At 72.5% G+C, this 99,431-nt stretch carries 89 protein-coding genes, 1 rRNA gene and 1 pseudogene (1 of these 91 cut by a window edge); 34 read left to right on the forward strand and 57 right to left on the reverse strand.

Going from position 1 to position 99,431, the window contains the following annotated elements; all coding sequences use genetic code 11:
- Positions 1–957, forward strand: partial view of an alpha/beta hydrolase gene (locus tag ACIRSU_RS15865; protein WP_403792369.1) — the 3' portion only. It extends 627 nt beyond the left edge of the window; 957 of the gene's 1,584 nt are visible here — the last part of the coding sequence; its start codon lies off the left edge, out of view; its stop codon occupies positions 955–957.
- A gap of 100 nt (positions 958–1,057) precedes the next feature.
- Here the strand turns inward: ACIRSU_RS15865 and moeZ are convergent, their stop codons facing one another.
- From moeZ to ACIRSU_RS15925, 12 genes are all read right to left on the reverse strand, one after another.
- A complete protein-coding gene (gene moeZ, locus ACIRSU_RS15870; protein ID WP_403792371.1) occupies positions 1,058–2,236 on the reverse strand; it encodes an adenylyltransferase/sulfurtransferase MoeZ in 1,179 nt (392 codons plus the stop codon).
- Between the two features lie 75 nt (positions 2,237–2,311).
- Entirely contained in the window at positions 2,312–3,085 is a 774-nt protein-coding gene (locus tag ACIRSU_RS15875) for a spherulation-specific family 4 protein (protein ID WP_403792373.1), read from the reverse strand.
- Entirely contained in the window at positions 3,073–4,035 is a 963-nt protein-coding gene (locus tag ACIRSU_RS15880) for an NAD-dependent epimerase/dehydratase family protein (protein WP_403792375.1), read from the reverse strand. The genes ACIRSU_RS15875 and ACIRSU_RS15880 overlap by 13 nt, the downstream gene beginning before the upstream one ends.
- 184 nt (positions 4,036–4,219) lie before the next feature.
- Positions 4,220–5,545 (reverse strand): hypothetical protein, encoded by a 1,326-nt coding sequence (locus ACIRSU_RS15885; RefSeq protein ID WP_403792376.1) that lies wholly within the window; start codon positions 5,543–5,545, stop codon positions 4,220–4,222.
- Positions 5,546–5,558: 13 nt separating this feature from the next.
- A complete protein-coding gene (locus ACIRSU_RS15890) occupies positions 5,559–7,268 on the reverse strand; it encodes a DUF3492 domain-containing protein (protein ID WP_403792378.1) in 1,710 nt (569 codons plus the stop codon).
- Between the two features lie 196 nt (positions 7,269–7,464).
- The gene (locus ACIRSU_RS15895; RefSeq protein ID WP_403792380.1) at positions 7,465–9,105 is read right to left on the reverse strand and encodes a dipeptide ABC transporter ATP-binding protein; all 1,641 of its coding nucleotides are present in this window, start codon (positions 9,103–9,105) and stop codon (positions 7,465–7,467) included.
- Positions 9,102–10,091, reverse strand: a complete 990-nt coding sequence (locus ACIRSU_RS15900; protein WP_403792382.1) for an ABC transporter permease — start codon at positions 10,089–10,091, stop codon at positions 9,102–9,104. The genes ACIRSU_RS15895 and ACIRSU_RS15900 overlap by 4 nt, the downstream gene beginning before the upstream one ends.
- Positions 10,088–11,077 (reverse strand): ABC transporter permease, encoded by a 990-nt coding sequence (locus tag ACIRSU_RS15905; protein WP_403792384.1) that lies wholly within the window; start codon positions 11,075–11,077, stop codon positions 10,088–10,090. The genes ACIRSU_RS15900 and ACIRSU_RS15905 overlap by 4 nt, the downstream gene beginning before the upstream one ends.
- Positions 11,074–12,822 (reverse strand): ABC transporter substrate-binding protein, encoded by a 1,749-nt coding sequence (locus ACIRSU_RS15910; protein ID WP_403792386.1) that lies wholly within the window; start codon positions 12,820–12,822, stop codon positions 11,074–11,076. The genes ACIRSU_RS15905 and ACIRSU_RS15910 overlap by 4 nt, the downstream gene beginning before the upstream one ends.
- A 159-nt stretch (positions 12,823–12,981) precedes the next feature.
- Positions 12,982–13,077, reverse strand: a complete 96-nt coding sequence (locus ACIRSU_RS15915) for an Ms4533A family Cys-rich leader peptide (protein WP_403792388.1) — start codon at positions 13,075–13,077, stop codon at positions 12,982–12,984.
- Positions 13,078–13,176: 99 nt separating this feature from the next.
- Entirely contained in the window at positions 13,177–14,529 is a 1,353-nt protein-coding gene (locus ACIRSU_RS15920) for a DUF3152 domain-containing protein (RefSeq protein WP_403792390.1), read from the reverse strand.
- Positions 14,530–14,537: 8 nt separating this feature from the next.
- The gene (locus ACIRSU_RS15925; protein WP_403792393.1) at positions 14,538–15,530 is read right to left on the reverse strand and encodes an alpha/beta fold hydrolase; all 993 of its coding nucleotides are present in this window, start codon (positions 15,528–15,530) and stop codon (positions 14,538–14,540) included.
- Between the two features lie 411 nt (positions 15,531–15,941).
- Between ACIRSU_RS15925 and ACIRSU_RS15930 the strand changes: the two genes are divergently transcribed.
- The 4 genes from ACIRSU_RS15930 (at position 15,942) to ACIRSU_RS15945 (ending at position 17,853) form a co-directional block, all read left to right on the forward strand.
- Positions 15,942–16,160, forward strand: a complete 219-nt coding sequence (locus tag ACIRSU_RS15930; protein ID WP_403792395.1) for a hypothetical protein — start codon at positions 15,942–15,944, stop codon at positions 16,158–16,160.
- 180 nt (positions 16,161–16,340) lie between these two features.
- A complete protein-coding gene (locus ACIRSU_RS15935; RefSeq protein WP_403792396.1) occupies positions 16,341–17,000 on the forward strand; it encodes a TetR/AcrR family transcriptional regulator in 660 nt (219 codons plus the stop codon).
- A 187-nt stretch (positions 17,001–17,187) separates the two neighbouring features.
- The gene (locus ACIRSU_RS15940; RefSeq protein WP_365338563.1) at positions 17,188–17,415 is read left to right on the forward strand and encodes a DUF3107 domain-containing protein; all 228 of its coding nucleotides are present in this window, start codon (positions 17,188–17,190) and stop codon (positions 17,413–17,415) included.
- 168 nt (positions 17,416–17,583) lie between these two features.
- Positions 17,584–17,853, forward strand: coding sequence for a hypothetical protein (locus ACIRSU_RS15945; RefSeq protein ID WP_403792398.1), 270 nt, complete (start codon positions 17,584–17,586; stop codon positions 17,851–17,853).
- A 50-nt stretch (positions 17,854–17,903) separates the two neighbouring features.
- On the opposite strand, the gene ACIRSU_RS15950 is transcribed toward ACIRSU_RS15945, so the two are convergent.
- A complete protein-coding gene (locus ACIRSU_RS15950) occupies positions 17,904–18,635 on the reverse strand; it encodes a ferritin-like fold-containing protein (RefSeq protein ID WP_403792400.1) in 732 nt (243 codons plus the stop codon).
- A gap of 479 nt (positions 18,636–19,114) precedes the next feature.
- Here ACIRSU_RS15950 and ACIRSU_RS15955 point away from each other — a divergent pair, with 479 nt between their 5' ends.
- From ACIRSU_RS15955 to ACIRSU_RS15965, 3 genes are all read left to right on the forward strand, one after another.
- Positions 19,115–22,159, forward strand: coding sequence for a DEAD/DEAH box helicase (locus tag ACIRSU_RS15955; protein WP_403792402.1), 3,045 nt, complete (start codon positions 19,115–19,117; stop codon positions 22,157–22,159).
- Between the two features lie 88 nt (positions 22,160–22,247).
- A complete protein-coding gene (locus ACIRSU_RS15960) occupies positions 22,248–23,171 on the forward strand; it encodes an alpha/beta fold hydrolase (protein WP_403792404.1) in 924 nt (307 codons plus the stop codon).
- 159 nt (positions 23,172–23,330) lie between these two features.
- A complete protein-coding gene (locus ACIRSU_RS15965) occupies positions 23,331–23,483 on the forward strand; it encodes a hypothetical protein (RefSeq protein WP_389208197.1) in 153 nt (50 codons plus the stop codon).
- Between the two features lie 106 nt (positions 23,484–23,589).
- Here the strand turns inward: ACIRSU_RS15965 and ACIRSU_RS15970 are convergent, their stop codons facing one another.
- The 3 genes from ACIRSU_RS15970 to ACIRSU_RS15980 form a co-directional block, all read right to left on the reverse strand.
- On the reverse strand, positions 23,590–24,195 hold the full coding sequence (locus ACIRSU_RS15970) for a MarC family protein (protein ID WP_403792405.1): 606 nt from the start codon (positions 24,193–24,195) through the stop codon (positions 23,590–23,592).
- 158 nt (positions 24,196–24,353) lie between these two features.
- Complete coding sequence (locus ACIRSU_RS15975; protein ID WP_403792407.1) at positions 24,354–25,214, reverse strand: PHP domain-containing protein; 861 nt, start codon at positions 25,212–25,214, stop codon at positions 24,354–24,356.
- A gap of 146 nt (positions 25,215–25,360) precedes the next feature.
- Positions 25,361–25,999, reverse strand: a complete 639-nt coding sequence (locus tag ACIRSU_RS15980; RefSeq protein WP_403792409.1) for a DUF6758 family protein — start codon at positions 25,997–25,999, stop codon at positions 25,361–25,363.
- Positions 26,000–26,160: 161 nt separating this feature from the next.
- Here ACIRSU_RS15980 and ACIRSU_RS15985 point away from each other — a divergent pair, with 161 nt between their 5' ends.
- Positions 26,161–27,402: an MFS transporter gene (locus ACIRSU_RS15985; RefSeq protein ID WP_403792411.1), complete on the forward strand. Its 1,242-nt coding sequence runs from the start codon at positions 26,161–26,163 to the stop codon at positions 27,400–27,402.
- Positions 27,403–27,417: 15 nt separating this feature from the next.
- On the opposite strand, the gene ACIRSU_RS15990 is transcribed toward ACIRSU_RS15985, so the two are convergent.
- Positions 27,418–28,008: a suppressor of fused domain protein gene (locus ACIRSU_RS15990; RefSeq protein ID WP_403792413.1), complete on the reverse strand. Its 591-nt coding sequence runs from the start codon at positions 28,006–28,008 to the stop codon at positions 27,418–27,420.
- Positions 28,009–28,497: 489 nt separating this feature from the next.
- Here ACIRSU_RS15990 and ACIRSU_RS15995 point away from each other — a divergent pair, with 489 nt between their 5' ends.
- Positions 28,498–29,622 (forward strand): magnesium and cobalt transport protein CorA, encoded by a 1,125-nt coding sequence (locus ACIRSU_RS15995; RefSeq protein ID WP_403792415.1) that lies wholly within the window; start codon positions 28,498–28,500, stop codon positions 29,620–29,622.
- Between the two features lie 28 nt (positions 29,623–29,650).
- Entirely contained in the window at positions 29,651–30,163 is a 513-nt protein-coding gene (locus ACIRSU_RS16000) for a hypothetical protein (protein ID WP_403792417.1), read from the forward strand.
- A 34-nt stretch (positions 30,164–30,197) separates the two neighbouring features.
- Here the strand turns inward: ACIRSU_RS16000 and ACIRSU_RS16005 are convergent, their stop codons facing one another.
- The gene (locus tag ACIRSU_RS16005) at positions 30,198–31,016 is read right to left on the reverse strand and encodes a hypothetical protein (protein ID WP_403792420.1); all 819 of its coding nucleotides are present in this window, start codon (positions 31,014–31,016) and stop codon (positions 30,198–30,200) included.
- A gap of 290 nt (positions 31,017–31,306) precedes the next feature.
- Here ACIRSU_RS16005 and ACIRSU_RS16010 point away from each other — a divergent pair, with 290 nt between their 5' ends.
- From ACIRSU_RS16010 to ACIRSU_RS16020, 3 genes are read left to right on the forward strand one after another with little or no spacing between them, the layout of a single operon-like run.
- Positions 31,307–32,587 (forward strand): magnesium transporter MgtE N-terminal domain-containing protein, encoded by a 1,281-nt coding sequence (locus tag ACIRSU_RS16010; protein WP_403792421.1) that lies wholly within the window; start codon positions 31,307–31,309, stop codon positions 32,585–32,587.
- Positions 32,580–33,140: a DUF1003 domain-containing protein gene (locus tag ACIRSU_RS16015; protein ID WP_403792423.1), complete on the forward strand. Its 561-nt coding sequence runs from the start codon at positions 32,580–32,582 to the stop codon at positions 33,138–33,140. The genes ACIRSU_RS16010 and ACIRSU_RS16015 overlap by 8 nt, the downstream gene beginning before the upstream one ends.
- Before the next feature lie 43 nt (positions 33,141–33,183).
- Positions 33,184–34,317, forward strand: a complete 1,134-nt coding sequence (locus tag ACIRSU_RS16020; RefSeq protein ID WP_403792425.1) for an Mrp/NBP35 family ATP-binding protein — start codon at positions 33,184–33,186, stop codon at positions 34,315–34,317.
- A 64-nt stretch (positions 34,318–34,381) separates the two neighbouring features.
- On the opposite strand, the gene ACIRSU_RS16025 is transcribed toward ACIRSU_RS16020, so the two are convergent.
- The 5 genes from ACIRSU_RS16025 to sigE form a co-directional block, all read right to left on the reverse strand.
- Positions 34,382–34,984, reverse strand: coding sequence for a hypothetical protein (locus ACIRSU_RS16025; protein WP_403792589.1), 603 nt, complete (start codon positions 34,982–34,984; stop codon positions 34,382–34,384).
- 73 nt (positions 34,985–35,057) lie between these two features.
- Positions 35,058–35,507: a sec-independent translocase gene (locus tag ACIRSU_RS16030; protein WP_403792427.1), complete on the reverse strand. Its 450-nt coding sequence runs from the start codon at positions 35,505–35,507 to the stop codon at positions 35,058–35,060.
- Positions 35,508–35,613: 106 nt separating this feature from the next.
- A complete protein-coding gene (locus tag ACIRSU_RS16035; protein WP_403792429.1) occupies positions 35,614–37,344 on the reverse strand; it encodes a S1C family serine protease in 1,731 nt (576 codons plus the stop codon).
- An 85-nt stretch (positions 37,345–37,429) separates the two neighbouring features.
- Positions 37,430–38,122: an anti-sigma factor family protein gene (locus ACIRSU_RS16040; RefSeq protein ID WP_403792431.1), complete on the reverse strand. Its 693-nt coding sequence runs from the start codon at positions 38,120–38,122 to the stop codon at positions 37,430–37,432.
- The gene (gene sigE, locus ACIRSU_RS16045; RefSeq protein WP_403792433.1) at positions 38,119–38,877 is read right to left on the reverse strand and encodes an RNA polymerase sigma factor SigE; all 759 of its coding nucleotides are present in this window, start codon (positions 38,875–38,877) and stop codon (positions 38,119–38,121) included. The genes ACIRSU_RS16040 and sigE overlap by 4 nt, the downstream gene beginning before the upstream one ends.
- A gap of 140 nt (positions 38,878–39,017) precedes the next feature.
- On the opposite strand from sigE, the gene ACIRSU_RS16050 reads away from it, so the two are divergent.
- Positions 39,018–39,698: an O-methyltransferase gene (locus ACIRSU_RS16050; RefSeq protein WP_403792591.1), complete on the forward strand. Its 681-nt coding sequence runs from the start codon at positions 39,018–39,020 to the stop codon at positions 39,696–39,698.
- A gap of 143 nt (positions 39,699–39,841) precedes the next feature.
- On the opposite strand, the gene ACIRSU_RS16055 is transcribed toward ACIRSU_RS16050, so the two are convergent.
- On the reverse strand, positions 39,842–40,009 hold the full coding sequence (locus ACIRSU_RS16055) for a DUF3117 domain-containing protein (RefSeq protein ID WP_205628308.1): 168 nt from the start codon (positions 40,007–40,009) through the stop codon (positions 39,842–39,844).
- A gap of 279 nt (positions 40,010–40,288) precedes the next feature.
- Here ACIRSU_RS16055 and ACIRSU_RS16060 point away from each other — a divergent pair, with 279 nt between their 5' ends.
- Positions 40,289–41,092: an enoyl-CoA hydratase/isomerase family protein gene (locus tag ACIRSU_RS16060; RefSeq protein WP_403792435.1), complete on the forward strand. Its 804-nt coding sequence runs from the start codon at positions 40,289–40,291 to the stop codon at positions 41,090–41,092.
- A 28-nt stretch (positions 41,093–41,120) separates the two neighbouring features.
- Here ACIRSU_RS16060 and ACIRSU_RS16065 read toward each other — a convergent pair whose 3' ends face one another.
- Both ACIRSU_RS16065 and ACIRSU_RS16070 read right to left on the reverse strand, forming a co-directional pair.
- The gene (locus ACIRSU_RS16065) at positions 41,121–41,702 is read right to left on the reverse strand and encodes a DNA-3-methyladenine glycosylase I (protein WP_403792592.1); all 582 of its coding nucleotides are present in this window, start codon (positions 41,700–41,702) and stop codon (positions 41,121–41,123) included.
- Between the two features lie 86 nt (positions 41,703–41,788).
- Positions 41,789–42,127, reverse strand: coding sequence for a DivIVA domain-containing protein (locus tag ACIRSU_RS16070; RefSeq protein ID WP_403792437.1), 339 nt, complete (start codon positions 42,125–42,127; stop codon positions 41,789–41,791).
- A 134-nt stretch (positions 42,128–42,261) separates the two neighbouring features.
- Here ACIRSU_RS16070 and folP point away from each other — a divergent pair, with 134 nt between their 5' ends.
- On the forward strand, positions 42,262–43,122 hold the full coding sequence (folP, locus tag ACIRSU_RS16075) for a dihydropteroate synthase (protein WP_403792439.1): 861 nt from the start codon (positions 42,262–42,264) through the stop codon (positions 43,120–43,122).
- A 149-nt stretch (positions 43,123–43,271) separates the two neighbouring features.
- Here the strand turns inward: folP and ACIRSU_RS16080 are convergent, their stop codons facing one another.
- Complete coding sequence (locus tag ACIRSU_RS16080) at positions 43,272–44,021, reverse strand: TIGR00730 family Rossman fold protein (RefSeq protein ID WP_403792441.1); 750 nt, start codon at positions 44,019–44,021, stop codon at positions 43,272–43,274.
- Positions 44,022–44,104: 83 nt separating this feature from the next.
- Positions 44,105–45,217: a succinyl-diaminopimelate desuccinylase gene (dapE, locus tag ACIRSU_RS16085; protein WP_403792443.1), complete on the reverse strand. Its 1,113-nt coding sequence runs from the start codon at positions 45,215–45,217 to the stop codon at positions 44,105–44,107.
- A 29-nt stretch (positions 45,218–45,246) separates the two neighbouring features.
- Between dapE and ACIRSU_RS16090 the strand changes: the two genes are divergently transcribed.
- Positions 45,247–46,194, forward strand: a complete 948-nt coding sequence (locus ACIRSU_RS16090; RefSeq protein WP_403792445.1) for a hypothetical protein — start codon at positions 45,247–45,249, stop codon at positions 46,192–46,194.
- Between the two features lie 366 nt (positions 46,195–46,560).
- Positions 46,561–46,929: an ATP-binding protein gene (locus ACIRSU_RS16095; RefSeq protein ID WP_403792447.1), complete on the forward strand. Its 369-nt coding sequence runs from the start codon at positions 46,561–46,563 to the stop codon at positions 46,927–46,929.
- A 75-nt stretch (positions 46,930–47,004) separates the two neighbouring features.
- Here ACIRSU_RS16095 and dapC read toward each other — a convergent pair whose 3' ends face one another.
- Complete coding sequence (gene dapC / locus ACIRSU_RS16100) at positions 47,005–48,138, reverse strand: succinyldiaminopimelate transaminase (RefSeq protein ID WP_403792449.1); 1,134 nt, start codon at positions 48,136–48,138, stop codon at positions 47,005–47,007.
- 90 nt (positions 48,139–48,228) lie between these two features.
- Positions 48,229–48,549, reverse strand: a complete 321-nt coding sequence (gene fdxA, locus ACIRSU_RS16105; RefSeq protein WP_010474859.1) for a ferredoxin — start codon at positions 48,547–48,549, stop codon at positions 48,229–48,231.
- 112 nt (positions 48,550–48,661) lie between these two features.
- Between fdxA and ACIRSU_RS16110 the strand changes: the two genes are divergently transcribed.
- Both ACIRSU_RS16110 and ACIRSU_RS16115 read left to right on the forward strand, forming a co-directional pair.
- Positions 48,662–49,678 carry a GNAT family N-acetyltransferase gene (locus tag ACIRSU_RS16110; protein ID WP_403792451.1) on the forward strand — a complete coding sequence of 339 codons (1,017 nt, stop codon included), beginning with the start codon at positions 48,662–48,664 and terminating at the stop codon, positions 49,676–49,678.
- Positions 49,675–50,577: a tetratricopeptide repeat protein gene (locus tag ACIRSU_RS16115; RefSeq protein ID WP_403792453.1), complete on the forward strand. Its 903-nt coding sequence runs from the start codon at positions 49,675–49,677 to the stop codon at positions 50,575–50,577. The genes ACIRSU_RS16110 and ACIRSU_RS16115 overlap by 4 nt, the downstream gene beginning before the upstream one ends.
- Before the next feature lie 12 nt (positions 50,578–50,589).
- Here the strand turns inward: ACIRSU_RS16115 and ACIRSU_RS16120 are convergent, their stop codons facing one another.
- Entirely contained in the window at positions 50,590–51,162 is a 573-nt protein-coding gene (locus tag ACIRSU_RS16120) for a GNAT family N-acetyltransferase (protein ID WP_403792455.1), read from the reverse strand.
- Between the two features lie 115 nt (positions 51,163–51,277).
- Between ACIRSU_RS16120 and ACIRSU_RS16125 the strand changes: the two genes are divergently transcribed.
- Both ACIRSU_RS16125 and ACIRSU_RS16130 read left to right on the forward strand, forming a co-directional pair.
- Complete coding sequence (locus ACIRSU_RS16125; RefSeq protein ID WP_403792457.1) at positions 51,278–52,489, forward strand: GNAT family N-acetyltransferase; 1,212 nt, start codon at positions 51,278–51,280, stop codon at positions 52,487–52,489.
- Positions 52,490–52,665: 176 nt separating this feature from the next.
- Entirely contained in the window at positions 52,666–52,890 is a 225-nt protein-coding gene (locus ACIRSU_RS16130) for a hypothetical protein (protein ID WP_403792459.1), read from the forward strand.
- Positions 52,891–52,965: 75 nt separating this feature from the next.
- Here ACIRSU_RS16130 and ACIRSU_RS16135 read toward each other — a convergent pair whose 3' ends face one another.
- From ACIRSU_RS16135 to ACIRSU_RS16150, 4 genes are all read right to left on the reverse strand, one after another.
- On the reverse strand, positions 52,966–54,543 hold the full coding sequence (locus ACIRSU_RS16135) for a hypothetical protein (protein ID WP_403792594.1): 1,578 nt from the start codon (positions 54,541–54,543) through the stop codon (positions 52,966–52,968).
- Positions 54,544–55,350: 807 nt separating this feature from the next.
- Complete coding sequence (locus ACIRSU_RS16140; protein WP_403792460.1) at positions 55,351–55,710, reverse strand: DUF6113 family protein; 360 nt, start codon at positions 55,708–55,710, stop codon at positions 55,351–55,353.
- A complete protein-coding gene (gene mshB, locus ACIRSU_RS16145; protein ID WP_403792462.1) occupies positions 55,707–56,630 on the reverse strand; it encodes an N-acetyl-1-D-myo-inositol-2-amino-2-deoxy-alpha-D-glucopyranoside deacetylase in 924 nt (307 codons plus the stop codon). The genes ACIRSU_RS16140 and mshB overlap by 4 nt, the downstream gene beginning before the upstream one ends.
- 41 nt (positions 56,631–56,671) lie before the next feature.
- Positions 56,672–56,866: a hypothetical protein gene (locus ACIRSU_RS16150; protein ID WP_046911704.1), complete on the reverse strand. Its 195-nt coding sequence runs from the start codon at positions 56,864–56,866 to the stop codon at positions 56,672–56,674.
- A gap of 168 nt (positions 56,867–57,034) precedes the next feature.
- Between ACIRSU_RS16150 and ACIRSU_RS16155 the strand changes: the two genes are divergently transcribed.
- Positions 57,035–59,200, forward strand: a complete 2,166-nt coding sequence (locus tag ACIRSU_RS16155; protein WP_403792464.1) for a prolyl oligopeptidase family serine peptidase — start codon at positions 57,035–57,037, stop codon at positions 59,198–59,200.
- Positions 59,201–59,204: 4 nt separating this feature from the next.
- On the opposite strand, the gene ACIRSU_RS16160 is transcribed toward ACIRSU_RS16155, so the two are convergent.
- The 13 genes from ACIRSU_RS16160 to ACIRSU_RS16220 form a co-directional block, all read right to left on the reverse strand.
- Positions 59,205–60,173 carry a hypothetical protein gene (locus tag ACIRSU_RS16160; RefSeq protein ID WP_403792466.1) on the reverse strand — a complete coding sequence of 323 codons (969 nt, stop codon included), beginning with the start codon at positions 60,171–60,173 and terminating at the stop codon, positions 59,205–59,207.
- Between the two features lie 201 nt (positions 60,174–60,374).
- Complete coding sequence (locus tag ACIRSU_RS16165; RefSeq protein WP_403792468.1) at positions 60,375–61,418, reverse strand: ABC transporter ATP-binding protein; 1,044 nt, start codon at positions 61,416–61,418, stop codon at positions 60,375–60,377.
- Positions 61,411–62,394: an ABC transporter ATP-binding protein gene (locus tag ACIRSU_RS16170; protein ID WP_403792470.1), complete on the reverse strand. Its 984-nt coding sequence runs from the start codon at positions 62,392–62,394 to the stop codon at positions 61,411–61,413. Before ACIRSU_RS16170 ends, ACIRSU_RS16165 begins: the two co-directional genes overlap by 8 nt.
- 6 nt (positions 62,395–62,400) lie before the next feature.
- A complete protein-coding gene (locus ACIRSU_RS16175; protein ID WP_403792472.1) occupies positions 62,401–63,396 on the reverse strand; it encodes an ABC transporter permease in 996 nt (331 codons plus the stop codon).
- The gene (locus tag ACIRSU_RS16180) at positions 63,389–64,312 is read right to left on the reverse strand and encodes an ABC transporter permease (RefSeq protein WP_403792474.1); all 924 of its coding nucleotides are present in this window, start codon (positions 64,310–64,312) and stop codon (positions 63,389–63,391) included. The genes ACIRSU_RS16175 and ACIRSU_RS16180 overlap by 8 nt, the downstream gene beginning before the upstream one ends.
- A 111-nt stretch (positions 64,313–64,423) precedes the next feature.
- Positions 64,424–66,055, reverse strand: coding sequence for an ABC transporter substrate-binding protein (locus ACIRSU_RS16185; protein WP_403792476.1), 1,632 nt, complete (start codon positions 66,053–66,055; stop codon positions 64,424–64,426).
- 190 nt (positions 66,056–66,245) lie between these two features.
- The gene (locus ACIRSU_RS16190) at positions 66,246–67,352 is read right to left on the reverse strand and encodes an ABC transporter ATP-binding protein (protein WP_403792478.1); all 1,107 of its coding nucleotides are present in this window, start codon (positions 67,350–67,352) and stop codon (positions 66,246–66,248) included.
- Positions 67,345–68,403 carry an ABC transporter ATP-binding protein gene (locus ACIRSU_RS16195; RefSeq protein WP_403792479.1) on the reverse strand — a complete coding sequence of 353 codons (1,059 nt, stop codon included), beginning with the start codon at positions 68,401–68,403 and terminating at the stop codon, positions 67,345–67,347. The genes ACIRSU_RS16190 and ACIRSU_RS16195 overlap by 8 nt, the downstream gene beginning before the upstream one ends.
- Positions 68,404–68,417: 14 nt before the next feature.
- Positions 68,418–69,371: an ABC transporter permease gene (locus tag ACIRSU_RS16200; RefSeq protein ID WP_403792481.1), complete on the reverse strand. Its 954-nt coding sequence runs from the start codon at positions 69,369–69,371 to the stop codon at positions 68,418–68,420.
- Complete coding sequence (locus ACIRSU_RS16205; RefSeq protein WP_403792596.1) at positions 69,364–70,296, reverse strand: ABC transporter permease; 933 nt, start codon at positions 70,294–70,296, stop codon at positions 69,364–69,366. Before ACIRSU_RS16205 ends, ACIRSU_RS16200 begins: the two co-directional genes overlap by 8 nt.
- Before the next feature lie 174 nt (positions 70,297–70,470).
- The gene (locus ACIRSU_RS16210) at positions 70,471–72,111 is read right to left on the reverse strand and encodes an ABC transporter substrate-binding protein (RefSeq protein ID WP_403792483.1); all 1,641 of its coding nucleotides are present in this window, start codon (positions 72,109–72,111) and stop codon (positions 70,471–70,473) included.
- Between the two features lie 429 nt (positions 72,112–72,540).
- The gene (gene typA, locus ACIRSU_RS16215; RefSeq protein ID WP_403792485.1) at positions 72,541–74,442 is read right to left on the reverse strand and encodes a translational GTPase TypA; all 1,902 of its coding nucleotides are present in this window, start codon (positions 74,440–74,442) and stop codon (positions 72,541–72,543) included.
- A gap of 305 nt (positions 74,443–74,747) precedes the next feature.
- Entirely contained in the window at positions 74,748–77,198 is a 2,451-nt protein-coding gene (locus ACIRSU_RS16220) for an ABC transporter family substrate-binding protein (protein WP_403792487.1), read from the reverse strand.
- Positions 77,199–77,461: 263 nt separating this feature from the next.
- On the opposite strand from ACIRSU_RS16220, the gene ACIRSU_RS16225 reads away from it, so the two are divergent.
- From ACIRSU_RS16225 to ACIRSU_RS16245, 5 genes are all read left to right on the forward strand, one after another.
- Entirely contained in the window at positions 77,462–77,689 is a 228-nt protein-coding gene (locus tag ACIRSU_RS16225) for a hypothetical protein (RefSeq protein ID WP_403792489.1), read from the forward strand.
- A 38-nt stretch (positions 77,690–77,727) separates the two neighbouring features.
- A complete protein-coding gene (locus tag ACIRSU_RS16230) occupies positions 77,728–78,555 on the forward strand; it encodes a hypothetical protein (protein ID WP_403792491.1) in 828 nt (275 codons plus the stop codon).
- A gap of 1 nt (position 78,556) precedes the next feature.
- Entirely contained in the window at positions 78,557–80,470 is a 1,914-nt protein-coding gene (locus ACIRSU_RS16235) for a fumarate reductase/succinate dehydrogenase flavoprotein subunit (protein ID WP_403792494.1), read from the forward strand.
- Positions 80,467–81,240 carry a succinate dehydrogenase/fumarate reductase iron-sulfur subunit gene (locus tag ACIRSU_RS16240; protein WP_403792497.1) on the forward strand — a complete coding sequence of 258 codons (774 nt, stop codon included), beginning with the start codon at positions 80,467–80,469 and terminating at the stop codon, positions 81,238–81,240. Before ACIRSU_RS16235 ends, ACIRSU_RS16240 begins: the two co-directional genes overlap by 4 nt.
- A gap of 63 nt (positions 81,241–81,303) precedes the next feature.
- A complete protein-coding gene (locus tag ACIRSU_RS16245; RefSeq protein ID WP_403792498.1) occupies positions 81,304–83,754 on the forward strand; it encodes a hypothetical protein in 2,451 nt (816 codons plus the stop codon).
- A 31-nt stretch (positions 83,755–83,785) separates the two neighbouring features.
- On the opposite strand, the gene ACIRSU_RS16250 is transcribed toward ACIRSU_RS16245, so the two are convergent.
- From ACIRSU_RS16250 to ACIRSU_RS16275, 6 genes and pseudogenes are all read right to left on the reverse strand, one after another.
- The gene (locus ACIRSU_RS16250; protein ID WP_403792501.1) at positions 83,786–86,542 is read right to left on the reverse strand and encodes a SpoIIE family protein phosphatase; all 2,757 of its coding nucleotides are present in this window, start codon (positions 86,540–86,542) and stop codon (positions 83,786–83,788) included.
- Positions 86,543–86,686: 144 nt separating this feature from the next.
- On the reverse strand, positions 86,687–87,109 hold the full coding sequence (locus ACIRSU_RS16255) for an ATP-binding protein (protein ID WP_403792502.1): 423 nt from the start codon (positions 87,107–87,109) through the stop codon (positions 86,687–86,689).
- Positions 87,110–87,392: 283 nt separating this feature from the next.
- A pseudogene (locus ACIRSU_RS16260) lies at positions 87,393–87,821 on the reverse strand ((deoxy)nucleoside triphosphate pyrophosphohydrolase); the annotation flags it as partial.
- Between the two features lie 40 nt (positions 87,822–87,861).
- Positions 87,862–88,041 carry an SPOR domain-containing protein gene (locus ACIRSU_RS16265; RefSeq protein ID WP_403792504.1) on the reverse strand — a complete coding sequence of 60 codons (180 nt, stop codon included), beginning with the start codon at positions 88,039–88,041 and terminating at the stop codon, positions 87,862–87,864.
- A 194-nt stretch (positions 88,042–88,235) separates the two neighbouring features.
- On the reverse strand, positions 88,236–88,988 hold the full coding sequence (locus ACIRSU_RS16270; RefSeq protein ID WP_403792505.1) for a GntR family transcriptional regulator: 753 nt from the start codon (positions 88,986–88,988) through the stop codon (positions 88,236–88,238).
- Positions 88,989–89,155: 167 nt separating this feature from the next.
- Positions 89,156–90,343 carry a DUF4190 domain-containing protein gene (locus ACIRSU_RS16275; RefSeq protein ID WP_403792507.1) on the reverse strand — a complete coding sequence of 396 codons (1,188 nt, stop codon included), beginning with the start codon at positions 90,341–90,343 and terminating at the stop codon, positions 89,156–89,158.
- A gap of 290 nt (positions 90,344–90,633) precedes the next feature.
- On the opposite strand from ACIRSU_RS16275, the gene ACIRSU_RS16280 reads away from it, so the two are divergent.
- Positions 90,634–91,833: a serpin family protein gene (locus tag ACIRSU_RS16280; protein ID WP_403792508.1), complete on the forward strand. Its 1,200-nt coding sequence runs from the start codon at positions 90,634–90,636 to the stop codon at positions 91,831–91,833.
- 53 nt (positions 91,834–91,886) lie between these two features.
- On the opposite strand, the gene ACIRSU_RS16285 is transcribed toward ACIRSU_RS16280, so the two are convergent.
- Positions 91,887–93,461, reverse strand: coding sequence for a S8 family peptidase (locus tag ACIRSU_RS16285; RefSeq protein ID WP_403792510.1), 1,575 nt, complete (start codon positions 93,459–93,461; stop codon positions 91,887–91,889).
- A gap of 238 nt (positions 93,462–93,699) precedes the next feature.
- On the opposite strand from ACIRSU_RS16285, the gene ACIRSU_RS16290 reads away from it, so the two are divergent.
- Positions 93,700–94,827 (forward strand): threonine synthase, encoded by a 1,128-nt coding sequence (locus tag ACIRSU_RS16290; protein WP_403792512.1) that lies wholly within the window; start codon positions 93,700–93,702, stop codon positions 94,825–94,827.
- 110 nt (positions 94,828–94,937) lie between these two features.
- On the opposite strand, the gene ACIRSU_RS16295 is transcribed toward ACIRSU_RS16290, so the two are convergent.
- On the reverse strand, positions 94,938–95,705 hold the full coding sequence (locus tag ACIRSU_RS16295) for a DUF4232 domain-containing protein (protein ID WP_403792514.1): 768 nt from the start codon (positions 95,703–95,705) through the stop codon (positions 94,938–94,940).
- 310 nt (positions 95,706–96,015) lie between these two features.
- On the opposite strand from ACIRSU_RS16295, the gene ACIRSU_RS16300 reads away from it, so the two are divergent.
- The 3 genes from ACIRSU_RS16300 (at position 96,016) to ACIRSU_RS16310 (ending at position 99,264) form a co-directional block, all read left to right on the forward strand.
- Entirely contained in the window at positions 96,016–96,822 is an 807-nt protein-coding gene (locus ACIRSU_RS16300) for a helix-turn-helix transcriptional regulator (RefSeq protein ID WP_403792516.1), read from the forward strand.
- A gap of 356 nt (positions 96,823–97,178) precedes the next feature.
- Entirely contained in the window at positions 97,179–98,429 is a 1,251-nt protein-coding gene (locus ACIRSU_RS16305) for an MFS transporter (protein WP_403792518.1), read from the forward strand.
- A gap of 220 nt (positions 98,430–98,649) precedes the next feature.
- Complete coding sequence (locus tag ACIRSU_RS16310; protein ID WP_403792519.1) at positions 98,650–99,264, forward strand: antibiotic biosynthesis monooxygenase; 615 nt, start codon at positions 98,650–98,652, stop codon at positions 99,262–99,264.
- 72 nt (positions 99,265–99,336) lie between these two features.
- Here ACIRSU_RS16310 and rrf read toward each other — a convergent pair.
- Positions 99,337–99,431, reverse strand: a 5S ribosomal RNA gene (rrf, locus tag ACIRSU_RS16315); the annotation flags it as partial.

Here is a 99,431-nt window from a genome sequence, read left to right on the forward strand (position 1 = left end):
CCCTACGTCGGCACCGAGAACGCGGCCCGCGACATGGACCTGATGCGCCGGGTCCTCGGCGACGACAAGCTGTACTACTTCGGCATCTCGTACGGCACGGAGCTCGGCGGCGTCTACGCCCACCTGTTCCCGAAGAACGTGGGCCGGGCCGTCTTCGACGCGGTCGTGGACCCGGCGGCGGGCGTGAAGGAGGGCGCGCTCGGGCAGGCAAGGGGCTTCCAGCTGGCGCTCGACAACTTCGCGAAGGACTGCGTGGCGCGCGCCGAGGAGTGCGTGCTGCCCGGCTCGTCGCCCGCCGAGATCGAGGGCTTCATCACGGATCTGCTGGCGTCGCTCGACAAGAAGCCGATCGCGGGCATCGGCGACCGCAGGCTGACGCAGACGCAGGCCACCAACGGCATCGCGCAGGCCCTCTACTCCAAGGAGTTCTGGCCGTATCTGGAGCAGGGTCTCGACGAGGCCGACGCCGGCAACGGCGCGCTGCTGCTCGCGCTGTCCGACTCGATGAACGGCCGTGACCAGAACGGCGTCTACAGCAACATCCAGGCCGCCAACGCCGCCATCAACTGCGTCGACTTCAAGGACCGCTTCACCCTCGACCAGGCCAGGGGGAGCCTGCCCGAGTTCCGCGCCGCCTCGCCCGTCTTCGGCGACTTCATGGGCTGGGGCCTCGCGAGCTGCAGCCAGTGGCCCGTGCCGGGCGCCTGGGACCACCCGGACGTCTCGGCCTCCGGCTCGGCCCCGATCCTGGTCATCGGCAACACCGGCGACCCGGCCACCCCGTACGCGGGCGCCCGCTCGATGGTGGAGGCGCTCGGCAAGGGCGTCGGCGTGGAGCTCACGTACAACGGCCAGGGCCACGGCGCGTACAGCAGCGGCAGCAAGTGCGTGAAGGCCGCGACCGACGCGTACCTGCTGAACGGGAAGGTGCCGGCGTCCGGCACGACCTGCGGCTAGCCACCGCGCCGGGCCCGCCATCGCCGGGCCCGCGGCCGCACGCGGCAGGGCCCGGATCCGCCGTACGGATCCGGGCCCTGCCCCACTCGTCTTCGCGCGATCAGTAGACCGGCTTCTCCGGCTCGATCTGGTGGACCCAGCCGATGACGCCGCCGCCCACGTGCACCGCGTCCGCGAAGCCCGCGGACTTCAGCACGGCGAGGACTTCCGCACTGCGGACACCCGTCTTGCAATGCAGGACGATCCGCTTGTCCTGCGGCAGGTCCTGGAGGGCGTTGCCCATCAGGAACTCGTTCTTCGGGATCAGGCGGGCGCCCGGGATGGAGACGATCTCGTACTCGTTCGGCTCGCGGACGTCGATGATGTCGATCTTCTCGTCCGCGTCGATCCACTCCTTGAGCTGCTTCGGAGTGATCGTGGAGCCGAGCGCCGCCTCCTGGGCCTCCTCGGACACGACGCCGCAGAAGGCCTCGTAGTCGATGAGCTCGGTGACGGTCGGGTTGTCGCCGCAGACCGCGCAGTTGGGGTCCTTGCGGACCTTGACCTGGCGGTACTGCATCTCCAGGGCGTCATAGATCATCAGGCGGCCGACCAGCGGGTCGCCGACGCCCGCGAGGACCTTGATGGCCTCGGTGACCTGGATGGAGCCGATGGACGCGCAGAGCACACCCAGGACGCCGCCCTCGGCGCAGGAGGGGACCATGCCCGGCGGCGGGGGCTCCGGGTAGAGGCAGCGGTAGCAGGGGCCGTACTCGGACCAGAAGACCGAGGCCTGGCCGTCGAAGCGATAGATGGAGCCCCACACGTACGGCTTGTTGAGCAGCACGCACGCGTCGTTGACCAGGTAGCGGGTCGCGAAGTTGTCCGTGCCGTCGACGATCAGGTCGTACTGGCTGAAGATGTCCATCACGTTCTCGGCCTCGAGCCGCTCTTCGTGAAGGATCACGTTCACATACGGGTTGATGCCGAGCACGCTGTCGCGCGCCGACGCGGCCTTGGAGCGGCCGATGTCGGACTGGCTGTGGATGATCTGGCGCTGCAGGTTCGACTCGTCGACCTCGTCGAACTCCACGATGCCGAGCGTGCCCACGCCGGCCGCGGCCAGGTACATCAGGGCCGGGGAGCCGAGCCCGCCGGCGCCCACACAGAGCACCTTGGCGTTCTTCAGCCGCTTCTGCCCGTCCATCCCGACATCAGGGATGATCAGGTGGCGGGAGTACCTGCGGACCTCGTCAACGGTGAGCTCGGCAGCCGGCTCGACCAGGGGTGGCAGCGACACGGAGACCTCATCAATACAGCTGGTCGGGATGTCTTTACGACGGTTGTTCTCCTCATAACACTGCCATGGCCCTCCTCATTCCGAGACACCCCGTCCGATCCGCGAGACGATTTCGTCCCAGTAACCGGGCAGAGTGTGGAATTGGTCGCTTTGTCCCTGGCGGGCCCGCCGATCGGTCATGAAGACCGTGGCGGCGCCCTGCCAGCGGGCGATCCGCAGGGCTTCGTCCAGGTGCGTCCTGGGCACTCCGTGGACGAGATGGACGAACTTCGCGGCCGGATAATCGGCCGTCCACTCGGCCACCTGCGACCAGCGGTAGTCGGCCCACGCGCCGGAGAAGGTGACGAGCTGGTCGGCGGTCTCCGCGTAGCCCGGGTACGGATGGGTGCCGTGGCCCAGGACGAGGTGGACGCCGTTCTCGCCGCCGCCCCCGTCCCCGGCCTCGCCGTCGTGCAGCGCCTCCAGGGTGCCGGCGATGCGCCGTACGCCCGGCAGGTCGGCCCGGTCGGAGGGACATCGGTCCAGGTAGTAGCCGTCGGCCCGGTACCAGTCGAGGTAGCGCTGGGCGTCCGAGACGACCTCGCCGAAGGGACGCGAACCGTGCGACAGGTCGATGTGCCCGAGCACCCGGACGCCCGCGTTCCGCAGCTTGCCGGCGGCCTCCAGGCAGTGCGGGTCGGGCCGGTCGCCCGGCCCGTCGGCCACGTTGAGGACGGCCCAGTGGACGGGGGCGCCGGGGCGGGTCAGCTCGGCCCATTCGACGGGGGCGAGCAGGGGGTGGGCGTAGCCGGGGACGCCCACCCCCATCCCGGTGACCGTCCCGGTGCCGGTGGCGGTCAGATGCGGCATGCCGCCTCCATCCAGATGTCCGCCAGCGACTCCTCCAGGTTGATCCGGGGCCGCCAGCCGAGCCGGTCGCGCGCGGTGCGCACGTCGGCCTGCTGCCAGGGGCCGCAGCCGTCCGGGTACGGGTAGGGGGCGGCGGCCAGCTGCTCGGCGATGGTGGCCTCGGTGCGCGGGGCGCCGATGACCGGGCGCGGCGGGTGCCCGTCGAGCTCGTGGAGCTGGCCGGCGTATCCGGCGACCCGGGCGAGGACGGCGGCGGCGTCGCGGAGCTTCACGGCCCGGCCGGTGCCGATGTTGACGACGCCCTGGGCGGCGGAGAGCGAGGCGGCGTGCACGGCCCGGGCCACGTCCCGGACGTCCACGAAGTCCCGCTGCACGCCGAGGCCGCTGAGCTTCAGCTCGCCGTCGCCGGCCTGCATGGCGCGCCGCATCGCCTCGGCGAGCCGGCCGAGCGGGGAACCGGCCGGGGTGCCGGGGCCGACGGGCGAGAAGACCCGCAGGACGACGGCGTCGAGGCCGGAGCCGAGGACCAGCTCGGTCGCGGCGAGCTTGGACACTCCGTACGGGCCGCCGGGCCGCGGCACCGCGTCCTCGGCGGTGGACGAGCCCGGCTGGCTGGGCCCGTACTCGGAGGCGCAGCCGACCTGGACGAGCCGGGCGCCGCAGCCGCTGCGGCGCAGCGCCTCGCAGACGGTGGCGACGGCGACGGTGTTGTGCCGGGTGAGGTCGCGGGCGCCGCCGCGGGTGGCGCCGGCGCAGTTGACGACGACCCCGGGATGGACGGCGTCGAAGAACCGGGTCAGCGCGCCGGGGCTGCCGGTGGCGAGGTCGAACCGCACGTCGGCGTCGTCGCCGCGGCCCAGCGCGGTGAGGTGGACGGCCGGGTCGGCGAGCAGGCGGTCGGCGACGAACCGGCCGATGAATCCGTTGGCTCCGAGCAGCAGCACCCTCATCGTGCGGCCCCTTCGTGCCGACCGGCCGTGGTGGGGAGGTGGCGCTTCATGTCTTTTCGTCTCCTTGCGAGTGGCGAGGGATCGGGTACGGGGAGGCACGCCCGCGGCGTCGGCTCCGCGGGGTGCGCGGGGTGCACCGGTGGGGGGGTCAGGCGGGCAGGGGTCGTGGGGCGGGGCGTACGGGTCAGGCGTGGGCCGAAGCGCGGGAGAGCGCTCCGGTGGCGTGGATCAGCAGGGCGAGGGCCGCCGTGCCGCAGAGCAGGGCGGGCAGGGCCGCCGGTCCCCAGAGGGCGACGACGGCGCGGACGGGGGCGCCGAGGAGGTCGCAGCCCGGGAGGCGGGCGGCGAGGACGCTCGCGAGGACGAGGGCCTCGGCGGAGGCGGTGGCCATGAGGACGCTGTCGGCGGCCTCGGCGAAGCCGTGCACGGCGAGCAGCCGGGCGAGCAGCAGCAGCGTGCCGAGGGCGAGGGCGCCGGGGTGGAAGCCGGTGAGGACGAGCAGTCCGGTGAGGGCGGCGAGGTGGAGGGCGACGCAGCCGAGGAGCAGCGGTCTGGTGCCGGCGGCGAAGTCGGCGAGGCCGCGGCTGGCGGCGAGTCTGCGTCGGGCGCGGGCGGCGAAGAGGTGGGCGCACCAGGCGGCGGGGGCGACGGAGAGGGCGAGGGCGAGCAGCGGTCCGGTGTCGAGGAGCCAGCTGGTGCCGGCCGGGCCGTCGAGCGGGGTGACGACGGTCGGGGCGCCGTCGGGCCCGCCCGTGAGCACCTGGTCGAGCAGGCCGTCGCCGGCGGCCGCGTACGCGAGGAGCCACAGGACCCACAGCGGGGTGCCGGGTACGAGGCGGCCGGTGGCGCGCAGCGGGCCGCGGCGGACGGCGGCGAGCACGGCGGCGGCGAGGCCGAGCGCCCCGAGCACTCCGGCCGTGGTCCGCGCCGCCCCGGTGGTGAGGGCGAGCCCGGTGACGGCGAGGGCGGCGACGGCGCCGGGCGCGCAGGTGGTGAGCGCCCACGCGGTCCACGGGGTACGGGGCGGGGCGGCGGGCTCGGTACGGGTACGGGGGGTCTCGTCGCGCGGCACGCGCGCGTACAGCTCCTCGGCGAGCGAGAAGACGTCCCGGTGCCGGAAGCGGGCGGCGGTCCGGTCGGTGACGCCGTGCGCTTCGAGTCCGGCGGCGATCTCCAGGGCGTCGACGGCCCGTTCGCACAGCTCGCGGTGGCGGTGCATCAGCGCTTTGACGGGGTCGGCGGGTCCGCGCCGGGCGGCCGTCCGCAGGGGCTGCGGCGCGAGCGGCGGCAGGGGCTCCGGGGCGGGCTCCGAAACGCACCCCGGGGCGGACTCCGGCGCGGACTCCGACACGGATGGCCGTACCGGCTGCGGCTGCGGCTCCGGCTGCTGAATCGCTTCGGCAAGCGCTTCCGCGGGTCCTGGTGCCGGGGCGAGGGCGGCGGCCTTGAGCAGGGCCTCGGAGCGGGAGTCCCAGGGGCCGGGGCTGGTGGGAGCGGCGGGGCCGCGCATGGCTGTGCCTCCTTCAGGCATCGGGATCACCCGTTCCGGCCGCGGCGGTGACCGGCTGGTCCGCCCAGCTGCCCGGCACATGGGCCTCGGCGGGGTGGGCGAAGGGCACGCCGCAGCTGGTCCGGCGGCGGACCGGCGAGTGGGAGAGGAGTTCGAGGTAGATGCCGCGGAACGCCGCGAGGTTCTGTTCGACCGTGAACAGCTCCAGGGCCCGGGCGCGGGCGGCGGCGCCGAGGCGGTACCGCCGCTCGGGGTCGCGCAGCAGCGCGAGGCAGGCGTCGGCGAGCGCCTTGGGGTTGCGGGGCGGGACGACGAGTCCGGTGCCGCCGATGACCTCGACGACCGCGCCGACGTCGGTGGAGACGGTGGCCCGCGCGCAGAACATGGCCTCGACCAGGCCGACGGGGAAGCCCTCGACGACGCTGGAGAGGACGACGACGGCGCTGGCGGCGTACGCGTCCTCCAGGGTGGGGGCCTCGGGGCCGCCCAGCTCCTCGAAGGAGACCGGGTTCTCGCCGACGGCGTGCACCCCGCTCGCCTCGTCGGGGAAGAGCTGCTCGGCGAGGCCCCGGCAGTGGGCGAGGTACGCGGCGGCGCCCGGCTCCCGTACCGGCGCGGCGATGATCCGCAGCCGGGCGTCGGGCTGCCGGCGCCGCACCTCGGCGAAGGCGTGCAGCAGGGCGACGAGGTCCTTGGCGGGTTCGACGCGGCCGATCCAAGCGAGGGTCGCGGGGTCGCCGCTCTCCTCGTCCTCGCCGACCTCGGCGAAGCGGTCGGCGTCCATGCCGGGGTGGACGGTGCGCAGCCGGGCGCGGTCGGCGCCGCACTTCTCCTGCCAGCGGCGGGCGTGCGCGTTGCCGGGGGTGAGCAGCGCGGCCTGGCGGTAGACCTCGCCGGCGAGCCGGCCGTGGAAGGCGGCGAGCAGGGCGCGGACGGAGGTGGCGAGGGGGGCGCCGGTGGCGGCGAGGTAGTGGGCGCGGAGCTGGACGCCGTACTCGGTGACGAGCAGCGGGGTGCCGAAGAAGCGTTTGGCCAGCAGGCCCGGGAGCGCGGCGGCGCCGGCGGAGGCGGCGTGGCAGAGGTCGACGAGCGCGAGGCCGCCGGCTGCCGCGCCGTCGGCGCCGTCCGTGCCGGGCTCCGTCTCGTCGTACCAGTCCAGCGAGAGCGGGCGCAGCGCGCGCTCCAGCTGTTCGGTGAAGGCGAGCTGGTCGGGCACGGTGGCGCCGGCGACGGCGCGGCGTGCGCCGGGCGCGCGGCAGGCGGCCTCCAGGATCCGGACGGCGGGCTCGGAGCGGAGCGCGGCGGGCAGTCCGCCGTGCTCGCGGGCGAGTTCGGCGAGCCCGTAGAGCCCGGCGGCGAACCGCTCGGCCCCGGCGCCCCCGGCCGCCGTCCGGCCGGCCGCGGTCTGCCCGTCCTCGGCGCAGATGCCGTGCGCGAGTTCCGCGAACGCGGTCTCGAAGCGCCGGCGCTCGCGCCGCCCGTATCCCGTACGGCGGGCGAGGGGCGCCCCCTCGCTCCCGCCGTCCCAGAGCGCGGCGGTGCGCACCGCGCGCACGTTGGGCGGCAGGTGCGCGCGGCCGGTGGCGTCCTGGCGGGCGTCGCGGCTGAGCGCGTAGACGTCGAACTCGTGCGGCGCGAGCCCGCGAACGAGCCGGTCGCACCAGAGGCCGGACTCACCCGTGGCGTACGGATAGCCACTCTCCGTGAGCAGTCCGATCCGCATGAGCAACACCCCCGTTCTCCCGTGACGTCTGCCGTGACTGGTGTCCCGCGGCGGGAAGAACGTAAGCGGATATGACGGTGGCGCGACGGACGGTTGTCCATCGCGCCACCGGAAGGGGTGAATGCTCGTAACTTTCGCACCGCGGTCGCGTTTTGTCGCGCTACGAGATCGTCACGTCACTGTCCGTGTGATCACCTCAGGCGGCCGCGGGCGTCCGTTCCAGGGCCGGGACGGCGGCCAGGAGCCGTCGCGTGTACGGGTCCTCGGGCGCTCCGTACACCTTCTCGACGGTGCCCTGCTCGACGATCCGCCCGGCCCGCATCACGGCGACCCGGTCGCTGACCTGCCGCACCACCGCCAGGTCGTGGGCGATGAAGACGAGCCCGAGGCCGAGTTCGGCCTGGAGGTCGGCGAGCAGGGCGGTGACCTGGGCCTGGGTGGTGACGTCGAGCGCGGAGACGGGCTCGTCGCAGACGATCAGGCGCGGCCGGGCGGCGAGCGCGCGGGCGATGCCGACGCGCTGGCGCTGGCCGCCGCTGAACTCGTGCGGGTAGGCGTCGTACCGGTCGGGGTCGAGCCCCACCCGGTCGAGCAGCTCCCGCACCCGGCTCCGGACGAGCCGGTCGTCGCGCTCGCCCGCCGCGCGCAGCGGGTCGGCGACGGACTCGCCGATCGAGCGGCGCGGGTTGAGGGAGGAGACGGGGTCCTGGAACACCATCTGCAGCTCGCGCCGGTGCGGGCGCAGTTCCTTCTCCGACAGCCGGCCGATCTCCGTCCCGGCGTACCGCAGCCGGCCGTCGGTCGGGTCGAGCAGGCGCACCAGCATCCGGCCGAGGGTGGTCTTGCCGCTGCCGGACTCGCCGACGACGCCGAGGGTCTCCCCGGCCCGTACGGTCAGCGAGACGCCGTCGACGGCCGTGACCTTCGCCTTCCCGCGCCCGAACTCGCGCCGCAGCCCGACTGCTTCGAGCAGCGGCTCGCCGACGGGCGGCGCCGCCGGCGCGGGGCGCAGCGGTCCGTCGAGCCGGGGCACGGCGCTGAGCAGCTCGCGGGTGTACGGCTCCGAGGGCGCGGCGAGCACCCGCGCCGCGGGCCCGCGTTCGACCGCCCGTCCGCCGCGCATGACCAGGATGTCGTCGGCGCTCTCCGCGGCGACGCCGACGTCGTGGGTGACGAGCAGCAGGGCCGTGCCGGTCTCCTGGCGCAGCTCGTGGAGCAGGTCAAGGATCTGGGCCTGGACGGTGACGTCGAGGGCGGTGGTCGGTTCGTCGGCGACGAGGAGCCGCGGCTCGCAGGCGAGCGCCATCGCGATGAGGGCGCGCTGGCGCATGCCGCCGCTGAACTCGTGCGGGCGGGAGCGGGAGCGGCGGGCGGCGTCGGGGATGCCGACGCGGTCGAGGACTTCGACGGCGCGGGCGCGGGCGGCGCCACGGGTGGTGCCGGGCCGGTGCACCCGGTACACCTCCGCGATCTGGTCGCCGATCGCGTAGTACGGGTCGAGGGCGGACAGCGGGTCCTGGAAGACCATCGCCGCCACCCCGCCCCGCAGCTCGCGCAGTTCGGCCGGGCCGGCCGACCCCACGTCGATGCCGCCCACCGTGACCCGGCCGTCGACGCGGGCGCCGGTGCCGTGGTGCAGCCCCAGGAGGGCGCCGGCCACGGTGGACTTGCCGCTGCCCGACTCACCGACGAGGGCGAGGGCGCGGCCCGCGTCCAGGGTGAAGGAGAGGTCGTCGACGGCGGTGACGGAGTCGTCGAAGGCGACGGTGAGCCCTGCCACGGTGACCACGGGAAGGACGGGGACGAGGGGGGCGACGGGGGCGACGGGGACGCTCACGTGAGGACCACCCTTCGGTCGGCGACGGCGTAGAGGAGGTCCGCGACGACGTTCGCGACGACCACGGCGGCCCCCATGAGGAGCACGACGCCCACGACGACGGGCAGGTCGATCTGCCGGACGCCGTCGATCAGGGTCTTGCCGAGTCCGGGGATGCCGAAGAGGGACTCGGTGAGCACGGCGCCGCCGAACATCGAGCCGAGGTCGAGCGCGCTGAGCGCGACGACGGGCGGCACGGCGCCGCGCAGCGCGTGCCGGGTGACGACGGCCCGCTCCCCCACCCCGTAGGCGCGGAAGGTGCGGATGTGGTCCTCGGCGAGCGTCTCCAGGGTGGAACTCCGGGTCAGCCGGGCGTACTTCGCGGACTCGAAGAAGCCGAGGGTGAGCCAGGGAAGCAGCATGTTCCAGGCCCACTGCTCGGGGTCCTCGCCGAGCGGCACGTAGGTCGGGAAGGGCAGCCAGCGCAGATAGGCGCAGACGGCCATGAGGAGGAGCAGTCCCAGGATGAAGACGGGCGTGCCGGTGCCGGCGAGGGTCAGCACGGTGAGGGCCCGCTCGGTGAGTCCGCCGCGCCGCAGCGCGGAGAGGAGTCCGGTGCCGACGCCGATGACGAGCCAGATCACCATCGCGCCGAGCGCGAGCGAGGCGGTGGCCGGGAGACGTTCCAGGATGAGGTCGGTGACCTGCTGGTCGGTCTGGTACGACAGGCCGAGGCAGGGCGCGTCGCAGTTCAGCACGCCGGTGCCGCCGGAGTAGTCCCGCCCGGCCACGACGCCCTGGGCGAAGTGCAGGTACTGCGCGAACACACTTTCGTTCAGGCCGAGTTGCTCACGCACCTGGGCGATCTGCTGCGGGTTGCAGCGCTCACCGCAGGCGAGCCGGGCGGGGTCGCCGGGGGCGACGTAGAAGAGCGCGTAGACGAGGACGGACAGCGCGAGCAGGACGAGGGCGGCGCCCGCGAGCCGCCGCAGGACGTAGCGGGTCATGGGGTCTTCTCCTTGCGGACCTTGCGCGGTGCCCGCACGCGGGCAGCCTCGCGCGGGTCCAGTGCGGCGCGCACGGCGTCGCCGAGGACGGTGCAGGCGAGCACGGTCGCGAAGAGCACTCCGGCCGGCAGCAGCACGTACGCCGGATCGGCCCGGAACCAGGTCTGCGCGGTGGACAGCATCTGCCCCCAGGACGGCGTGGGCGGGGTGACGCCCACACCGAGGAAGGACAGCGACGCCTCGGTGACGATGTTGGAGGGCACGAGGACCGCCGCGTACGTGAGCACGGGCGCGGCCAGCGACGGCAGCAGTTCGCGCCGGGCGGTGCGCCAGGGCCCCGAGCCGGCCAGCCGGGCCGCGGAGACGAAGTCGAGGCTCTTCAGGGTGAGTGTCTGGGCGCGCACGATCCGGGAGGTGCCGGCCCAGCCGATCAGTCCGATGACCAGGATCAGCAGCAGCGGGCGCGGGAAGTCGCGGGGGACGACGGCGGTGAGCGCGATGGCGAGGACGAGGAACGGCAGGGCGACGAACACGTCGGTGACCCGGCCGATGACGGCGTCCGCCCAGCGTCCGCCGAGCCCGGCGGCGAGGCCGAGTGCCACACCGATGAGCACCTGCACGGCGGTGGCGCCGAGCGCGACGAGCAGCGAGATCCGGGCGCCGTACAGGAGCCGGACGAACAGGTCGCGGCCGGTGCCGGGTTCGACGCCGAGCCAGTGCTCGGCGCTGATCCCGCCGAAGGAGCCGTACGGGACGCCGCCGCGGGCGGAGTCGACGAGGTCGTCGTGGTAGCTGTGCGGGTCCTGGCCCGCGAGGGCGGCGAGCAGCGGCGCGCCCGCGGCGAGCAGGACGAGCAGGACGAGGACGGCGCCTGCGGTGAGGGCGGCGGGGCGGGTGCGCAGCCGCTGCCACACCCGCCGGGCGGCGCCCGTGGCGGCGGGGCCGCCGCCCGCCACGGGTGCCGGGAGGTCGGTCAGCGCGGTCACTTGACGGCGACCTGCGAGACGTCGAGGACTCCGGTCCAGTCGCTGATGACGACGTTCTTGACGTCCTTGCCGACGAGCCGCTTGTAGACGGGGTGGAAGAGCGGCACGTCGAGGGCCTGCTCGCCGATCTTCTTGTCGAGGGCGCCCCAGCGGGCGGCGGCGGCCTTGAGGTCGGTGAGCTTGTTGATCTCGTCGATCTCGTGGTTGACGGCGGGGTCGTTCAGCTGGGCGTGGTTGTAGTTGGAGCCGTTGGTGACGATCTGCCGGCCGTCGAAGATCGGCGCGAGGAAGGGGCCGCCGGCCGGCCAGTCGGCGCCCCAGCGGGAGAGGAAGAAGCCGGGTGCGTCCTTGACGCTCCAGCGCTTCTCGTTGAAGGCGTTGGGCTCCTGGCCGTCGAGCTTGACGGTGATGCCGGCCTTGGCGAGCGCCTCCTGGACGGCGGTGGCGATCTCGGGGCTGGTGATGCGGTTCTGGGCGGTGGAGTGCAGCAGGGTGACGGTCAGGCCGTTCGGGTAGCCGGCCTCCTTGAGCAGCGCCTTGGCCTTGGCCGGGTCGCCGGTCCTGCCGGCCGGGAAGTGGTCGTAGGGGGTGTAGCCGAAGGACTTCTGCTCGGGCAGGAAGGTGGTGGCGGCCTCGGCGAGCGCGGAGCCGCCGGCCGCGTTGACGACGCTGGTGCGGTTGACGGCGTAGGAGATCGCCTGGCGGACCTTGGGGTTGTCGAAGGGCTTCACCTTCGGGTTGAAGGCGATGTAGTTGGTGAAGCCGAAGTGGCCGGTGCCGACGCGGGCGGCGAGTTCCTTGTCGGAGCCGATCTGGGCGAGTTCGGCGGGGCCGAGGTTGGTGTCGGTGGTGACGGCGGCGGCGTCGGCGCCGGAGGAGGTGGCGAGCCGCTGGTTGATGACGGCCTCGTCGAGCCCGGACCTGACGTCGATCCGGTCGGGGTACGCCTTGCGCTCGTCGTCGGTCTTCGGGTCCCAGTGCGGGTTGCGCTCCAGGACGAGGTGCTCACCGTCGTTGTCGTTCTTCACGACCTTGTACGGGCCGGAGGAGACCGGGTGCTCCTCGTACTTCGCGCCGGTGTCCTTGGCCTTGGGGACGGGCGCGAACTGCGTCTGGGTGGCGACGAACGGGAACTCGCCCTCGGGCTTGCGCAGCTTGAAGACGATGGTCCTGGCGTCGGGCGTGACGATCGACGCGAGGCCCTTGCCCTTCTTTCCATCGGGCGCAGTTTTGTACGGGCCCTGGTAGGTCTCGCCGCCGATCAGCCAGTCGCGCAGGTAGGGGGCGCCGCCGGAGAGTTCGGCGGCGAAGGAGCGCTCGATGCCGTACTTGATGTCGGCGCTGGTGATGGGCGTGCCGTCCTCGTACGTCAGCCCGTCCTTGAGGGTGTACGTCCACTCGGTGGCGTCCTTGTTCGGGCGGCCGGTGTCGGTGGCGAGGTCGGGGACGACCTCGGTGCCGGCGGCGCCCGCCTCGCGGTTGCGGGTGGTGAGCGTGCGGAAGACGAGGGACGGGATGTTGCCGCCGCCGGAGGTGTAGAGCCGGGCGGGGTCGAAGTCGCTCTGCGCCTCGCTGTTGAGGACGGTGAGAGTGCCGCCCTTCTTCGGGGCGCTGCCGGCGCCCTTGCCGGCGGATCCTCCGCCGGCGGCGTCCTGCGGTCCGGCGCAGGCGACGGCGCCCGAGGCCAGGACGAGACTGACGGCGGCGGCCGCCACGCGGCGCGAAATCACGGACGATGGACGCATCGGAGGAACCTCTCGGGGTGAACTGCGGGAAGGAGCAAGGGAGTTCCGCAGGCACGGGGAGACGTTCCGGAAACCGGAAGGAGAGCGCGACGCACCTGCGGAGGGAAACCCGTGCGGGTGCGGCGTGCGAAAGGAGGCCGACGTAGCGCGCGGGCTGCGTCAGCGACAGAGGATGTCGGCGACCGCGTGCCCGGTCACGCCGAAGAGCGCCAGCTCAAAGGCGGCGCGCTCGGTGGTGACGGCTCGGTTCGACATGCCGAGAAATATGGACGAACGCCTGAACGATGTCAACGCGCAAGACACGCGCCGAGACGCCCGTCTCGACATGTGGACCGCAGAGACGGTGACGGGCCGTCAACCCTCGGGGTGCACCCAGGGGTTGGGCCGACACTTGATCCCGTCGATGTCCAGCGACTTCGTCTGCTGCTGCATCACCGGCGCGAGCGCGCCCGGCGTACGGCAGCTCACATGGCTGTGCCCCAGTCGGTGCCCGACCTCGTGGTTGATGAGCATCTGGCGGTACGCGTGCATCGCGTGCGGCCCGAAGGTGACCGAGCCCTGCGCCCAGCGGAACGCGTTGATCATCACGCGCTGCGTGGAGGCCGAGTCGCAGGACACGTTGTCGACCGTCGTGTCGAGACCGGACTTGGCGCACCAGGCGCCGGTGGTGCCCGGGCTGGCCAGCGTGATCACGAAGTCCGGGTCGCCGGTGGAGATCCGCTCGAAGGTCATCTCCCCCTTCCCGGCCCAGCTGCGCCGGTCGTTGAGGGTTCTCTGCACGGCCTGCGCGAACAGCGTCCCGTCGAGGCCGAGCCCCTTCTCGACGTCGACCCGATAGCGGTACGTGCGCCCCTTGCCCGGCGCCTTGTCGAGACCGGGCACGGTCTCGAACTCCCCCGACCCCTTCAGGTGCGGGTCGATGGGGAACTGGCGGGCCATCAGCTGCTCGTACGTCGGCGGCGCGGCCGGCGGCGGCTTCGACGGCGCGGCCCGGTCGTCGGAGCGCGAGGCCGGGCTCTCCGCGCCGATCCGGTCGGCGGAGTCGTCGGCGGCGTGCGTCGTGCGCGAGCCGTCACCGTCGCTCTCGGCGACCTGACCTGCGATGACGACCGCGAGGACGGTGGTGATCGCCGCCGCGACGATCCCGGTGAGGGTACGGCCGAGGGCGGCGCCCGGCTTGGCCTGCGCCTTGGACTCGGCGGCCGGTGCGGGCTGCTCCTGCGCGGGAGGCGTCTCCCGGCGCGGTGCCGGTATGAACGGGGCCGCGGGGCGGGCGGGACCGGCGGTTGAGGGCTTCGCGTACGGGTAGCGGGCCGCCGGGGCCGCCGTCTCGGGGTGGGCCGGGTGCCCGCCACGCACGAAGGGCCGGCCGGCGGTCTCGTACGCCCCGGCGTGGCGCGGGGTGCCGTGCGCCGGCGTCTCGTACGCCGGGGTGCCGTGGGTCGGCGTGCCGTGTGCCGGGGTGCCACGGTCCGGCGTCTCGTACGGGCGGCCCTGGCCCTGCGGCGGATACGGGCGGCCCTGGCCCGGCGTGTCATACGTACTGTCGTACGGGCTGTCGTACGGGCGCGGGGGCTGCGGTGCCGCCGGGGGCTGCTGCCCACCGGTCCGCCTGCGTCGCCCCGTCCCCGGCCCCGGCCCTTCGGCCTCCCGCTGCCCGGTGTCGTTCACCGGGGCGGCGGGGCCCTTGCGACTATGTCGTCCCACGGTCCGGCTCAGCTCCCGCCCTCGGCCGCCACCGGCCGCGCGTCGGCGGCCCCGGTGATCAGCTCCCGTACCGCCGCGGCGACGGTCTCCGGATACTCCATCATCGCCACGTGCCCGGCCTCCGGGAGCGTGAGAAGCGTCGAACGGCGGAAGGCGGCGGCCGCCCTGCGCGCCATCCGGTAGCCGACGAGCCGGTCCCGCCCGCCGTACACGAGGAGCGTCGGCGCGAGCACCCGCTCCGCCTGCCGCCACAGTCCGTGCTGGCCGCCGAGCGTGTACGCGTCGACGATGCCGCGCGAGGAGCGGGCCATGGCGTCCCAGAAGTACGGCAGCTCCAGGCGCCGCTCCATCTCCTCGACGGCGTGCCGCAGGCCCTCCTCGGAGACCCGGCCGGGGTCGCCGTAACAGAGGGAGAGCACGCCCTTGACCCGCTGCTCGGCCGTCCAGTCCTTCGTCAGCCTCGCGAACAGCGACGCGATGCCGGGCGCCGCGAGCAGCACGGTCGGCCAGGCGCTGCGCTGGACGCGCAGCTCGGGCAGGGCCGGGGAGATCAGCGTCAGCGTGCGGACCAGGTCGGGGCGCACGGCGGCGACCCGGGTGGCGACCGCGCCGCCCATCGAGTTGCCGAGCAGGTGCACCGGGCCGCGGCCTGCGGCGTCGAGCAGCCGGATGACCGCGCGGGCGTGGCCGGTCACGGAGTAGTTGCCGTCGTCGGGCGGCGGCGAGTCGCCGAAGCCGGGCAGGTCGACCGCCTCGCCGTCGACGAGGTCGGAGAGCAGCGGCATCAGGTCCGACCAGTTCTGCGAGGAGCCGCCGAGCCCGTGCACGTACAGCGCGGGCGGCAGACCGGTCCGGCCGGCGGGCCGCGCGCGGACGGTCAGGGTGAGTCCGGGCAGCGCGACGGACCGCAGCTCCTCGCCGTCGGCGACCCGTACGGTGCGCGGCGGCCGGGTCGCGGGCGAGGCGGCGGTCCGGGTTTCCGGCAGCTCGGTCGAGGACATGGCAGCGATATTACGAGACGATCACGCCCGGACGCGTGTGGGTGGCGTCACAGACATGTGGGTGGCGTCACAGGACCGGTCGCGGCGCCGGGCCGAAGGGCTGCAGCGGAGGCTCGTGGGACCGGTCGCGGCACGGTGTCGAGCGACCGCAGCGGTCGCTCGCGCGATCCATCGATCGGTCGATGGACAGTCGCGGTCGCCCGGTTGATCGGTCGCGTCGCCGGATCCGCGTCGCGCGGGTGCGGCTGCTCGCACGATCGGGTGCAGGGCGCGCATACGCGTGCCGGATCGGGTGCGGTGCACGGGAGGAACTCCTACGCTCGGAGTGAGAGCCGGGCACGGCCCTCGGACAGCACCCGCGGACCCGCCCGCCGGAAGGGACGGACAGACCCGCTCGCCGGAAGGAACCGCATGACTGTCGACCCGAACGAGCCGGACACATTCGCCGAGGAAGAAGAGGACGTCGTGCTGGACGAGGAGACCCCGGAGGCCGACGCGGCCGAGCAGCACACCGAGCTGCAGCCGCACGAGGACGAGCCGCTCAACCACATCAAGCACGACGCCGCGAACGACGCGGACGCCATCGAGCAGGCGCGGGTCGTCACGCTCGACGAGGACGACTACCGCTGAGTAGCCCCGTGGTCCTTCATTGATTTGTTCGGTTTACCGTCCAACTACTTGGCCGTCGCCTCTCGCCCCAGGCGTCCGGTCCGTGAAATTCTGCGTTCGCACCGCGCACTGCCGGGTTACCCAAAAGTACGATGGCGGCGCGACGTCAGAGCGCGCATGGATCGATTTTTGGGAGGCGGCGTGAGCGCCATCGAGCAGACAGAGGCAGCACGCCCTCGGGGCACGCGCCTGCCGCGCCGTGCCCGACGGAACCAGCTCCTCGGCGCGGCCCAGGAGGTGTTCGTCGCCCAGGGGTACCACTCGGCCGCCATGGATGACATCGCCGAGCGGGCCGGCGTCAGCAAGCCGGTGCTCTACCAGCACTTCCCGGGCAAGCTGGAGCTGTATCTGGCGCTGCTCGACCAGCACTGCGAGGCCCTGCTCCTCGCGGTGCGCGCGGCCCTCGCGTCCACCACGGACAACAAGCTGCGCGTCGCGGCCACCATGGACGCCTACTTCGCGTACGTCGAGGACGAGGGCGGCGCCTTCCGTCTGGTCTTCGAGTCGGACCTCACCAACGAGCCGGCCGTGCGCGAGCGCGTCGAGCGGGTCTCGCTGCAGTGCGCCGAGGCGATCTCCGACGTGATCGCCGAGGACACCGGCCTGGCCAAGGACGAGTCGATGCTGCTCGCCGTCGCCCTCGGCGGTGTCTCGCAGGTCGTCGCCCGCTACTGGCTGTCCAGCGAGTCCGCCATCCCGCGCGACAAGGCCGTGGCGCTGCTGACCTCGCTGGCCTGGCGCGGCATCGCCGGCTTCCCGCTGCACGGCGCGGACGGGCAGCTGAGCGCCGAGGGCCACTGAGCACCACCCCGTACGACTGGTCGCCGTCCGGTGCGGACGGCGGACGGCGGTACGAGAGGCTCGGCGCTCGCGGTTGTTCGCTCTTGGCGTTCCCTGCGCGCGCCGTGTCCGTCCCCTCACCGGGCTAATGTGGGCGAGTACGGCGCGGGACCCACGCGCAAGGCTGACCGTTCGGAGGGACATAGCCGTGGAGGTCAAGATCGGCGTGCAGCACGCACCCCGGGAGATCGTGCTGGAGAGCGGACAGTCCGCCGAGGAGGTCGAGCGCGCGGTGGCCGACGCGCTGGCCGGCAAGGCGCAGCTGCTCAGCCTGACGGACGAGAAGGGCCGCAAGGTCCTGGTGCCGGCTGACAAGATCGCGTACGTCGAGCTCGGCGAGCCGGCGGTGCGTCGGGTGGGCTTCGGCGCGCTCTGAGCGACACACAGACGGGCAGGGGCCCGGCGGACTTCGGTCCGCCGGGCCCCTTCTCTTGTCCGTGTCTGCCCACGTCAGGGCGTATGGGGAGGATTGTCATCACGAGTGACCGGGTAGGACGGGTGTGACCGAACGCCCGCCCCGCACACCCCCGCGAGGTGATCCGCCGTGTTCCTGGAAGCCCTCGGTTCCGCTCTGCTCGGTTTCGCCCTGGCCTGGGCAGCCGTGCACCGGCTCTCCGACCGCCTCCCCGCACGGGGCGCCGTCCTGACCACGGGGACGCTCGGCGGCGTCTTCGGTGCCCTGGTCACCCACGGCGCCCTCGGGCCCGGCCACTTCCTGGCCACCCTGATCGGCGCCGTCGCGATCGCGGCCGTGCTGCTGTCGCTGCTGATCCGGCCCGCCTCGCGACGACTGCGCCGATCAGCGGCGGTCTGAGGCCACTTCCCCGGAGGGAGTCACGCGGCGAGGAGTCACGCGGGGAGGAGTTACGCGGCGAGGCCGAGCGCGGCCATGCGCTTGGTGTGCGCCTCGGTGATGCGGGAGAACATCCGGCCGACCTCGGCGAGGTCGAAGCCCGCGGCCATCCCGTCCACGCCACCGACGAGCATCGTCGACAGCGCGTCGCGCTCGGCGACCACGCGCTGCGCCTGCGACAGGGCCTCGCCCATCAGCCGGCGCGCCCACAGGGCGAGGCGGCCGCCGACCCGCGGGTCTGCGTCGATCGCGGCGCGGACCTTCTCGACGGCGAAGTTGCCGTGGCCGGTGTCGTCGAGCACGCCGAGCACCAGGGCGCGGGTGTCGGAGTCGAGGCGGGCCGCGACCTCCCGGTAGAAGTCGCTGGCGATCGAGTCGCCGACGTACGCCTTGACCAGGCCCTCCAGCCAGTCGGACGGGGCGGTCTGGCGGTGGAACTCGTCCAGCGCCCTGGCGAACGGCTCCATCGCCTCGGTCGGCGGGGCGTCCACGGCGGCGAGCCGGTCGCGCAGCTGCTCGAAGTGGTGGAACTCGGCGGAGGCCATCTTCGCCAGCTCGGCCTTGTCCGCGAGGGTCGGCGCCAGCTTGGCGTCCTCGGCGAGCCGCTCGAAGGCCGCGAGCTCGCCGTAGGCGAGGGCGCCGAGCAGGTCGATCACGGCGGCGCGGTACTGCGGCACGGCGGAGGCGGTGGCCCAGTCCTGGGCGGCGATACCGGTGGGTGTGGCGTTGTCGGGCGTCTCCATGAGCGCACAATAGCCCGCTCCGTCGTCCGCCAAGGGCCCTGGTCAGTGACTGTGACCGTGACCTCGGCGGGAATTCTCCCGACACACATGCGCGATTCCGGGGTACAGTGGTAAGGCGCCTGCTGAGTATGCGGACATGCTTTCGCACGTTCGGACGTACCCGGTGGGCCGACTCATGAATGAGGATGCCCGGTCGGTGGCCCGATCGGCTCCGGCCCGACAGCCCTTCCGGCGGCCTGCCGAAGGGTCCCTCAAGCGGCACGACGCTCGAGCGAAGGCAGCGGTCCCGCGCCACCCGGCGGTGATCTTCCCGATCCCGCAGGAAGTTCCCGGCACGGTGAGACCCCCCTCGTTCGCCTCGCGCCGCGTCTCACAGAAGAGGCAGCACCCTGACTACGTTCCGAGAGCTCGGAATTCTCACCGAGACCGCCGAGGCCCTGGAAGCCGTCGGCATCGTCACCCCCTTCCCCATCCAGGAGATGACCCTTCCGGTCGCCCTTTCCGGCACCGACGTCATCGGCCAGGCCAAGACCGGTACGGGCAAGACCCTCGGCTTCGGCCTCCCGATCCTGGAGCGCGTGACCGTCCCCGCCGACGTCGAGGCCGGCCGGGCCAAGCCCGAGCAGCTGACCGACGCCCCGCAGGCGCTCATCGTCGTCCCCACCCGCGAGCTGTGCCAGCAGGTCACCAACGACCTGCTCACCGCCGGCAAGGTGCGCAACGTGCGCGTCCTCGCCATCTACGGCGGCCGCGCGTACGAGCCGCAGGTCGAGGCGCTGAACAAGGGCGTCGACGTGGTCGTCGGCACCCCCGGCCGGCTGCTCGACCTGGCCGGGCAGCGCAAGCTCGACCTGTCCCACGTCAAGGTGCTCGTCCTGGACGAGGCCGACGAGATGCTCGACCTGGGCTTCCTGCCCGACGTCGAGAAGATCATGAACATGCTTCCGGCGAAGCGCCAGACCATGCTGTTCTCGGCGACCATGCCGGGCGCGGTCATCGGCCTGGCCCGCCGCTACATGTCGAAGCCCACGCACATCCGCGCCACCTCGCCGGACGACGAGGGCGCGACCCACGCGAACATCACGCAGCACGTGTTCCGCGCCCACAACATGGACAAGCCGGAGCTCGTCTCCCGCATCCTGCAGGCCCGCGGTCGCGGTCTCGCGATGATCTTCTGCCGTACGAAGCGGACCGCCGCCGACATCGCCGAGCAGCTGGAGCGGCGCGGCTTCGCCTCCGGCGCCGTCCACGGCGACCTCGGCCAGGGCGCCCGCGAGCAGGCGCTGCGCGCCTTCCGCAACGGCAAGGTCGACGTGCTCGTGGCCACCGACGTCGCCGCGCGCGGCATCGACGTCGAGGGCGTCACGCACGTCATCAACTACCAGTCCCCCGAGGACGAGAAGACCTACCTGCACCGCATCGGCCGCACCGGCCGCGCGGGCGCGAGCGGTACGGCGATCACGCTGGTCGACTGGGACGACATCCCGCGCTGGCAGCTGATCAACAAGGCGCTGGAGCTCGACTTCGGCAACCCGGTCGAGACGTACTCCAGCTCGCCGCACCTGTACGAGCTCCTCGACATCCCCGAGGGCACCAAGGGCATCCTGCCGCGCGCCGAGCGCACCCGCGCCGGCCTCGACGCGGAGGAGATCGAGGACCTCGGCGAGCCCGGCGGCCGTCGTGGCCGCGCCCCGCGCCGCGAGCAGCAGCAGGCCGAGGAGCGCCCGGCCCGTACGCCGCGCCAGCGCCGCCGTACCCGCGGTGGCGGCGAGCTCGCCGACCAGGCGAGCCCGGCGACCACCACCGAGCAGACCGCCGACACGGACGCCGCCGAGTCCGCCGGCCCGCGCCGCCCGCGCCGCCGCCGCACCCGCGGCGGAGCCGGCGCCGGCATTCCGGTCGCGGGTGCGACCCCGGTCGTGACGGAGACCGCCGAGGCCGCTCCGGCCGCCGAGGCTCCGGCCGCCGAGGGCGCTCCGGCGGCCGAGGGCGCCCGGACCCGCCGTCGGCGCGGCCGCTCGGGTGAGGCCCGTACGGTCGAGGCGACGGTCGAGACCCAGGTGACGGTGGACGCCGACACCGAGGCCGCCCAGACGGCCGAGACCGCCGTGGCCGACGCCGCCGGCGCCACCGCCGAGTCGGGCTCCCGTCGCCGTGCGCGCGGCCGCTCCGGCGAGGCCCGTACCGCCGAAGCCGCGGTCGAGACCGCCGTACCGGAGACCCCTGCGGCGAAGCCCGCCGCGGTCGAGACCCCGGTCGTCGAGGCCCCCGCGGCCGAGGCACCGGCCGCCGAGACCCGTACCCGCCGCACCCGCGGCCGGTCCGCTGAGGCTGAGGCGCCGGTCGTCGAGACCCCGGTCGTCGAGGCCCCCGCGGCCGAGGCACCGGCCGCCGAGACCCGTACCCGCCGCACCCGCGGCCGGTCCGCCGACGCCGAGACCCCGGTCGTCGAGACCCCGGTCGCCCAGGCTTCGGTCGTCGAGGCCGAGGAGGCCCCGCGCCGTCGTCGTGGTCGTGGTGCGCCGGTGGCCGCGAAGGCCGCCGCTTCCGTCGCCGTGGCCGCTCCGGCCGAGGCGTCGGCGCCGCGTCGGCGCCGGGTGCGGCCGCGTGCCGCCGAGGAGACGGTGACGTTCCAGACGGTGGAGACGGCCGCGGCCGCGCTGGCCGCCACGGTGCCGGCCCAGGCGACCGAGGAGCCGAAGCCGGTGCGTGCGGCTGCCGCCACCGTGCCCGCGCAGGCCACCGCCCCGGTCTCCGCTCCCGCCACCGCTCCTGCTGTCGCCCCGGCCGCCGCTCCGACGGCCGGCCCGCGGGTCCGCCGCCGGGCGACGCGTCCGGCGACGAACAGCGTCGCGACCGTCGTCGAGGAGCCGAAGGTCACGGTCGAGGAGCCGGTCGCCGCGCCCGTCGAGGAGCCGAAGCCGGTCCGCCGGCGGGCGACCCGCCGGGTGTCGAGCCCGGTGACGTCGACCTCCGCCGAGGCCGGTGTGGTGATCATCGCCGCCGCGCCCGTCGAGGAGCCGAAGCCGGTCGCCGAGCCGGTCGCCGAGCCCGTGGCGGAGCCGAAGAAGGCCGCCCCGCGCAGGCGCACCGCCGCGAAGAAGGCCGTGGCCGAGCCGGTCGCCGAGACCGTCGAGGCCGAGGCGCCGAAGGCTCCGCGCAAGCGGGCCGCCGCGAAGAAGGCCGTCGCCGAGCCGGTCGCCGAGACCGTCGAGGCCGAGGCCCCGAAGAAGGCGGCCCCGCGCAAGCGCACCACCAAGAAGGCCGTGGCCGCGGCCGAGCCGGTCGCCGAGACCGTCGAGGCCACCGAGGCCCCTAAGGCCGCGCCGCGCAAGCGGGCCGCTGCCAAGAAGGCCGTCGCGGCCGTGGCGCCGGACGCGTCCGAGCCGAAGACGACGACCCGTCGCCGTACGGTGAAGAAGGCGGCCGAGCCGGTCGCCGAGGCCGCCGAGGCCGAGGCCCCGAAGAAGGCGGCGCCGCGCAAGCGCGCCACCAAGAAGGCCGCCGCCGCACCGGAGGCGTAGTCACCCGCGTATCGCGGCCCGGTCCCTCCCCGAGGGGCCGGGCCGCGGTGCGTTCTGCGGTGTCACGGCCTGCGGTTACAGTCCCTGTATGAGCAAGCCCCGCTCCCTCGCGCTGCCGCCCCGCACCCGTGCCTACCGCCTCTCCACCGCACGGGGCGACTTCGCCGTGCTCGACGCCGCGCCCGCACCCGCCGCCGTTCCCCGGCACGGGACCGTGCTGCTGCTGCCCGGCTTCACCGGCAGCAAGGAGGACTTCCTGGCGCTGCTCGGCCCGCTGGGCGACGCCGGCTACCGCGCGGTCGCCGTCGACGGGCGCGGCCAGCACGAGACGCCGGGTCCGCGCGGCCGGGCGGCCTATCGCCGCAAGGCGCTCGCGCTCGACGTGGTGGCGCAGGCGGCAGCGCTCGGCGACGGGCCGGTGCATCTGCTCGGGCACTCCTTCGGCGGCCTGGTGGCGCGCGCGGCGGCGGAGCTCGCGCCGGACGCGTTCCTCTCGCTCACCCTGCTCGCCTCGGGCCCGACGAAGGTCGCGCGTTCCCAGCGGGTGCGGGTCCGCGCGCTGCGCACCGCGTTCGCGCTGCTGTCGAAGGAGCGGGTGTGGCAGGCGACCCGCTGGCTGGACAGCCGGGGCGAGGAGCCGGGCGTGACGGATCCGCCGGAGATCGTGGCCTTCCTGCGCCGCCGCTGGATGCGGACCCGGATCGCTCAGCTCGCGGGCGCGGGCCGGCTGATCCTCGGCGACCCGGACGGCACGGCGGCGCTGGGCGCGCTGCCGATGCCGCTGCACATCGCGTACGGCGACGAGGAGACGGTCTGGCCGGTGCAGGCCCTCGCGGCGGCGGCCGCCCGTACCGGCGCGCACCACACGGTGGTCGCGGGCGCGGGCCACTCCCCCAACGTCTCGCACCCGGAGGAGCTGGCGGCGCGGCTCACCGCGTTCTGGGACCTCAGCGCGCAGACGCGCGCGCCCCGCGCGGCCGCCGGTCGCAACGCGGCGGAAGCCTCGTCGTAACCGCGCTCTGCGAGGATCGTCGCAAGGCTCCACCGGCACTAGTTAGCCATCCGAAAAATTTCCTTAGCGTAGGGAATGTTTCTCGGACGGGCCTCGTTGTACCCCTACGTAACGCAGTTCTCCGCCCTGGAGGATCAACTCAGACGAAGGGAGAAGCCCATGCGCTTCGAAATCCTGCGCCTCGACGACATCGACGGCACCCCCGTCGACTCCACTGTCGTGGACGCCGCCTCCGTCAACGGGATCGTGCAGCAGGCCGCCGCGATCGGCCAGCGCATCTGGATCCGGCCGGCCGACGCCTCGGCCTCGTAACCGGCACACCTCATTCACGCACCGCGCCCCCGCACGGACTCCGCAGAACGGAATCCGTACGGGGGCGCAGTGGTGTCCGGGGCCGGTTCGCCGGCCCCGGAGCGCGTCAGGAGCCCTGGATGATCTGGGTGACGCCGTTGACGATCTGCTGCACCGCGATGGCGGACAGCATCATGCCGGCGAGCCGGGTGACCAGGACGACGCCGCCGTCCTTGATGACCCGGATGATCAGCAGCGAGTACCGCATGGTCACCCACAGCACGAGGTGCATGGCGGCGATGGCGGTCCACACCGAGATCTGCGAGGCGACGCTGTTCGCGTTCTGCACGGCGAGGATCACGGACACGATCGCACCGGGGCCGGCGAGCAGCGGCATGCCGAGGGGCACGAGGGCGACGTTGACGTCCTTGGTCTGCTTCGGCTCGTCGGTCTTGCCGGTGAGCAGGTCGAGCGCGATGAGCAGCAGGAGCAGCCCGCCCGCGATCATCAGCGCGGGGACGGAAACGTGCAGATAGGCCAGGATCTGCTGGCCGAGGATGCCGAAGACGGTGATGACGCCGAAGGCGACGGCGACGGCCTGCCAGGCCATGCGGCGCTGGACCTTGGCGGGGCGGCCGCCGGTGAGGGCGAGGAAGATCGGGGTGATCCCCGGGGGATCCATGATCACGAAGAGGGTGAGGAACAGCGAGCCGAAGACGGCGACGTCGAACACGGTGTGGCCTTGCGCGAAAGGGGTGTACAAGAGCATCCGGAACCAGAGGTTCCGAGAGAAGGGCAGGCGGAAGCCATGCCTGAGGAGGAAGTCATGCGACGCACCTCGCTCCGCCCGGTCACCGGTGGGCGACGGGCGGAGCCTGTGTGCTGCGTGGATCAGGCGCGTCCGCCGGCGCCCGGCACCGGGAAGGCGCCGGTCGCGCGGCGCGTGATCTCGCCGTAGATCTCGGGGTCGGTCATGAAGTCGCCGAGGCCGACGGTCTTGCGGCTGCCGTGGTAATCGCTGGAGCCGGTGGTCAGCAGACCGAGCTCCTTCGCGAGGCCGCGCAGCCGCGCCCGCGTCGGCTCGTCGTGGTCCATGTGGTCGACCTCGATGCCGTCGAGGCCGGCCTCGGCGAGCCGGGCGATGGCCGACTCGGGCACGCACTCGCCGCGCTTGAGGGCCAGCGGGTGGGCGAAGACGGTGACGCCGCCGGCGGCCTTGACCAGGCGGATGGCGTCGACGGGGTCCAGCTCGTGCTTCTCGACGTACGCGCGGCCGCCGTCGGCGAGCCACTCGGGCGTGAAGGCGCCGGAGACGTCGGGCACGACGCCCAGCTCGACGAGCGCCTCGGCGACGTGCGGGCGGCCGACGGAGCCGTCGCCGGCGATGCGGGCGACCTGGTCCCAGGTGACGGGGACGCCGAGCTCCTGGAGCTTGCCGACCATGGCGCGGGCGCGCGGCACGCGGTCGTCGCGGACCAGCTCGCGCTCGGCGAGCAGGGCGGGCTCTTCGGGGTCGAAGAGGTAGGCCAGCATGTGCAGGCTCACGCCGTCGTAGCGGCAGGAGAGTTCGGCGCCGGTGACGAGGGTCAGCCCCTCGGGCAGGGCGGCGACGGCCTCCGCGTACCCGCGGCTGGTGTCGTGGTCGGTCAGCGCGACCACGTCGAGCCCGGCGGCGGCCGCGTTGCGCACCAGCTCGGCCGGGGTGTCCGTACCGTCCGAGGCCGTGGAGTGGGTGTGCAGATCGATGCGCACGACGCAGGACTCCAAAGGGCTCGGGGCGGACGACAGGGACGATCCAGCATAACGGGCGAATCGAACACCCGTGTACGGAACCGCGAAACCGGTCCGCCCCTTACCTCGCCCCCTGCTACGTCAGCCCCATCCCCCGCCTTGCCCCGCTACGTCAGCAGCCTCGGTGTCAGCGCCCCGCACGGCAGCAGCTCGACCTCCGCGCCCGCGTCCCGCAGATCGGTGAGGACCAGCTCGTCGTACATCAGCAGGCCGGACTGCTCGGGCCAGACGACCGCCCACAGCCACAGACCGCGCGCCTCGCCCGCGAAGACCGCGCGGTCCTGCGGGGCGCCGGTGACATGCCAGAGCGGCGTCGGCCGGCCGGCGGCGAGCACCTTGACCTGCGGCGGCTTGTCGATGGCCATGCCGGATCCGGGATCGGGGCCGTCGATGCCGGCGTACCGGGCGCCGAGGCCGACGCCCAGCTCCTCGGCGACGAGCAGCAGCTCCCCGATGCCGCCGAGCGGACCGGGTCCGGAGCAGGCGACGACGGTCGCGCGTCCACCGTTGCGGTCGTCACCGGCGTACGCCACCCCGGTGAAAAGCCATCCGACGGGCAGGGGCCACGGCATCCACACCGGCACGTGGGACCGGTGCACGACGGCACCGAGGGCCTCGACGCTGGGCGGGATCACGGGCTGAAGCGGGTGCACCGAGCCATGCACATCGCACTGCCAGGAGTCGGCGAAGAGACCGGGCGCCCTGACCCGGCCACCGCACTTCGGGCAACTGGGTTCGCCCCTCATAGGGCTCAACGGTCCTACCCCGGGAGCGCCCCGTCAAGGACGATCACCGACGATCACCCGTCCGGACGGAGAGCATCACCCGCCCAAATACATGTAGCTTGCACTCATTAGCTCGCCTAACTTATTCTGTGTATATCGCAACCATCTGCGGAGGGTGAGGAATGAAGAGAGCGGAAGACACCTTCGACGAAGGGGCGGCCGGCGGCGGCATCCTGCGCCAGCCGCCCGCCGTCTGGGCCACGGCCGGCGCGTCCGTCGTCGCCTTCATGGGCATCGGCCTGGTCGACCCGATCCTGCCCTCGATCGCACAGGGCCTGCGCGCCACCCCCAGTCAGGTGTCGCTGCTGTTCACCTCGTACTTCCTCATCACCGCCGTCGCGATGCTGATCACCGGCTTCGTCTCCAGCCGCATCGGCGGCCGCCGGACGCTGCTCGCCGGACTCGCGCTGGTCGTCGTCTTCGCCGCACTCGCCGGCACCTCCGACTCGGTCGGCGAGCTGGTCGGCTTCCGGGCCGGCTGGGGCCTCGGCAACGCGCTCTTCGTCTCGACCTCGCTCGCCGTGATCGTCGGCGCGGCGGCCGGCGGCAGCGCGGCGGCGATCCTGCTCTACGAGTCGGCGCTCGGCCTCGGCATGGCGTGCGGCCCGCTGCTCGGCGCCGTCCTCGGCGACGCGAGCTGGCGCTACCCGTTCTTCGGCACCGCCGCCCTGATGGCGATCGGCTTCCTGTGCATCACGGTCTTCCTGAAGGAGCAGCCGAAGCCTGCCCGGAAGACCTCGCTGCTCGACCCCCTCCGGGCACTCGGCCACGGCGGGCTCGCCTCGGCGGCGGCATCCGCGTTCTTCTACAACTACTGCTTCTTCACGGTGCTGGCCTTCACGCCGTTCGTGCTGAACATGACGCCGTACAAGTCGGGCGCCGTCTTCTTCGCCTGGGGCGTGCTGCTCGCCGTCTTCTCGGTGCTCGTGGCACCCCGGCTGCAGCGGCGGTTCGGCTCGCTGAAGGTGCTCGGCGGCTCGCTGGTCCTGCTCGCGCTCGACGTCGCGGTGCTCGGCTACGGGAACCACACGACGGCCGTCGTCTGCACGGTCCTGTCGGGCGCGTTCATCGGCGTCAACAACACCGTCTTCACCGAGCTGGCGCTCGGCGTCTCGGACGCCCCGCGCCCGGTGGCGAGCGCGGGCTACAACTTCGTCCGCTGGTTCGCGGCGGCGGCCGCCCCGTACCTCGCGCCGAAGATCGAGGAGTGGAGCGACATCCACATGCCGTTCGTGATCGCGGCCGTCGCCGCCGTGATCGGCGCGGGCATCGTGTGGGTGAGGCGCGCCGCCCTCACGCACGACGCGGCGGAACTGGCCCCGCGGCACGCGACGGAGGACGGCGTCACGGTCTTCGCCGACTGACCCGGAAGCGCGGGCTCAGTCCAGCGGCACGGACCTGCGCAGCGGATCGCGCAGGTCCGTGCCGTTCGCCAGCCAGCGCTCCTCCAGGGCCTGCGCCCCGTGCACCCGCTTCCACGCGGCCTCGTTCTGCGTCATCGGCAGCAGCGGCAGGAAGCGGACCGGGTCCATGGGGTCGTCGAGGTCCAGGTCCTCCACCAGGCCGCCCGGCTCGGCGACGAGGACCGAGCTGAAGGGCGCGCCCGGCCACAGCGGCTCGCCCACGTCGAGCGAGGCGCCCGGGGCCACGACCACGCCCTCGACCTGCGGGGTGGCGGCGAACACCGCGAGCGCGCGGAGCACCTTGTCGGTGTCGGCGAGGCCGGCGCGTACGGAGAGGACCAGTTCGGCGCGGGGGCCCTTGACCGGGTCGGCGAGCACGGCCGTCGGGTCGGCCATCGGCTGGGCGGACATCCCGAGGGTCGCGTAACGCACCAGGCCGGCGTCCGCGTCGACGAAGCGGAGCACCTCGATGCGGTCGGTGCCGAGGAAGGTGATCGCGGCGCGGGCGTCCGGCTCGCCGAGGGCCGTGCGGAGCCGGGCCTCGACGAGAGCGAGAATTTCTGCCATGCGGCGAGCATAAAGCGCGTATGGAACGGGCAAAGTAAGGGATTGACCCTCAGTCGGCTGATAGTCTTGGCCACTGGTCGGGATGGATTACCCGACTGCTCGTCACACGTCATCCCTCACGAGGGACCGGCCGGAGGAGGTGGGACTGCGATGGATCGAAGTCGATCGGGCAGTACCAGCCGCTCTTCCGCCGAGCCGCACCGGCAGTAATCCGAGCAACACCAGCACCAGCCGGGCGCGTTTCTCCCTCCGGTGACTCCAGGGCCGTCTCGAAGGTCCCTCCTCTCCGGCATCTCGCACGACGGAAGAGCTCCCTCTGTTGCCTGAGAGCAGCGCTCTTGCCCGAGAGCGGCGCTCTCTGCCCCGTCAGTAGCGAACGCCGTCACCGCGATCCCCCGGTGCCGCCCGCTTTGTGGACGACGTACCTCCACGTCCCCATTCCGGGCTGTGCCACGGTCGCCGACGGCCGATCCGTGAAGGAGCACGCCCATGTCGATGATCCGTGACCTGCGCGCCGCCGTCCGTCCGTCCCTGCGGCACTCCCTCCGCAAGCCCGTCGTCGCGCCACCGTACGACCCCACCCGCGACCCCGCCGCCCCCACCGCCGTCGTCGACTGCGCCGTCTACCGCGACGGCCGCCGGGTCGACGACCGCACCTGCCTGACGCCGCGCGGCGCGATGCGCCAGGTGCGGGAGCGCGGCGGCTTCGCGTGGATCGGGCTGCACGAGCCGACCGAGGCCGAATTCGCCGGTATCGCCGCCGAGTTCGGGCTGCACCCGCTCGCCGTCGAGGACGCCGTCCACGCCCACCAGCGGCCCAAGCTGGAGCGGTACGACGACACCCTCTTCACCGTCTTCAAGACGATCCACTACGTCGAGCACGCCGAACTCACCGCCACCAGCGAGGTCGTGGAGACCGGCGAGGTGATGGTGTTCACCGGCCCCGACTTCGTCATCACCGTCCGGCACGGCGGCCAGGGCTCGCTGCGCAACCTGCGCCACCGCCTCCAGGGCGAGCCCGAGCTGCTCGCCAAGGGCCCCTCGGCGGTGCTGCACGCCATCGCCGACCATGTCGTCGACGGCTACATCGCGGTCGCGGACGCCGTCGAGCTCGACATCGACCAGATCGAGATCGACGTCTTCTCGCCGCCGGCCAAGGGCTCCACGCGCGGCGCCGACACCGGCCGGATCTACCAGCTCAAGCGCGAGGTGCTCGAGTTCAAGCGGGCCGTCACGCCGCTGATGCGCCCGATGCAGCTGCTCAGCGAGCGCCCGATGCGGCTCGTCGACCCGGACATCCAGAAGTACTTCCGGGACGTCGCCGACCACCTCGCCCGCGTCCAGGAGCAGGTCGTCGGCTTCGACGAGCTGCTCAACTCGATCCTCCAGGCCAACCTGGCGCAGGCGCAGGTCGCCCAGAACGAGGACATGCGCAAGATCACCTCGTGGGCGGCGATCGTCGCCGTCCCGACGGCGGTCTGCGGCGTGTACGGCATGAACTTCGACCACATGCCGGAGCTGCACTGGAAGTACGGCTACCCGATGGTCCTCGCGGGCATCGCGTTCGCCTGCCTGGCCATCCACCGCACGCTCAAGCGGAACGGCTGGCTGTAGCACCGACGGCGCTCGGTAGGCTGCGGGCATGACAGACGCGCTGCTCGGGCCCGCCCTCGTCGAGGAGGCCACCAAGAAGTCCGGCCTCATCTGGGTGCGGGGCGAGGCCCCGGCCGCCCGCGCGCTCTGGCACGTGTGGCACGACGGCGCCGCCCTGGTCGTCGGCGACGGCCCCGGCGAGCAGCCGCTGCCGGGCCTGGTCGACGGCGGCACCGCCGAGGTCACCGTCCGCAGCAAGGACAAGGGCGGCCGGATCGTCGCCTGGACCGCCGCCGTGCGCGAGATCGCGTCCGGTACGGAGGAGTGGGACGCCGCCGTCGCCGAGCTCAAGGGCAAGCGGCTGAACGCGCCCGACGGCGAGGCCATGCCGGAGCGCTGGGCGCGCGAGTGCCGGGTGGTGCGGCTGGAACCGCGCACCTCGACGACCGACCTGCCGGACGGCTCGCTCGCCGCCGTACCGCTGCCGTCGGACGCGACGACCCGGCGCGCGGTGCCGCCGGCGCTGCCGAAGCTCCTCTTCCGCCGGAAGAAGCGCCGCTGAGCGTGGACGGTGCGAGGGGCGGCGCCGGGAGCGGTTACGTACGGGGCAGCCGGTTGCCGTAGTCGACGGTCTGGCCCTTGGCGGGCGCGGCCAGCGGGAAGTCCTTGTCCCACTCGGACAGCATCACGACGCCCGCGCCGCCACCGCGCGCGAAGCGCACCGGGTACGGGGTGCCGTCCAGGGAGACGTCGAGGGAGCCGCCGTCGCCGCTCTCGCCGCCCTTGATGGTGATCGTGCGGGTGCCGCCGATCTTGCCGTGGTCGCCCTTGACCAGCTCGCCGTGGAGCCCGATCAGGCCGTCGAGCAGCACGCCCATGTCGGTGAAGCCGCGCAGCTGCTTGTACGAGGGGTCGTTCTGCGGCACCTTCACGTACATGTCGTCGAGCTTGTCGGCCGCTTCGGATCCCGTGTCCGAAGCAGAACCGGAACCGGAACCGGAGTCCGAACCGGAGCCGGATCCCGAACCGGAGTCCGAGGGCGACTGCGTCGACGACTCCTCGTGCGACCAGAAGCCCGCGTCCGCCTTCAGATAGAGCGCGTCCCCGACCCGCAGCAGCTCGAAGGTGCTGTTCTTCGTCGTCACCGAGCCCGAGGCGCCGTCCTGCTTCAGCCGCATGTTCAGCTTGAACGTGCCGCCCTTGCTGACCAGCGTGCCCGAGAGCCGCACCGCCTTCGCCGCGTCCGCCGCCGACTGGGCCTGCTGCTCGATGGCCGGCGCGGTCAGCTTGCCCACGCCGTTGGTGCCCTCGTCCGGATCGCCGGCGCAGGCGGTGAGCGCCGCCGCGAGACCGGTGCAGAGGGCCAGCGGCAGAGCGGCCCGGCGGATGCGCGGGGACGGGCGGAGAGCGGTCACCTGGGCGCCTCTCTGGTCGGTGGGGGGGACGGGCCGGCGGGGGAACCGGAGGCCGGTGGGGACGGCAGACCGCAGCGTACCCGGGCCGGATGACGCGCCTGCGGGCAGCCGCCCGCGGGCCAGCCGTACGGGCGGCCCTGACGGAGCGGCTCCGGGCGGCACCGGCTAGCCTGAAGCCGGTGAATCCGGCAAGTTCGGAGAATCCCCGACAATCGGCAAGGACAGACGGCGACTGACGGCGACCGACGGCAGAACCAATCGGATCGCGCGGCACGGAGGAGGCGCGTGGCATGGCGGCAGGCGCCCCCCGCATCTTCGTCTCCCATCTCGCCGGGGTCCCGGTCTTCGACCCCGTCGGCGACCAGGTCGGCCGGGTCAGCGACCTGGTGGCCATGCTGCGCGTGGGCCGGCGCCCGCCGCGGCTGCTCGGCATGGTCGTCGAGGTGCTGTCCCGGCGCCGCGTCTTCGTGCCCATGACCCGGATCACCGGCCTGGCGTCCGGGCAGGTCATCACCACCGGCGTGGTCAACATGCGGCGCTTCGAGCAGCGCCCCACCGAACGGCTCGTGCTGGGCGAGCTGCTCGACCGGCGGGTGCGGCTCGTGGAACCCGACGGCTCGGAGGGCGAGGAGGTCACCGTCCTCGACGTCGCCATTCAGCAGCTGCCGGCCCGCCGCGACTGGGAGATCGACAAGGTCTTCGTGCGGCGCGGCAAGGGCGGGGCGCTGCGCCGCAAGGGAGAGACGCTGACCGTCGACTGGTCGGGCGTCACCGGCTTCTCCCTGGAGGAGCACGGGCAGGGCGCCGAGAACCTGGTCGCCACCTTCGAGAAGCTGCGCCCCGCCGACCTGGCCAACGTGCTGCACCACCTCTCCCCCAAGCGCCGCGCCGAGGTCGCCGCCGCACTCGACGACGACCGGCTCGCGGACGTACTGGAGGAGCTGCCCGAGGACGACCAGATCGAGATCCTCGGCAAGCTGAAGGAGGAGCGGGCCGCCGACGTCCTGGAGGCGATGGACCCGGACGACGCGGCCGACCTGCTCTCCGAGCTGCCGGAGGAGGACAAGGAGCGGCTGCTCACGCTGATGCAGCCGGACGACGCGGCGGACGTGCGGCGGCTCCTGGCGTACGAGGAGCGGACCGCGGGCGGTCTGATGACGACGGAGCCGATCGTGCTGCGCCCGGACGCCACGGTCGCCGACGCGCTCGCCCGGGTGCGGCTGCAGGACCTGTCGCCGGCGCTCGCGGCGCAGGTGTACGTGTGCCGGCCGCCGGACGAGACGCCGACGGGCAAGTACCTGGGCACGGTGCACTTCCAGCGGCTGCTGCGGGACCCGCCGTTCACATTGGTCGGCGGGATGGTCGACAGCGATCTGCCGCCGCTCGGCCCGGACACCCCGCTGCCGGCCGTGACCAGCTATTTCGCCGCGTACAACCTGGTCGCGGCGCCGGTGGTGGACGAGAGCGGTTCGCTGCTCGGGGTGGTGACGGTGGACGACGTCCTCGACCACCTGCTGCCGGACGACTGGCGGGAGACGGAGTTCCACGAGGAGGGGGTGCACCGTGGCTGAGCGCGCACAGGAGCGCGAGCGGGAGCGGGAGCGGCAGCTGCCCCGGATCCGTCTCGACCAGCCGCGCGTACGGCGGCCCCGGTTCCTGCCCGAGTACGACCCGGAGGCCTTCGGGCGGCTGTCGGAGCGCATCGCCCGCTTCCTGGGGACGGGGCGGTTCATCGTCTGGATGACGGTGATCATCATCGCGTGGGTGGTGTGGAACATCTCCGCCCCGGACGCGCTGCGCTTCGACAACTACCCGTTCATCTTCCTGACCCTGATGCTGTCGCTGCAGGCCTCGTACGCGGCCCCGCTGATCCTGCTCGCGCAGAACCGGCAGGACGACCGGGACCGGGTCAACCTCGAACAGGACCGCAAACAGAACGAGCGCTCGATCGCGGACACCGAGTACCTGACGCGGGAGATCGCGGCGCTGCGGATGGGCCTGGGCGAGGTCGCGACCCGGGACTGGATGCGCTCGGAGCTCCAGGACCTGCTCAAGGAGCTGGAGGAGCGGCGGGATCTATTCCCGGACGGCGGTCCGCACGGGAGTGACGTACCCGACCGTTGACAGGGCTTTCATCAGCCGGTGGTCGTCGCCGTACCATCTCTCTATGGCTACGGAAGACGCGGTGCGCGAAGCACTGGCGACGGTGAACGACCCCGAGATCAACAAACCGATCACCGAGCTCGGCATGGTGAAGTCGGTGGAGATCGGTGACGACGGCAAGGTCGCCGTGACGGTCTACCTCACCGTCTCCGGCTGCCCGATGCGCGAGACCATCACCCAGCGCGTGACGGACGCCGTCGCCCGGGTCGAGGGGGTCACCGGCGTCGACGTCTCCCTGGACGTCATGAGCGACGAGCAGCGCAAGGAGCTGGCCTCGGCGCTGCGCGGCACCACCGCCGAGCGCGAGGTGCCCTTCGCCAAGCCCGGCTCGCTGACCCGGGTCTACGCGGTGGCCTCCGGCAAGGGCGGCGTCGGCAAGTCCTCGGTGACGGTCAACCTGGCGGCGGCGATGGCGGCCGACGGGCTGAAGGTCGGCGTCGTGGACGCCGACATCTACGGCCACAGCGTGCCCCGCATGCTGGGCGTGGACGGCAAGCCCACCCAGGTCGAGAACATGATCATGCCGCCGTCGGCGAACGGCGTGAAGGTCATCTCCATCGGCATGTTCACGCCGGGCAACGCGCCGGTCGTGTGGCGCGGCCCGATGCTGCACCGCGCGCTCCAGCAGTTCCTCGCCGACGTGTACTGGGGCGACCTGGACGTCCTGCTGCTCGACCTGCCCCCGGGCACCGGCGACATCGCGATCTCCGTCGCGCAGCTGGTCCCGAACGCGGAGATCCTGGTCGTCACCACCCCGCAGCAGGCGGCGGCCGAGGTCGCCGAGCGGGCCGGTTCGATCGCCGTGCAGACCCACCAGAAGATCGTCGGCGTCGTCGAGAACATGTCGGGCCTGCCGTGCCCGCACTGCGACGAGATGGTCGACGTCTTCGGCACGGGCGGCGGCCAGAAGGTCGCCGACGGCCTCTCCCGCACCACCGGCACGACGGTCCCGGTCCTCGGCTCCATCCCGATCGACGTCCGCCTCCGCGAGGGCGGCGACGAGGGCAGGCCGGTCGTCCTGGCCGACCCCGACTCCCCGGCGGGCGCGGCCCTCCGCACCATCGCCGGCAAGCTCGGCGGCCGCCAGCGCGGCCTCTCGGGCATGAGCCTGGGCCTGACCCCGCGGAACAAGTTCTGATCCGAGCTCCACGAGCGAAGGGCGCCCCGCACGACCGCGGGGCGCCCTTCGTCATACGCGCGGCTCACGCGTACAGGCTCAGGTCCTTCACCTGCGCGAACGCCAGCCCGTACGCGCTCATCCCCCGCCCGTACGCCCCGATGTGCACCCCCGGCGCCGACCCCGCCAGCACCCAGCCGAACTCCGACTCGCGGTAGTGGAACGGCACCGGCACCCCGTCCACGGGCAGCGACAGCGTGGACCACTCCGGCCCGTCGAGGTCGTCGGCGAGCTCGAAGGCCGTCTCGGTCTGCTGGTCCAGCCAGTTGTCACGCCGGGCGTGGTCGAGCTGGGCGGGCCAGGTGTGGGCCAGGAGGCCCGAGCCGGCCAGCCAGGCGGCCGAGGAAACCGTGGTGGCGTCCAGGACGCCCGTACCGTCGCCGCTGCGGCGTACGGGGTTGGCGGCGACGGTCACGACGACCGCGAACCGCTCCTTCTCCGTGCCGCCCGCCTCGGACTTTATCGACGGCTCGTCACCGTGGCCCATGGAGCCGTGCTGCACGGTGCCGTCCGCCGCCGTGCCGATCTGCATCAGCCGGCGCGGGCCGGTGAACGCCTCGTCGAGCCCGTACCAGGCGAAGGGTGCGCGCAGAAAGCCGTCGGCTTCCACCCGACTCGTCGTCTTCATCTCGGCCGCCTCCTCGTTCGTCAACAGAGGGAGGATAGCCACCTATGCGGAGTGGGACGGTGACAGGACGTCGTCAGGTGGCGTCCGAGTCGTACGGCGGGCGCTCCGGGGTGTCCGGCTTGTCCTGCTTCTTCAGCAGGTCGGGCGACCCGTTGACGGCGGAAGGCACCGAGGACGGAGCGGGGGCGGACGTCTCGCGGCCGTGCACCGCGTCCGCGACCTCGTTCATCTCCTTGCGGAGGTCGAAGGTCGAGCGCAGCTCGTTGAGGTCCTTCAGGTCGGCGTTCTCGGCGAGCTGCTTGCGGATGAAGTTCTTGGGATTCAGGTCCTCGAACTCGAAGTCCTTGAACTCCGGGCCCAGCTCGCTGCGGATGTCCGCCTTGGCGTTGTCGGAGAACTCCCGGACCTTGCGGATGAAGCGCGAGACGTCCTGGATCACCTTCGGCAGCTTGTCCGGGCCGAAGATGAGCACGGCGAGCACCACGAGCGTCACCAGCTCGAGTGCGCCTATGTCGCTGAACACCCTGTAGCTCCTTCTCGCCGGTCCCGGGCGGCCCGCTCCACGGTACCCGCCCAAACTGTCGGGCGGGTACGGGGTGGTGTCCTCCACATGGACGCTTGGCCAGGTCCTAGGCTCCCGTTGACGAGCCCAGGGTCAAGGTCTTTGTCTGCTCTTTGCCGTTGCGGGTCAGGGTCAGCTCCAGCGTGTCCCCGGGGCGGTGCGAGCGGATCTTCACGATCAACTCCTCGCCGCTGTGCACGCGCTGGCCGTCGACCTTGGTGATGATGTCGCCGGGCTCGATGCCGGCCTTGTCGGCGGGGCCGCCGGGGGTGACGGACGAGGTGCCGCCCTTCGCCTTGTCGCCGACCCGGGCGCCGTCGCCGGTGTAGCGCATGTCGAGGCTCACACCGATGACGGGGTGGGTGGCCTTGCCGGTGTTGATGAGCTCCTCGGCGACCCGCTTGCCCTGGTTGATGGGTATCGCGAAGCCGAGGCCGATGGAGCCGGCCTGACCGCCGCCGCCCTCGCCGCCGGAGCCGTTGCCGGCCGCGCGGATGGCGCTGTTGATGCCGATGACCTCGGCGTTGGTGTCGACGAGCGGGCCGCCGGAGTTGCCCGGGTTGATCGGCGCGTCGGTCTGCAGCGCGTCGACGTAGCTGACGTCGCTGCCGTCGCCCTTCTCGCCGCCGGCGGTGATCGGACGCTCCTTGGCGCTGATGATGCCGGAGGTGACCGTGTTGGACAGGTCGAACGGGGCACCGATGGCGACGACGGGGTCGCCGACGCGGACGTTCTCGGAGTTGCCGAGCGGCAGCGGCTTGAGGCCGGAGACGCCGGACACCCGGATCACGGCGAGGTCGTAGCCGGTGTCGCGGCCGATGAGCTTCGCGGCGGCGGACTCGCCGTTGCTGAAGGTGACGGAGATCTCGCCGGAGGACGCGGCGGCGTCGACGACGTGGTTGTTGGTGAGGATGTGGCCGCTGGTGTCGAGCACGAAGCCGGTGCCGGTGCCCGAGGAGCCGCTGCCGCTCACGTGGATGGTGACGACGCTCGGCAGCGCCTTGGCGGCGATCCCGGCGACGCTGTCGGGCGCGCGGCCGATGTCCTTGGCGTCGGCCTGCGGCAGCTCGACGGTGGTGAGCCCGCCGTTCCGCTCGATGTACGCGCCGACGCCGCCGCCGATGACGCCGGTGACCAGCGCGAAGGCCAGCGCCCCGGCGAGCGCGAGACCGCGCCGCGGCTTCCGCGGCGCCTTGCTCCCCTCGGCCGGTGCGAGGGGCTGCGCGCCCCACGGGTCGTACGCGGGCGTGGCGGGCGGTACGGGGCCGGCGGGCGGCACAGCGGCCGCCGCCGGCGCCGGCGGCGGCACGGGCCGCTGGACGGGCGGCGCGGGCGCCCAGGGGCCCGGCTCGCCGTACGGCGGCGTCGCGTAGGGGTCGGGGGCGTGCAGGGGCGCCTGAGGTGCCTGTGGCGCCTGAGGTGCCGTCTGCGGCGTTACGGGGACGTGCGCGGGCGCCGCCTCCGCGACGGGCGCGTGGGCCGCGACGGGCGGAGCCTCGGGCGCGGGCGCCGCCACGGCCTCCGGGACCGGCTCGGGCGCGACGGCCGGGGCACCGGGCTGGACGACCGGGGCCTCCGCCTCGGTCTCGGGCTCGACGGGCGCGGCAGCCGGCTCCACGGCCCCCGCGGGCTCCACCGGCTCCGACTTCGTCACGTCCACCGGTGCCGACGCCGGCGCCGCCAGTGTGAAGTCGCTGTCGTCCGTCGCCGGCTCAGAGGGTCCGGCGGGTGTGTCGGCGGGCGTCCCGGTGGACGTGGTCGACGGCCGGCTCCACCATGTCGGCTTCCCGTTCTTCATGCTCTCCCCGCAACAGACGACCTGTCCGCGCCGCCCGGATCGTCGGGCGGCGCGACCCTGCCCCAGGATTCAACCAGGTCGCCGGTCAGCGGTGGGAGGGGCCGGGGGCAGGGGTGGCGGTCGGGGAGGGCGCGGGCGCGTAGGCGATCCGCAGGGCCGGGTTCACCGAGCGGCTGAACGGGGACAGTTCGAGCCGGGCCGGGACGACCGACGGCGCCGAGGGCGTCGGCGTCTGGTCGGCGCGGCGCGAGCCGGACGCGAAGGTCGCGGGCGCCCGCAGCGGTGTCACGTTGCTGCCCTGGCCGCCGCGCGCGTCGAGGGGCAGGGAGCCGCTCAGCGCGATCGCCGCGAACGAGACGGCGCTGGCCGCCGCGAACGCGAAACGCCGGCCGCGTCCGGAGGAGCGGTCGGCGACCGCGACCCCGTGGATGCGGAATCCGGTGTCGGGGGTGATGCGGGGCGCCGTGGCGAAGCCGTCAGCGCGGACGCCGCCGGCGCGCAGGAGGTCGTCGAAGGGACCCCCCTGGTCGCTCGGTCCCCCCGGCAGCCCCTGGAGGCGCGCCAACAGCCCCTCCGAGGGCGGAGGGGGCGCGGCGGACGCGAAGACGCTCTTGAGGCTGCGCTGGGCGTCGGCCTCGGCCTTGCATTTCGGACAGGTCGCCAGATGGGCGAGGACCCGCTCGCGGGCGTCATGACCGAGCTCGCCGTCGACGAGCGCGGCGAGCCGGTCCCCGAGGTGGTGCTCCGCGGGGGTCGGTGACGGACTGGTGCCACTCACGCCGTTTTCGCCTCCCAGCCGACGGCGGCGAGGGCCCGCTCCGCGCGCGCCTCGGGCGAGCGGTGCTTGAGCGCCTTGCGCAGGTGGGAGCGGCCGCGGTGGATGCGGCTGCGGACGGTGCCGAGCTTCACGCCGAGGGTCGCGGCGATCTCCTCGTAGGACAGTCCCTCGATGTCGCAGAGCACGACCGCGGCACGGAACTCGGGCGCGAGGGTGTCGAGGGCCTGCTGGACGTCGGCGTCGAAGTGCGTGTCGTTGAACGCCTGCTGGGGGGACGGCTCGCGGCTGGGCAGCCGCTCAGCGGCGTCGTCGGCGAGCGCGTCGAAGCGGATGCGCTGCTTGCGGCGCACCATGTCCAGGAACAGGTTCGTGGTGATGCGGTGGAGCCAGCCCTCGAAGGTGCCCGGCGTGTAGGACGACAGCGAGCGGAAGACCCGGACGAAGACCTCCTGGGTCAGGTCCTCGGCGTCGTGCTGATTGCCCGTCAGGCGGTAGGCGAGGCGGTAGACACGGCCACTGTGGGTGCTGACGATCTCCTCCCAGCTGGGCGGAGTCCACGCCTGCGATTCCGCGTCCGAAGCGAAGGTCGCGGTGGTGGGTGCGGATTCGGCGATGCGGGAACGGTCAGCTGTGTCAGTCACGGATTTCGGCTCACCCGCCGATCCGAGAAGGCGCCTGAGCACCCTTCTCCGATCCACAGGCGCAGCCGCACCTCCCCTGTCGGCTCTGGTGGTGTCCAGTGGAGCCCCTACCATAGCCACCTCGCCCGTTAGCTCCGGATAAGAATCTTTACGCGAATTTGGGGCCGGCCCGACGGACGTCCCGCTCGCTTCCTGTCCGTATGAACGCGCGGTCCCATCTGCGGGTTCCCGCGTCCAGCGGATACAGTCGACGCCTGCGTCAACTACGGGACAGCCACGGGAACAAGGAGAGGGCCATTTCCGCCAACCGGCAGACGAGCCTGGCGTTCGCCGACGCCTTTGTCGCCGAGGACGAAGCGCTGCGCTGGGCCCGCGACCGGGCCCATGAGGCGGGGCTGCCCTCGGTGTCGCCGGGCACCGGTGCCGCGCTGCGCCTGCTGGCCGCGACGGCGGACGCGAAGGCGGTGGCGGAGATCGGTACGGGCACGGGCGTGTCCGGGATCTATCTGCTGCTCGGAATGCGCCCGGACGGGGTCCTGACCACCGTGGACATGGAGCCGGAGCGGCAGGCGCACGCGAAGGCGGCGTTCCGCGCGGCGGGTTTCGCCGGCAACCGGGCCCGCTTCATCCCCGGCCGGGCGCTCGAGGTGCTGCCCCGGCTCGCGGACGGCGGTTACGACCTGGTCTTCTGCGACGGCGACCGGCTTGAGCTCCTGGACTACCTCGCTGAATCGTTGCGCCTGCTCCGGCCTGGCGGTCTGGTCTGCTTCGAGGGCGTCTTCGCCGACGGCCGCACGGTCGACTCGGCGGCCCAGCCGGCCGAGGTGCAGCGGATACGGGAGCTGCTGCGGACGGTACGGGAGAGCCGGGAGCTGCTGCCGACGCTGCTGCCGGTGGGCGACGGCCTGCTGTGCGCGGTGCGCCGGGGCGCGTAGGGCTCGGCCCCGTACCGCGCTCGGCCCGTACCGCTCGACCTGTACCGCTTCCGCTCGGCCCTGTGCGCCCCCGGGAACACCGCTGCCCCGGTGCGGTGGGTACCGTACCGGGGCAGAAGCGGAAATTCGCGACAGACGCGTCCTTAGCCGACGACGTCCTTCAGGGCGTCGCCGAGCGCCTTCGCCTCGTCCGGGGTCAGCTCGACGACGAGCCGGCCGCCGCCTTCGAGCGGAACGCGCATGACGATGCCCCGCCCCTCCTTGGTCACCTCGAGCGGGCCGTCACCCGTCCGCGGCTTCATGGCCGCCATGCTCGTTCCCCTTCCTGAAACCAGCTCATCGTCAGCATCGAACACGATTGCTTCCAGGTCATTATCCCGCATCAGAGGACCCGATGACCAACATCAGGTGGCATCGCTTCCGCAACGCGCTTTCACAAAGCCGCACATTTCGCCGATCCACCTGCGATACTTCGCCGCCCTCGGTCGGCGTCCGGACGGCGATTCTTTGACGCAGCTCACATGTGCGGCGGGGGTGATCTCCGCCATGCTGAGGGGTCAGACGAAGCGAAGACGCGAAGGGAAGCCTCGATGGCCGACACGGTCCTCTACGACGTGAGCGACGGGCTCGCCACGATCACGCTCAACCGCCCCGAGGCCATGAACGCGCTCAATGTGGCGGCCAAGGTCGCCCTGCGCGACGCCGCGGAGGCGGCGGCCGCCGATCCGGCCGTACGCGCGGTGCTGCTCACGGCGGCCGGCGACCGCGCGTTCTGCGTGGGCCAGGACCTGAAGGAACACGTCGGGCTGCTCCAGCAGGACCAGGAGGCCGGCACCACCGACACGATGAACACGGTCCGCGACCACTACAACCCGATCGTGCGGGCCCTCACCGGGATGGCCAAGCCGGTCGTCGCGGGTGTGAACGGCGTGGCCGCCGGAGCCGGCTTCGGCTTCGCGCTGGCCGCGGACTACCGCGTGGTCGCCGAGACCGCCTCCTTCAGCACCGCCTTCGCCGGCGTGGCGCTCACCGCCGACTCCGGCATGTCCTGGACGCTCCCCCGGCTCGTCGGCCACAGCCGTGCCTCCGACCTGCTGCTCTTCCCGCGCACGATCAGCGCCCAGGAGGCGTACGAGCTGGGCATCGTCAACAAGCTCGTGCCGGCCGAGTCGCTCGCCGAGGAGGCCGCGAAGGTCGCCCGCAGGCTCGCCGCGGGCCCGACGGTCGCCTACGCGGCCCTGAAGGAGTCCCTCGCCTACGGCGCGGACCGCTCGCTGTCCGAGGCCCTGGACAAGGAGGACGAGCTCCAGACGAAGGCCGGCGCGTCGGAGGACCACCGGATCGCGGTGCAGGCCTTCATCGCCAAGGAGAAGCCGAAGTACCTGGGGCGCTGAGCCCCCCGCTCTCCCCCCGGCCTCGGCGCTAGCTCCGGCCGCGCGCGATGCAGCCGGTGACGTGGTCGTCGACCAGGCCGCACGCCTGCATCAGCGCGTACGCCGTCGTCGGGCCGATGAAGCGCAGGCCGCGCTTCTTGAGGTCCTTGGACAGGGCCGTCGACTCGTCCGTCACCGCCGGCACGTCGCCGATCGTGAGCGGGGCCGGGCGGGTCGCCGGATCCGGCGCATACGACCAGATCAGCGCGTCGAGCTCGCCGGGAGCCCACTCGGCGAGCACCTTGGCGTTGGCCATGGTGGCGTCGATCTTGGCGCGGTTGCGGATGATGCCCTCGTCCGCGAGGAGCCGCTCGCGGTCCGCATCGGTGAAGCCGGCCACGTCGGCGATCCGGAAGCCGGAGAACGCCTTCCGGAAGCCCTCCCGGCGGCGCAGGATCGTGATCCAGGACAGGCCGGACTGGAACGCCTCCAGGCACAGCCGCTCGAACAGCGCGTCGTCGCCGTGGACGGGGCGGCCCCACTCCTCGTCGTGGTACGCCACGTAGTCCTCGGTCGACAGGCCCCACGGGCAGCGCAGCAGCCCGTCCGGGCCCGCGACGGCCCGGCCCACGAGCTCGCCGACGGTCTGCCCCACCACGACCTGCTCGCCCACCGTCGTGTCGTCGCCTTCGGTCGTGTCGCGCACGGTCGCGTCGCTCATGCCTCGTCCTCCTCGCCGCGCTCGCCCCGCTCGTCCCGGGACCGGGCGGTGGCCAGCGCCGCCTCCAGGTCCGCGATCCGGGAGTCCCGCTCCGCCAGCTCGGCGCCGAGCCGGTCCAGGACGTCGTCCACGTCCGTCATCCGGTAGCCACGGGCCGAGACCGGCAGCCGCAGCGCCTCGACATCGGCCCGGTCGACCGGCCGGGTCGCGGGCAACGGGTCCACCAGCTGCTCGGGGGCCACCTCGGGCAGCACCTCGCTCTCGCCGCCGCCCACCACCGCCAGCGTGACCGCCGCGACGACCACGACCATCGTGATCAGCAGAAACCAGAACACGTGCGAGCCTTTCCCCGTCAGCTTCCCGGTCGTTCCCGCCATCGGAAAACGTCCCGTGCCGATCGTGCCATGCGCCACCGACAGTTAGGGTCGCAGACGATGCCGGGCACCGGCCGCGAGGGAGGACATAAGGGATGCTGCGCTTGGGACGGCGGGAATTCGGACCCCACGAGCCGGTGATCATGGCGATCGTGAACCGGACTCCGGACTCCTTCTACGACCAGGGGGCCACCTTCCGGGACGAGCCGGCGCTCGCCCGCGTCGAGCAGGCCGTGGCCGAGGGCGCGGCGATCATCGACATCGGCGGCGTCAAGGCGGGTCCCGGCGAGGAGGTCACCGCCGAGGAGGAGGCCCGCCGCACGGTCGGCTTCGTCGCCGAGGTCCGGCGCCGCCATCCCGACGTCGTCATCAGCGTCGACACCTGGCGCGCGGACGTCGGCGAGGCGGTCTGCGAGGCCGGCGCGGACCTGCTGAACGACGCGTGGGGCGGGGTCGACCCGCGGCTCGCCGAGGTCGCCGCGAAGTACGGCGCGGGGCTCGTCTGCACCCACGCCGGCGGTGTCGAGCCGCGGACCCGGCCGCACCGGGTCGAGTACGAGGACGTCATGGCCGACATCCTGCGGGTCACCGTCGGTCTCGCGGAGCGCGCGGTCGCGCTCGGCGTGCGACGCGACGGGATCATGATCGACCCCGGTCACGACTTCGGGAAGAACACCCGGCACAGCCTGGAGGCGACCCGGCGGCTCGGGGAGATGACGGAGACCGGCTGGCCGGTCCTGGTGTCGCTGTCCAACAAGGACTTCGTGGGCGAGACGCTGGACCGGCCGGTGAAGGAGCGGGTGCTGGGCACGCTGGCGACGACGGCGGTCTCGGCGTGGCTGGGGGCGCAGGTGTACCGGGTGCACGAGGTCGCCGAGACGAAGCAGGTGCTGGACATGGTCGCGTCGATCGCCGGGCACCGGGCACCGGCCGTCGCGCGGCGGGGACTGGCGTAGGCGGGGACTGGCGCAGGCGGCGGCCGGCGTAGGGCGGGGGCCGGCTCAGGCGGCGACCGGCGCAGGCGAGGGCCTGCGTGGGCGAGGGCCTGCGTGGGACGGGGCGGGGCGGGGGCGCCATGAGCGGACGCCCCCGGCACGGTGTCGGCCTACCGGCCGACCTCCTTCGACACCAGCGCCACCGCCTCGTCCACGTCGTCCGTCACGTGGAAGAGCAGCAGGTCGTGCTCCGACGCCTTGCCGCCCGCGACGACCGAGTCGCGGAGCCAGTCGACGAGGCCCTTCCAGTACTCCGAACCGAAGAGGACGATCGGGAAGCGGGTGACCTTGCGGGTCTGGACGAGGGTCAGGGCCTCGAAGAGCTCGTCGAGGGTGCCGAGGCCGCCCGGCAGGACGACGAAGCCCTGCGCGTACTTCACGAACATCGTCTTGCGGACGAAGAAGTAGCGGAAGTTCACGCCGATGTCGACGTGCGGGTTGAGGCCCTGCTCGAAGGGGAGCTCGATGCCGAGGCCGACCGAGACGCCCTTGGCGTCCCTGGCGCCCTTGTTCGCCGCCTCCATGGCGCCCGGGCCGCCGCCCGTGATCACCGCGAAGCCCGCCTCGACGAGCGCGCGGCCGAGCCGTACGCCCGCCTCGTACTCGGGTGTGCCCGGCTTCGTACGGGCGGAGCCGAAGACGCTGATCGCGCTCGGCAGTTCGGCGAGCGCGCCGAAGCCCTCCACGAACTCGGACTGGATGCGCATGACCCGCCAGGGGTCGGTGTGCACCCACTCCGAATCGCCCTCGGTGTCGAGCAGACGCTGGTCGGTGGTGCCGGGCTGGACCTGGTCACGGCGCCTGACCACCGGACCGAGACGCTGCTCCTCCAGCTTCTTCGGCTCATCGGGTACACCCATGGTCCGCTCCTTTCACCGTTCTCTGATCTTCCCGGTCAGGGTAGGTCCACAGAGGTGAAGAAAAGCGAAATTACGGGAATCGCTCAGTGGAGATCCGTGAGCCACTCGCGCAGCCGCGCCTCGCAGTGGTGGATCCGGTCGACGTGCACGTGCTCGTCCCGCTTGTGCGCGAAGAACGGGTCGCCGGGGCCGTAGTTGACCGCCGGGACGCCGAGCGCGCTGAAGCGGGCGACGTCGGTCCAGCCGAACTTGGGGTGCGCGGCGCCGCCGACCGCCTTCATGAAGGCCGCGGCGGCGGGGTGGGACAGGCCGGGCAGGGCGCCGGGGCTCTCGTCGTCCACGATCATCTCCGCGACGCCGCAGTCGGCGAACACCTCCTGGACGTGGGCCAGGGCCTCGGCCGGGGAGAGGTCGGGGGCGTAGCGGTAGTTGACGGTGACGACGCACTCGTCGGGGATGACGTTGGTCGCGACGCCGCCCTCGATGGCGACCGCGTTGAGGCCCTCGTGGTACTCGAGGCCGTCGATGACCGGCTTGCGCGGCTCGTACGCGGCGAGGCGGTCGAGGATGGGGGCGGCGGCGTGGATGGCGTTGGAGCCCATCCAGGAGCGCGCGGAGTGGGCGCGCTCGCCGGCCGTGCGCAGCTTGACACGGAGAGTGCCCTGGCAGCCGCCCTCGACCTGGCCGTCGGAGGGTTCGAGGAGGACGGCGAAGTCGCCCGCGAGCCACTCCGGGTGGGCCTCGGCGATCTTGCCGAGGCCGTTGAGGTGGGCGGCGACCTCCTCGTTGTCGTAGAAGACGAAGGTGAGGTCGCGGTTGGGCGCGGGCACGGTGGCGGCGATCCGCAGCTGCACGGCGACGCCCGACTTCATGTCGGTGGTGCCGCAGCCCCACAGGATGCCGTCCTCGTCGAGGCGCGAGGGCACGTTGTCGGCGATCGGCACGGTGTCGATGTGGCCGGCGAGGACGACCCGCTCCTCGCGGCCCAGGTTCGTGCGGGCGACGACGTTGTTGCCGTAGCGGTCGACGGTGAGGTGCGGCAGTTCGCGCAGCACCTGCTCGATCGCGTCGGCGAGCGGCTTCTCGGTTCCGCTCACGGACGGGAAGTCGACCAGGGCCGCGGTGAGCGCGGCGCCGTCCAGCGCGAGGTCCAGCGGACGGCCTTCGGGGGTCTGGTGAGAAGCGGTGTCAGCCATGTGCCGACCCTAACCCGGCCTCCAGTACGGTGGGGCGCGTGTCCGAGCCCCGCCGTGTCCCCGCTCCCGCCCGCCGCGGCCGCGCCGCCCGGTTCGTGGCGGCGTTCTCCGTGCTCCTCGGCCTGGTCGCCTACGTGGCCGTGCACTACGTCACGGGCAGCAAGGGCGCGCCACGCTGCCGGGTGGGAACCGGGGCGAACCAGTACGAGTTCACCCCGGAGCAGGCGTCCAACGCGGCGACCATCGCCGCCGTCGGCACGAGCCGCGGCCTGCCGGAGCGCGCGGTGACGATCGCGCTCGCGACCGCGATCCAGGAGTCGGGGCTGCGCAACATCCAGCACGGCGACCGCGACTCCCTGGGGCTGTTCCAGCAGCGCCCCTCGCAGGGCTGGGGCGATCCGGAGCAGATCCTCGACCCGGTGTACTCGTCCACGAAGTTCTACGAGGGCCTGGAGAAGGTCCCGGGCTACTCACGGCTGCCGCTGACGGTGGCGGCGCAGAAGGTGCAGCGCAGCGGCTACCCGCAGGCGTACGCGAAGCACGAGCCGGACGCCACGCTCCTCTCCGCCGCCCTGACCGGGCACGCGCCCGCCTCGCTCAGCTGCACGGCCGACACCAGGAAGGGCCGGCCGGGCGATCCCGGACGGGTCCGGGACGAGGTCGTCAGGGCCTTCGGCAAGGAGACCGCCCCCAGGCCCGCCCCGGCGGCCGGCGGCGCGGCCGGAGCGAACGCGGCGGCGCCGGCCGCCGAGCTCGCGCTGCCGGTGCGCGAGTCCCGCGACCCGCGCGAGCAGCGCGGCTGGGAGCTGGCGCAGTGGGCCGTGGCCCGGGCCGGCGAGCTGCGCATAGCCGAGGTGTCGTACGGGGACCGGGTGTGGGTCGCGGACGACTCGTCGGGCGAGTGGGAGCCGGCGGACGGGGGCGGCGGCCAGGGGACGGACGGCTCGTCGGTGCGGCTGCGGCTGGCGGCGGGCTAGCGGCCCGGGACCGTACGGGCCTCGCCGAGCAGGCACTACCGGGCAGACCTCGCCGTACAGGCCGCGCCGTACGGCCGGAGGCGACATCGGGCAGCCGTACGGCCTGTCCCTCGAAGGTGTCATGCGTCATCGGCGGCGCGGAGCCGGCCGAGCAGGCTTCCGGCCTGCTGTCATGTCACGGCAACGCCCTTGTCGCGCAAGGGGAGTGACGGTTCGGCACTCGCGGGGCGACTGAACCGTTCGTCCGGTTTCCTCCCCGCCCGACAATACGACGCATTACCCAGTCTTTACCTTCGGCGTCCGCAACCTCCCCCGCCCCGGGGCCGGTTGTCACCGCGTACACGTCCTCTCCGTCGAAGGAGCACCATGTCCCTCCCCCTGACCCGTCGGATCGCCCAGGCCGCCCTGCTCGTCGCGGCCGGAGCAGCCCCCGTGGTCGCGGCGGCCGGCTCCGCGTGCGCCGCGGACCAGTCGCTCGCGCCGACCGGCGCCCTGACGGGTCTGACCTCCCTGGACAAGGCCGGTGCCGAGGGTGCCCTCGGTACCGCGACCGGTGTCGCGAACAAGGTCCCGGCCGCACAGAAGCTCACCGCCGGCAACACCGCCGACGAGGCGACGAACACCGTCGGCCAGACCACGGGCACCGTCACCGAGCAGGCCGAGGCCCCCACGGGCGGCGCGCTCGGCAAGCTGCCGACCGGCCAGCTGATGGGCGGCCTGCCGCTCGGCGGCTGACCTGCCGGTCGCAGGGCAGAAAGGGAGGGCCCGGGGAGCACAACGCTCCCCGGGCCCTCCCGTACGTGTGAAGGCCTAGCCCAGACGCTTGACGGCGGCCTCGACCCGCTCGTCGGTCGCCGTGAACGCCACCCGCACGAAGCGCTCCCCGGCCTCGCCGTAGAAGTCGCCGGGCGCGACCAGGATGCCCTTCTCGGCCAGGTACGCCACGGTGTCCCAGCAGGGCTCGTCGCGGGTCACCCACAGGTAGAGGCTGGCCTCGCTGTGCTCGATCCGGAAGCCGTGCGCCTCCAGGGCCGTGCGCAGGGCGGATCGCCGGGCCGCGTACCGCTCGCGCTGCTCGGTCACGTGCGCGTCGTCGCCGAGCGCGGCGACGGTGGCGGCCTGGACGGGCGCGGCGGTCATCATGCCGCCGTGCTTGCGGATCTGGAGCAGCTCGCCGAGGACGGCGGCGTCGCCCGCGATGAAGGCGGCGCGGTAGCCGGCCAGGTTGGAGCGCTTGGAGAGCGAGTGGACGGCGACGATCCCCTCGTACGAGCCGCCGCAGACGTCCGGGTGCAGGACGGAGACCGGGTCGGCCTCCCAGCCCAGCTCCAGGTAGCACTCGTCGGAGAAGACGAGCACGCCGTGCTCGCGCGCCCAGGCGACGATCCGGGTCAGCTCGTCCTTGCCGAGGACCTTGCCGGTCGGGTTGGACGGGGAGTTGAGCCACAGCAGCTTCAGGCCGGCCGGGTCGAGCTCCGTCCCCGCGGGGTCACTCGCAAATGTCTCCGTGTCGTAGACGACGGGCTCGGCGCCGCAGAGGCGGGCGCCGACCTCGTACGTCGGGTAGGCGAGCCGCGGGTAGGCGACCCGGTCCCCCGCGCCGAGGCCGAGCTGGGTCGGCAGCCAGGCCACCAGCTCCTTGGAGCCGACGACCGGCAGCACGTTCTCGTGGGCGAAGCCGACGGCGCCGAGGCGCCGCTCGCACCAGCCGGTGAGCGCGTCCCGCAGCTCCTTGGTGCCCCACACCGTGGGATAGCCCGGCGAGTCCGCCGCCGCGACCAGGGCCTCCTGGATCAGCGCGGGGACCGGGTCGACCGGCGTGCCCACGGACAGGTCCACGATGCCGTCCGGGTGGGCGGCCGCGGTCGCCTTGTAGGGCTCCAGCCTGTCCCAGGGGAAGACGGGCAGACGTGAAGAGACGGGGGCGCTCACGGTGGGGCTCACTTCCTCGTACGTACGGAGAACACGGAGAACACAACGGTCCCGTACAGCGGCGGCGTCGCCGTACGGGACCGAGGGTGGATGATCGTCCGATCAGCCGTTCTGCGGCGGCAGGGCGGCGATGAAGGGGTGGTCGCGCTCGATCAGACCGAGCTTGGAGGCACCACCGGGCGAACCGAGCTCGTCGAAGAACTCGACGTTCGCCTTGTAGTAGTCCTTCCACTCCTCCGGGGTGTCGTCCTCGTAGAAGATCGCCTCGACCGGACAGACCGGCTCACAGGCCCCGCAGTCGACGCACTCGTCCGGGTGGATGTACAAGGACCGCTGGCCCTCGTAGATGCAGTCGACGGGGCACTCCTCGATGCACGCCTTGTCCTTGACGTCGACACAAGGCTGCGCGATGACGTAGGTCACGCTGTCGTTCCTCCTCGATAGGGCTGGTCTGCGCGGGAGCGCGGTGTCGTCGATGCCCGCCCCTAGTATCTCCGTTCTTGGGGACGATCCGAACAGGAGGGGCTGAGAAGCTGTGGAATTCACCGAGGGCGGACGCCTCGAAGTGCGAATTACCGCCGCTGACGTGGGAAAACGTGTCTCAGTTCGGTACGTGACGGAGTCGTCCGCGCCGGGGGAGCGATTCACTGACGCGGTCGGCGTTCTCACATCATGGGACGAGGGTGTGCTGCTGATCACACGCCGGACCGGCCAGACCGTCCGGATCGCGGAATCCGCCCTCGCCGCCGGCAAGGTCGTCCCCGCCGCCCCGGCCCGCCGCCGCGGCCCCGCCGCCGGCTTCCCCGAGCTCGCCCGGGCCGCCGCGCGCGCCTGGCAGCCCGTGGAGAGCGAGCCGCTGGGCGAGTGGACGCTGCGCGCGGCCGGAGGATTCACCCGGCGGGCCAATTCGGTGCTGCCGCTCGGCGACCCCGGGATGCCGCTGGACGCCGCGCTGACCCGCGTACGGGAGTGGTACGCGGCCCGGGGCCTGCCCCCGTACGTCCAGACCGCGACGGGCGCGGAGGACACCCAGGAGGTGCTCGGCGCCGAGCTGGAGCGGCGCGGCTGGGTCCGCGAGGTCTCGGCGGAGCTGCGGACCGCGGCGCTGGCGCCGATCGGCGACCTCGACGCGGACGCGTCCGCCGTGTCGGAGGTCCGGCTGTCCCGCGCGGTCGACGAGCAGTGGCTGCGGCGCTACCAGCGCTTCGGCGAGCCCGGACCGCACGTCCTGAAGGTGCTCGGCAGCGGGCCGAGCGTGTGGTTCGCGTCCGTGCCGGGCACGGGAGACATACCGGCGGCCATCGGACGCCTGGTGGTCGACGGACGCTGGGCCGGTTTCATGGCGGTCGAGGTCGACCCGGAGCAGCGGCGGCGCGGGCTGGCGACGGCCGTCATGACCGTGCTGGCCCGCCGGGCCCTGGACGAGGGCGCCTCGGCGGCCTGGCTCCAGGTGGAGTCGGACAACGACGGCGCGCGGGCGCTGTACGACGGGATGGGCTTCACCGTGCACCACCACTACCACCACCACCGCGGGCCCGGGACCGAGGCGTGACCGACGCGGGCGCCGGGGGTCAGGGCGAGGGCGGATTCGGCGGGGGCGGATTCGGCGAGGGCGGGGCCGGCGAGGAGGCCGGGCCCGACTGGCGGCGCGAGTTCGCGGAGGAGGCCAGGTCCGAGCGGCCCGACCTCGCCCGTCTCTGCCTGCTCGTCGGCGCGGTCGCCGACCCCGCGGTGACGCAGGCCGACCTGGACCTGGCCGAGATCGAACTCGACCGGCTCGCCGGGCTCGTGCCGTACGGGACCCGGGGCGCCGACGCGTGGATCGCGGCCCTCGGCGAGCTGCTCGGCCGGCGCGAGGGCTTCCAGGGCGTGACCGCCGACTACCAGCGCCTGGAGTCCTCGCTCCTGCACGAGGTGCTGAAGCGGCGGCGCGGCCTGCCGATCCTGCTCTCCGTGGTGTGGCTGGAGGTCGCCCGGCGGGCCGGGGCGCCGGTGTACGGGCTCGGGCTGCCCGGCCACTTCGTCGTCGGCTTCGGCGACCCGGCCGAGCTGCACCTCGCCGACCCGTTCGCGGGCGGGCGTCCCATGACCGCCACCGACGCCGAACTCCTGGTCGCGGGCGCCACCGGCGAGGCCCTCGACCCGACGATGCTGCGGCCCGCGACGGCCCCCGCGATCGTGCTCCGCATCCTCAACAACATCCGCGCCTGGGCCGCCGCCCGCCCCGAGCGCTCCGACGTCGCCCTGTGGGCCGTCGAGCTCTCCCTCCTCCTCCCCTCCCACCCGGCCCGCCTCCGCTACGAGCGCGCCGAACTCCTCGTCCAGCGCGGGGACTTCCTGACGGGAGCGGCGGAGATGGAGGCGTACGCGACGGTGATGGACGCGGTCGAACCGAGCGCGGCGGAGACGATCAGGCAGCGGGCGAAGGCGGCGCGGGCGCGGCTGAACTGAGCCGCGCCCGGGCTACGCCGGAGGGTTGGCCGGCGCGGCGATCCGGTAGAGGACGCAGCGGCGGAGCGGGCCCTCGGGGACGCTCGGGTCGTCGAAGTCGTCGGCGGGGTCGCGGGTCATGCCGAGTCGGCGCATCACGGCCTGGGAGCGCACGTTGCGGACGGTCGTCATCGCGATCACCTCCGGCAGTCGGAGGGTCTCGAAGGCGAACGTCAGGCAGGCGCGGGCAGCCTCGGTGGCGTAACCGTGGCCCCAGGCCGCCCGCTTGAGCCGCCAGCCGACGTCGACCGCCGTGAACGGCATGGACGCGCCCACCTGGTCCAGGCCGGCCCGGCCGAGGAACTCGCCGGTCTCGCGGAGTTCGACCGCCCACCAGCCGAAGCCGCGCTCGTCGAACTGGGCACGCATGAGGTCGACCGTGGCGTCGCTCTGCTCACGCGTCAGCAACTCGCCCAGGTGCTCACGGACTTCGGGGTCGGCCATCATCGCCGCCCACGGTTCGAGGTCGGAGTCCCGCCAGCGGCGGAGCAGGAGACGATCGGTGCGCAGCTCTGGCAGCTCTGGCGGTTCAGGCAGCTCTGACATGGCACGCAGCCAACCGGATCGGGGGCGGGCGTGTCGACCGTAATTCGTTTGACCGGCCGGCGGGTCGGGGCTGCACTGTGGCGGGGGACCACGAGCCGGGGAGGCAGCGCCAGCCATGCGGATCCGTTCCACGACCGACCAGGACTTCGACGTCTTCGTCGACACGCTGCACGCCGCGTTCGGGCGCTTCCCGGAGACCCCGGACGAGGACGGCGGCGGGGTGTGGTGGGCGGCGCTCGAACCGGACCGCTGCATGCTCGCCGCCACGGAGGACGGCCGGCCCGTAGGGACCGGCGGCACGTACGCGTTCGAGCTCACTCTGCCCGGTGGGCTCCTCGCCCCGGCCGCCGGAGTGACCGCCGTCGGCGTCGTGCCCACGCACCGGCGCCGGGGCGTGCTCACGGCGATGATGCGGCACCAGCTCATGGAGCTGCGGGAACGGGGCGAGTTCCTCGCCGTGCTGCTGGCCTCCGAGGCGCCGATCTACGGCAGGTACGGCTACGGGCCGGCGACGTACACGGGGCGGCTGACGGTGCCGCGCCTCCAGGCGGCCTTCGCCGCGCCCCGGGCCGCCGCGGCGCCCGCGACGGGCTCGGTCGAGGTGCTGCGCCGCGCCGAGTGCGGCGACATCCTCGAAGAGGTCTACGACCGCTACCGCCGCGCCCAGCCCGGCGCGCTCTCCCGGCCGCACCGCTGGTGGAGCCGGGGCGCGGGCCAGCCGCCGGTCGCTCCGGCCCCGCGCTACGTCGCCGTCCACCGCGACGCCGACGGCGTCCCGGACGGCTACGCCAGCTACGCGCTCGACGGCGACACCCTGACCGTCGACGAGACCGTCGCCACGCACGACGCCGCCTTCACGGCCCTGGCCCGGTTCGCGCTCGGCCACGACCTGGTCGGCCGGGTCGTGTTCAAGCACGTCCCGTCCGAACACCCGCTGCGCTGGCAGCTCGCGGACTTCCGCGCCGGTCAACCGAGCGGCGACACCGACTGGCTGTGGGTACGGCTCCTCGACGTCCCGCGCGCCCTGACCGCCCGCGGCTGGTCCACCGACGGCGAGCTCGTCCTCGACGTCGACGACCCGTTCCTGGGCGAGCGCAACCGCTACCTCCTCACCGTCCGCGACGGCAAGCCCGACTGCACCCCCACGGACCGCGCCCCCGACCTGTCCCTGGACGTGCGCGACCTGGCCTCGATCTACCTCGGCGGCACGACCCCGAGCACCCTCGCCCGCGCCGGCCACCTCCACGCCCACCACCCGGCCGCGATCCCCCTGACCGACACCCTCTTCCGCACGGACCACCGACCGCACTGCCTGCACTGGTTCTGACGGCGGGGGCGGGGCGGAGGACTGCGGCGGTCGGGGTGGGCCGCGCCGTACCGACACGCCCTTGCGTCCCTTCGCGTGCCGTTCGGCGGCTCGGGCGCGTCCGCCTCGTGGGGGCGGGCTCGGGCGCGCCACTGTGTGAGCAGCACACGTACGGCACACACAGCGGAAGGGCCCCCATGGCAACCCCACACGCCCCCGGCAGCTTCGTCGCCCACACCGGGACCGACGTCTACGGTCCCGGCAAGGTCATCGGCGTGGACGGACAGCACCGGCGGGTGCGGTTCGTGCGCTTCGTCGCGACGGTGAGGGCGGGGGATCTGCGCGCCGCGACCGTGAGCGAGACGCGGGAGGTCGAGGAGTGGCTGCGGGCGAAGAAGCGGCGGTACGGCGGCGAGTGGTGACGGCAGGACTGCCGGGATACGCGTGGAGCCCCCACCCGGGCGGGTGGGGGCTCCACGCGTGCGGGCGGGTGGCCGTCAGCCGTTGCCCGAGAGGTCGATCGACTTCGTGCGCTCGGCCTTGGTCTTGCCGCGCAGCGCGTCGCGCATGACGAAGGCGACGTCGTCGGCGGTGACCTGGTGCTTGGTGCCGTCGCCCTTGGTGATCATGACTCCGTCGAAGACGCCGTCGAGGAGCTCGTCGATCGCCTTCTTGTCGTAGACCTCGACCAGGCGCCCGTCGACGGCCTTCATGGAGAGGATCTTCGGCAGCGAGCGGTTCGGGCCGAAGTCGATCTTCTTGCCGCCGGCCTCGATGGTGATGATGCCGGACATGGCGGGCCGGGCGAACTCCTCCATGGCCCGGTTCAGCTCGGCCTTGGTGATGGTCGGCCGGCGGGTGACGACGGGGAGCTCGACGGTCTTGGTGAGACCGGTCTGGACCTGGGCCCGGTAGGCGTCCTTGACCGAGATGATGGCGCGCTGGACGTCGATGCCCTTGCCGGGCTTGCCCTCGACCGGGGTGACCTTGCCCGGGGAGAAGAGGATGGTGCCCTCGGTGACCGAGCCGGAGCTGCCGGAGAGGTCGGTGAGGGCGACGGCCAGCTTCTCCTCGTCGATCGGGAAGACCGGCTGGGCGACGCGCTCGCCGCCGAAGAGGGAGCCGATGACGGAGACGGGGTTGTAGTCGCTGCCGGAGGCGGCGCGCACGGTCTCCTGGGTGTCCAGGGCGAGGCCGGCCTTCTCCGGGGCGAGTTCGACCTTCTTGCCGCCGACGCTGAGCTGGAGCGGGGCGTCGGCGCGCTTGCCGAGCGCCGCGTCGAGCTTCGCGACGGCCTCCTCCTTCGTACCGCCGCCGACGTCGACGCCGAGCACGGTGGTGCCCTTGGGGACGTCGGAGTGGTTGAGGAGCAGTCCCGCGCCGTAGGCCACGCCGGCGAGGCCGACGACGCCGACGCAGGCGAGGACGAGCTTGGAGCGCTTCTTCACGGGCCTGGCCGTGGACGCCGGGGTCGGGCGCGGGGCGGCCGGGGCCGGGGCCTCGTCGCGCTCGGGGAGACGCGGCGTCAGGTCCGGGCCGTCGGGGCGAACGAAGGGCATGCCGCTGTTCAGCGTGGCGCCGGAGACGTTGCCGCCGCCACCGGTCAGCGGGCCGGTGACCGGGCCCGGGACGGGCGCCGGGGGCTGCGGGGTGAGGACCGCGGTGTCGTCGGACAGGCGGGGCGTGCCGTCGGCGTACACCGGACCGGCACCGGGCTGGCCGGCACCGGGCTGGCCTGCGCCGAGCCGGCCCGCGCCCGGCTGACCGCCCTGGGGGCCCTGGGGCTGACCGCCCCGCGGGCCACCCGGCCGTTCACCCTGCGGCTGACCGCCACGGGGCGCGCCGCCGCGCGGCCGGCCCGGGGCCGCGACCATGCTGCTGCCGCCCGTGACGGGACCGGTGGTGGGGCCGGTGGGGGCCGCGGGGCCGCCGAGGACGGGGGTGCCGGCGGCCGGGGTGTGGCCGGGGCCGTCGTCGTACAGCGGGTTGGCGGGCGCGGCGGCCGTCGGGTCGATGACGGGGCTGCCGTGCGCGGGCGTCTGCTGGGGGCCGGTCGGCAGGGTGACGATCGGCATGCTCTGGGTGGTGCCGGCGCCGGACGGGACGCCGTCGGAGGCGGAGCCGGTGAAGCCGGGGGCGCCGGTGGACGCCGAGGGGCCCGCGCCGAGGGCGCGGGGGGCCGCGGGGGCCGCCGGGGCGGGCGCGGGCTTCGGCGCGGGAGCGGCGGGCGCGGGCGCTGCCGGGGAGGACTTGCGCGGGGCGAACCAGTCGCTGGCCGGCTTCTCCTCCACCGCGGCCGGCTCCGGCTCGGCGGCCGGCTCCGGACGGACGGGCTCGGGCTCGGGCCGTACGCCGGAGGCGATGCGCTCGACGTCGGCGGCGCGCGCGGCGGCGACGGCCCGGTCGTCGACGGGGGTGCCGCCCTCGCCGACCGGCTTGCGGACGACGACGGGCGGGATCGGCCGCGAACCCGGGATGTTGATCCGGATCCGGGTGGTCAGCGTGGTTTCCGTCTTGGGCTCCTCCGGCAGCGCGCCGGCGGCGTCCTCGGCGCCCTCCTGGCCCGGGCGGAACCCGTACGGCGGAGTGCCCGAGGGGTACGCGGCCCCGCCGCGCCCCTGGGCGCCGGAGGACGAGCGGTCTGTCTCTCGACCAGTTTCACGACTCAAAGCAGGATCTCCCGGTTGACTCCGCCGCCCGCTCTTGCTGACGCTCGTGGTGATCCGGGCGGTCGGCGGCGCGCACCACCATACTGGCCGCCGCCGATCCGCACCCGACCCGGCGTGGATCCGCCACGGGCAATCCGGCCGAAGTCAAGACACTCCCCCGTCATTTCGGCCACGACCAACTCGGCCTTTTCGCAGGGGTGGTCGCGGGGTCGCTCACACGGTCGGCGGGGCCAGCCGGCTCATGGTGGCGCACATCACAGCGACGGCCATGCCGCCGAGCAGGAACACCATCTCGCCGAGCCCGCCGCCGAACAGGCCGTCGCCTTCCGGGCGTCCGAAGCTGAGCAGCACGATGGCGACCAGCCAGCCGGCGCCCGCCGCGGCGACGCCGAGCTGGTTGCCGGTGGCGCGCCGGCCGGCGTAGAAGACGGCGGCCGTGGCGAGCAGGGCGAGGAGCAAACCGGCGGGGAACCAGGCGGCTTGGACGAGCGAGCCGGCGGCGCCGACGAGGGCGCCGACGACGAACAGCCCCGCGTACCAGGCGTATCGGGCGCCCGCGCTGATGCCGCTCATGCGCCCGCTCCGGTCCCGGTGGCCCCGTCGGCCCCGGCGAGCCCGGCGAACAGGTCGGTCTCGCGTTCGCCGGCGGCCGCGCCCGACTCGCCCCGCACCAGCTCGTAGTACTCGGTGGTCTGGATGGGCTGGCCCAGGTTGTTGGAGAGGGCGAAGAAGGGGCCGTCGACGGCGATCTGGGTGGCGTGGACGGCCATGGCGGCCGTCTTGCGGGCCGCGTGCGCGGTGCCGCCGGCGATCTCCGTGGTGATCCGGGACGGGTCGACGACGCCGGGCAGGTCGTCGATCTCGGCCGCGGCCGGGAAGACGGAGCCCTCGGCGCTCAGCCGCGCGAAGCCGGCCTCGGCGACCGGGCGCGGGATCCGGTTCCAGTAGATCTTGGCGATGGTGTGGGCGGGGCCGAGGTCCGGGCGGTACGCGGGGTCGGCGGCGAGCTCGGCGGCGCGCGTGGCGACCCGGTGGGCCTGGATGTGGTCGGGGTGGCCGTAGCCGCCGTCGGGGTCGTAGGTGACGAGGACCTGCGGGCGGGTCTCGCGGACGATCTCGACGAGGTACGGGGCGGCCTCGTCGACGTCGGTGTTCCAGAAGGCGCCCGGGCGGTGGTTCTGCTCCGCGCCCATCATCCCGGAGTCGCGGAAGCGTCCGGGGCCGCCGAGGAAGCGGTGGTCGGTGACGCCCAGCTCCTTCATGGCGGCGGCGAGTTCGCCGGCGCGGTACTCGCCGAGCCGGTCCTCCCGGTCGGGCGCGAGGTGGGCGAGCTCGGGCGGGATGACCTCGCCCTCCTCGCCCAGGGTGCAGGTCACCAGGGTCACGAGGGCGCCCTCGGCCGCGTACCTGGCCATGGTGGCGCCGTTGTTGATCGACTCGTCGTCCGGGTGCGCGTGCACGAGGAGCAGACGACGGGCTGGGAGATCCGTCATGGCCCCACCCTACGAGGCGGGACCACGCGGAAGCCCACAGGTCAGAACTTGAGGCCGCCGATCATGCTCGCCACGTTCGTCGTGAGCGTGCTGATCGAGGGGGCGATGGAGGAGCTGGCCAGGTAGAAGCCCAGGAGCGCGCAGATCGCGGCGTGCCCGGCCTTGAGCCCGGATTTCCGGATCAGCAGGAAGACGACGATCGCCAGCAGCACCACCACCGAGATCGAGAGTGCCACGGCGGTTCACCTCCACACTTCTTCGGTCGGACGTTCGGTTGGCCGTTCGATTGGCATGTGCCCGATGGATGCTTACCCACCTAGCGCTACGGATCATAACTATCCGTGCCATCGCATCGATCGGTGTACGGGGGCATGAGGGGGCGCACGGACGCTAGTTTCGGTCACATGACTTCGTCTCACGAACAGATCTCGTTTCCTCGCCAGTACGCCAGGACACAGCGGTTCACGCTGGGCGCGCCTCGTGCGTTCAGCGTGTCGCCGGACGGTGAGCGGGTGGTGTTCGTGCGCTCCGGTTCGGGGACGGACCGGACGCACGGGCTGTGGGTGCTCGACCTGAGGGAGGGCGTGGAGCGGCTCGCGGCGGACCCGGAGGCGCTGCTCGCGGGCGCGGCCGAGGAGTTGTCGCCGGAGGAGCGGGCGCGCCGGGAGCGCGTCCGGGAGGGTTCCGCGGGGGTCGTGGGCTACGCGGTGGACGGGGCCGTGGAGTTGGCGGCGTTCGCGCTGTCGGGCCGGCTCTTCGCGGCGGAGCTGCGGGCGGGCACGGCCCGCGAACTGCCGGTGCCGGGCCCGGTGATCGACCCGCGGCCGTCGCCGGACGGGCGTTTCGTGGCGTACGCGGCGGGCGGGGCGCTGCGGGTGACCGGGGCGGACGGGACGGGTGACCGGGCGCTCGCGGAGCCGGATCCGGCGACGGAGGCGGACGGCGTCACGTACGGGCTCGCGGAGTTCGCGGCCTCGGAGGAGATGGCCCGCACGCGGGGCTTCTGGTGGGGGCCGGACTCGGACCGGCTCCTGGTCGCGCGGGTGGACGAGCGGCCGGTGAAGCGCTGGTGGATCGCGGATCCGGCGCATCCGGGGCGCGAGCCGCAGCGGGTCGCCTACCCGGCGGCGGGGACGGCGAACGCGGAGGTCCGGCTCTTCGTCGTGGATCTGTCCGGAAACCGCACCGAGGTCTTGTGGGACCGGGCCGCCTTCCCGTATCTGGGCCGGGTCCACTGGTCGTCGGAGGGCGCTCCGCTGCTGCTCGTGCAGGCGCGGGACCAGCGGACGCACGCGTATCTGGCGGTCGACCCGGAGTCGGGGGCGACGACGACGGTGCGCGTGGACGAGGACCCGGCATGGCTGGAACTCTTCGCCGGGGTACCGGCCTGGACGGCGGACGGGCGGCTCGTGCGGATCACGGACGAGGACGGGGTGCGCGCGCTCGCGGTCGGCGACCGGGTGCTGACGGACGCCCGGCTGCACGTACGGGCGGTGCTCGACGTCGGTGCGGAAGATGTCCTGATCTCGGCGTCGGCGGGAGAGGCGGCCGGGGCGGACGGGGCGGCTGGGGCGGACGCGTCTTCGGAGACCGGTGAGATCCATGTGTACCGCGTGAGCGAACAGGGCGTGGAGCGGGTCTCCGAGGCGCCCGGCGTGCACGCGGCCGCGCGGTCCGGCGCGGTCATGGTGCTGTCCTCGGCCCGGCCGGACGCCCCGGGGAGCGTGGCGCGGGTGCTGCGGGACGGCAAGCAGCTGGCCGAGGTCGTCTCGTACGCGCAGCGGCCGGTGCTCTCGGCGCGGGCACGCCTTGTCGAGGCGGGCGAGCGGCGGATCCCCTGCGCGGTGCTGCTGCCCTCGTGGTGGTCGGCGGGCGACGGGCCGCTGCCGGTGCTCATGGATCCGTACGGCGGTCCGCACGGGCAGCGGGTGCTCGCCGCGCACAACGCGTATCTGACCTCGCAGTGGTTCGCCGAGCAGGGCTTCGCGGTGGTCGTGGCGGACGGGCGGGGCATGCCGGGCCGCTCCCCCGCCTGGGAGAAGGCGGTCCGCGACCGGCTCACGCTGGCGCTCGACGACCAGGTGGCGGCCCTTGAGGCGCTCGCCGCCGACTTCCCGCTGGACCTGGGGCGGGTGGCGATCCGCGGCTGGTCCTTCGGCGGCTATCTCGCGGGGCTCGCGGCGCTGCGGCGGCCGGACGTGTTCCACGCGGCCGTGGTGGGCGCGCCGGTGGCGGACTGGCGGCTGTACGACACCCACTACACCGAGCGCTATCTGGGCCTGCCGGACGAGCAGGAGTCCGTGTACGCGGCGAACTCCCTGGTCACGGACGCCGGTCTGGTCGACGCGCGGGAGCCGGCCCGGCCCATGATGATCGTGCACGGCCTCGCCGACGACAACGTGGTGGCCGCGCACACCCTGCGCCTCTCCTCCGCGCTGCTCGCGGCCGGCCGGCCGCACGAGGTGCTGCCGCTGTCGGGCGTCACGCACATGACGCCGCAGGAGCAGGTGGCGGAGAACCTGCTGCTGCTCCAGGTGGACTTCCTCAAGCGGGCGCTGGGTCTCGGCTGATGAGTCACCAGCCGGGCGGGCGGTGCGCGGGCGGGGCCGGCGGGAGGGCGGCGACGGGGCGGTACGGGACCCGGCGGGGCTGCCAGGAACGGCCGAGGAGCACGAGCACCGCGAGCCCGGCGAGCAGCGCGTAGCCGGCGGCGAGGTCGTACAGGCGGGCGTAGAGGTCCGGTTCCGGCACGAGCGGTGGCCGGCCGGACCGCAGCGCCGCGGCGACCCCGCCGGCTCCGCAGCCGGCCAGGAGCAGTCCGCCGAGCAGGCCGAGCGGCCGGGTGTGCCGGGCCCGCGCGAAGGCGCTGCCCGCGGCGGCGAGGAGCAGCAGGACGAGGACGGCGTCGAGCCAGCCGGGCGGTACGGCGAGGGAGGGCAGGAGCAGGGCGGGGGCGCCGGTGAAGCGGCTGATCGTGTACTCGGGCGGCAGGAGTGCGGCCCAACGCGCCTCCCAGGCCGCCCAGATCAGTCCGCCGCCCGCGCACAGGATCCCCGCGGCGACGGCGGGTCCGGTACGGGGCCGGGTGGGCGCCCGGGCGGGCCCGTCGCCGCCGCCCGCGCCCTCCCGGCCCGCGCCCTCCCGCCCCGCGCCCTCCCGGCCGGCGGCCGCGGTGACGGCGAGTCCGGTGGCGAGCCCGAGGCTCAGCAGCGTGGTGACGAGCGCCTCCACTCCGGAGGCCCACAGGCCGGGCAGCCGCAGCGCGAGCGTGGTGGTTCCGGTGACGGCGAGCGCGGGTCCGGCGAGCGGCGAGCGCAGGGCGGTGACGGCGGTGACGACGTACGCGACGAGCAGGAGCGGGTCGACGAGCGAGGTCGCCGTGGTGCCGTGCACCCGGACGGTGGGGTCACCCGCCCAGAAGCGCAGGAGTTCGGGGGTCGGGCCGAAGGTCGCGAGGTCGCGCAGCAGCCAGACGACGAGGACGAGCGCGAGCGCGCCGCACAGGGCGGCGCCGGTGAGACGTGCCGTACGTGTCACAGTCACGGAGCCGATACTCACGGTTGCCAACGACCGAAACAAGGAGTTCCGCAAAGCCGCGGGCATATGCGTCACGTTGATGCGGGCGGGTGGTCAACCGGGGCGACATCGTGCGCCCCGGTTGACCGAACGGCACCCGCACGGCCGTACTGGATACAGGATCCGGAGTCCGTATATCGGATCCGATTCCATCAAGTTGCCTCCGCGTTAAGGCTCTTCGGGTTCCTCCGGCGGCACCACCGTCTTCTCCTCCGCGAAGTGGCAGGCCGAGTCGTGCTTCGCCGGGCTGTCCGTCAGCCGGAACTCCGCGGGGACCGCGAGCAGCGGGACCTCCAGGGCGCACCGCTCCCGCGCCTTCCAGCACCTCGTACGGAAGCGGCAGCCGGACGGGATGTTGGCCGGCGAGGGGACGTCGCCGGCCAGGAGGATGCGCTCGCGGTGCTCGCGCGCCTCCGGGTCGGGCACCGGGACCGCCGACAGCAGCGCCTGGGTGTAGGGATGCGTCGGGTGCTCGTAGATCTCCGCATCGGATCCGATCTCCACGATCCGGCCCAGATACATGACCCCGACCCGGTCGGAGATGTGCCGCACGATCGACAGGTCGTGCGCGATGAAGACGTACGACAGCTTGAACTCGTCCTGCAGTCGCGCCAGCAGGTTGACCACCTGCGCCTGCACGGAGACGTCGAGCGCCGACACCGGCTCGTCCGCGACGATGATCTCGGGCTGCAGCGCCAGTCCCCGCGCGATGCCGATGCGCTGGCGCTGGCCGCCGGAGAACTGGTGCGGATAGCGGTTGATGTACTCGGGGTTGAGGCCCACGACGTCGAGCAGGTCCTGCACCTTGCGGCGGCGCGAGCCCTTGGGCGCGACCTCCGGGTGGATCTCGTACGGCTCGCCGATGATGTCGCCGACCGTCATGCGCGGGTTCAGCGAGGTGTACGGGTCCTGGAACACCATCTGGATGTTGCGTCGCACGGCCTTCAGCGCCCGCGGCGACAGCTTGGTGATGTCCTCGCCCTTGTACGAGATGGAGCCGGAGGTCGGCGTCTCCAGGTTGACCAGCATCTTCGCGACCGTCGACTTGCCGCAGCCGGACTCACCGACGATGCCGAGGGTCTCGCCGGCGGCGAGGTCGAAGTCGACGCCGTCGACCGCGCGGACCGCGCCGACCTGCTTCTTGAAGAGGATGCCCTGGGTCAGCGGATAGTGCTTGACGAGGTCGCGGACCTGGAGAATCGCCTCAGCCATGGAGGCACTCCTTCCAGAAGTGGCAGGCGCTGGAGCGGGGTACGGGCGATTCGGTGACGTCGTACAGCGGCGGGACGTCGGTGCGGCACACGTCCTGGGCGAGCGGGCAGCGCGGGTGGAAGGCGCAGCCCGGCGGGATCTTCAGCAGGTTGGGCGGCAGGCCCTTGATCGCGTAGAGCTCCTGGCCCTTCTGGTCGAGCCGCGGGATCGACTCGAGCAGGCCCCTGGTGTAGGGGTGGGCGGGGGCCTTGTAGATCTCGTGGACGGGGGCCTGTTCGACGATGCGGCCCGCGTACATCACGGCGATCTTGTCCGCGACGTCGGCGACGACGCCGAGGTCGTGGGTGATGAGGATGAGGCCCATGTTGTACTCGCGCTGCAGCTCCGCGAGCAGGTCCATGACCTGGGCCTGGACGGTGACGTCGAGCGCCGTGGTGGGCTCGTCGGCGATGATCAGGTCCGGCTCCAGGGCGAGCGCCATCGCGATCATGATGCGCTGGCGCATGCCGCCGGAGAACTGGTGCGGGTACTGCCCGACGCGCTCCTTGGCGGCGGGGATGCGCACCCGGTCCATCAGCTCGACGGCCTTGGCGCGGGCGTCCTTCTTCGACATCCCCTTGTGGACCCGGAACATCTCGCCGAGCTGTTCGCCGACGCTGAGCACCGGGTTGAGGGAGGACAGGGCGTCCTGGAAGATCATCGCCATCCTGGCGCCGCGGATCTTCCGCCGTTGGTCCTCCTTGAGCTTCAGCAGGTCCTGGTCCTGGAACAAGATCTCGCCGCCGCTGATCTTCCCGGGGGGCGTGTCGAGGATGCCCATGATCGCCTGGGCGGTGACGGACTTGCCGGAGCCGGACTCGCCGAGCACGGCGAGGGTCTCGCCTGCGTCGACGGAGTAGTTGACGCCGTTGACCGCCTTGGCCACCCCTTCCCGGGTGTGGAACTCCACGTGCAGGTCGCGCACTTCGAGCAGCATGATCGGCTACCTCAGCTTGGGGTCGAGGGCGTCGCGCACCGCGTCGCCGAGCATGATGAAGGCGAGCACGGTGACGGCGAGCGCGCCGGCCGGCCAGAGCAGCATGTGCGGCGCGTTGCGGACGTACTGGCTCGCCGAGGAGATGTCGATGCCCCAGGAGACGGTCGGCGGCTTCAGGCCGACGCCGAGGTACGACAGGGTCGCCTCCAGGGCGATGTAGGTGCCGAGCGCGATGGTCGCGACGACGATCACGGGGGCGACCGCGTTGGGCGTGATGTGGCGCAGCATCATCCGGGAGTTGGAGGCGCCGAGGGCCCGGGCGGCCTGGACGTAGTCGTTCTGTTTGGCGGTGATGACGGAGCCGCGGGCGATGCGGGAGACCTGTGGCCAGCCGAGCAGCACCATGAAGCCGATGACGGGCCAGACGGTGGAGCTGGTCACCACGGACAGCAGGACGAGGCCGCCGAGGACGACGGGGATGGCGAAGAAGACGTCGGTGAGCCGGGAGAGGATCCCGTCCCAGGCGCCGCCGAAGAAGCCGGCGAGCCCGCCGAGGACGCTGCCGAGCAGCGCGACGCCGAGGGTGGCGAGGACGCCGACGGTGACGGAGGTGCGGGCGCCGTAGACGACCCGGGTGTAGACGTCGCAGCCCTGGCCGTTGAAGCCGAAGGGGTGGCCGGGCTGGGACCCTTCCTGGGCCTTGGAGAGGTCGCAGTCGAGGGGGTCTCCGGAGGCGATGAGCGAGGGCCAGATGGAGATGACGACCAGGAAGAGGATGACGAGCCCGGAGATGATGAAGGCGGGGTTGCGGCGCAGGTCGTGCCAGGCGTCGGACCACAGCGAGCGCGGCTTCCTGTCGGCTCCGCCCTCGGGGCTGTCGAGGCGCTTCTCCAGGGTCTCCGCGTCGGCGGTACCGAAGTCGGCCGCGCCTCCGGCACCTGTCGAGGCCACGGCGCGTCCTTCCTCACCGTACGACTCCAGCGGCTCAAGGGGCTCAGGCATAGCGAATCCTCGGGTCGAGTACGGCGTAGAGGAGGTCGACCAGCAGGTTGGCCAGGAGGAACACCAGGACGAGGACGGTCACGAAGCCGACGACGGTCTGGGTGTTCTGACGGACGATGCCCTGGTACAGCTGGTAGCCGACGCCGTGGATGTTGAAGATCCGTTCGGTGACGATGGCGCCGCCCATGAGGGCGCCGATGTCGGCGCCGATGAAGGTCACCACGGGGATGAGGCTGTTGCGCAGCAGGTGACGGGTGATGACCCGGCGGCGCGGCAGGCCCTTGGCGACGGCCGTACGGACGTAGTCGGCGCGCTTGTTCTCGGCGATCGAGGTCCGGGTGAGCCGGGTGACGTACGCGAGCGAGACGGAGGCGAGGACGAGTCCGGGGACGATGAGTTCGTTGAACGGCGCCTCGGGCGAGACCGCCGGTTTGATCCAGCCCCACTCCACGCCCAGCAGGTACTGGATGAGCAGACCGGTGACGAAGGTGGGCACGGAGAGCACCACCAGGGTCAGCAGCAGGACGGTGGTGTCGACGGGGCGGCCGCGCTTGAGGCCGGTCACGACGCCGAGGGTGATGCCGATGACGATCTCGAAGAGGATGGCGACGACGGTCAGCCGGATGGTGACGGGGAAGGCGTCGGCCATCAGCTCGGTGACCGGCTGGCCGTTGAAGGCGGTGCCGAAGTCGCCGGTGAAGACGTTGCCCATGTAGGTCAGGTATTGCTGCCAGACGGGCTTGTCGAGGCCGAACTCCTTCTTCAGCTGGGCGGCGGTGGCCGGGTCGCACTGGCGCTCGCCGCACAGGCCGGCGATGGGGTCGCCCATCACGTTCACCATCAGGAAGATCAGCAGGGTGGCGCCGATGAAGACCGGGATCATCTGCAGCAGCCGCCGGATCACGTATCGACCCACGGGGGCCTCCAAAGGTGGGGAATCCGGGACGGGCGGGCGGGAGGAAGGAGCACGACCCGGCGCGGGCGGGGGGCCGCGGGCCGGGCCGTACGCCGTCGGCCTGCTACGGCGTCACTTGACCTTGATCTCGTTGTAGACCGGGACGCTGAACGGGTTCAGGGCCACGTTCTCGACCCGGTCCGAGTAGCCGGCGCTGCCGTTCTGGTACCAGAGCGGGATGGCGCCCATGTCGTCGCGGAGGACGCCCTCGGCCTGCTGGAAGAGCCCGACGGCCTTGGCGATGTCGGTCTCGGCGTTGGCCTGGTTGACGAGCTTGTCGAACTGCGGGTTGGAGTACTTGCCGTCGTTGGACGAGGCGCCCGTGTAGTACAGCGGCTGCAGGAAGTTCTGGATCAGCGGGTAGTCCATCTGCCAGCCGGCCCGGAAGGGGCCGTTGAGCTTGGACTGGGTGACCTGGTTGCGGAAGTCGGCGAAGGTGCCGATGGGGTTGCCGACGCACGCCTTGTTGTTGCCGAGGGACCGGTTGATGGAGTTGCAGACGGCGTCCACCCACTCCTTGTGGGAGCCGGTGTCGGCGTTGTACGAGATCTTCATCGTGCCGCCGGGGATGCCGCCGCCCTCGGCGACGAGCTTCTTGGCCTCGGTGGGGTTGTACACGCAGAAGTCGCCGCAGACGTCCTTGAAGCCGCCCTTCTCGCCGAGGACGGGCGAGGTCCAGTCCTGGGCCGGGGTGCGGGTCTTGTTGAAGATCGTCTCGGTGATCTGCTTGCGGTCGATGGCCATCGACAGGCCCTGGCGCAGCTTGTTCTGGTTGGGCTTGTTCCACGCGGGGTCGTAGAACGGGAAGGCGAGGGTCTGGATGATGCCGGCCGGGGTGTTGATGTAGCGGTCGCCGAGGTCGGCCGAGACGTTCTTGAGCTGCGAGGCGGGGATGTCGTCGACGAGGTCGAGGTTTCCGGCCGTCAGGTCGGTGTAGGCGGTGTTGTTGTCGGTGTAGACCTTGAGGGTGATGCCGCCGTTCTGGGCCTTGTCGGGACCGGGGTAGCCGTCCCACTTCTTCAGCACCATCTGGGAGCCCCGCGAGTAGGAGTCCACGGTGTAGGGGCCGTTGCCGATGGGCTTGGCGAGCCAGCCGGAGTGGTCGTCGTAGAACGCCTGGGGCAGCGGCGAGTAGGCCGCGTAGCCGAGGGTGTCGGGGAAGGTCGAGAACTTCTGCGTCAGCTTGACGGTGAAGGTCTTGTCGTCGACGACCTTGAGGCCCGACAGGGTGGTGGCGGTCGGCGAGCCCTTGTCCGGGTGGACCTTGTCGTATCCCTCGATGTAGCTGAAGAAGTAGGCGTTCTTCTGGTTGTTCTTCAGGCCGGCGCCGTAGTTCCAGGCGTCGACGAAGGACTTGGCGGTGACCTTCTCGCCGTTGGAGAAGGTCCAGCCGTCCTTGAGGGTCACGGTGAAGTTGGCCGAGTCGGTGGTCGTGATCTTGTCGGCGACCATGTTCTCGGCCGCGCCGGTCTTCGGGTTGTACCGCTTGAGCCCGCGGAAGATCATGTCGAGGACCTTGCCGCCCTGGACCTCGTTGGTGTTCGCCGGTTCCAGCGGGTTCTGCGGGTCGCCCCACGAGGAGGTCACGACACCGCTCGCACCCCCGCCGCCACCGCCGCCGTCGCCGCCACCGCCGCAGGCGGTCGCCGCGAGGGCGACGGCGGTGGCCAGAGCGGCCCACTTGGCGTGCGTGGCTCCGCGCATGGAGTGCCTCCCGAATGTCCTGATGCTGACTTAGGCCCCAATATCACCTGATATTGACGGGAGTGCACTTTTACGGCGTCCGGATGAACCGGCCGCGGCGGGCGGCGGCGCACGGCGACCGGCCCACCGAAAGCACAGGGCCCCGGCACCCTCCGTGGGGGTGCCGGGGCCCTGTGGGGCACCGGGTGGATCAGACGGGGAGAACCGTCTTCTCCTCGGCGAAGTGGCACGCGGACTCGTGCGCGGCCGGGGTGTCCTGACCCCGGAAACGCTCCGGGACGGCCAGCAGCGGGACCTCGGTGGAGCAGATGTCCTGCGCCTTCCAGCAGCGGGTGCGGAAGCGGCAGCCCGACGGCGGGTTGGCCGGCGAGGGCACGTCACCGGTGAGGATGATCCGCTCGCGGTTCTCGCGGGCGTCCGGGTCCGGCACCGGCACCGCGGAGAGCAGCGCCTGGGTGTACGGGTGCGTCGGGTGGTCGTAGATCTCGGTGTCCGTACCGATCTCGGCCATCTTGCCGAGGTACATGACGCCGACGCGGTCCGAGATGTGCCGGACGATCGACAGGTCGTGCGCGATGAAGATGTAGGAGAGGTTGAACTCGTCCTGCAGCTTCTCCATCAGGTTGATGACCTGCGCCTGGACGGAGACGTCCAGGGCCGAGACCGGCTCGTCGCAGATGATGATCTCCGGGTTGAGCGCGAGGCCGCGGGCGATGCCGATGCGCTGGCGCTGACCGCCGGAGAACTGGTGCGGGTACCGGTTGATGTACTCGGGGTTCAGACCGACGACGTCGAGCAGCTCCTGCACCTTGCGGCGCCGGTCGCCCTTCGGGGCCACCTCGGGGTGGATGTCGAAGGTCTCGCCGATGATGTCGCCGACCGTCATGCGCGGGTTCAGCGAGGTGTACGGGTCCTGGAACACCATCTGGATGTTCCGGCGCACGGCCTTGAGGGCGCGGCCGGACAGCTTGGTGATGTCCTGGCCCTTGTAGAAGACCTCGCCCGCGGTGGCCCGCTCCAGGTTCATCAGGAGCTTGGCGACCGTGGACTTGCCACAGCCGGACTCGCCGACGATGCCGAGGGTCTCGCCCTGGTAGAGGTCGAAGGAGACCCCGTCCACGGCCTTGACCGCACCGACCTGCTTCTTGAAGAGGATGCCCTGGGTCAGCGGGAAGTGCTTCTTCAGGTCGCGGACCTGGAGGATCGGCTCCCCGCGCTTGGCCGGGGTCTCGATCGCGGCCACGGCCGCCTCCTCGGACACGACCTCGGCCTTGTCGTTCTTGGTGGTCTCAGCCATGGATCGTCTCCTTCCAGAAGTGGCAGGCACTCTTGCGGCCCGGCAGCTCGCCGCCGTCCTGCTCGGTGACCGGCACCAGGGCCGGGATCTCCGTGTGGCAGATGTCGGTGGCCTTGGGGCAGCGCGGGTTGAAGGCGCAGCCCGACGGGATCTTCAGCAGGTTGGGCGGCAGGCCCTTGATCGCGTAGAGCTCCTGGCCCTTCTGGTCCAGGCGCGGGATCGAGTCGAGCAGACCGCGGGTGTACGGGTGCGCCGGGCGCTTGTAGAGCTCGTGCACCGGCGCCTGCTCGACGATCCGGCCCGCGTACATCACGGCGATCTTGTCCGCGACGTCGGCGACGACGCCGAGGTCGTGGGTGATCAGGATCAGACCCATGTTGTACTCGCGCTGCAGCTCCGCGAGCAGGTCCATCACCTGGGCCTGGACCGTCACGTCGAGCGCCGTGGTGGGCTCGTCCGCGATGATCAGGTCCGGCTCCAGGGCGAGCGCCATCGCGATCATGATGCGCTGGCGCATACCGCCGGAGAACTGGTGCGGGTAGTCGCCGACCCGGGCCTTGGCGGCGGGGATCTTGACCTTGTCCATCAGCTCGACGGCCTTGGCCGTGGCGTCCTTCTTGGACAGGCCGTGGTGCACCCGGAACATCTCGCCGAGCTGGTAGCCGACGGTGAGGACCGGGTTCAGGGAGGACAGCGCGTCCTGGAAGATCATCGCGATCTTGCGGCCGCGGATCTTCCGGCGCTCCTCGTAGGACATCTTGAGCATGTCCTGGCCGCGGAACAGGATCTCGCCCTGCGGGATCTTGCCGGGCGGCATGTCGAGGATGCCCATGATCGCCTGGGCGGTCACGGACTTGCCGGAGCCGGACTCGCCGAGGACGGCGAGCGTCTCGCCGGCGTCGACGGAGTAGTTGACGCCGTTGACGGCCTTGGCCACACCGTCGCGGGTGTGGAACTCGACGTGCAGGTCACGGACTTCGAGGAGCGGACCGGTGTGGTCGGCGCCGTCGCGCGGCGCGGGTACGGCCGCGGTCTTGTCGATGGTGCTCACGTTGTACGCCCTCCTCAGCGCATCTTGGGGTCGAGGGCGTTGCGGACGGCTTCGCCGAGCATGATGAACGCCAGGACGGTGATGCTCAGCATGATCGACGGCCACAGCAGGATGTGCGGGGCAACGCGGATCTGGTCGACGGCGGTGGAGATGTCGACACCCCACGAGACGGTCGGCGAGGCGAAGCCGAGACCCAGGTAGGACAGGGTCGCCTCGGCGGAGATGTAGCCGCCGAGCGAGATGGTCGCGACGACGATCACCGGTGCCATGGCGTTCGGCAGGATGTGCTTGAACAGGATCCGCGTGGTGCCGGCGCCGAGCGCCTTGGCCGCGTGCACGTAGTCGGACTGCTTCACGGTGATCACGGCACCGCGCATGACGCGGGCCATCTGCGTCCAGCCGAGGAAGGCCAGCGCGCCGACGACGACCATCACGGTGCGGTCCTCGAAGGACTGCAGGACGACCATGGCGCCGAGCAGGAACGGGATACCGAAGAAGATGTCGGTGATCCGGGAGAGGATCGCGTCCCAGACGCCGCCGAAGTAGCCGGCGATCATGCCCATGAGGCCGCCGACGACGGTGACGATCACGGTGACGGTGATGCCGACGATGATCGAGGCACGGGTGCCGTGGATCATGCGGGCGTACACGGAGCGGCCCTGGCCGTCGTAGCCGAGCCAGTCGGGCTGGCCGACGTGGCCGAGGTCCGGCTGGCCCAGGTAGTGCTTCACCAGGTCACCGGCGGTCGGCGAGGCGCTGGTGAAGATGCTCGGGAAGGCGGCGACCGTCAGCAGGAAGAGGATCAGCACCGACGAGACGATGAAGTACGGGTTGCGCCGCAGGTCGCGCCAGGCGTCGCCCCACAGGGAGCGGGCCTTCTCCTGCTTCGCCGGGGCCGCGGTCTCGGCCGGTGCCGGAGCGGCGACGGCGTCCTCGACGGCGGAGGCGGTCTTGGTCACGTCAGGCATACCGGATCCTCGGGTCCAGGACCGCGTACAGCAGGTCGATGAGCAGGCTGGTGACGAGGTAGACGATCACCAGGATGGTGACGAGGCCGACCAGGGTCCCGCCCTCGCGACGGGAGATCGACTCGGCGATCAGGCCACCGACGCCCTTGATGTTGAAGATCTTCTCGGTGACGACCGCGCCGCCCATGAGCGCGCCGATGTCGGTGCCGAGGAAGGTGATGACCGGGATCATCGAGTTGCGCATCAGGTGGACACCGATGATGCGGCGCTTCGGCAGGCCCTTGGCGACGGCCGTGCGCATGTAGTCGGCGCGCAGGTTCTCCGCCATCGTGGTGCGGGTCAGCCGGGTCACGTACGCGAGGGAGAGACCGCCGAGGACGATCGCCGGGGCGATCAGCTCGGACCACTGAACGTCGTTGCTGACGTTCGGGGCGATCCACTCCAGGTTGAAGGCGAACACCATCTTGATGATGAAGCCGAGCACGAAGACCGGGATCGAGATGATCAGCAGGGTGAAGATCAGGATCGCGTTGTCGGCGAGCTTGCCGGCCTTCAGGCCACCGATGATGCCGAGGCCGATGCCGAAGATGAGCTCGAACGCGAAGGCCAGGGCAGCCAGTTGGAGCGTGACGGGGAACGCGTCTCCAAGGACCTCGGTGACCGGGCGACCGTTGCGGATCTGGCTGCCGAAGTCCAGGTGCAGGATCATGTCCCGCATATAGACGAAGTACTGCTCCGGCAGTGACTTGTCGAGACCCAGCTCATGACGCTTGGCGGCGAGGGTCGCGGGATCCGCACCCTTGTCACCGAACATCGCCAGCACGGGATCACCGGGCAGGCTGTGCACCATGAGGAAGATCAGCAGGGTTGTCCCGAGGAAGACCGGGATCATCTGGAGCAGTCGTCGTGCGACATAGCGCCCCATCATGCCTCCGTTGAGATGTGACGGCCGCAGCCGACGGGCCCTCCCTCGACAGCATGCCCGTTTCCGGGCATGCCGATGTCGTGGAAGGGCCCCCCAGCCACTGCATAAGGCGCCGGGACGCGGAGTCGACGGTCCGTCAACTCCGCGTTCGGCGAGCGGACTACGCTTGGGTGATTACTTCTTGACCTCGACGCCGGTCAGGATCGGGTCGCCGTCCTGGCCGTACGCCACGCCGGAGACTCGCTCCGAGTAGCCCGCGTTGACCTTGTAGTACCAGAGCGGGATGGACGGCATGTAGTTGACCAGGTCCTTCTCGATGGCCTGGTACGCCTTGACCGACTCGTCCAGCGTCTTGGTGTTGTCGGCCGCCGCGATCTCCGCGTCCAGCTTCTTGTTGGAGAAGTCGCCCTGGTTGCCGCCGGCACCCGTACGGAACAGGTCCGAGATGAAGTTGGCGTTCACCGGGTAGTCGAGCACCCAGCCGGAGCGGTACAGGGACTTGACCTGCTTGGTCTTACGGGCCGTCAGGTCGGCCTGGAAGTCCGGCTTGCCGTCGCCGACGCACTGGACGCCGGTCGCCTGCTGGATGGAGTTGCAGACGGCCTCCACCCACTCCTTGTGACCACCATCCGCGTTGTACTGGATGGAGATCTTGTTGTTCGGGACGCCGCCGCCGGCCTTGATGAGCTCCTTGGCCTTGGCGGGGTCGAACTTGGTGACGTCGCCGGCCGCGTTCTCCTGGAAGCCCAGGACACCCTTGGCGACCCAGCCGGTGGCGGGCTCGCGGGTGCCGTTGAGCACCGTCTTGGTGATGGTGGCGCGGTCGATCGCCATGGACAGACCCTGGATGACGCGCGGGTCGACCAGCTTCGGCTTCTTCCACTGGTCGGCGTAGAAGGCGACGGCGATGGTCTGGATGGCCGAGTACGGCTGGTCCACGGCGCGGTCGCCGAGGTCCTGGCGGTAGACCGGCAGGTCCTTCGGGGCGAGCTGACGCAGGACGTCGACGTTGCCCGACTTCAGGTCCTCGTAGGCGGCCTCGAGGGTGGTGTAGTTCTTGAAGACCACACCGCCGTTCTTCGCCTTGTCCGGGCCCTTGTAGCCGTCGAAGCGGACGATCTCGATCTGCTTCTTGTGGTCCCAGCTCTTGAACTTGTAGGGACCGTTGCCGACCGGGTGCTGGCCCGCGGCCTTCGGGTCCTTGTAGAAGGACTCGGCCAGCGGCGCGAAGGCGATGTACGCGAGCTTGTGCGCGAAGTACGGAACCGGCTTCGTCAGCTCGATCGTGAAGGTCGTGTCGTCGACGATCTTCAGACCGTCGAGCTTGTCCGAGGTCGGCTTGGCCTTCTCGTCCTCGGGGTGGACCTTGTCGTAGCCCTTGATGTCGGCGAACCAGGACGAGAGGCCCATGGCGTTCTTGATGTTGGCGTTCCAGTTCCACGCGTCCACGAAGGACTTGGACGTGACCGGAGTGCCGTCGTGGAAGGTCCAGCCCGGCTTGAGCTTGACGGTCCAGGTCTTCGAGTCCGTCGTGGTGACCGACTCGGCGTTGACCATCTCGAGCGAGCCGTCGGCCTTGTAGTCGACCAGGTTCGAGTACAGGCCCTTCATGACCGCGGAGCCGTTGGACTCCATCGTGTCACCGGTGTACAGCGGCTTCTCCGGCTCGCCGAGCTCGATCGAGTAGATCCCGTTCGGGTCGACCTTGCCCTTCGCGTCGGAGCCGCCGTCGCTCTTGCCCCCGCCACAGGCGGTCGCTGCCAGGGCGACAACGATCGCGCCCGCTACCCACTTGGCGCTCTTGGCACCGCGCATGGGTTCCTCCTCATGAGTCCACTTTGTCACTACAAGAGAGGCACTCCATGTGCGCTGCCGACACCCCTGACGGCGTTGCATCCAAGTGCCTCGAGTGTGCTCGTGAGTCGGCACTCCCCACAGTGCGTGACCCATTGACCCGAGCTCAATGGAGCCAACTATTAAGTACGTCCGGGCCGTAAACCACACTTAAGTGGTCTCGTTTTGACAACATCGCCACGCCACCGAAGACCGAAATCCGGACAAAGCGAGCACAGACAGACAGCGACGAAACGGACCGTTAACACACGTTCCGGAGAGCGACGACCGATATCCGGACGCCCGGCCGCTCCAACCAACTTGACGAAAAGTTGAAAAGGGCTCGGCCCCCCGCACATGGTGCGGGGGGCCGAGCCCTTGAACGTGAGCTTCCGCTCGATCAGCCGTTCATCAGCCGTTCTTGGCGCGCGACGCGGCGCGGGCGCGCTCGCGCTGGTCCAGGTTCACCTTGCGGATGCGGACGGCCTCCGGGGTGACCTCGACGCACTCGTCGTCGCGGCAGAACTCCAGCGACTGCTCCAGCGAGAGCTTGCGCGGCGGGACGATCGCCTCGAAGGAGTCGGCGGAGGAGGAGCGCATGTTGGTGAGCTTCTTCTCCTTGGTGATGTTCACGTCCATGTCGTCGGAGCGCGAGTTCTCACCGACGATCATGCCCTCGTACACCTCGGTGCCCGGGTCCACGAAGAGGACGCCGCGCTCCTGGAGGTTGGTCATCGCGAACGCGGTGACCGCACCGGCGCGGTCGGCGACCAGGGAGCCGTTGTTACGGGTCTGCAGCGGGCCGAACCAGGGCTCGTGGCCCTCGTGGATCGAGTGGGCGATGCCCGTGCCGCGGGTCTGGGTCAGGAACTCCGTACGGAAGCCGATGAGGCCACGGGACGGAACGACGAACTCCATGCGGACCCAGCCGGAGCCGTGGTTCGACATGTTGTCCATGCGGCCCTTGCGGACACCCATGAGCTGGGTGACGGCGCCCATGTGCTCCTCGGGCACGTCGATCGTCATGCGCTCGACCGGCTCGTGGATCTTGCCGTCGACCTCCCGGGTGACGACCTGCGGCTTGCCGATGGTCAGCTCGAAGCCCTCGCGGCGCATCTGCTCGACCAGGATGGCCAGCGCCAGCTCGCCGCGGCCCTGCACCTCCCAGGCGTCCGGGCGCTCGGTGTCGAGGACGCGCAGCGAGACGTTACCGATGAGCTCGCGGTCCAGGCGGTCCTTCACCTGGCGGGCGGTGACCTTGCGGTCCTTGACCGCGGTCTTGGCGTCCGCGCCCTTGCCCGTGCCGCCACGGCCGACGAGCGGGGAGGTGTTGGTGCCGATGACCATGGAGATGGCCGGCTCGTCCACCGTGATCAGCGGCAGCGCGACCGGGTTCTCGGTGTCGGCCAGGGTCTCGCCGATCATGATGTCCGGGATACCGGCGACGGCGCAGATGTCACCGGGGCCGGCGACCTCGGCCGGCTTGCGGGTGAGCGCCTCGGTCATCATCAGCTCGGTGATGCGGACGTTCTGGATCGAGCCGTCGCGCTTGATCCACGCGACCGTCTGGCCCTTGCGCAGCTCGCCCTGCTCGACGCGGAGCAGCGCGATGCGGCCGAGGAAGTTGTCGGCGTCGAGGTTGGTGACGTGGGCCTGGAGCGGCGCGCCCTCCTCGTACGACGGGGCCGGGACGTGCTCCAGGATCGTGGAGAAGAACGGCTCCAGGTTGGTGGAGTCGGCCGGGACCGTGCCGTCCTCCGGCTTGGTCAGCGAGGCGATGCCGTCGCGGCCGCAGGCGTAGACGATCGGGAACTCGATCTGGTCCTCGTCGGCGTCCAGGTCCAGGAAGAGGTCGTAGGTCTCGTTGACGACCTCGTCGATCCGGGAGTCGGGGCGGTCCGTCTTGTTGATGCAGAGGATGACGGGCTTGCGCTGCTGGAGGGCCTTGCGCAGCACGAAACGGGTCTGCGGCAGCGGACCCTCGGAGGCGTCCACCAGCAGGACGACGGCGTCGACCATCGACAGACCGCGCTCGACCTCGCCACCGAAGTCGGCGTGGCCGGGGGTGTCGATGATGTTGATCGTGATCGGGGCCCCGCCGTCCTTGGGGTGGTACTTCACCGCCGTGTTCTTGGCGAGGATCGTGATGCCCTTCTCACGCTCCAGGTCGTTCGAGTCCATCATGCGGTCGTCGAGCTGCTGGTGGGCGGCGAAGGCACCGGCCTGCTTGAGCATGGCGTCGACGATGGTCGTCTTGCCGTGGTCGACGTGGGCGACGATGGCGACGTTACGGATGTCGTGGCGCGTGGGCATGGGTGGCTTGCGCTTCTCTCGGATCGTGGGAATCGGCGTCAGTTCCTCTTACGCCCGCCGGGCGGACGCGCCACGGCTATGTCCTATGGTACGGGGCCGCCGTGCAAGGGGCTTCCCCGGAGGGGATCCGAGAGGGTCTACTAGGGGGTTTGCGCGGGAGCGCGGGGGTGGGGAGGGAACAGCGGGGTCCTGCTGCCGGGTCAAGGGGCGAACGTGATCCTGCCCGCCGGCGGTACCGGCGGGCAAGGCAATTGAGCTGCTTCTGAGCTTGCGATTTTGACTTTCGGCTACTTTCGGGTAATGCGCTACTTCCGGGCGTTCCGTTCCGCGCCCTGCGCCGGCTCGGGCTTCTTGAAGCCGATGTCCTGGTAGCGCGGGGCGGCGAAGCCGAAGGCGCCGGCGTTCACCAGGTCGGACTTGGCGGCGACCAGCTGGGGGCGCTGGTAGAGCGGGATGGAGCCGGCCGCGGCCCAGATCCGGGCGTCGGCCTGGCGGACCAGGTCGCGCGCCTCCGCCTCGTCGAGGGTGGCCGCCGCCTGGTCGAAGAGCTGGTCGATGCGGTCGGTGCCGACGCGGGCGTAGTTCTGCTCGACGAGCAGCGAGCCGTCGGAGGCCGGTTCGGGCTTGGCGTAGATGGGCCGGGCGTCGGTGGCCGGGAAGGCGGTCGCGGGCCAGGAGAAGAGGGCCAGGTCGTAGTCGCCGGAGGCGATGTGGTCCTTGAAGAAGCTGTCGTCGGAGACCTTGGTCACTTCGGTACGGATCCCCACGGCGTCCAGCATCTGCACGATCCGGTCGCCGACCGCCCGCAGCGCCTCCGAGCCGGGCCCGGACGGCAGCACGAAGCGCAGGCTGAGCGGCTTGCCGTCCTTGCCGAGCGCCTGCGCGGCGGCGTCCACGGCGGCGGGGGCGGCCGGGGCGGCGCTGCCGCGCGGGGCGTAGGCGCCGGCGACCGGCCTGGCCGGGTGCGCCTCGACCTGGGACTGGGCCTCGGTCCTGGCCTGGGGCTTGCTCTCGGTCCTGCTCTCCGTCCTGCCCTGGGAGCGGACGCCGGTGTCGAGGGCCTCGGCCTGGCGGAGCAGGGCGGCGCTCTGGAGGGCGGCGGACGGCGCGGGGGCCAGGATGTCGCTGCCGTTCTCGGGGCCCGTGGCGCCGAGCTGCGGGGCGGCGGCCGGGCGGTCGCCGGGCTTGTCGTCTCCGGGCTTGTCGTCTCCGACGATGTAGAGGCCCTCGTCGGAGGGGCTGTCGTTCTTGTCGTCGGCCTTCTTCTCCGCGGCCTTCTTCTCCTCGGCCGTGGCTCCCTTGGCGCCCTTGCCGGCGGCCTCGCTGCCCGCCTTCGTACCGGCGGCCGGCTTCTTCAGCGCGCCGCCCGGCACCCAGCCGGCGTCGGCGAGCAGCGCCCGCGCCTCCTTGGTGTCCTGCTCGCCGAGCGCGTCGCTGCTGTCGGCGTAGGCGGGCTGGCCGAGCAGCGCCAGGTGGCTGCCCGGGGGCCTGGCCGGCAGGCCGAGCGGCTTGAGGACGGTGTCGGCCAGCTCCTGGCGGTTGATCGCGCGGGCGACCGCGCGGCGCACCCGCTCGTCGGCGAGCGGACCGGACTCCCCGTTGAGGGAGAGCTGGGTGTAGGCGGGTTCCAGGGACTTGCGGACCACGAACTTCGCGAGGCCGCCCTGCTCCGCCGCGTACCGCGCGATGGCCTGCTGGTTCTTCTCCCGGGCGGCCCGCACCTCGGCGGCCTTCTCCTCGTCGGAGCCGTTGGCGAGCGCCCAGGACTTCAGGGCGGCGGCGGGCCTGATCGCGGAGCCGGGCCCGTGGGTGAGGGCCTGCGCACCGCTGCGGGCGGCCCGGGCGTCCCGTACCGCGAGCGCGATCCGTTCGGCGGCGGAGCGGTCGATGTCGGCGAGGTCGAGCTTGCCGGCGGCGAGCGCGGTGGCCCGCTCGGCGCGCGGCACGGCGGACAGGACGAGGGAGTCGAGTTTGGCGGTCTGGCCCCACCAGCGCGGGTTGCGGACGAGGGTGACGGCGCCGGCCGTGCGGTCGATGCCCTTCAGCAGGAACGGTCCTGCGGTGGCGGCGAGGGAGGTGCGGGCGCCGTCGTTGAAGGTGTTCGGGGAGCCCGTCACCTCCTTGGGGTAGAGCGGGGAGAAGAGGGCGCGCCAGTCGGCGTACGGCTTGCCGAAGGTGACCCGGACCTCCAGGTCGTTCTTGCCGCGCTCGATCTTCTCGATCCGCTCGTAGCCGGCGTTGCGGGCCGTCCAGTAGGCGGAGTCGCGGCCGCTGAGCGCCCGCCACTGGGCGACGAAGTCGGGGGCGCCGATCTCGCGTCCGTTGCTCCACACCGCCTGCTGGTTGAGCTTGTAGAGCACGACCTGCTTGGGCTCGGTCTCGATGACCTGCGCGGACTCCAGGTAGTCCGGGTTGAGCCGGGGCCGGCCGCGCTCGTCGAGGGTGTGCAGGGCGGGCAGCACGGCGCCGGCGACGCGGGCGGTGGCGCCGTCGGCGTCGGCCTGGAAGGCGTTGAGCGTGGTGGGCAGCGCGTCGACGGCCCACCGCAGGGTCCCTCCGTCGGCGACCTTGTCGCGGGTCGCCGGGGCGTCGTCCTGGGCGGCGGCCGGCGGCTCGTCGCCGCTGTCACCCGAGCTGCATCCGGCCAGCACGGCGAGGGCGAGCACCGCGCTGCCGAGGGTGGCGGCGGAGCGGAGCGTGCGGGAGCGGGGGCTGCGGAAGCTCGTCCTCCCGCGAGGGGCGCCGACCTGGGCCATGACTTGTACCCCTTCGTCCGGTTTCATGCCATTTGGAGATGATCACACCTATTGCTCATACACTGAAAAGGACGGAGCGGATCCGGTGACGGCGACACGGCGGCACGACCGGCCAACCCCACTCGTGCGGCCCAATCGCCCGACCGCCGGGGCGCTCCGGACGAGTGGAATCACGTGCACACGGCTTCACAAGCGGGATGTGACGCGCGACACTCGCGTGAGTCCCGCCCTGGCGGAAGTCGCTCGCGGAAGTGAGGGCAACCATGTCCGTTCAGGACGACCTGGCGGCCGTCAAGCGCCGTCTGCAGGACCTGGAGCGCACGGTCGAGGAGCTGGAACACCGCGTCGGGACGGAACGGGCCGCGCCCCGGCCACCGTCCGGGGACCGCGCCGAGAGCATGGTGACGATCCCTGACGCCCCGTACGACTTCGAGAAGTGGACCGGCACCGACGACGAGGGCTTGGGCGCCCCCGACCGCCACGCGCCGTAGCAGTAGGTCACCGACCGGCCGGACCCCAGGAGGCCCTGTTGGCCACAGGTACCGAACCCCCAGGAACCGGAACGGCGACGGGGGTGCGCTCTCCGGGGCGCGCCTCCCTCGCCGCTCGCCATCTGCGCACCGACCGCTGGTGGCTGGCGCCGGCCGCCACCGCCGCCGGACTGCTCGCCTTCGTCGCCTACTCGACCTGGCGGGCCTTCGCGAACGCGCACTACTACCACGCGCCCTATGTCTCGCCGTTCTACTCTCCGTGCCTCGCGGACAACTGCGTCCCGATGCGCGGCGGACCCAACTGGGCGCTCTTCGGCAGCTGGTGGGTCCTCTCCCCCGCCCTGCTGATCCTGATCTTCCCGCTCGGCTTCCGGCTGACCTGCTACTACTACCGGAAGGCGTACTACCGGGGCTTCTGGGCCTCTCCCCCGGCCTGCGCGGTCGCCGAACCGCACCGCGCGTACAGCGGCGAGACCCGCTTCCCGCTGATCCTGCAGAACGTCCACCGCTACTTCTTCTACCTGGCGCTGCCGGTCGCCGGCGTCCTCACCTACGACACCGTGCTGACCTTCCGGGACGAGCACTACGCCTGGGGGCACGCCGGGCTCGGGACGCTCGTCTTCCTCGTCAACATCGTGCTGATCTGGGCGTACACGCTCTCCTGCCACTCCTGCCGGCACGTCGTCGGCGGCCGGCTGCGGCACTTCTCGAAGCACCCCGTCCGCTACCGGCTGTGGACCTGGGCGGGCCGGCTGAACCACCGCCACATGCTGCTCGCCTGGTCCTCCCTGATCAGCGTCGCGGTCTGCGACCTGTACGTGTACCTGCTCTCCACCGGCGCGTTCGACGACCCGAGGTTCTTCTGACATGACTTCTGTGGAACGGCAGCGGTGGGACGTGATCGTGGTCGGCGCCGGTGGCGCCGGGCTGCGCGCGGCGATCGAGGCGCGGCGCCGGGGCGCCCGTACCGCCGTGATCTGCAAGTCCCTCTTCGGCAAGGCGCACACGGTGATGGCCGAGGGCGGCATCGCCGCCTCCATGGCCAACGCCAACCCGCACGACACCTGGCAGACCCACTTCCGCGACACCATGCGCGGCGGCAAGTTCCTCAACCAGTGGCGGATGGCCGAGCTGCACGCCCAGGAGGCGCCCGAGCGGGTGTGGGAGCTGGAGACCTGGGGCGCGCTCTTCGACCGCACGCCGGACGGGCGCATCTCGCAGCGCAACTTCGGCGGCCACGAGTACCCGCGGCTCGCGCACGTCGGCGACCGCACCGGCCTGGAGCTGATCCGCACCCTCCAGCAGAAGATCGTCTCGCTCCAGCAGGAGGACCACCGGGCGACCGGCGACTACGAGAGCGGCCTGAAGGTCTTCCAGGAGTGCACGGTCACCCGCGTCCTGCAGACTGCGTCTGACAGCGGCTCCGCCGCGGGCTCCGGGCGGGTCACGGGGGTCTTCTGCTACGAGCGGGAGTCCGGCCGCTTCTTCGTCCTCGAAGCGCCCGCGGTCGTCCTCGCGACCGGCGGCATCGGCAAGTCGTTCAAGGTGACGTCCAACTCCTGGGAGTACACGGGCGACGGGCACGCCCTCGCGCTGCTCGCCGGGGCGCCGCTGGTGAACATGGAGTTCGTGCAGTTCCATCCGACCGGGATGGTCTGGCCGCCGTCGGTGAAGGGGATCCTGGTCACCGAGTCGGTGCGCGGCGACGGCGGGGTGCTGCGCAACTCCGAGGGCAAGCGGTTCATGTTCGACTACGTCCCCGACGTCTTCAAGGAGAAGTACGCGCAGTCGGAGGACGAGGGCGACCGCTGGTACGAGGACCCGGACCACAACCGGCGCCCGCCCGAGCTGCTGCCGCGCGACGAGGTGGCCCGGGCGATCAACGCCGAGGTCAAGGCGGGCCGCGGCTCGCCGCACGGCGGGGTGTTCCTCGACGTGTCGACGCGGATGCCGGCGAAGGTGATCCGGCGCCGGCTGCCGTCGATGTACCACCAGTTCAAGGAGCTGGCGGACGTCGACATCACGGCCGAGGCGATGGAGGTCGGGCCGACCTGCCACTACGTGATGGGCGGCGTCGCCGTCGACTCGGAGACGGCGGCCGCGGTCGGCGTCCCCGGGCTCTTCGCGGCGGGCGAGGTCGCCGGCGGCATGCACGGCTCGAACCGGCTGGGCGGGAACTCGCTGTCGGACCTGCTGGTGTTCGGGCGCCGGGCCGGACTGCACGCGGCGGAGTACGCGGCGGCGGCGGGGGCCGCGGACGTGGACGAGGACGGGGTGACCGCGGCGCGCACGGAGGCGCTCGCTCCGTTCGACGGCGGCGCCTTCGGGGACGCCGCCGAGAACCCGTACGCCCTCCACCAGGAACTCCAGCAGACGATGAACGACCTCGTCGGGATCATCCGGCGGGAGGGCGAGATGGCCGAGGCCCTGGAACGCATCGCCGCGCTGCGCGAGCGGACGGGCCGGGTCGCCGTCGAGGGCCACCGCCAGTTCAACCCCGGCTGGCACCTCGCCCTCGACCTGCGCAACATGCTCCTGGTGAGCGAGTGCGTGGCCCGCGCCGCCCTGGAACGCACCGAGTCCCGCGGCGGCCACACCCGCGAGGACCACCCGTCGATGGACCGCGCCTGGCGCCCGGTGAACCTGCTGTGCCGGACGGCGGACGGGGTCGGGGTGGAGCTGGAACGGGTACGGACGGAGCCGATCCGCGCGGACCTGCTCGCGCTCTTCGAGAAGGAGGAGCTGGCCAAGTACCTCGCCGAGGAGGAGCTGGAGTCATGAGTACGTACGAGGCACGGTTCCGGATCTGGCGGGGCGACGCCGACGGCGGCGGCCTGACCGACTACGCGGTCGAGGTCCACGACGGCGAGGTCGTCCTCGACATCGTCCACCGCCTCCAGGCCACCCAGGCCCCCGACCTGGCCGTCCGCTGGAACTGCAAGGCCGGCAAGTGCGGCTCCTGCTCGGCCGAGATCAACGGGCGGCCCCGGCTGATGTGCATGACCCGCATGTCGGTCTTCGCCCGCGACGAGACCGTCACCATCACCCCGATGCGCGCCTTCCCGGTCGTCCGCGACCTGGTCACGGACGTGTCCTTCAACTACGCGAAGGCCCGCGAGATCCCGGCCTTCGTCCCGCCCGAGGGCCTCGCGCCCGGCGAGTACCGGATGCGGCAGGAGGACGTCGACCGCTCGCAGGAGTTCCGCAAGTGCATCGAGTGCTTCCTCTGCCAGAACACCTGCCACGTGGTCCGCGACCACGAGGAGAACAAGGCGGTCTTCGCCGGCCCCCGCTTCCTCATGCGCATCGCCGAACTCGACATGCACCCCCTCGACGCGGCGGCCGACTCCGGCCTCGACCGCCGCCGCACCGCCCAGGACGAGCACGGCCTCGGCTACTGCAACATCACCAAGTGCTGCACCGAGGTGTGCCCGGAGGACATCCGCATCACCGACAACGCGCTGATCCCGATGAAGGAGCGGGTGGTGGACCGCAAGTACGACCCGGTGGTGTGGCTGGGCGACCGTATCCGCCGAAGGAAGAGCTCCTAGCGACCTCGCCGGCGTCCCCGCCCCCGGTCGCGGGCCCGCAATCCCGGACATAACCTCCCTTCTGTGACACGAAGAGCCACCCGGGCGCTGCTGTCGATCCTCGTGGCGGCGTGGTGGCTGACCGTGCCGAGCACGCACGGCGCCCACGCCGCGGGGTCGGCCGCGGGTACGGCCGGGGGTGTGGCGGTGGGCCCGGCCGGGGGCGTGGCCTGGGGCTTGGCCACGGGCCAGTCCGTGGACCTGCTCGCGGGTACGGCCACGGGCCTGGCCGGGGGCTTTGCCGCGGACCTGCGTGTTGGTCCTGCCGCGGACCTGCTCGCGGGTCCGGCCGCGGGCCTGGCCGGGGATCCGGCCTCGGGCCTGGCCTCGGGCCTGGCCTCGGGCCTGGCCTCGGGCCTGGCCGTGAATCCGGCCGGGGGTCCGGCCGCGGGCCTGCGCGTGGGCCCTGCCGTGGACCTGGCCGTCGGCGGAGCCGTTCCGGACGCCACAAGCGGCACGTATCTGATCCTGCCGGTGGCCGTCCTCGCCGGCGCGGCCCTGTTCGCCGGCTACGCGTACGTCCGGCGGCGGCGCAGGGCCGCGACGCGGACCACGCCGGGCGGCGGGCGCTGGGGCGGGGCCGCGGCCGGAGGCGCCGGCTGGGGCACGCCGCACGGGCCGCCGGCGACGCCCCTGATCGCGCTCGACCGGCGGACGCGGCAGGCGCTCGTCGCCACGGACGACGCCGTACGCACCAGCGAGGTGGAACTGGTCTTCGCGACGGCCCGGTCAGGCGACGATCCGGCGAAACCGTTCACCGAGGCCGTGGCGCACGCGCGGGACGAGCTCACGGCCGCGTTCCGGCTGCGGCAGCAGCTCGACGACGCCGAGCCCGAGGACGACGCGACCCGGCGGGCCATGCTGGAGGAGATCCTGCGGCGGTGCGGCGACGCGGACGCCCGGCTCGACGCCGAGGCCGCCGCCTTCGACCGGCTGCGCGCCCTCGAACGCACCGCCCCCGAGGCGCTGGCCGCCGTCGAGATCCTGCTCCGCGAGCAGACGGGCGCGGTCACCATGGCGGAGGCGGCCCTGACGGCGATGCGCGAGCGGTACGCCGAGTCGGCGGCGGCCCCGGTCTCCGGCAACGTGGAACAGGCCAGAGACCGGCTCGCCTTCGCCGCCACCCACGTCGACCGGGCCCACCAGGACCTCGACCAGGGCGACCACTCCGCCGCCGCCGCGCGGATCCGGGCCGCCGAAAGCGCCGTCGACCAGTCCGCCCGGCTCACCCGGGCGGTCGACCGGCGAGCCCAGGAGCTCGCCGAGGCGGTCGGCAAACTGACCGCGGCCCTCACCGACACCGAGGCCGACCTCGCCGAGGCCGGCGCACTGCTCGCGGACACAGCCGGGCCGCACGCCGACGCCGGAGGCCGGGCCCCGGACCCCGGCGGGCCGCACGCCGACGCCGGAGGGCGGGCGACGGACGCCCGCAAGCCGCTCAGCGACGCCGAAGGCCCGGCTGCTGACACCGGCAGCCGGGCCCCCGACCCCGGCCCGCCGCTCGGCGACACCAGAGGCCGGACCACGGACACAGACGGGCCGCACGCCGACGCCGGCGGCCGGGCCCCGGACCCTGGCGAGCCGCTCACCGACCCCGAAGGCCGGGCTGCGGGCGCCGGCGGGCCGCTCACCGGCACCGGAGGGCGGGCGACGGACGCCCGCGAGCCGCTCAGCGACACCGAAGGCCCGGCTGCTGACACCGGCAGCCGGGCCCCCGACCCCGGCCCGCCGCTCGGCGACACCAGAGGCCGGACCACGGACGCAGACGGGCCGCACGCCGTCGCCGGCGGCCGGGCCCCGGACCCTGGCGAGCCGCTCAGCGACACCGAAGGCCCGGCTGCGGGCGCAGGCCCCGACACCGACACCGCCGATGCCCGTGGGCTGTTGCTCCCGGACACCGGGGAGGACGTGCCGTCCAGGGACCTGCCGCCCGTGGACCCCCGGGTCACGGAGCTGCGGAGCCGGATCGGTCGGGCCGAGTCCGTGCTCATGGGTCTCCGGGCCGCCGTGGACTCCGGCCGTTACGACCCGCTCGACGCGCTGCGCCGGGTCGAGGAGGCCGACACCGCGCTCGACCAGGCCCTGGCGGGCGCCGGGCGTGCCCGCGCGCTCCTGGACCGGGCCCTGCTGACCGCCCGGTCGGCTACCGGCGCCGCCGACACGTACGTCACCACCCGCCGCGGCGCGGTCGGCGCCGAGGCCCGCACCCGTCTGGCCGAGGCCCGGCGCCGCCTGGACCGGGCCGTCGCCCGCGCCGACGACGACCCGACGTCCGCCCTCGCCGAGGCCCAGCGCTCCGACGCCCTGGCGCGGCGGGCGCAGGACCTCGCCGAACAGGACGTCCGGCGGTACGGCAACCCCGACGGCGCCGCGGGCTCCGGCGCCGACCGGCCCGGCGGCGCGGTGCTCGGCGGCATCCTCCTCGACGCCGGTCCCGCCGCGTTCGGCGGCCCGGCGACGCGCGGCCGCCTCTGAGGCCTGTCGCCGCTCAGGACATTCAGAACCTTCAGAACATGCTGAGCAGCTGGTCGACCGTCGGTTCGGCGGCCCCGTCCCCGTCCGGCAGCGCCAGCTCGAACCACACCGTCTTGCCGCGCGGGGTGCGCCGCGAACCCCACGCCGCGCTGAGCAGTCCGACCAGCTGGAGTCCGCGGCCGCCCTCGTCGGTGTCCTTGGCCCGGCGCCGCCGGGGCTGGACCAGGCCCGCGTCCCACACCTCGCAGACCAGGGTGCGGTCGCGCAGCAGCCGCAGCCGGATCTCGCCCTCGCCGTACCGCAGGGCGTTGGTGACGAGCTCGCTGACGAGGAGTTCGACGGTGTCGACGAGCGGCTCCAGCTCCCAGGCGGTGAGCTGGGCGCGCGCCAGTTCGCGGGCGCGGCCGACCGAGCGCGGCTCGCGGGGCAGCCGCCAGTCGCCGACGGCCTCGCTGGGCAGGCCCTGGATCCGCGCCATGAGCAGGGCGATGTCGTCCTCGCCGTGCCGGGTGTCGAGGGTGGTCAGGACGTGGTCGCAGACGTCCTCGAGGGGCCGGTTGGGTTTGGCGAGGGCGTTGCGGAAGGCGTTCAGGCCCTCGTCGAGCGGATGGTCGCGGGACTCGACGAGCCCGTCGGTGTAGAGCGCGAGCAGCGCGCCCTCGGGGAGTTCGACGGTGACCTCCTCGAAGGGCTCGCCGCCGACGCCGAGCGGCATCCCGGGCGGTACGTCGAGGAGCCGGGCCTCCTGGCCTGGTTCGACGAGCACGGGGGGGAGGTGGCCCGCGTTGGCGAACGTACATCGCCGGGTGACCGGGTCGTAGACCGCGTACACGCAGGTGGCGAGGTAGACCTCGGAGAGTTCCGGGCCGCGCGCCTTGTGGTGCGCGCGGGCGGACTGCTGGGCTCCGGCGGGGGTGCCGAGGCCGCGGGCGATCTCGTCGAGGTGGGAGAGGACCTCGGCGGGTTCGAGGTCGAGCTGGGCGAGGGTGCGGACGGCGGTGCGCAGTTCGCCCATGGCGACGGCGGCGCGCAGGCCGCGGCCCATGACGTCGCCGATGACGAGCGCGGTGCGGTGGCCGGGGAGTTCGATGACGTCGAACCAGTCGCCGCCGACCTCGGAGCCGACGGTGCCGGGGAGGTAGCGGCAGGCGATGTCGAGCCCGGCGGCCTCGGGGTCGCCGGGCGGCAGCAGGCTGCGCTGCAGGATCAGGGCCCGCTCGTGCTCGCGCCGGTAGAGGCGCGCGTTGTCGATGCAGACGGCGGCGCGGGAGGCGAGCTCGACGGCGAGGGCGCGGTCGCGTTCGCCGAAGGGTTCGCTGCCCTTGGCGCGGGAGAACTGGACGAGTCCCACGACGGTGTCGTGGGCGACCATCGGCACGACCAGGGTGGACTGGACGAGACTGCCCTCCGGCCCCGGCACGGTGCGGACCCGGCCGGTGCGCAGGGCGCCGGCGCAGGGCGAGTTGAAGGCGAAGCGGTGCACGGAGCCGACCTCGACGGCGCCGGTGTCGCGGCACACGTCCCCGAGGAGCGGCGCGGCCGCCGCGCCCGAGCCGGTGGCCGGATCGACGGCGGGGCCGGGGCGGGTGGTGCCGCCGGTGCCGGCACCCGCGCCGGTGACCTGCGGTTCTCCGGCGCGCGGCTCGGTGTGCTGCTCGACGCGATGTTCTACGCGCTGCTCCGTCCGCGGCCTTCCGACGCGTACGGCCGGGGCGTCGGCGATCGCGCTGGCGACGGCCACCCGGCGGAGCTCGGCGCTGCCGGCTCCGTAGCCGACGTCGTGGGAGCTGCCCCAGCGGCCCGGCGGGGCTTCGTCGCCGGTGAGCAGCCCCTGGTAGAGGTCGACGGCGGCGAGGTCGCAGAAGCCGGGGACGGCGACGTCGAGGAGTGCGCGGGCGGTGGCCTCCAGGTCGAGGGTGTTCCCTATGCGCGCGCCGGCCTCGTTGAGCAGGGCGAGGTTGCGGCGGGCGCTGGCGGCCTCGCGGGCCGCGTTGTAGCGGCGGGTGACGTCGATGCCGAGGCCGGCGACGCCGATGGGGCGGCCGGTGCCGCTGTGCACCCGGTAGAGGTTGATGGACCAGTGGCGGCGGTCCTTGGCGCCGGGCGCGGCTCCGACGATCTCCAGGTCGGTGACGGACTCGCCGGTGTCCAGGACCTTGCGGAGCGCGGTGTTGAGCCGCTCGGCCTCGGGACGGGGCAGGTAGTCGTCCACGGTCCGGCCGCGGTGGTCGTCGGCGGAGCCGCCGAAGACGGTGGCGAAGCGCCGGTTGGCGCGCTTCACGGTGAGGTCGGTGCCGAAGAGGAGGAAGCCGAAGGGGGATTGGCCGAAAATGGCCTGCGAGGCGGCGAGGTCGGTCTCGATCCGGCGCAGCGCGCGGACGTCGACGACGATGCACAGCGCGGCCCGCTCGCCGCTCTGCGTCTCGCTCGGCATCACGTACATCTCGGCGATGCCGTGGGGCCTGCCCTCGCCCGGCCCGCCCGGTTCGCCGTGTTCGGCCGGCATCCGGAACGGGACGAGGCCCGTCCACTCCTTGCCGTCGAGGATCTCGCGGACCTTGCGGTGGCCTCGCTCGCGCAGGTCGGGCGGCATGAAGGCGTCGACGGGATCCTTGCCCCTGGCCTCTTCGGCGGTCACCCCGAAGAGTTCGACGGCGCGCCTGCTCCACTGGTCGACCAGCCCGTCGGGACCGATCGAGAAGGAGGCGACCCGGATGAAGTCATAGATCGACCCGGGCGGGCTGCTCTGCCACACGACACCGCTCGCCGTCTCAGGTATCTCGCTCACGCGACCGTCCCCTCCAGCTCACCGCACCGGACCGGCCATGTGCGCAGTATTCAGCACCAGGGCCCTGGTCGGCACGACGTTCACGATCACAGGGTGGTCTCGTTCGTTTCCGGCCGAGGCCCGCTGATCGTCGTCCCACCCTGTTTACTCACCAGGGAGGGCGAGCTCGAACCACACGGTTTTCCCCGCCCTGCCCGCGCGGGTGCCCCAACGGCGCGCGGAACAGGCCACGAGCTGGAGTCCGCGGCCGCCTTCGTCGTCGGGTCCGGCGGGGCGCTCGGTGGGCTGGTCCGGAAGCGGATCGGAGACCTCCACGAGGAGCGCGGGGCCGTGCCCTACACCGTCTCCGGACGGCCCGCGGCGCACCAGGCGGACGCCGATGGGTCCGGAGGCGTACCGCAGCGAGTTCGTGACCAGCTCGCTGACCAGGAGGACGGTGACGTCCCCGATCACCGCGTCGAGCTGCCAGGCCCGCAAGGTGTCCCGTACCGCGTGACGGGCCGTTCGCACGGCGTTGGCCTCCGCCGGGAAATGCCACTCGGCACGGTCGCCTTCGGTGTCGATCACGGGGCCCACGTCCTATTTCGGGGGGTTAATCACGACATACCCGATATTCGGAGTGGGATATCGCGCCGGTTGAGCCCATCGGCGCACGGTGGCACGAACGGCGTACGGGTCAGCCGCGGGCGCCGTCGCCGGGCGCCGGAGCGGCGCCGGAACCCTCGGACGCGGCGGGCCGCGTGCGTCGCTCGGGGGCGCCGGGAGACTCAGGGACGTCGGACCCGGCGGGCCGCGCGGGAGCCCTGGTCGCGGCGGGCCGCACCGAGGTCTCGGACCCGGCCGGTTGCGTGGAAGCCCCGGGGGTCGCGGGCAGCAGGCGGGCGGCCTCGGCGACGGCGGGGCGGTCGGCGTCGATCCAGTCGACGGAGTCGAGCTCGTGGCGGGCCAGCCAGCGCAGCTCGTCGTGGTCCTCGAGGGGCTCGGGCCGCGGCTCGCCGTCGCGGAGGCGGGCGGTCCAGACCCACAGGACGTAGCCGGGCTTCAGCGGCCACTCGCCGGGGATGCGCGCGCCGGTCTCGGTCTCGACGCCGAGCTCCTCGCGCAACTCCCGGACCAGGGCCTCCTCCGGACCCTCTCCCGGCTCCACCTTGCCGCCGGGCAGCTCCCAGCGGCCGGCCAGCTCGACGGGCGCGCTGCGGCGCGCGGCGAGCAGCCGGCCCTGGTCGTAGAGGGCCCCGGCGACGACCACGACGGGGTCAGTGCGGTGATCAGTCGTCATGGGCCGGAGCGTAACGCGGCACCGGCCCGGGCCCGTGAGGTCAGAGCGCGGGCTGACCGATGCGCTCGACCCAGTAGATCTGCTTGTGCCCGCGGTCATCGAGGCTGTCGGCGATCCGCTGGGCCTCGTCCTCGGTCGCGTACCGGCCGACGCGGTAGCGGTTGCCGTTGTCGTCCTGCCTCATGACCAGCCAGGCCAGGTCGGCGCCGTTGTCGCTCATCGGACTCATCGGACTTCCCCCTCCGCCGGTCCGACCGTGTCTAACGATCTCCCGGAAATCGCAATGCGCATATGCCCGAGCTTACGCCCGACCTTCACACAGTGGATACGGGTTTTCACGAAGAGGTATGTATCTGGCCAGTAACAAGCGGCGAGACGGCCGAACACCGGCCCGGAGCACGGGAAAGCGGGCCGTCAGCGCACCGGCAGGTGGTAAGCGATCTTGTAGCGGTCGGCCGGGATGACCACGTCCGCGGTCTCGACCGCGCGCCCCGAGGCGTAGAAGGTCCGCTCGATCACCATCACCACATGGCCGGGGACGCCGCCGAGCGTCAGCAGCTCCTCCGCGAGCCCGGGCCGGGCGGTGACCTCCTCCACCACGTTGTCCACGACGACGTCGATGGCGGCCATCCGCTCGACGACCCCGCAGCCGCCCAGCGGCCCCTCCTCGGGCAGCATCACCGGCGTGCGGCCGGTGACGGCGAGCGGCTCCCAGGAGGTGGAGAGCATCATCGGCTCGCCGCCCTCCCGGTACACGTACCGCGTGCGCATCACCCGCTCCCCCGCCGGGATGCCGAGCCGGTCCGCGACCTCGGCGCCGGCGGCCTCCTGCTCACTGCTCGACTCCCAGGCGCCGCGCGCCCCTTCGGCGGCCTGCTCCTGACGGAAGGGGCTGGCACCGGACACCGGCCGGTAGCCGGAGCGGGCGATCCGGCGCGGCACGGGCCGCTCGCGCACATAGGTCCCGGAACCGGAGCGCCCCTCGACCAGGCCCTCGGCCATGAGGACCTTGCGCGCCTCCAGTGCGACGGTGTCCGACACCCCGTACTCCTCGCGGATGCGCGCCTGCGAGGGGAGGCGGGTGTGCGGGGGCAGCGAGCCGTTGGCGATCTTCTCGCGAAGGTCGCTCGCCACACGCAGATAGGCCGGCTGCTCACCGAACGTCACGGGACACTCCCCTCAGCTTGACTGTGAGCTACAGCGTCGCAACCGAGGGTGCGCACCCGCAAGCATGGGCCAGAGTTTCACCCGAAGTGATGATTTGCCTTTACGTGGGCCCTTCCCGCAGGTATAGCCACCGAACGCCCGTCGGAATCCTCGCCGTTGGCTCTCGCTCAGACCTTCTTGCTGCCGCTGTCGCCGTCACTGCCGGGGCCACCATCGCTGCCGGAGCCGCCGTCGCTGCCGCTGCTGCTGTCGCTGCCCTGCGGGACGGGCGTGAGACCGAGCGCCGAGCGGGAGTCCTTGTCCAGGTCCGTCGAGAGCGCGTCGTACGCCTCGTCGTAGACCTCCCAGAAGGCGTCCGCGTCCTTCGCCGTCGCGAGCTTCTGCCACTTGCGCGCGGCCGCGTCCAGCTTGTCCGCCAGCTCTCCGACGGGCTTGGCGGACGCGGCCGGCCAGGCGTGGCCGCGCAGACCGTCACCGGCCGTGGTGACGGCGTGGTGCACCTTCTGCGCCCAGGCCTTGTTGGCCTCCAGGTCGTCGTCCGCGTCCGCCTCCGGCTCATCGAAGACGGCGTCGTCGACCGGGTTCATGGTCGTGAGGAAGTGCAGCTGGTGCGGGTCGAGCGTGGTGGCGTCGCTGCGCAGGGAGGTGGTGAAGGGCTCCTCCTCGGTGGCGAGCGCGCAGGTCACCGTGCGGTCGCCGATCCGCCAACTCTGCTTGCTGGGCAGGTAGTAGTAGGTCACCGCCGCCTCGGGGACGGCCCAGGTGTCCAGCGCGTAGGCGTTGTTGATCCGCTCGCAGCGGGTCTCGGCGATCTTGTCGATCGCGTCCTCGCCGGGCCACTCGGTGAAGCCGGTGACCTTGAAGGCGCCGCTGACCTCGCCCTGGTGCGGCTTGGTGCAGACGACGGTCTTCACGTCGGTCGTGTACGCCTCCAGCTTGCCGTCGACCTTGAAGCAGTCGCCCTTCTGCAGGTCGAACGGCGACTGCTTGGCGGCGGCCTCGTCCATGCCCTTCTTGAAGTCCCGCCAGGCGTCGGCGAAACCGCCGCTCGCGATACCGAGGGCCATCAGGAGGCAGGCGAGGGAGGAGAGCACGATGCCGGCGACGGCCAGGCCCTTGCCCTTCTGCTGCTTCCTCTTGATCTGCGGCAGCGCGAACAGACCGAGGACGAGGCCGAGCGGTGGCAGACAGCACACGATGCCGGAGACGAGCGACGCGACCGCGAGCCCGTTCGTACCGGGCTGCGGCGCCCCGTAGGGGCCGAGGCCGCCGGGACCACCGGGCACGCCCCCGGGGCCGTACGGCCCGGGCAGCGGCGAGGTGTACGGGCCGGGAGCGGCGTACGGTCCGGGCACGGGCCCCTGACCCGGCCCCGGGCCGAACCCCTGGCCTGCCCCCTGACCCGGCCCCTGGCCGAAGCCCTGACCGGGTCCCTGACCAGGCGCAGGCCATTCCTGGCGCGGCGGCTGCGGGGGCTGCTGCGGGGCCGGGAAATCCTGGGGCGACGGGGAGGGGTCCACGAGTACGGTGCTCCTGTTTGGGGCGGGATTCGGCACGGATTCGGAGAATCGGCACGGGTTCTCGGCACCGATTCAGAGAATCGAACGGGCGCGCGCATCGTACGTGGTCCGGGGGTGGGGGCGGTATGCGGGTCTCGACGGTGCGTGCGGTCAACCGGCTGACGGCGCGTTGGGCCGGCGCCCTGCCCTCCGACGGCCAGGACACCGTGCTGTCCGCGACCGGCGTCTGGCCGCTGCTCGCCTTCCTCGCGGACGGCGCCGACGGCCCGGCCCGCGGCGAGCTCGAGGACGCCCTCGGCATGGCGGCGGGCCCGGCGGCACAGGCGGCACGCGAACTGCTCGCGGGACTCGGCCGGATGCGCGGCGTCGGCTCGGCGATCGGCCTGTGGACCCGCCCCCGGGTGGCGCTGCGCGCGGACTGGGCCGCGGGCCTGCCGGACGCGACGCTCGGCCGGCTCGGCGCGGACGACGCGGCGAGCGGGCGGCTCCTGGACGCATGGGCGGCGGAGCACACCGGCGGTCTGATACCGGCGATGCCGGTCGTCGTGGACGAGGAGACGGAGCTGGTCCTGGCCGCCGCGCAGGCGGTCCGCACGACCTGGCTCCGCCCCTTCCGGGACGGCGGCATGTACCCCGAGTACGGGCCGTGGGCCGGGCGCGAACTGGCCGCGCTGCACCGGACGACGGCGCTCCTCGACCGGGTCGGGGTGGCCGGGACGGCCGCGGGCCCACTCACGGTGCTGAAGGTCCTCGGCGGCACCGGCGTCGACGTGCATCTGCTGCTCGGCCCGGAGGAGGCGGCCCCCGGCACGGTGCTCCGGGCCGGCCTCGACGTCCTGGCCGGCGCCTTCCGGGCCGTTCCGGGCGACCTGCTGCCGCTGGGCGAGGCGGGCCCGGGTCTGAACGTCCGTCACGTACGCAGCACCGCACGGGACCCGTACCTCTCGGTCACCACCTCACCGTTCTCGCTCACCGCCGACCACGATCTGACCGCGCTGCACGAGGTGTTCGGCCTGACGACCGCGCGGGACGACACCCGCGGCCACTTCCCGGGTGTCTCGGACGATCCGCCGCTCTCCGTCCGGCAGGCCCGCCAGGCGGCGATGGCCCGCTTCACCGCGGAGGGCTTCGAGGCGGCGGCGGTGACGGCCTTCGGCGCGGCCGGCGGGAGCGCCGTGGTGCGCTACCCGTACCTGGTGCGCCGGATCGACCTGGACTTCGACCGCCCGTTCGGCTTCCTCTGCGTCCACCGCACCTCGCGGCTTGTCCTGACGGCGGGCTGGGTGCAGGAACCGGTCCCGTACGTCTTCGAGGACGAGGACTGAGGAGAGGGCGGCCGCCGTGTCGGCGACCGCCCTCTCCTCATGAGGCGTGAGCGTCAGAACTGCAGCGCCCAGGAGTCGATGTACCCGGTGTCCAAGGCCGCGTTGTCCGTGACCCGGAGCTTCCACGTGCCGTTCGCGACCTCGGAGGAGGCGTTGACGGTGTAGGTGGTGTTGATGTTGTCCGCGCTGCCGCCGGAGCCGAACGCCTTCAGCGTGTACGCCGAGCCGTCGGGGGCGATCAGCTGGACCTGGAGGTCACCGATGTAGGTGTGGACGATGTTCACCGGCACCTGGAGCGTGGCCGGGGCGTTGCCGGAGACGCCGCTGACGGTGACCGGGGACTCGACGGTCGCGTTGTCGTTGATCGTGTAGTTCGCGGTGTTCTCGAAGCGCGGGCCGGTGGGCGGCGGGGTGGTGCCGCCGACGTAGAGGAGCTTGTTCGGGGAGCCGGTGCCGGGGCTGGTCACCACGTTCGGGGTGGCGGCGGCGGTCAGGGCCGCGGAGACGGCGGCCGGGATGGCAGTCGGGTGGTCGGCCAGGTAGAGGGCGGCGGCGCCGGTGACGTGCGGGGTGGCCATCGACGTACCGGAGATGGTGTTGGTGGCGGTGTCGCCGGTGCCCCAGGACGAGGTGATGGAGGAGCCCGGGGCGAAGAGGTCGAGGCCGCTGCCGTAGTTGGAGTAGCTGGCCCTGGCGTCGCTGGACGTCGTCGCGCCGACCGTGATGGCCTCGGCGACGCGGGCCGGGGAGTGGTTGGCGGCGTTGTCGGTCTCGTTGCCGGCGGCGACCGCGTACGTGACGCCGGAGGCGATCGAGCGGCGCACGGCGTCGTCGAGGACGGTGTCGACGCCACCGCCGAGGCTCATGTTGGCGACGGCCGGCTTGACGGCGTTCTGGGTCACCCAGTCGATGCCGGCGACGACCTGCTCGGTGGTGCCGGAGCCGGAGTTGTCGAGGACGCGGACGCCGACGATCTTCGCCTTCTTGGCCACGCCGTACGAGGAGCCCGCGACCGTACCGGCGACATGGGTGCCGTGGCCGTGGCCGTCCTGGGCGGTGTTGTCGTTGTCGATGGCGTCGTAGCCGTAGGAGGCGCGGCCGGCGAAGTCGGTGTGGGTGATGCGGACGCCGGTGTCGATGATGTACGCCGTGACGCCCTGGCCCGCGCTGTCCGGGTAGGTGTAGCTCTGGTTCAGCGGCAGGGCCTTCTGGTCGATCCGGTCGAGGCCCCAGGACGGCGGGGAGGTCTGCGTGCCGTCGATGTGGAAGACGCGGTTCTGGCTGACGGAGCGCACCGCCGGGTCGGCGGCGAGCCGCTTGGCCTGCGCCTCGGAGAGTTCGACGGAGTAGCCGTTGAGCGCCGCGTGGTACGTCCGCCTGATCTTGGCGCCGAACTTCGTGGCGACCGCCCGGCCCTGCGCCGTGTCCGCGCGGGCGGCGGAGTCGCGGAGGGTCACGATGTAGCTGTCGGCGACGGTCCCTTCGGCGCCGGCGTTGAGGATCACGCCTTCGGCGGCGCTCCCGGCGGCCGTGGCCGGGGCGGTGGAGAGGGAGCCGAGCGCCAGGGCTGCGACGGCGATGGCGCCGGCCGCGGCGAGCCTGCGCCGCGAGTCACGCATCACGGACATGTGAGGGGTCCTCCTCATTGGTGGTGCGCTGCTGTGGGGGCACGACACCGGTCGTGCGCGGTCGTACAGGGGCGTACACGAGGATGCCTACTTCATGGACATGACAAGCAGCCGTCCCGAGTTCGGACGGGTCGTCATATCCGGGTGCCGACCGAAAGGTTGACCGAACCTTGGGGATCGCACAAGAGTCCCTCGCGTCACGACACGCGCCCGCCACAGGGCTGACATCCTGGCGCATATGACGGCCTACGTATGCCCCCTCTGCCACGTCAGAGCCCCCGCGGACGCCCTCACCTGGCGTTGTCCGCAGTGCCACGGCCCCTGGGACCTCGACTTCACCAGCGCGCCGGTTTCCCTCACGTCCCTCGCGTCACGCGTGAATTCACTGTGGCGTTACGCGGAGGCGCTGCCGCTCGCCACCGAGATCCCCCATGTGACCCTCGGCGAGGGCCGCACCCCCCTCGTCCCCCTGACCGACCGGATTTCGGCCAAACTCGACTTCCTCATGCCGACGTCGTCCTTCAAGGACCGCGGCGCGGTGATGCTCGCCGAGCTGGCGCGCCGGCTCGGCCCGCGCACGGTGATCGCCGACAGCAGCGGCAACGCCGGCACGGCGATCGCCGCCTACGGCGCCCGGGCCGGGCTCGACTGCGCCGTGTACGTGCCCGAGGGGACGTCCCCGAAGAAGCTGGAGCAGATCCGCGCGCACGGTGCCCGGGTGGTGGTCGTGGCGGGCGACCGGGAGGCGACGGCGCGGGCGGCGCGCGAGGCCGCGGACGAGCCGGACGTGCTGTACGCCTCGCACGCGTACAACCCGCACTTCCTGCACGGCACCAAGACGTACGTCTACGAACTCTGGGAGGACCTGGGCGGCCGGCTCCCCGACACCCTCGTACTGCCCGTCGGCAACGGCACACTGCTCCTCGGCGCGGCCCTCGCGGTCGAGGAGCTGTACGGGCACGGCCTCGTCGACCGCCGCCCGGTCCTGGTCGCGGTCCAGGCGGAGGCCGTCTCGCCGCTCGCCGCGGCCTTCCACGCGGGCGAGGACGAGCTGTCGGCGCCGGCGGAGACCCGCCCCACCCTCGCCGAGGGCATCGCCATCCCCAACCCGCCCCGCGCCGCGCAGATCCTGCGTGCCGTCCGGGCGAGCGGCGGCACCTTCCGCACCGTCACCGACGACCAGGTACGCACCGCCCAGCTCGACCTCGCCCGCCGCGGACTCTACGTCGAGCCCACGGCCGCCGCCTGCTGGGCCGCGGTCCGCGCGGCCCCGGAGCGCCCGGGCACCACGGTCGTACCGCTGTGCGGCGCGGGCACGAAGACCGGCCTCGCGGGCGAGGGTACGAGCAGCGGCGGGCGGACCTGACGGCGTCAACGCCCCGTCCTTCACCGCTCCGCCGGCACCGCGCCCGCCTTCACCGCCTCCGCCGGCACCGCGCCCGCCGTCACCGCCCCGCCCTGAGCGCTCGCTCCCGCTCAGAACTCGTCGGCGCCGTTGCGGAGTTCCGGAGTCCAGTAGCCGGTCTTCGCCACGGCCTCGTCGACGGCCAGGCCGCCGGCCGGGGCCTTGACGACGACGCTGCCCTCGGCGGGGGCGTCGGCGGCGAAGAGGTTCACGTTGAAGGACGTGACGACCTTGTTGTCCTCGTGGACGCCGCCGTTCACGATCCGCACGTTGGCGTACGCCGGGGCGCCCGCCTCCAGGATCACCGGGCTCGCCGGCTTGCTCTTGGCGACGGCCGGGATGTCCTTGGCGGTCTGGATCTCGCCGAACGCGAGCAGCGGGTAGCCGTACAGGCGGCACGTGCGGCCGGAGGTGTTGGTCGCGGTGAGCACGACGTGCTCGGTGGGCGTCTCGTCGGCCTTGGCGGCCGTGATCCGCACGTCCTTGTAGGTGCAGGCCGGGGCGGTGCCGGACGTCTTGGCGCCGGTCTTGGCACCGGTCTTGGCCGCGGACTTGCCGCCGCCCGTCGTGGAGCCACCGGTCGAGCCACCGGCCGTCGATCCGCCGGCCGTCGAACCACCGGTGCCGCTGCCGCCGGTGGCGGTCGTCGCGCCCGCGGCCTCGGCGCCGGTCTGCCCGCCCTGCCCGCTCTCGCCGCCCGACGCGGCGGCCGAGCCGGCCGACGCGGCGCCCTCGTCCCGGCCGCCGTTGTCGTCGCCGCCCCCGCAGGCGGTCATCCCGAGCGACAGCACGGCGACGGCCGCGACGGCGAGGACGGTGTTCTTGCGCTTCGTACGCATGGTGGTACTCCCCCGGTGACTGGATGGTCGGTCGGCGCCACTCCCTGTCGGCACCACGACCACTCTCCCGCCCGCCCTTGCCGTCCGGCTTGCGTACCGCTAACGCGGCTTTGCCGTCCCCCGGGCGCCGCCTTCCGGCATCGCCGTCGATCTCGGGCGCCCCGGCAACGCCACGTTATTCTTCTGTCCGGGGATCTGACTGTCGGTGATCGTTTCGGAAGGCGCGGGCGCCACCGTCGCGCGGAGCCCCCTGCAGGCGCTCCCGCGTCGAGCCGCGGCACAAGGAAGCAGCCAGAGCAAAGGCCCCCACATGCAGCGCGACAACTCCACAGTCCGTACCGGCCAGGGGCAGCGGCCGGAGGACGAGGTGGGGCTCGCCGTGCTGCTGCGGGCGTGGCGGGCCCGGGCGGGCCGCACTCTGGGCCTGGGCAGGGCGCTTCCGCAGGTGGAGGTCGCCGCCGCGGTCGGCATGAGCGAGCGCTGGTACCGGGATCTCGAACACGGGGCCCTGCCCAAGCTGGACTCCCGGACGCTCACCGCGCTGGCCGACGCGCTGCGGCTGTGCGCGGACGAACGCGCCACCCTCTTCCTGTACGCCGCCGGCGGCGAGCCCTACCCCGCCGTGTCGTCCGTCGACGGCATCGACCTGGCCCCGCTGCACCGCCTGCTCGACCTGCAGCCCAGCCGGCCCGCGTATCTCACCAGCAACACATGGGACGTCCTCGCGCACAACGAGGCCATGGCCGAGTGGTTCCCCTGGGTGCGGCGCCCCGGCGCGAACCTGATCCGCTGGGGCCTGACCGACCCCGAGGCCAGGGCGCAGCTGGCCGACTGGCCGCGGCACGCGCGGGCGTACCTCGCGATGCTGCGCTACGCCATGGCGCAGTACCCGGGGAACCCCGAACTGGCCGGGATCCTCCGGACGGCCCTCACCGATCCGGAGGTCCGGCAGATCTGGGACGACGGCCCGGTCATCATCGCCCACCGGGACGGACACGCCTACCGGCTGACCATCCCGCGCTTCGCCCCCCGCGCCGTCGACGTGGTCACCCACGTCCTGCAGCCCGTCGGGTACCCCGGCCTGCGCCTCACCTTCATCAGCCCGCAGGACGGCTGAGCCCTCAGTCTCGCCGATGTCCGCGGCCCGTTCGACAGCCGCCGACCGGCAAAGATTTACCGGTCCGAAAACCGGCGGATTTTTGCCGGTCCGGTTTTGCGGGCACTCATTCCCAGGTACTCACGGGCGCTTCCCGGCCTGCCCTGCGACCGGCAGATCATTGCCGGTCGCATCCGTTGACATTCGCTGCACGCAGTTGCGAATCTCGGTGCACACCGGGTTCGTCGGGACCCTTACTGGCGGCACATCTCTGCCCCGCTCAGGTTCGATTCCAGGCTCGGAACTCGGCCGGAAGAACTCGCGGGAGCGACCTTGCACGCCTTTATGAACGCCAGGAAGACGACAGGGAGTCGAGAATGACGGACGCGCGCGAAAAGGCCGTGAGCCGGCGCACGATGACGCTGTCCTGCCTGTTGGTCTTCATGGCACAGATGGCGACCACCATTTATCTTCCGTCCCTCCCGATCGTGGCGCACGACTTCGGAATGTCCCGTCATTACGCGGCCCTTTCCATTTCCGTGTTCGTGATCGGCGCCGCGGCTCCGGTGGTCCTGTGGGGAGTGGCCGCGGACCGGTACGGCCGCCGGGGCCCGCTGCTGGCCTCGCTGGCGCTGTTCGTGGTGAGCAGCGCGCTGATCACACTCTTCCGCTCCACCGAGGCTCTGCTCGTGCTGCGCGCGCTGCAGGGCATCGGCGCCGGCGGCGCCGCGATCATCGCCCGGATCCTGGTGCGGGACCGCTGGAGCGGGGACGAGCTGGCCCGGCGGCTCTCGGTGCTGTCCATCGCGTTCATCACGGCGATGGGCGGCGGGCAGTTCATCGGCGGCCTGATCGGCAGGTACTCCCACTGGGAGACGGGCTTCGTCGTCCTCGCCGTGGTCGGCGCGGTCGCCGCCGCGCTGACCTTCACCGTCCCGTTCGCGTCGAGCCGCGCGGTGCAGCCGCCGTCGGAGGTGCTGCGGATCTGCCTCGGCATCAGCAGGCAGCCCCGCTTCCTGCTGCCGGCCCTCGCCGGCGGCGCGGGGTTCGCGACGATCGTGCTGCTCCAGGAGGTCAGCCCGTTCGTCTTCCAGCAGCACTTCGGGCTCGCCACCGAGCAGTACGGAAGCCTCGGGCTGCTCCTCGGCGCGGCCTACTTCGCCGGCGCGATGACCGTCAACCGCCTGGTGGCGAAGGAGGGTTCGGGCCGTCTGATGACCGCCGGGTCGATCGTGATGACCGCGTCCGGTGTCCTGATGATCGCGCTGTGGTCGGTGCCCGGCCTGCCGGACGGCGGCGCCCTGGTGGCCTTCGTCGCGCTGTACTGCGTGACCACGTTCGGGCAGTCGGTCCTGTTCCCCAACAGCATGGCCACCGCCGTGAGCAGCCGGCAGAGCCACGGCGCCTACGCCGTCTCCCTGTGCGGCTTCCTCCAGCAGTCGATGGCGGGCCTGGCCGCGGCCACGGCCGCGCTGCTGCAGGCGGACCTCGCCTGGGCCACGGTCGCCGCCGGTCTCGGCGCCGCGGCCTGGCTCATGACCCGTATCGCCGTCCGTGCGGCAGCGCCCACCGACGCTCCGTCGGCAGCCCCTTCGGCAGTTCCTTCGGCCGTCCAGAAGGACCACTAGAAGTGCACTGAGAAACCTGGCCGGCCCGAGGGCGGTTCCGCAGGGGCGGAGCCGCCCTTTGCCATCCGTGGAGGACGGAGGTTCGATCACCCGCTTCACCCGCTTCACCCGAACGCCCGTGCCGCGTTGCCCCGCCCCCGTCCCGGCCCTCGCATGGAGGGTGGGGAAGAACGAGCTCACACCGGGGGAACCGAGGGAACGGGAAGGCAGGAAGGCCGCTATGTACGTGCGCACCATCTACATGACGGGTGATCCGGCTCAGCTCGACGACGTCGCCGAGTCGGTCCGGACCGAGGGACGCGAGCTTCTGTCGGGGCAGCGGGGCTACCGCGGCATGGGGCTGTTCGTGGACCGCGAGGTCGGCAAACTCCTGGTGGGGTCGTGGTGGGAGGACGAGGCGTCCCGGGAGGCGAGCTACGAGGCGCTGCGCGAGCGGCGCAGCGAGATGTTCGCGCCCTTCGCCGGGACCATGACGGTCGACAACTGGGAGGCGGCCGTCGCCCGCCGCAGCGAGGACCTCGGGCCCGGCGCGACGTTCCGACTGGTCCGCATGGACGTCGACGCCGCCGCCGTCGACAAGCTGGTGACGACGTTCCGCGACACCGCGCTGCCCAAGATCGAGGAGATCCCCGGCTGGAAGGGCGTCTCGCTCCTCGTCGACCGCACCCACGGCCGGGCCGCGGTCGGCGCGCTGTACGCCGACAAGGACTCCCTGGCGTCCTCCCGCGCCGCCGTCGCGGGAATCCGCGGCGAGACGACGTCGAAGGCCGGCGTCACCACGCGCAGCCTGGAGGAGTTCGAGGTCCTCGTCGCGACGGCGGTGCCCCACACCTGATCCGTACAACATCTGGCCCGTAAACGCAGAAAAGCCCCGCACCATACGGTGCGGGGCTTTCCCACAATGATTGTTCGGCGGCGTCCTACTCTCCCACAGGGTCCCCCCTGCAGTACCATCGGCGCTGAAAGGCTTAGCTTCCGGGTTCGGAATGTAACCGGGCGTTT

The sequence above is a fragment of the Streptomyces sp. NPDC101160 genome (assembly GCF_044768205.1).
In the GTDB taxonomy this organism is placed as follows: Bacteria; Actinomycetota; Actinomycetes; order Streptomycetales; family Streptomycetaceae; genus Streptomyces.

Excerpts from the sequence above, each read along its gene's own strand:
- ACIRSU_RS15930 (WP_403792395.1), top strand. The coding sequence starts at position 15,942 with ATGACTGTCGACCCGAACGAGCCGGACACATTCGCCGAGGAAGAAGAG.
- ACIRSU_RS16155 (WP_403792464.1), top strand. The coding sequence starts at position 57,035 with ATGACTTCGTCTCACGAACAGATCTCGTTTCCTCGCCAGTACGCCAGG.
- ACIRSU_RS16225 (WP_403792489.1), top strand. The coding sequence starts at position 77,462 with ATGTCCGTTCAGGACGACCTGGCGGCCGTCAAGCGCCGTCTGCAGGAC.
- ACIRSU_RS15915 (WP_403792388.1), bottom strand. The coding sequence starts at position 13,077 with ATGTCGAACCGAGCCGTCACCACCGAGCGCGCCGCCTTTGAGCTGGCG.
- ACIRSU_RS16025 (WP_403792589.1), bottom strand. The coding sequence starts at position 34,984 with ATGAAGACGACGAGTCGGGTGGAAGCCGACGGCTTTCTGCGCGCACCC.
- ACIRSU_RS15925 (WP_403792393.1), bottom strand. The coding sequence starts at position 15,530 with ATGTCCTCGACCGAGCTGCCGGAAACCCGGACCGCCGCCTCGCCCGCG.
- ACIRSU_RS16060 (WP_403792435.1), top strand. The coding sequence starts at position 40,289 with ATGGCCGACACGGTCCTCTACGACGTGAGCGACGGGCTCGCCACGATC.
- ACIRSU_RS15965 (WP_389208197.1), top strand. The coding sequence starts at position 23,331 with ATGCGCTTCGAAATCCTGCGCCTCGACGACATCGACGGCACCCCCGTC.
- ACIRSU_RS16305 (WP_403792518.1), top strand. The coding sequence starts at position 97,179 with ATGACGGACGCGCGCGAAAAGGCCGTGAGCCGGCGCACGATGACGCTG.
- ACIRSU_RS16265 (WP_403792504.1), bottom strand. The coding sequence starts at position 88,041 with ATGAGCGACAACGGCGCCGACCTGGCCTGGCTGGTCATGAGGCAGGAC.
- ACIRSU_RS16205 (WP_403792596.1), bottom strand. The coding sequence starts at position 70,296 with ATGGGGCGCTATGTCGCACGACGACTGCTCCAGATGATCCCGGTCTTC.
- ACIRSU_RS16310 (WP_403792519.1), top strand. The coding sequence starts at position 98,650 with ATGTACGTGCGCACCATCTACATGACGGGTGATCCGGCTCAGCTCGAC.
- ACIRSU_RS16300 (WP_403792516.1), top strand. The coding sequence starts at position 96,016 with ATGCAGCGCGACAACTCCACAGTCCGTACCGGCCAGGGGCAGCGGCCG.
- ACIRSU_RS16170 (WP_403792470.1), bottom strand. The coding sequence starts at position 62,394 with ATGCTGCTCGAAGTGCGCGACCTGCACGTGGAGTTCCACACCCGGGAA.
- ACIRSU_RS15960 (WP_403792404.1), top strand. The coding sequence starts at position 22,248 with ATGAGCAAGCCCCGCTCCCTCGCGCTGCCGCCCCGCACCCGTGCCTAC.
- ACIRSU_RS15995 (WP_403792415.1), top strand. The coding sequence starts at position 28,498 with ATGTCGATGATCCGTGACCTGCGCGCCGCCGTCCGTCCGTCCCTGCGG.
- folP (WP_403792439.1), top strand. The coding sequence starts at position 42,262 with ATGCTGCGCTTGGGACGGCGGGAATTCGGACCCCACGAGCCGGTGATC.
- ACIRSU_RS16140 (WP_403792460.1), bottom strand. The coding sequence starts at position 55,710 with ATGAGCGGCATCAGCGCGGGCGCCCGATACGCCTGGTACGCGGGGCTG.
- ACIRSU_RS15890 (WP_403792378.1), bottom strand. The coding sequence starts at position 7,268 with ATGCGGATCGGACTGCTCACGGAGAGTGGCTATCCGTACGCCACGGGT.
- ACIRSU_RS16175 (WP_403792472.1), bottom strand. The coding sequence starts at position 63,396 with ATGCCTGAGCCCCTTGAGCCGCTGGAGTCGTACGGTGAGGAAGGACGC.
- ACIRSU_RS16010 (WP_403792421.1), top strand. The coding sequence starts at position 31,307 with ATGGCGGCAGGCGCCCCCCGCATCTTCGTCTCCCATCTCGCCGGGGTC.
- ACIRSU_RS16240 (WP_403792497.1), top strand. The coding sequence starts at position 80,467 with ATGAGTACGTACGAGGCACGGTTCCGGATCTGGCGGGGCGACGCCGAC.
- sigE (WP_403792433.1), bottom strand. The coding sequence starts at position 38,877 with ATGGTAGGGGCTCCACTGGACACCACCAGAGCCGACAGGGGAGGTGCG.
- ACIRSU_RS16220 (WP_403792487.1), bottom strand. The coding sequence starts at position 77,198 with ATGGCCCAGGTCGGCGCCCCTCGCGGGAGGACGAGCTTCCGCAGCCCC.
- ACIRSU_RS16020 (WP_403792425.1), top strand. The coding sequence starts at position 33,184 with ATGGCTACGGAAGACGCGGTGCGCGAAGCACTGGCGACGGTGAACGAC.
- ACIRSU_RS15885 (WP_403792376.1), bottom strand. The coding sequence starts at position 5,545 with ATGCGCGGCCCCGCCGCTCCCACCAGCCCCGGCCCCTGGGACTCCCGC.
- ACIRSU_RS16285 (WP_403792510.1), bottom strand. The coding sequence starts at position 93,461 with ATGTCCGTGATGCGTGACTCGCGGCGCAGGCTCGCCGCGGCCGGCGCC.
- ACIRSU_RS15875 (WP_403792373.1), bottom strand. The coding sequence starts at position 3,085 with ATGCCGCATCTGACCGCCACCGGCACCGGGACGGTCACCGGGATGGGG.
- ACIRSU_RS16235 (WP_403792494.1), top strand. The coding sequence starts at position 78,557 with ATGACTTCTGTGGAACGGCAGCGGTGGGACGTGATCGTGGTCGGCGCC.
- ACIRSU_RS16125 (WP_403792457.1), top strand. The coding sequence starts at position 51,278 with ATGCGGATCCGTTCCACGACCGACCAGGACTTCGACGTCTTCGTCGAC.
- ACIRSU_RS15910 (WP_403792386.1), bottom strand. The coding sequence starts at position 12,822 with ATGCGTCCATCGTCCGTGATTTCGCGCCGCGTGGCGGCCGCCGCCGTC.
- ACIRSU_RS15955 (WP_403792402.1), top strand. The coding sequence starts at position 19,115 with ATGACCCTTCCGGTCGCCCTTTCCGGCACCGACGTCATCGGCCAGGCC.
- ACIRSU_RS15980 (WP_403792409.1), bottom strand. The coding sequence starts at position 25,999 with ATGAGGGGCGAACCCAGTTGCCCGAAGTGCGGTGGCCGGGTCAGGGCG.
- ACIRSU_RS16200 (WP_403792481.1), bottom strand. The coding sequence starts at position 69,371 with ATGCCTGACGTGACCAAGACCGCCTCCGCCGTCGAGGACGCCGTCGCC.
- ACIRSU_RS16165 (WP_403792468.1), bottom strand. The coding sequence starts at position 61,418 with ATGGCTGAGGCGATTCTCCAGGTCCGCGACCTCGTCAAGCACTATCCG.
- ACIRSU_RS15990 (WP_403792413.1), bottom strand. The coding sequence starts at position 28,008 with ATGGCAGAAATTCTCGCTCTCGTCGAGGCCCGGCTCCGCACGGCCCTC.
- typA (WP_403792485.1), bottom strand. The coding sequence starts at position 74,442 with ATGCCCACGCGCCACGACATCCGTAACGTCGCCATCGTCGCCCACGTC.
- ACIRSU_RS15900 (WP_403792382.1), bottom strand. The coding sequence starts at position 10,091 with ATGACCCGCTACGTCCTGCGGCGGCTCGCGGGCGCCGCCCTCGTCCTG.
- ACIRSU_RS15985 (WP_403792411.1), top strand. The coding sequence starts at position 26,161 with ATGAAGAGAGCGGAAGACACCTTCGACGAAGGGGCGGCCGGCGGCGGC.
- ACIRSU_RS16290 (WP_403792512.1), top strand. The coding sequence starts at position 93,700 with ATGACGGCCTACGTATGCCCCCTCTGCCACGTCAGAGCCCCCGCGGAC.
- ACIRSU_RS16185 (WP_403792476.1), bottom strand. The coding sequence starts at position 66,055 with ATGCGCGGAGCCACGCACGCCAAGTGGGCCGCTCTGGCCACCGCCGTC.
- ACIRSU_RS15950 (WP_403792400.1), bottom strand. The coding sequence starts at position 18,635 with ATGGAGACGCCCGACAACGCCACACCCACCGGTATCGCCGCCCAGGAC.
- ACIRSU_RS16000 (WP_403792417.1), top strand. The coding sequence starts at position 29,651 with ATGACAGACGCGCTGCTCGGGCCCGCCCTCGTCGAGGAGGCCACCAAG.
- ACIRSU_RS16095 (WP_403792447.1), top strand. The coding sequence starts at position 46,561 with ATGTCCCTCCCCCTGACCCGTCGGATCGCCCAGGCCGCCCTGCTCGTC.
- ACIRSU_RS16190 (WP_403792478.1), bottom strand. The coding sequence starts at position 67,352 with ATGGCTGAGACCACCAAGAACGACAAGGCCGAGGTCGTGTCCGAGGAG.
- ACIRSU_RS15880 (WP_403792375.1), bottom strand. The coding sequence starts at position 4,035 with ATGAGGGTGCTGCTGCTCGGAGCCAACGGATTCATCGGCCGGTTCGTC.
- ACIRSU_RS16080 (WP_403792441.1), bottom strand. The coding sequence starts at position 44,021 with ATGGGTGTACCCGATGAGCCGAAGAAGCTGGAGGAGCAGCGTCTCGGT.
- ACIRSU_RS16055 (WP_205628308.1), bottom strand. The coding sequence starts at position 40,009 with ATGGCGGCCATGAAGCCGCGGACGGGTGACGGCCCGCTCGAGGTGACC.
- ACIRSU_RS16130 (WP_403792459.1), top strand. The coding sequence starts at position 52,666 with ATGGCAACCCCACACGCCCCCGGCAGCTTCGTCGCCCACACCGGGACC.
- ACIRSU_RS16120 (WP_403792455.1), bottom strand. The coding sequence starts at position 51,162 with ATGTCAGAGCTGCCTGAACCGCCAGAGCTGCCAGAGCTGCGCACCGAT.
- dapE (WP_403792443.1), bottom strand. The coding sequence starts at position 45,217 with ATGGCTGACACCGCTTCTCACCAGACCCCCGAAGGCCGTCCGCTGGAC.
- ACIRSU_RS16135 (WP_403792594.1), bottom strand. The coding sequence starts at position 54,543 with ATGCCGATCGTCACCCTGCCGACCGGCCCCCAGCAGACGCCCGCGCAC.
- mshB (WP_403792462.1), bottom strand. The coding sequence starts at position 56,630 with ATGACGGATCTCCCAGCCCGTCGTCTGCTCCTCGTGCACGCGCACCCG.
- ACIRSU_RS16280 (WP_403792508.1), top strand. The coding sequence starts at position 90,634 with ATGCGGGTCTCGACGGTGCGTGCGGTCAACCGGCTGACGGCGCGTTGG.
- ACIRSU_RS16035 (WP_403792429.1), bottom strand. The coding sequence starts at position 37,344 with ATGAAGAACGGGAAGCCGACATGGTGGAGCCGGCCGTCGACCACGTCC.
- ACIRSU_RS16295 (WP_403792514.1), bottom strand. The coding sequence starts at position 95,705 with ATGCGTACGAAGCGCAAGAACACCGTCCTCGCCGTCGCGGCCGTCGCC.
- ACIRSU_RS16210 (WP_403792483.1), bottom strand. The coding sequence starts at position 72,111 with ATGCGCGGTGCCAAGAGCGCCAAGTGGGTAGCGGGCGCGATCGTTGTC.